The 115343-nt window shown below is 57.7% G+C and carries 93 protein-coding genes and 3 tRNA genes (1 of these 96 running past the window's edge); 36 read left to right on the forward strand and 60 right to left on the reverse strand.

The window, feature by feature from the left end:
• Positions 1-39 precede the first annotated feature (39 nt).
• The 10 genes from dnaA to G5S47_RS00050 all read left to right on the forward strand — a co-directional run bounded on the left by dnaA (position 40) and on the right by G5S47_RS00050 (position 10954).
• Positions 40-1605, forward strand: coding sequence for a chromosomal replication initiator protein DnaA (gene dnaA / locus G5S47_RS00005; RefSeq protein ID WP_424133815.1), 1566 nt, complete (start codon positions 40-42; stop codon positions 1603-1605).
• A 575-nt stretch (positions 1606-2180) separates the two neighbouring features.
• A complete protein-coding gene (dnaN, locus tag G5S47_RS00010; RefSeq protein WP_006680595.1) occupies positions 2181-3317 on the forward strand; it encodes a DNA polymerase III subunit beta in 1137 nt (378 codons plus the stop codon).
• Positions 3318-3322: 5 nt separating this feature from the next.
• On the forward strand, positions 3323-4510 hold the full coding sequence (recF, locus tag G5S47_RS00015) for a DNA replication/repair protein RecF (RefSeq protein WP_219585565.1): 1188 nt from the start codon (positions 3323-3325) through the stop codon (positions 4508-4510).
• Positions 4507-5181 (forward strand): DciA family protein, encoded by a 675-nt coding sequence (locus G5S47_RS00020; protein WP_006680597.1) that lies wholly within the window; start codon positions 4507-4509, stop codon positions 5179-5181. The genes recF and G5S47_RS00020 overlap by 4 nt, the downstream gene beginning before the upstream one ends.
• A gap of 249 nt (positions 5182-5430) precedes the next feature.
• Complete coding sequence (gene gyrB, locus G5S47_RS00025) at positions 5431-7458, forward strand: DNA topoisomerase (ATP-hydrolyzing) subunit B (protein ID WP_006680598.1); 2028 nt, start codon at positions 5431-5433, stop codon at positions 7456-7458.
• A gap of 57 nt (positions 7459-7515) precedes the next feature.
• Positions 7516-10149, forward strand: a complete 2634-nt coding sequence (gene gyrA / locus G5S47_RS00030; protein WP_219585566.1) for a DNA gyrase subunit A — start codon at positions 7516-7518, stop codon at positions 10147-10149.
• The gene (locus G5S47_RS00035; RefSeq protein WP_006680600.1) at positions 10146-10541 is read left to right on the forward strand and encodes a DUF3566 domain-containing protein; all 396 of its coding nucleotides are present in this window, start codon (positions 10146-10148) and stop codon (positions 10539-10541) included. The genes gyrA and G5S47_RS00035 overlap by 4 nt, the downstream gene beginning before the upstream one ends.
• A gap of 89 nt (positions 10542-10630) precedes the next feature.
• Positions 10631-10704: transfer RNA gene (locus G5S47_RS00040), tRNA-Ile, on the forward strand.
• Positions 10705-10736: 32 nt separating this feature from the next.
• Complete coding sequence (locus tag G5S47_RS00045; RefSeq protein ID WP_006680601.1) at positions 10737-10874, forward strand: DLW-39 family protein; 138 nt, start codon at positions 10737-10739, stop codon at positions 10872-10874.
• A 7-nt stretch (positions 10875-10881) separates the two neighbouring features.
• Positions 10882-10954: transfer RNA gene (locus tag G5S47_RS00050), tRNA-Ala, on the forward strand.
• A gap of 87 nt (positions 10955-11041) precedes the next feature.
• On the opposite strand, the gene G5S47_RS00055 is transcribed toward G5S47_RS00050, so the two are convergent.
• The 9 genes from G5S47_RS00055 to G5S47_RS00095 form a co-directional block, all read right to left on the reverse strand.
• Positions 11042-11281 carry a hypothetical protein gene (locus G5S47_RS00055; protein ID WP_006680602.1) on the reverse strand — a complete coding sequence of 80 codons (240 nt, stop codon included), beginning with the start codon at positions 11279-11281 and terminating at the stop codon, positions 11042-11044.
• A 55-nt stretch (positions 11282-11336) separates the two neighbouring features.
• Positions 11337-12101 carry a phosphatase PAP2 family protein gene (locus G5S47_RS00060; protein WP_219585567.1) on the reverse strand — a complete coding sequence of 255 codons (765 nt, stop codon included), beginning with the start codon at positions 12099-12101 and terminating at the stop codon, positions 11337-11339.
• Positions 12098-12529: a YchJ family protein gene (locus tag G5S47_RS00065; protein WP_219585568.1), complete on the reverse strand. Its 432-nt coding sequence runs from the start codon at positions 12527-12529 to the stop codon at positions 12098-12100. The genes G5S47_RS00060 and G5S47_RS00065 overlap by 4 nt, the downstream gene beginning before the upstream one ends.
• A 157-nt stretch (positions 12530-12686) precedes the next feature.
• A complete protein-coding gene (locus G5S47_RS00070; protein ID WP_040318349.1) occupies positions 12687-13772 on the reverse strand; it encodes a YeiH family protein in 1086 nt (361 codons plus the stop codon).
• Positions 13773-13873: 101 nt separating this feature from the next.
• The gene (gene trxB / locus G5S47_RS00075) at positions 13874-14914 is read right to left on the reverse strand and encodes a thioredoxin-disulfide reductase (RefSeq protein ID WP_006680606.1); all 1041 of its coding nucleotides are present in this window, start codon (positions 14912-14914) and stop codon (positions 13874-13876) included.
• An 87-nt stretch (positions 14915-15001) separates the two neighbouring features.
• Complete coding sequence (locus G5S47_RS00080; protein ID WP_006680607.1) at positions 15002-16549, reverse strand: midas domain-containing protein; 1548 nt, start codon at positions 16547-16549, stop codon at positions 15002-15004.
• Between the two features lie 29 nt (positions 16550-16578).
• Positions 16579-18333, reverse strand: coding sequence for a murein biosynthesis integral membrane protein MurJ (murJ, locus tag G5S47_RS00085; RefSeq protein ID WP_006680608.1), 1755 nt, complete (start codon positions 18331-18333; stop codon positions 16579-16581).
• Positions 18330-20600: a DUF6049 family protein gene (locus tag G5S47_RS00090; RefSeq protein WP_006680609.1), complete on the reverse strand. Its 2271-nt coding sequence runs from the start codon at positions 20598-20600 to the stop codon at positions 18330-18332. Before G5S47_RS00090 ends, murJ begins: the two co-directional genes overlap by 4 nt.
• Positions 20601-21125, reverse strand: a complete 525-nt coding sequence (locus G5S47_RS00095) for an NUDIX hydrolase (RefSeq protein ID WP_006680610.1) — start codon at positions 21123-21125, stop codon at positions 20601-20603.
• A 223-nt stretch (positions 21126-21348) separates the two neighbouring features.
• On the opposite strand from G5S47_RS00095, the gene G5S47_RS00100 reads away from it, so the two are divergent.
• Positions 21349-22905, forward strand: a complete 1557-nt coding sequence (locus tag G5S47_RS00100; RefSeq protein WP_050998782.1) for a CCA tRNA nucleotidyltransferase — start codon at positions 21349-21351, stop codon at positions 22903-22905.
• A 248-nt stretch (positions 22906-23153) separates the two neighbouring features.
• The gene (locus tag G5S47_RS00105; RefSeq protein ID WP_006680612.1) at positions 23154-25577 is read left to right on the forward strand and encodes a transglycosylase domain-containing protein; all 2424 of its coding nucleotides are present in this window, start codon (positions 23154-23156) and stop codon (positions 25575-25577) included.
• Positions 25578-25697: 120 nt separating this feature from the next.
• On the opposite strand, the gene rplI is transcribed toward G5S47_RS00105, so the two are convergent.
• The 5 genes from rplI to G5S47_RS00130 all read right to left on the reverse strand — a co-directional run bounded on the left by rplI (position 25698) and on the right by G5S47_RS00130 (position 29259).
• Entirely contained in the window at positions 25698-26156 is a 459-nt protein-coding gene (gene rplI, locus G5S47_RS00110) for a 50S ribosomal protein L9 (protein WP_006680613.1), read from the reverse strand.
• A gap of 20 nt (positions 26157-26176) precedes the next feature.
• Positions 26177-26419 carry a 30S ribosomal protein S18 gene (gene rpsR, locus G5S47_RS00115; protein WP_006680614.1) on the reverse strand — a complete coding sequence of 81 codons (243 nt, stop codon included), beginning with the start codon at positions 26417-26419 and terminating at the stop codon, positions 26177-26179.
• An 83-nt stretch (positions 26420-26502) separates the two neighbouring features.
• Entirely contained in the window at positions 26503-27039 is a 537-nt protein-coding gene (locus G5S47_RS00120; protein ID WP_006680615.1) for a single-stranded DNA-binding protein, read from the reverse strand.
• A 39-nt stretch (positions 27040-27078) separates the two neighbouring features.
• The gene (rpsF, locus tag G5S47_RS00125; protein ID WP_006680616.1) at positions 27079-27369 is read right to left on the reverse strand and encodes a 30S ribosomal protein S6; all 291 of its coding nucleotides are present in this window, start codon (positions 27367-27369) and stop codon (positions 27079-27081) included.
• A gap of 225 nt (positions 27370-27594) precedes the next feature.
• The gene (locus G5S47_RS00130; RefSeq protein WP_103632860.1) at positions 27595-29259 is read right to left on the reverse strand and encodes an MATE family efflux transporter; all 1665 of its coding nucleotides are present in this window, start codon (positions 29257-29259) and stop codon (positions 27595-27597) included.
• 90 nt (positions 29260-29349) lie between these two features.
• On the opposite strand from G5S47_RS00130, the gene dnaB reads away from it, so the two are divergent.
• Positions 29350-30684: a replicative DNA helicase gene (gene dnaB, locus G5S47_RS00135; RefSeq protein WP_006680618.1), complete on the forward strand. Its 1335-nt coding sequence runs from the start codon at positions 29350-29352 to the stop codon at positions 30682-30684.
• Between the two features lie 308 nt (positions 30685-30992).
• Here dnaB and G5S47_RS00140 read toward each other — a convergent pair whose 3' ends face one another.
• From G5S47_RS00140 to G5S47_RS08440, 6 genes are all read right to left on the reverse strand, one after another.
• Positions 30993-31220 carry a hypothetical protein gene (locus G5S47_RS00140; protein WP_006680619.1) on the reverse strand — a complete coding sequence of 76 codons (228 nt, stop codon included), beginning with the start codon at positions 31218-31220 and terminating at the stop codon, positions 30993-30995.
• A gap of 334 nt (positions 31221-31554) precedes the next feature.
• Complete coding sequence (locus G5S47_RS00145; protein WP_006680620.1) at positions 31555-31764, reverse strand: cold-shock protein; 210 nt, start codon at positions 31762-31764, stop codon at positions 31555-31557.
• A 449-nt stretch (positions 31765-32213) separates the two neighbouring features.
• Positions 32214-32300 (reverse strand) — tRNA-Leu (locus G5S47_RS00150).
• 96 nt (positions 32301-32396) lie between these two features.
• The gene (locus G5S47_RS00155; RefSeq protein ID WP_219585569.1) at positions 32397-33173 is read right to left on the reverse strand and encodes a CbiQ family ECF transporter T component; all 777 of its coding nucleotides are present in this window, start codon (positions 33171-33173) and stop codon (positions 32397-32399) included.
• The gene (locus G5S47_RS00160) at positions 33170-35266 is read right to left on the reverse strand and encodes an ABC transporter ATP-binding protein (RefSeq protein ID WP_179370096.1); all 2097 of its coding nucleotides are present in this window, start codon (positions 35264-35266) and stop codon (positions 33170-33172) included. Before G5S47_RS00160 ends, G5S47_RS00155 begins: the two co-directional genes overlap by 4 nt.
• Positions 35267-35346: 80 nt before the next feature.
• On the reverse strand, positions 35347-35481 hold the full coding sequence (locus tag G5S47_RS08440; protein WP_257878460.1) for a hypothetical protein: 135 nt from the start codon (positions 35479-35481) through the stop codon (positions 35347-35349).
• A gap of 32 nt (positions 35482-35513) precedes the next feature.
• Between G5S47_RS08440 and G5S47_RS00165 the strand changes: the two genes are divergently transcribed.
• Genes G5S47_RS00165 through G5S47_RS00175 form a run of 3 tightly spaced genes read left to right on the forward strand, consistent with a single transcriptional unit; the run spans position 35514 to position 39575 of the window.
• Positions 35514-36920 carry an SLC13 family permease gene (locus G5S47_RS00165; RefSeq protein WP_179370314.1) on the forward strand — a complete coding sequence of 469 codons (1407 nt, stop codon included), beginning with the start codon at positions 35514-35516 and terminating at the stop codon, positions 36918-36920.
• Position 36921: 1 nt separating this feature from the next.
• Positions 36922-39108, forward strand: coding sequence for a sensor histidine kinase (locus G5S47_RS00170; protein WP_219585570.1), 2187 nt, complete (start codon positions 36922-36924; stop codon positions 39106-39108).
• Positions 39105-39575, forward strand: coding sequence for a response regulator (locus tag G5S47_RS00175; RefSeq protein ID WP_006680625.1), 471 nt, complete (start codon positions 39105-39107; stop codon positions 39573-39575). The genes G5S47_RS00170 and G5S47_RS00175 overlap by 4 nt, the downstream gene beginning before the upstream one ends.
• Positions 39576-39796: 221 nt before the next feature.
• Here G5S47_RS00175 and G5S47_RS00180 read toward each other — a convergent pair whose 3' ends face one another.
• Positions 39797-40210: a hypothetical protein gene (locus tag G5S47_RS00180; RefSeq protein WP_006680626.1), complete on the reverse strand. Its 414-nt coding sequence runs from the start codon at positions 40208-40210 to the stop codon at positions 39797-39799.
• Between the two features lie 231 nt (positions 40211-40441).
• Between G5S47_RS00180 and G5S47_RS00185 the strand changes: the two genes are divergently transcribed.
• Together G5S47_RS00185 and G5S47_RS00190 are read left to right on the forward strand one after the other, a co-directional pair.
• The gene (locus tag G5S47_RS00185; RefSeq protein WP_257878461.1) at positions 40442-41224 is read left to right on the forward strand and encodes an NADPH-dependent oxidoreductase; all 783 of its coding nucleotides are present in this window, start codon (positions 40442-40444) and stop codon (positions 41222-41224) included.
• 169 nt (positions 41225-41393) lie between these two features.
• Positions 41394-42050 carry a hypothetical protein gene (locus G5S47_RS00190; protein ID WP_006680628.1) on the forward strand — a complete coding sequence of 219 codons (657 nt, stop codon included), beginning with the start codon at positions 41394-41396 and terminating at the stop codon, positions 42048-42050.
• A gap of 110 nt (positions 42051-42160) precedes the next feature.
• Here G5S47_RS00190 and G5S47_RS00195 read toward each other — a convergent pair whose 3' ends face one another.
• The 6 genes from G5S47_RS00195 to G5S47_RS00220 form a co-directional block, all read right to left on the reverse strand.
• A complete protein-coding gene (locus G5S47_RS00195) occupies positions 42161-42934 on the reverse strand; it encodes an amino acid ABC transporter ATP-binding protein (RefSeq protein WP_257878462.1) in 774 nt (257 codons plus the stop codon).
• Complete coding sequence (locus G5S47_RS00200; RefSeq protein WP_219585844.1) at positions 42934-43782, reverse strand: amino acid ABC transporter permease; 849 nt, start codon at positions 43780-43782, stop codon at positions 42934-42936. The genes G5S47_RS00195 and G5S47_RS00200 overlap by 1 nt, the downstream gene beginning before the upstream one ends.
• Before the next feature lie 103 nt (positions 43783-43885).
• Positions 43886-44755 carry an ABC transporter substrate-binding protein gene (locus tag G5S47_RS00205; protein ID WP_219585571.1) on the reverse strand — a complete coding sequence of 290 codons (870 nt, stop codon included), beginning with the start codon at positions 44753-44755 and terminating at the stop codon, positions 43886-43888.
• 124 nt (positions 44756-44879) lie between these two features.
• Positions 44880-45413, reverse strand: coding sequence for a cupin domain-containing protein (locus tag G5S47_RS00210; RefSeq protein WP_103632852.1), 534 nt, complete (start codon positions 45411-45413; stop codon positions 44880-44882).
• Positions 45410-46711, reverse strand: a complete 1302-nt coding sequence (locus tag G5S47_RS00215; protein WP_006680633.1) for an amidohydrolase family protein — start codon at positions 46709-46711, stop codon at positions 45410-45412. The genes G5S47_RS00210 and G5S47_RS00215 overlap by 4 nt, the downstream gene beginning before the upstream one ends.
• Positions 46704-48446, reverse strand: a complete 1743-nt coding sequence (locus G5S47_RS00220; RefSeq protein WP_219585572.1) for an adenosylhomocysteinase — start codon at positions 48444-48446, stop codon at positions 46704-46706. Before G5S47_RS00220 ends, G5S47_RS00215 begins: the two co-directional genes overlap by 8 nt.
• 152 nt (positions 48447-48598) lie before the next feature.
• On the opposite strand from G5S47_RS00220, the gene G5S47_RS00225 reads away from it, so the two are divergent.
• Positions 48599-49471, forward strand: coding sequence for a Cof-type HAD-IIB family hydrolase (locus G5S47_RS00225; protein ID WP_179370097.1), 873 nt, complete (start codon positions 48599-48601; stop codon positions 49469-49471).
• 422 nt (positions 49472-49893) lie between these two features.
• Here G5S47_RS00225 and G5S47_RS00230 read toward each other — a convergent pair whose 3' ends face one another.
• A complete protein-coding gene (locus G5S47_RS00230; protein ID WP_219585573.1) occupies positions 49894-50523 on the reverse strand; it encodes a hypothetical protein in 630 nt (209 codons plus the stop codon).
• Between the two features lie 142 nt (positions 50524-50665).
• On the opposite strand from G5S47_RS00230, the gene G5S47_RS00235 reads away from it, so the two are divergent.
• The gene (locus G5S47_RS00235; RefSeq protein ID WP_006680637.1) at positions 50666-51187 is read left to right on the forward strand and encodes a peptidylprolyl isomerase; all 522 of its coding nucleotides are present in this window, start codon (positions 50666-50668) and stop codon (positions 51185-51187) included.
• Between the two features lie 252 nt (positions 51188-51439).
• Entirely contained in the window at positions 51440-52294 is an 855-nt protein-coding gene (locus G5S47_RS00240; RefSeq protein ID WP_103632849.1) for a rhomboid family intramembrane serine protease, read from the forward strand.
• Between the two features lie 148 nt (positions 52295-52442).
• Here G5S47_RS00240 and G5S47_RS00245 read toward each other — a convergent pair whose 3' ends face one another.
• Entirely contained in the window at positions 52443-52706 is a 264-nt protein-coding gene (locus G5S47_RS00245; protein ID WP_103632848.1) for a cell division protein CrgA, read from the reverse strand.
• A gap of 129 nt (positions 52707-52835) precedes the next feature.
• On the opposite strand from G5S47_RS00245, the gene G5S47_RS00250 reads away from it, so the two are divergent.
• Genes G5S47_RS00250 through G5S47_RS00260 form a run of 3 tightly spaced genes read left to right on the forward strand, consistent with a single transcriptional unit; the run spans position 52836 to position 54695 of the window.
• Positions 52836-53726 carry a DUF881 domain-containing protein gene (locus G5S47_RS00250; RefSeq protein WP_219585574.1) on the forward strand — a complete coding sequence of 297 codons (891 nt, stop codon included), beginning with the start codon at positions 52836-52838 and terminating at the stop codon, positions 53724-53726.
• A 3-nt stretch (positions 53727-53729) separates the two neighbouring features.
• Complete coding sequence (locus G5S47_RS00255; protein WP_444518276.1) at positions 53730-54494, forward strand: class E sortase; 765 nt, start codon at positions 53730-53732, stop codon at positions 54492-54494.
• Positions 54495-54542: 48 nt separating this feature from the next.
• Positions 54543-54695, forward strand: coding sequence for a hypothetical protein (locus tag G5S47_RS00260; RefSeq protein ID WP_006680642.1), 153 nt, complete (start codon positions 54543-54545; stop codon positions 54693-54695).
• 384 nt (positions 54696-55079) lie between these two features.
• Here G5S47_RS00260 and pknB read toward each other — a convergent pair whose 3' ends face one another.
• The 11 genes from pknB to G5S47_RS00315 all read right to left on the reverse strand — a co-directional run bounded on the left by pknB (position 55080) and on the right by G5S47_RS00315 (position 70387).
• The gene (gene pknB, locus G5S47_RS00265; RefSeq protein ID WP_219585575.1) at positions 55080-57086 is read right to left on the reverse strand and encodes a Stk1 family PASTA domain-containing Ser/Thr kinase; all 2007 of its coding nucleotides are present in this window, start codon (positions 57084-57086) and stop codon (positions 55080-55082) included.
• Positions 57059-58723, reverse strand: a complete 1665-nt coding sequence (locus G5S47_RS00270) for a serine/threonine-protein kinase (RefSeq protein ID WP_219585576.1) — start codon at positions 58721-58723, stop codon at positions 57059-57061. The genes pknB and G5S47_RS00270 overlap by 28 nt, the downstream gene beginning before the upstream one ends.
• A complete protein-coding gene (locus G5S47_RS00275) occupies positions 58720-60174 on the reverse strand; it encodes a peptidoglycan D,D-transpeptidase FtsI family protein (protein WP_219585577.1) in 1455 nt (484 codons plus the stop codon). Before G5S47_RS00275 ends, G5S47_RS00270 begins: the two co-directional genes overlap by 4 nt.
• Positions 60171-61562, reverse strand: a complete 1392-nt coding sequence (locus G5S47_RS00280; RefSeq protein ID WP_219585578.1) for an FtsW/RodA/SpoVE family cell cycle protein — start codon at positions 61560-61562, stop codon at positions 60171-60173. The genes G5S47_RS00275 and G5S47_RS00280 overlap by 4 nt, the downstream gene beginning before the upstream one ends.
• Positions 61562-62884 carry a PP2C family protein-serine/threonine phosphatase gene (locus tag G5S47_RS00285; protein ID WP_219585579.1) on the reverse strand — a complete coding sequence of 441 codons (1323 nt, stop codon included), beginning with the start codon at positions 62882-62884 and terminating at the stop codon, positions 61562-61564. Before G5S47_RS00285 ends, G5S47_RS00280 begins: the two co-directional genes overlap by 1 nt.
• A complete protein-coding gene (locus G5S47_RS00290) occupies positions 62884-63378 on the reverse strand; it encodes an FHA domain-containing protein FhaB/FipA (protein ID WP_006680648.1) in 495 nt (164 codons plus the stop codon). The genes G5S47_RS00285 and G5S47_RS00290 overlap by 1 nt, the downstream gene beginning before the upstream one ends.
• On the reverse strand, positions 63375-64079 hold the full coding sequence (locus G5S47_RS00295; protein WP_103632839.1) for an FHA domain-containing protein: 705 nt from the start codon (positions 64077-64079) through the stop codon (positions 63375-63377). Before G5S47_RS00295 ends, G5S47_RS00290 begins: the two co-directional genes overlap by 4 nt.
• 265 nt (positions 64080-64344) lie before the next feature.
• A complete protein-coding gene (gene nrdF / locus G5S47_RS00300; protein ID WP_103632838.1) occupies positions 64345-65307 on the reverse strand; it encodes a class 1b ribonucleoside-diphosphate reductase subunit beta in 963 nt (320 codons plus the stop codon).
• A gap of 218 nt (positions 65308-65525) precedes the next feature.
• The gene (locus G5S47_RS00305) at positions 65526-66884 is read right to left on the reverse strand and encodes an alpha/beta fold hydrolase (protein WP_103632837.1); all 1359 of its coding nucleotides are present in this window, start codon (positions 66882-66884) and stop codon (positions 65526-65528) included.
• Positions 66885-67067: 183 nt separating this feature from the next.
• Positions 67068-68012, reverse strand: coding sequence for a ribonuclease H family protein (locus G5S47_RS00310; RefSeq protein WP_006680652.1), 945 nt, complete (start codon positions 68010-68012; stop codon positions 67068-67070).
• Complete coding sequence (locus tag G5S47_RS00315; RefSeq protein ID WP_219585580.1) at positions 68009-70387, reverse strand: S9 family peptidase; 2379 nt, start codon at positions 70385-70387, stop codon at positions 68009-68011. Before G5S47_RS00315 ends, G5S47_RS00310 begins: the two co-directional genes overlap by 4 nt.
• A gap of 56 nt (positions 70388-70443) precedes the next feature.
• On the opposite strand from G5S47_RS00315, the gene G5S47_RS00320 reads away from it, so the two are divergent.
• Positions 70444-70638, forward strand: a complete 195-nt coding sequence (locus G5S47_RS00320; RefSeq protein ID WP_006680654.1) for a hypothetical protein — start codon at positions 70444-70446, stop codon at positions 70636-70638.
• Between the two features lie 317 nt (positions 70639-70955).
• Here G5S47_RS00320 and G5S47_RS00325 read toward each other — a convergent pair whose 3' ends face one another.
• The 10 genes from G5S47_RS00325 to G5S47_RS00370 all read right to left on the reverse strand — a co-directional run bounded on the left by G5S47_RS00325 (position 70956) and on the right by G5S47_RS00370 (position 88280).
• The gene (locus tag G5S47_RS00325) at positions 70956-73511 is read right to left on the reverse strand and encodes an ABC transporter permease (RefSeq protein WP_219585581.1); all 2556 of its coding nucleotides are present in this window, start codon (positions 73509-73511) and stop codon (positions 70956-70958) included.
• Complete coding sequence (locus G5S47_RS00330; RefSeq protein WP_006680656.1) at positions 73508-74269, reverse strand: ABC transporter ATP-binding protein; 762 nt, start codon at positions 74267-74269, stop codon at positions 73508-73510. Before G5S47_RS00330 ends, G5S47_RS00325 begins: the two co-directional genes overlap by 4 nt.
• Before the next feature lie 108 nt (positions 74270-74377).
• Positions 74378-76141, reverse strand: coding sequence for an ABC-ATPase domain-containing protein (locus G5S47_RS00335; RefSeq protein WP_040318352.1), 1764 nt, complete (start codon positions 76139-76141; stop codon positions 74378-74380).
• Positions 76142-76296: 155 nt separating this feature from the next.
• Positions 76297-79848 carry a proline dehydrogenase family protein gene (locus G5S47_RS00340; RefSeq protein WP_219585582.1) on the reverse strand — a complete coding sequence of 1184 codons (3552 nt, stop codon included), beginning with the start codon at positions 79846-79848 and terminating at the stop codon, positions 76297-76299.
• Positions 79849-80048: 200 nt separating this feature from the next.
• Positions 80049-81545, reverse strand: coding sequence for a sodium/proline symporter PutP (gene putP, locus G5S47_RS00345; RefSeq protein ID WP_219585583.1), 1497 nt, complete (start codon positions 81543-81545; stop codon positions 80049-80051).
• 282 nt (positions 81546-81827) lie between these two features.
• Complete coding sequence (locus G5S47_RS00350; RefSeq protein ID WP_219585584.1) at positions 81828-82682, reverse strand: hypothetical protein; 855 nt, start codon at positions 82680-82682, stop codon at positions 81828-81830.
• Between the two features lie 264 nt (positions 82683-82946).
• Positions 82947-85103, reverse strand: a complete 2157-nt coding sequence (gene nrdE, locus G5S47_RS00355; protein WP_219585585.1) for a class 1b ribonucleoside-diphosphate reductase subunit alpha — start codon at positions 85101-85103, stop codon at positions 82947-82949.
• Positions 85073-85489: a class Ib ribonucleoside-diphosphate reductase assembly flavoprotein NrdI gene (gene nrdI / locus G5S47_RS00360; protein ID WP_103632827.1), complete on the reverse strand. Its 417-nt coding sequence runs from the start codon at positions 85487-85489 to the stop codon at positions 85073-85075. The genes nrdE and nrdI overlap by 31 nt, the downstream gene beginning before the upstream one ends.
• Positions 85490-85683: 194 nt before the next feature.
• On the reverse strand, positions 85684-85947 hold the full coding sequence (nrdH, locus tag G5S47_RS00365; RefSeq protein ID WP_101628451.1) for a glutaredoxin-like protein NrdH: 264 nt from the start codon (positions 85945-85947) through the stop codon (positions 85684-85686).
• A gap of 554 nt (positions 85948-86501) precedes the next feature.
• Positions 86502-88280 (reverse strand): L-serine ammonia-lyase, iron-sulfur-dependent, subunit alpha, encoded by a 1779-nt coding sequence (locus G5S47_RS00370; RefSeq protein WP_181002155.1) that lies wholly within the window; start codon positions 88278-88280, stop codon positions 86502-86504.
• A gap of 53 nt (positions 88281-88333) precedes the next feature.
• Here G5S47_RS00370 and mtnN point away from each other — a divergent pair, with 53 nt between their 5' ends.
• Entirely contained in the window at positions 88334-89086 is a 753-nt protein-coding gene (mtnN, locus tag G5S47_RS00375) for a 5'-methylthioadenosine/S-adenosylhomocysteine nucleosidase (RefSeq protein WP_103633000.1), read from the forward strand.
• Between the two features lie 43 nt (positions 89087-89129).
• Positions 89130-89618 carry a low molecular weight protein-tyrosine-phosphatase gene (locus G5S47_RS00380; protein ID WP_040318353.1) on the forward strand — a complete coding sequence of 163 codons (489 nt, stop codon included), beginning with the start codon at positions 89130-89132 and terminating at the stop codon, positions 89616-89618.
• An 8-nt stretch (positions 89619-89626) separates the two neighbouring features.
• On the opposite strand, the gene G5S47_RS00385 is transcribed toward G5S47_RS00380, so the two are convergent.
• From G5S47_RS00385 to G5S47_RS00410, 6 genes are all read right to left on the reverse strand, one after another.
• A complete protein-coding gene (locus G5S47_RS00385) occupies positions 89627-91009 on the reverse strand; it encodes an MFS transporter (protein ID WP_219585586.1) in 1383 nt (460 codons plus the stop codon).
• Between the two features lie 59 nt (positions 91010-91068).
• The gene (locus tag G5S47_RS00390) at positions 91069-91935 is read right to left on the reverse strand and encodes a nucleoside/nucleotide kinase family protein (RefSeq protein WP_219585587.1); all 867 of its coding nucleotides are present in this window, start codon (positions 91933-91935) and stop codon (positions 91069-91071) included.
• Positions 91884-92441, reverse strand: coding sequence for a phosphoribosyltransferase (locus tag G5S47_RS00395; protein ID WP_103632824.1), 558 nt, complete (start codon positions 92439-92441; stop codon positions 91884-91886). Before G5S47_RS00395 ends, G5S47_RS00390 begins: the two co-directional genes overlap by 52 nt.
• Positions 92442-92683: 242 nt before the next feature.
• Positions 92684-93190 (reverse strand): SprT-like domain-containing protein, encoded by a 507-nt coding sequence (locus G5S47_RS00400; protein WP_103632823.1) that lies wholly within the window; start codon positions 93188-93190, stop codon positions 92684-92686.
• Position 93191: 1 nt separating this feature from the next.
• On the reverse strand, positions 93192-98426 hold the full coding sequence (locus tag G5S47_RS00405) for a DUF3418 domain-containing protein (RefSeq protein ID WP_219585846.1): 5235 nt from the start codon (positions 98424-98426) through the stop codon (positions 93192-93194).
• A gap of 38 nt (positions 98427-98464) precedes the next feature.
• Positions 98465-98623 carry a hypothetical protein gene (locus tag G5S47_RS00410; protein ID WP_219585588.1) on the reverse strand — a complete coding sequence of 53 codons (159 nt, stop codon included), beginning with the start codon at positions 98621-98623 and terminating at the stop codon, positions 98465-98467.
• Between the two features lie 247 nt (positions 98624-98870).
• On the opposite strand from G5S47_RS00410, the gene G5S47_RS00415 reads away from it, so the two are divergent.
• Entirely contained in the window at positions 98871-99917 is a 1047-nt protein-coding gene (locus tag G5S47_RS00415) for a PfkB family carbohydrate kinase (RefSeq protein ID WP_219585589.1), read from the forward strand.
• 167 nt (positions 99918-100084) lie between these two features.
• On the opposite strand, the gene G5S47_RS00420 is transcribed toward G5S47_RS00415, so the two are convergent.
• Entirely contained in the window at positions 100085-100858 is a 774-nt protein-coding gene (locus G5S47_RS00420; RefSeq protein ID WP_257878464.1) for an alpha/beta hydrolase, read from the reverse strand.
• Between the two features lie 167 nt (positions 100859-101025).
• On the opposite strand from G5S47_RS00420, the gene G5S47_RS00425 reads away from it, so the two are divergent.
• The 4 genes from G5S47_RS00425 to G5S47_RS00440 all read left to right on the forward strand — a co-directional run bounded on the left by G5S47_RS00425 (position 101026) and on the right by G5S47_RS00440 (position 105045).
• Positions 101026-101340, forward strand: coding sequence for a hypothetical protein (locus G5S47_RS00425; protein ID WP_006680675.1), 315 nt, complete (start codon positions 101026-101028; stop codon positions 101338-101340).
• 58 nt (positions 101341-101398) lie between these two features.
• Positions 101399-102535: a VIT1/CCC1 transporter family protein gene (locus G5S47_RS00430; RefSeq protein ID WP_006680676.1), complete on the forward strand. Its 1137-nt coding sequence runs from the start codon at positions 101399-101401 to the stop codon at positions 102533-102535.
• Positions 102536-102694: 159 nt separating this feature from the next.
• Positions 102695-103507: a trimeric intracellular cation channel family protein gene (locus G5S47_RS00435; protein WP_006680677.1), complete on the forward strand. Its 813-nt coding sequence runs from the start codon at positions 102695-102697 to the stop codon at positions 103505-103507.
• Complete coding sequence (locus G5S47_RS00440; protein WP_257878465.1) at positions 103504-105045, forward strand: amino acid permease; 1542 nt, start codon at positions 103504-103506, stop codon at positions 105043-105045. The genes G5S47_RS00435 and G5S47_RS00440 overlap by 4 nt, the downstream gene beginning before the upstream one ends.
• A gap of 95 nt (positions 105046-105140) precedes the next feature.
• On the opposite strand, the gene betT is transcribed toward G5S47_RS00440, so the two are convergent.
• Together betT and G5S47_RS00450 are read right to left on the reverse strand one after the other, a co-directional pair.
• Positions 105141-107324: a choline BCCT transporter BetT gene (betT, locus tag G5S47_RS00445; RefSeq protein ID WP_040318356.1), complete on the reverse strand. Its 2184-nt coding sequence runs from the start codon at positions 107322-107324 to the stop codon at positions 105141-105143.
• 232 nt (positions 107325-107556) lie between these two features.
• Positions 107557-108672 carry a carbohydrate kinase family protein gene (locus tag G5S47_RS00450; RefSeq protein ID WP_219585590.1) on the reverse strand — a complete coding sequence of 372 codons (1116 nt, stop codon included), beginning with the start codon at positions 108670-108672 and terminating at the stop codon, positions 107557-107559.
• 262 nt (positions 108673-108934) lie between these two features.
• Here G5S47_RS00450 and G5S47_RS00455 point away from each other — a divergent pair, with 262 nt between their 5' ends.
• The 4 genes from G5S47_RS00455 to G5S47_RS00470 all read left to right on the forward strand — a co-directional run bounded on the left by G5S47_RS00455 (position 108935) and on the right by G5S47_RS00470 (position 114739).
• Positions 108935-110566, forward strand: coding sequence for a peptide ABC transporter substrate-binding protein (locus G5S47_RS00455; RefSeq protein WP_103632818.1), 1632 nt, complete (start codon positions 108935-108937; stop codon positions 110564-110566).
• A 345-nt stretch (positions 110567-110911) separates the two neighbouring features.
• Positions 110912-111838, forward strand: a complete 927-nt coding sequence (locus tag G5S47_RS00460; protein WP_006680682.1) for an ABC transporter permease — start codon at positions 110912-110914, stop codon at positions 111836-111838.
• The gene (locus G5S47_RS00465) at positions 111831-112799 is read left to right on the forward strand and encodes an ABC transporter permease (RefSeq protein ID WP_006680683.1); all 969 of its coding nucleotides are present in this window, start codon (positions 111831-111833) and stop codon (positions 112797-112799) included. Before G5S47_RS00460 ends, G5S47_RS00465 begins: the two co-directional genes overlap by 8 nt.
• Positions 112796-114739: a dipeptide ABC transporter ATP-binding protein gene (locus tag G5S47_RS00470; RefSeq protein ID WP_219810956.1), complete on the forward strand. Its 1944-nt coding sequence runs from the start codon at positions 112796-112798 to the stop codon at positions 114737-114739. Before G5S47_RS00465 ends, G5S47_RS00470 begins: the two co-directional genes overlap by 4 nt.
• 117 nt (positions 114740-114856) lie before the next feature.
• Here the strand turns inward: G5S47_RS00470 and G5S47_RS00475 are convergent, their stop codons facing one another.
• On the reverse strand, positions 114857-115343 hold the 3' portion of the coding sequence (locus tag G5S47_RS00475) for an HNH endonuclease family protein (protein ID WP_103632995.1). The gene runs 278 nt beyond the window's last position; the window shows 487 of its 765 coding nt (coding positions 279-765); its start codon lies off the right edge, out of view — the gene reads right to left on this strand; it ends in the stop codon at positions 114857-114859.

Genomic DNA, 115343 nt, shown 5'->3' on the forward strand with positions numbered 1-115343 from the left:
GTGGAAACTCCATCGTTGAATGCTGCTTGGACACAAGCATTGGAGTTACTTGCTCAGACAGGTCTTGGTCCCGCAGGCATGGGATTTCTTCAATCCACACGTCCTTTGGGCAATATCGAAGGCACAATTCTTCTGTCCGTTCCCAATGACTTCACGAAGAACTGGATTGAACGCTCATCGTCAAGCGTGACGGATGCTCTGTCCCAGACCTTTGGAAAACGCACCAGGATCGCCATCACCGTTGACCCGGACATGGAACTGCCAGAAACCGCCGACGAAAAAGAGCATCAGGCGAAGAACGTAGAGGTGGCCTCGTCAACCGAAGATAATCAACCAACTACCAATGAGGTACCCAGCGCGGGGCACCACCAGACCGGCGATACACCCACCTATGCACAGAGCTTTTCGTACCCGTCGGCAGAAGAACGACTTCGACAGCTCGACGGCGTTGAAGCCATCAATGACTTCCCAGATTCTTCGTTTGAAGAGCACGATCCCAAGCGATTCTCATACGTTGCGCCTCAATCAACCGATCGCGCACTCGATACCTCGTCAACCAGGCTGAATCCAAAACACACATTCGATACCTTCGTTATTGGTCCGTCGAACCGCTTCGCTCACGCGGCAGCTGTCGCCGTTTCGGAATCTCCGGGAACTGACTTCAACCCGCTGTTTATCTACGGCGAATCCGGACTGGGCAAAACACACCTTCTGCAAGCAATCGGCCACTACACGCTGTCGCTCTACCCAAACCAGAAGGTCCGCTACGTATCATCCGAGGAATTCACCAACGAATTCATCAATGCAATTCGTGTCAACAACCCCAATAACTCGGCCGTTGAAGAATTCCACCGTCGATACCGTGAACTCGACCTGCTATTAATCGACGACATTCAGTTCCTTTCTAAGAAGGAGCAGACGATGGAAGGTTTCTTCCATACGTTTAATGCTCTCTATCAGGCCAATAAGCAGATCGTCATTACCTCGGACGTTCAGCCCAAGCACCTCGAAGGCATTGAGGAACGTTTGAGGTCACGCTTCGGATCGGGTCTGCTGGTTGATGTTCAGCCACCAGATCTGGAAACGCGTATTGCGATCTTGCAGAAGAAGACCGCAGACGAAAATCTGGATATTGACCCTGAAATCTTCACGTATATTGCTGAACGTATTTCGTCGAATATTCGTGAGCTCGAAGGTGCCATCCTTCGCGTAGTCGCGTATGCGAACCTTTACCACGAGAAGATTGACCTGGCGTTGGCAGAGATGACCTTGAAGGACTACATCTCTGACCCCGACGACACTGAAATTACTATTCCGCTGATCATGGGTCAGTGTGCAAAGTATTTCAACGTCACTATCGACCAGCTGTGTTCAACTGATCGCAGTCGCGCGATTGTCGAGGCACGTCAGATCGCTATGTATCTCTGTCGCGAGCTCACCGAATTGTCTTTGCCAAAGATCGGTCAATCATTCGACCGTGACCATTCGACGGTCATGCATGCAAATAAGAAGATCCTGGAACAAATGAAACAGCGTCGCGAGGTCTATAACGACGTCACTGAATTGACGAACCGTATTAAGAAGGTAGCGCGAGGCGGAAACTGACGACTCGACCTATCGCGGTCACCCTATTCGAAGTCTGTATCCCTTCAAGGATGTCGAAGGGCGGAGCTATACCTGCCTGCCGTCACTGCACATCACATATCAGAGCTTTCCTCGGTGTGAATGACACAGTGGAAAACGTGTCATTTGCTGATGATGGAGTGGTCTTACGTGTGAATGACAAAAACCAGTCATTTTTCATCCACAACTGCTCCTGTGTCATTCACACGATCGTACTCAGCTCTATCCACGATCAGTGTGGCTATATTCCAACGAAAAACATAGTTCTCCACTGTGTACACAACACTGATGATGAAGGTTCCTTTTAAAAAACGCGTAGCAAAAAAATCAACCGAACAGATGTGAGCGTGCCACCTTGTGGATTCACGTTGAACGAGTCAATTGGAATCTATTGCGTTGAACGCGGTGAATTATGGGTAATCAAACAACGATAAAAGTGTCAGACGATAGTTATTCACAACAAAATATTTTCTAGGTGAATAGTTGTAGTGCATACAGGTAGAATGGCGAGGCATGTGTCGTACGTACGTTGACCGAGTTTTTAATTGGAGGCCGGCATGAAGTTCACCGTCGCAAGAGACGTTCTTTCTGAGGCAGTGTCTTGGACTGCTCGCGCCCTGCCTGTTCGCCCAGCTAGCCCCATCCTTGCCGGTGTGCGTATTCATGCAGACAATGAGGAACTGACCCTTTCATCATTCGATTACGAAGTCTCCGCTAATTCGCGTATTCCGGCCAATGTGGAAGAAAAAGGCGAAGTTCTGGTTTCAGGTCGCCTGCTGGCAGACATTTCCAAATCGTTGCCGAATAAGCCAGTCACCATTGAACTTGATGGTCAGAAGGTGAATATGCGATGTGGTTCTTCGCACTTCACGCTTGCTGTCATGCCTTTGGATGAATATCCGTTGCTTCCACTTCAGCCACCGCTTGCGGGAACCGTTGACTCCGAGGTTCTGACACAGGCTATTTCCCAGGTTTCTATTGCCGCATCGCGCGATGACACTCTGCCGATTCTGACCGGTGTTCGAATGGAAATCGACGGCGAACACATGACCTTGCTTGCCACTGATCGTTACCGTTTGGCAATGCGTGAACTTGATTGGGAGCCTGCCGATACTTCGATCGAACAGGTTGCCCTCGTGAAGGCTCGCATTCTTCAGGATGTTTCGAAGTCAATGACGTCGGGTGCCAAGGTCGAAATTGGTCTGTCTAATGAAATGGTTGCGGGCGGGGCCTCATTGATTGGCTTCGCATCGTCGAACCGTCGGACCACGTCGACCATGATGGACGGCGATTACCCGCCGGTTCGCGGCCTGTTCCCTGAATCTACGCCGATCACCGCAGTGTGCGACCGCCACGAACTGCTTGAAGCTGTGAAGCGTATGTCGCTGGTTGCAGAGCGCAAGACCTCGGTTCGCCTGTCTTTCTCGGATGGTCAGCTGGTTCTCGAAGCCGGTCAGGGAGATAACGCTCAGGCATCCGAAGCAATTGAAGCTCACCTGAATGGTGAAGATATTGCGACCGCGTTCAATCCGCAGTTCCTGCTTGATGGCCTGGGCGTTCTCGACACGGATTTTGTTCGTTTCGGTTTCACTCACCCGACCAAGCCCGCCGTGATGACCGGCCAGTCGAAGGTGGATGAAGGCGAAGTGACGCAGTTCCGCTACCTGTTGATGCCGATTCGCTTCGGTGCCTGATCTTCATGCGCGTCTCGCACGTCGCGCTTGATGATTTTCGATCATGGTGCCACGTCGTCATTGAATTACCGGCTGGTCCCACGGTCTTTCTTGGCGCCAACGGTCAGGGGAAAACAAACCTCATTGAGGCTATCGCTTACCTGTCGACATTTTCTTCGCACAGGGTGTCTGCGGAGTCCTCGCTGGTTCGTATTCCGTTAGATGTCGAGGAGCGCCCGCCGGCTGGAGCGTTTGTCCGCGTGAAGACAGCCTTGGAAGACGATCGCTCCCAGGTTCTTGAGCTTGAGATCGTGCGTGGCAAGGCAAATCGGGCGCGAATTAATCGCACGAACGTGAAGCCGAAAGACATTCTGGGTCTCGTTCGTACGGTTGTCTTTGCACCCGAGGACTTGCAGATTGTTCGTGGAGATCCCAGCGTACGCAGGGCATTTCTTGATGATATTGCGGTTCAGATTCACCCCCTGTATTCGCAGACGAAGTCTGATTTTGACAGAGTGGCGCGCCAGCGGGCTGCGTTGATGAAGCAGGCGCAGGTGGCATTGCGACGGGGTCGCATCCCAGATATTTCAACGCTGTCTGTGTGGGATGAGCGGTTCGCTGAATTGTCCAGCCAGGTCACGGCAATGCGAGCATCTCTTGTTCGTCGATTGTCTGATCCCGTGGCAACGGCATATGACGATGTTGCCGATTCTCCTCGCCACTTGGTTTTGGCGATGGATGCGTCAATCGACCGAAAAATCGGGACGAATCCGGACGATCCGACAAGCGCCGACTTGGAGAATGTTGAGGCGCAGACTCAGCGTCTGTTGGCCGCCTTAGAACGTCTTCAGGATCAAGAGATGGAGCGGGGAGTGAACCTTGTGGGTGCTCACCGTGATGATCTGTCATTGTGTCTTGGACATATGCCTGTGAAGGGCTTTGCGTCCCACGGCGAATCCTGGTCGGTGGGGTTGGCTCTGCGTCTTGGAGCTTTTGATCTTCTGGCTGATGACGGTGAAACCCCGATTCTGATCCTCGACGATGTGTTCGCCGAACTTGATACGAAACGGCGAGCTGGACTCACCACGCGTATGGATAAAGCGGATCAGGTGCTAATCACCGCTGCTGTTGAGGGCGATATTCCTCCCGAATTGGATGCACACGTTGTGAAAGTGGCGTGGTCGGTCGACAACGGCTCGGAAGTCCAAGAATGAACGAGCCCGAAGAAGACTTCCTGGCAGCGGCCTTGGCGCGTGCTCAGATGGATGCGCGCGCACGAGGTTTCACACGTTCACCCGTGCCCACGTTCGTCATGCAAGGAGTGAAAGGTCCGACTCCGGGGGCACTTGTTGGCGCGAATGAAGATTGCGCGGTGGATATGTCTCGTGGTCAGGCAGATCTATCAGCCGAATCTGATTTCAGCGACAAGATGGCTGAAGCCGGCGACTTGAGTGGCATTGTTCAGGCTCAGCGCCATCGCCCAGAGGTGTGGGTAAAGACACCGGGCATGGCGGCCATGCATCGCTCGTATCATCGGTCTGGGCGTATTGATTCGATCCTGAGTTCGTTTGTGAAGGATAACAGCTGGTCGAATCAGATCCAGATTGCGTCGGTGTCGAATCGCTGGCCCGAGATTGTTGGTCCGAATATTGCCGAGCACACGCACATTGAAAGCTTCGAAGGCAAGAAGATTGTTGTGCGCTGTACGTCAACGGCGTGGGCGAAACAGCTGCAGTTATTGCTCCCCAGAATTCTGCGTCGCATCAGCGAGGTTGTCGGTAGTGGCGTGGTGGAACAGGTTGTGGTTTTGGGGCCGGTGGCGCCTTCGTGGAAGAAAGGTCCGCTGTCGGTACGAGGCCGGGGTCCGCGCGATACATACGGCTGATTGGGGCCGGATCAGGTGACGATGATGCGACCGGAAAATACACGTGTTTTTTATGGTGTGCGCGTCGATGGTTGTCTGTTTCTTATCACGGTGAGGGTGTGACTGGTCACATACCTATATTCGCAGGTCAGAAGATATTTCATTGCCTTTGTCACGGCGTGAGTTTCCCCGGTTTTATGGTCATTTTTGGTAGAATTAATGCGTTAAATCGTTGGGTTTTTCAGGCCCAGCTTGTATGAGGGGAGCCGCGTGGCTGACAACGAAAAGACGACAGGCGGGGCTGAAGGCTACGGTGCTTCAGACATCACCGTTCTGGAGGGGCTTGAGGCGGTTCGTAAGCGTCCAGGTATGTATATCGGTTCAACCGGTGAGCGCGGTCTGCACCACCTGGTCTACGAGGTCGTCGATAATTCTGTTGACGAAGCTCTAGCTGGATATGCGGATCACATCGAAGTAACAATTCTTGCCGATGGTGGTCTTCGCGTCGAAGATAACGGTCGAGGTATTCCCGTTGATATTCACCCGACCGAAGGTAAGCCCACGGTTGAGGTTGTCATGACCATCCTGCACGCCGGTGGCAAATTCGGCGGTGGCGGATACGCGGTGTCCGGTGGTCTTCACGGCGTCGGTATTTCGGTTGTGAACGCGCTGTCGACCCGCGTCGACACGATTGTCCGTCGTCAGGGGTATGCATGGCGGATGTCCTTTGCCAACGGCGGTACGCCGATCACGAAGCTTGAACGTGGCGAAGAAACCACCGAGACGGGCACAACACAGACGTTCTACCCGGATCCAAATATCTTTGAAACCACCGAGTTCTCCTTCGAGACCCTGCGTCAGCGCTTCCAGCAGATGGCCTTCTTGAACAAGGGTCTGCGTATTTCGCTGACCGATGAGCGCCCCACCGCTGTTGATGAGGGCGACGAGATCACCGGCGATGAAATGGGTCCCGCAGACGATCCGGTTCCCGGTCACCGTCAGGTCACCTACATGTACGAACACGGTCTACGTGACTACGTCGAATACCTGGATTCGGCGAAGAAGATCGAAACGATCAACAATGACATCATCGACTTCGAATCGGAAAACGATGAAGGCACGATGAGTGTCGAGATCGCGATGCAGTGGACCACAGCCTACTCGTCCAGCGTCCACACTTTCGCGAATACGATTAACACGACCGAAGGCGGTATGCACGAAGAAGGCTTCCGCACGGCGCTGACGACCATTGTGAACCGCTACGGTCGCGATAAGGGAATCATCAAAGAGAAGGATGACAATCTGACCGGCGATGACGTCCGCGAAGGATTGACAGCCGTCATTTCGATCAAGCTGACCGAACCGCAGTTCGAAGGTCAGACGAAGACGAAGCTCGGCAACACCGAGGCACGTACCTTCGTTCAGCAGCAGGTATATTCCCAGCTCACCGACTGGTTCGATGCTCACCCCGCAGACGCGAAGGCGATCATTAACAAGGGTCAGCAGGCGCAGCAGGCACGCGTCGCAGCCCGCAAGGCTCGCGAAGCCACCCGCCGTAAGGGTGTCCTTGAATCAGCGTCCATGCCGGGCAAGCTTCGTGACTGCTCCTCGCGCAAGGCTGAAGAATGCGAAATCTTCATCGTCGAGGGCGACTCCGCAGGTGGTTCCGCCGTTGGTGGTCGCGACCCCGAACACCAGGCGATCCTGCCGATCCGAGGCAAGATCTTGAACGTTGAAAAGGCTCGCCTTGATCGCGCGCTGTCCTCTGACACGATCCGCTCACTCATCACAGCGTTCGGTACCGGTATCGGTGAAGACTTTGATCTTGAAAAGCTCCGCTACGGCAAGATCGTTATCATGGCCGACGCCGACGTCGACGGTCAGCACATCGCAACCCTGCTTCTCACTCTGCTGTTCCGCTACATGCGACCGCTGATCGAACAGGGCCACACCTATATCGCAATGCCTCCGCTCTACCGCATCAAGTGGACGAACGCCGAGCACGAATTCGCTTACTCAGATAAGGAACGTGACAAGCTTCTCGCAGCGGGTCAGGCAGCTAATCACCGCCTGCCCAAGGAAGGTGGCATCCAGCGTTACAAGGGTCTGGGCGAAATGAACGACCACGAGCTTTGGGAAACCACCATGGACCCGGCTCACCGTATCCTCAAGAAGGTCACCCTCGATGAGGCCGCCGACGCCGATGAGATCTTCACGATCCTCATGGGCGACGACGTCGATCTTCGTCGTTCCTTCATCCAGCGCAACGCCTCTGACGTGCGCTTCCTCGATATCTGATCTAACAGTCACGCACCGGCCGCAGGCCGGCCTCGTCAATAAAACTTAAGGAAAAACGTGAGCGACGAGCTAAACAACACAACCGACGCGGCTGTCGACTACGACCGTGTCCTGCCGGTTGACCTGCAGGTAGAAATGCAGCGCTCCTACCTCGACTATGCGATGAGCGTCATCGTCGGTCGAGCCCTCCCCGACGTGCGTGACGGCCTCAAGCCTGTTCACCGTCGCGTGCTCTACGCGATGTACGACGGCGGATACCGACCCACTTCCTCCTTCTCCAAGTCGTCCCGCGTCGTCGGCGACGTCATGGGTAACTACCACCCGCACGGCGATGCCGCGATCTACGATGCGCTGGCACGTCTGGTGCAGTGGTGGTCGTTGCGCTATCCGCTGGTTGCCGGTCAGGGTAACTTCGGTACGCCGGGTAACCTTGGCCCCGCAGCACCCCGTTACACCGAATGTAAAATGGCGCCTTTGGCGATGGAAATGGTCTGCGATATCGATGAAGAATCCGTCGATTTTCAGGACAACTACGATGGCAAGAACCAAGAGCCGACCATTCTGCCGTCCCGCTTCCCGAATTTGTTGGTCAACGGCTCCGAAGGTATCGCGGTCGGTATGGCGACCCGCATCCCGCCGCACAACCTGCGAGAAGTTGCCGACGGTATCCAGTGGGCGCTTGAGAACACCGAAGCATCCCGCGAGGAACTGCTTGAGGCTCTGATTCAGCGCATCCCCGGCCCGGACTTCCCGACCGGCGCCACGATCCTCGGACGCAAGGGCATCGAAGACGCTTACCGAACTGGTCGCGGTTCCATCACCCAGCGTGCAGTCGTCAACGTTGAGGAAATTCAGGGACGCCAGTGCCTGGTTGTCACCGAGCTTCCCTACCAGGTGAACCCCGACAATCTTGCCGACAAGATCGCTCAGCTGGTTCGTGACGGCCAGATCCAGGGTATTGCGGATATCCGTGACGAAACCTCGGGTCGTACCGGCCAGCGCCTCGTCATCGTCTTGAAGCGTGACGCGGTCGCCAAGGTCGTTCTCAACAACCTGTACAAGCGCACTCCGTTGCAGGAAAACTTCAGCGCCAACATGCTGGCGATCGTCGACGGTGTTCCGCGTACGCTCAGCTTGGACGGCTTCGTTCGTCACTGGATCACGCACCAGATTTCCGTCATCGTGCGTCGCACCCAGTTCCGTCTGCGCAAGGCTCAGGAACGCCTCCATATCTTGGAGGGCTACCTCAAGGCACTCGACGCTCTCGACGAGGTCATCGCGCTCATCCGTCGTTCGCCGACTGTCGACGAAGCACGTAAGGGCCTCATGGACTTGCTCGGTGTGGACGAGGTTCAGGCAGACGCGATCCTCGCCCTGCAGCTGCGTCGTCTAGCTGCTCTGGAACGCCAGAAGATTATGGACGAGCATGCCGAACTGACCGCGCGAGTCACCGATCTGCAGGACATCCTCGATACGCCGGCGCGTCAGCGTTCCATCATCTCGAGTGAACTGCAGAAAATTGTCGACAAGTACGGCGATGACCGTCGCACGCGCATCGTCGCCTTCGACGGAGAAATGTCGATGGAAGACCTCATTCCCGAAGAAGACGTGGTCGTCACCATCACCCGCGAAGGTTTTGCGAAGCGTACGCGCACCGACAACTACCGTTCGCAAAAGCGCGGTGGCAAGGGTGTTCGTGGCACGCAATTGCGCGGAGATGATGTTGTTGAGCACTTCTTCGTCACGACCACGCACCACTGGCTGCTGTTCTTCACGAACCTCGGCCGCGTGTACCGTGCGAAGGCATACGAGATCCCCGAAGGCGGTCGCGATGCCAAGGGCCAGCACGTTGCAAACCTGCTGGCATTCCAGCCGGAAGAACACATCGCGCAGGTCCTCGCCATCCGCGACTACGAGGTCGCCGACTACCTTGTCTTGGCAACCAAGTCCGGTCTGGTGAAGAAGACTCCGCTGAAGCTCTACGAGTCCTCACGTACCGGTGGCATCATCGGCATCAACTTGCGTGAAGATGAGGCCGGTAACCCGGATGAGCTCGTGTCCGCACAGGTCATTAACGCTGATCAGGACCTGATCCTGGTCTCGCGTGAGGGCCAGGCAGTCCGCTTCGTCGCCACCGACGAGCAGCTCCGCCCGATGGGTCGCTCCACGGCAGGCGTTCGTGGCATGAGATTCCGCGGTGACGACGAACTGCTGTCCATGGAGGTTCCGCGCGAGGGCGCTGATCTGCTGATCGTCACTGACTCCGGTTATGCGAAGCGCACTCCGGTTGAGGAATACCCAACGAAGTCCCGTGGCACGTTGGGTGTCCGCGTTGGCAAGCTCGTTGATGAACGCGGTGGCCTTGTTGGCGCACTTGTGGTCAATCCGGATGAAGACGTCATGGTCATCACCGAATCCGGCAAGCTGGTCCAAGTGAACGCCTCGGACGTTCGCCCAACGGCACGCAACACGATGGGCGTCATTTTCGCTCGCCCGGACGAGGACGACCGTATCATCGCGATCACTCCGAACCCGGAGCGCGATATTGATGATGAAGATGGCGAATCTGAATCTCAGGACTCCGATAGCTTGGGTGATGAAACGCCGACAAACTCTTCGAATGCTGACGAAAGCGCTGATAACACTGTAGCGTCAGAGCAAGAGTCCACCCAGGAAGGTAATGACGAATGAGCGACGCGCACGGCATGTATTCCATCAATGACACGCCTCGTCGAGTTGATATCGCTATCGCGCGAGTCGATGCGTGGACGGTAATGAAGGTGAGCTTCCTTCTTTCCGTCGCATTCGGCATTGCCATGGTGATTGCAACCGCTGTCTTGTGGTTCATGGTTGACGGTATGCATGTCTTTTCCACCATCGAAGACTTCATGAAGACCATCGGTGGTGAAAAGTTCATCCCGTTCCTTGACTATCTGCGTCTTCCCAAGGTTCTGTCCTACGCCACCATTGCCGGTGTCGCGAATGTTGTTCTGTTGACCGCCATCTCGACCCTTGGCGCCATGCTGTACAACCTCATCGCGTCCCTGGTGGGTGGCGTGAAGATCTCCTTGATGGACGAATAATCGTGTGGTGCGCTACATCACGCCATTCAATTTGAAGTTAGACGGTGGGTGTGCGTAACATAATCGAGTGCTCTTCGGGGTACAAGGTTGGGCCTATAGCTCAGTAGGTTAGAGCGCAGTCCTGATAAGACTGAGGTCGATGGTTCGAGCCCATCTAGGCCCACGTTCCGCAATCGCAAGAAAGGCGGAGATCCAATGAAGAAATGGATCACAGCACTCAGTGCGGTGGCTACGGCTGTTGCAGCGGGTATTGTTGTGCGACAGATTCTCGAAGATCTCTCCGATAATGTAGAGTTGTGGAAATCCGTGACGGACAATCCTTTCCAGGATTGATGTCATTGGGGCTATGGCGCAATTGGTAGCGCACCTGCTTTGCAAGCAGGGGGTTACGGGTTCGAGTCCCGTTAGCTCCACACATACCCCGGTACATTTCGGTGCCGGGGTTTTTCGTTTGTTGCCGCTGGTTTGGGCGCGCACTGGCGTGGCACATACATGTTTGACTAAGCGGACTGGTCAGAGTTTCCGCGCAGTTCAATGGTCGTACTTGTGGCCGACAGAGCCTGAATCAGCAGGTAAAGGAACACTGCGACAGCAAGAAAGAACGCACCGATAATGACATAGCCATGAGCGCAGATACGGTAGGTGTCAGCTGCGGCGACCTCGGTTGAAAATGTTGTTGCAATCAGGATGACGACCCAGCCTGAGAAGAACGCGACAAGCCACCGTAACACCAGAGACATCGGTGTCTCCTTTCATCCGGGATAGTCCCAGTATGGCCGTGACATGGTTCACTGTCTAGCGTGTGTGGACGCTGTGGCGGCTCAATAAAAGACCTCCCAAGATTAGCGCGGTACCTGATCCCATCAGTGCTCCACCAATGATGTCTGTTGTCCAGTGCGCGGCCAGGTAAATGCGTGTTGTGGCCACAAGCGCCACTAATGAGATCGCGAGCGCCCAGATCAGGCAGGCGCGGCCTCGTCGATTCCATGAAAGGCGGGAGTCTGCGATACCGACATTGATCAGGGATAGTCCCCATGCATGTAACGAAAGCAGAGCAGCACTGATAGCGAGGGCGGAGGCAGCGGTGGTGTGACCGGATGGGAAAGAATGGGAAAGTTCGACGACGAGGCGCTCTGGGATCGGTGGGCGGACTCGTTCGATACCGAGCTTGACCAGCGACGTTGCAACCGCTGACACCGCCATCACTAGAGGAATAAACAGCCCGAAGCGCCACGACTTTGAGACTGCCCAGATCAATAGTCCGATGACGAGCGCTTCGATCACGGAAACGGTCGGGGAGAAAAGGTGGGTCACCGCTTTCATGAACGCGGTCAACGCATCGATGCGGATCGTGAGCACACAGTTCAGAACCGCCTGATCAAAGTTCGCAACAGATTTCAGGTGAATGAACAGGCCCAGGATGATTGCACTGAGAATCGCCCAGTTGCCGACAATAATCCGCGTCCAGCCGATCAAGCTAACTGAGTGGACAAGGTCGCGGAGCTCGGGGTGAATGTAGTCGGTGTCGATATGGTCGGTGTGGGTGTGGTGAGAATTCACATCATCGTCCCGTCGACATAGACCCACCGGCCACCGCGCTTGGTGAAGGTGGAGCGTTCGTGCAGGCGGTTGTGGCCTCGTGCGTGGGTGAAGTCGGCGATGAACTCGACGATGCCGTCCTGGTCGTTTTCGGTTCCCGTGACGGTGTCGACGATGGTGAGCCCGTTCCATGTTATTTGCGGGTCAATGTATGGGGGAGTGGGGCGTGTGCGCGGATGCCACGAGCGGAAAAGATGGTTTTCGTTGCCCAGCACGAAGGCGGAGTAGCGCGAACGCATGAGCGCTTCGGCGGTGGGTGCCGGCTCGCCGTCAAGGATCGGGGAGCAACACGCGCGAAATGCGATGGAAGAACCGCAGGTGCACGGGTCAGTGGGTGCGAGGCCCTGCGCGGATGCTACGCCTTTACGTGGCACGTCAGAAAACGTCATACGAATCAGCCTACCCGGGCAGATTTTACGAGGAGCGAACAGGACAGGGGTGTGCCCGTCGCTGTTTTCACCACTATACGAGGGCGACCACACTGGTCTCACCCCACGCCAGCAAGAGGGCGGTAGCGGAGGCCCTCTGTTGACGGTAAGCGAAGAATCAGTGCGCCAGCATCACGCCGATGAAGCCAGTCAGAGCAACAATGACAGTCGTCGAGGTAGCAAGAATGAACGGCTTCGGGCCAACGGACGCAAAATCACGCAGCTTCACGGACGTGCCCAGTGCGAACATCGCCGAGGCGAGTAGCGCCGTCTGAATAATCTTCAGAACCGCAAGCCACGACGCGGGCACAATCCCGGTCCACCGCACGAAGACCATGACGATGAATCCGAAGACAAACAGTGGCATCAGAGGCGGAAGTTTGCCACCCTCGGAACCCATACCGGGGATCTGAGCTCCCGACGCCATCTTCTGACGCCTCCAGATGCTGATCGTCGCCATAACGGGAGCGAGCATCAGCACGCGAGCAAGCTTCACAACAACCGCACCAGACAGTGCCTCGCCACCTCCCAACGCACCGCCAATCGCGACAACCTGGGCAACCTCGTGTGTGGCTGCGCCACCCCACAAGCCAGTGGTTAGCGGATCCAAACCGAACAGCGTGCCGAGAATCGGGATCAACGGAATCAGCAGCGTGCCAAAAATGACGACCTGCGCAATAGCGGTGACAACCTCTTCGCGATCCTGAGCTTCAATAACGCCATCAACCGCGGCAACAGCGGCCGCACCGCAGATCGAGAAACCGCACGCGATCAGCAGTGTCTGCGTGATCGATAGGTGCAGAGCTCGCCCCACAAGAAGCGTCGACACAATACCCAAGACGATAACCGCAACAACAACACCGATCATCCCAGCGCCCAGTGCCACGATATCGGCTACCACCAGCTGTAGGCCCAATAGCACAACGCCAGCACGCAACAGACGCTTGGAAGTGAAAACCAGACCGGGATCCAGGACCGCGGGTAGCTGTGCGATATTCCGCAGAAAAACACCCAGAATGATCGCCACCAGCATTACCGACAGCGCCGGCACAAAATGGTTGATGAGCAATGCCAGTCCGACCGCAACGAAAGACAGTGCGATGCCGGGCAACATACGCATCAACGAGGCGGACCGGCCAGACTGAGTCGCCGTGGCTGGCGCAGGGGTCGGAGCAGATGATGATGAAACTGAAGCTGGGCTCATACAGATAACTGTATGAGCCCAGCCGAGCAGATTAGGAGATGAATGCCCGTTTTTACCTTGATGTGCGCTGTTGCACGCGCTCACACATCACGGATAGATGATCAGTCGCTCTTCGATGCCAACCAACGCTCGGCATCAAGGGCCGCGCGGCAACCGGAACCGGCAGCCGTAATCGCCTGACGGTAGGTGTGATCGACGGCGTCGCCACAGGCGAAGACACCTGTTGCAGAGGTGCGCGTTGATGGTTCGTCGACCACGATGTAGCCGGCGTCGTCCAGTGCGACGTCCGTAGCGAGGAACGACGTGCGTGGCAGGTGACCAATCGCCACGAACACACCATTGACATCAAGGTCGGACAGCGTGCCATCAACGGTGCTCTTCAAACGCAGGCCCGTGACCTCGTCGGTACCCAGGACCTCGTCGACGGTCGAATTCCACACGAACTCAATCTTCGGGTTTGACTTCGCACGGTCAGCCATCGCCTTCGAAGCGCGAAGCTCATCGCGACGGTGCACGACGTACACCTTGGAGGCGAAGTTCGTCAGGAACGTTGCTTCTTCCATTGCCGAGTCGCCACCGCCGATAACGGCCAGCACACGATCCTTGAAGAAGAAGCCGTCGCAGGTTGCGCAGTAGGAAACACCGCGACCCGACAGCGAATCCTCGCCCGGAACATTCATGTGACGGTACTCAGAACCGGTCGCCAGAATAACAGCCTTCGCGTACAGTAATTCGTCGTCGACGGCCACAACCTTCACATCACCCGACAGGTTCACCGCGGTGACATCCTCGTAGCGAACGTCCGCGCCGAACTTTTCTGCTTGCTCACGCATGTTATCCATGAGCTCGGGCCCCTGAATACCTTCGGGGAAACCGGGGAAGTTCTCAACCTCAGTCGTCGTCATCAGAGCGCCACCGGCAGCGAGAGCTCCAGCGATCACGATTGGCTTCAGGCCGGCGCGAGCCGTGTAAATCGCAGCCGTGTAACCGGCAGGACCAGAACCAACGACGATGACATCGTGAATGGTCGCATCTGCGGGAACCTCACCAGACGGGCGGGTTGACGGTGTGGTCGAAACGGTCTCGACCTCGGCATCAACCGTGTTCACGGCCAGCAGGTCAGACGTCACTGTAAATTCCATCATTACCTTTCGAAAAGATCGCCAAAAGTGTCAGGCTTCAGGCACCTATTGACCCTCATCAGCCAATAGTGTGCTTTGCGGAAATCGCTACTGAACGCTGAGTTCGCTCACCCATGCCCAGTTGTCACCGTCGACCGAAGTCGGCATGGTCGCGAAGGACAGAGCAATCTGCGACGTGGTGACGGGTTCAGGAAGGGTGATCTCCGTTGTAGGACTCAACGCCCCGCGAGCCAATTCTGTTCCTCTCCGAGGAGCATCGGCATCCGTGACGTTGCGCACGACCAGTTCACCACCGGACGTGGACGGATCCATGTTCAGCGTGATCTGAGAAACCGTTGCTTCTGCAGAGAGCTTGATAATGATGGTGACAGTGTTGTCGTCAGTGAAAGAATTCGTGTCGTAGTAGCGAGAGTGCCACGTGGTTGCTGGGTCGCCGTCAATCATGTTGACCGCAGTATCCGGGTGATCGCCGTCATCGTTTGACCAAGACAGAACGGATACGGAAGAAACAAGCGGAGAAGTCGTTCCCTGCATTGCCGATTGGTCGTCGGATTGGATGTGGTTTGCCGATTGTGCGTCTGCGAGCGACTGCGCCAAGTCAGGCGAGCCAACGGGTTTCAGCAGACCCACCGTGCCGAAGATCGCAGCGAGAATAGTCAAAACAGCCGCGAAAACAAGAGTCGGCTTCGTCGGATCAATCAGCCCTCGCTCACGCTGAGGCTGGTCCTCTTCACCCGCGGAGGCCACAAGAGCCAGATGGTCTGTGGGACGCTCAACAATCGGGCCGGGGAAGGAAGTCGTCACATCGGCCTCGGGTGCCAGTGGCATGTCAACGGGTGCCACCAGCGGGGGAATGCCCGTGGAGTGCTTCGATGTGACAGTCTTGTCAGCCTTTTCGGCTTCGTTGTTTTCCTCATTGACGAGGCTGCCTTCATCGTCGTTCCCCCGATCTTCTTCAGGGGCGGAAGGCATGGATGAATTATCTTCATCGGATTCGTCCTGAGCGCCTTGGTCGAGGTCGCCGTCTTCGCCAGACTCAACAACGTCATCTGTCGCTTCAGGTGTTTTCGAAGCGGACAACTTTGCTTTGATCGTGGCGATCAGGCCAGCAAAACCCGTGAGCGCCACGCCGCTTTCAGTATCAGATTCTTCATTTTCTGATTCGTCAGAACTATCGTCGCTCGACTCACGGTCTTCTACGTCAGTGTCGTCTTCAGCGTCCTTATCCTGTTCGGATTCAGCATCGTCGGCGCCATCAGAGACATCATCGATTTCTTCGACGCGCTCCTCATCCTGATCAATGCTTTCCGGTTGCTCGCCTAGGAGAGGTTCTTCAGGCTCATCGATAACGACCACATCATCAAACTCGGGTGAATCCGCATCGTCATCGTGGCTTTCATCAAGCTGGGTGTCTGAAGAGTCGACCACGGCCTCGTCCCCATCTTCCACTTCAGAATCATCAGACTCAGGGTCTGCCAGAATCTCGTCGAACGAGGGGAGAGCGGCGGCCAGCGCAATAGCAATCTCACGTTCGGCTTCGCTCAACTCAGGGTTGGGCGACGCAAGAGTGGGTGAGTTTTCAGACGACGTACCGTCCGACAATTCATCGTGATCGGGCTTGCCGTCCGTGCTCATGGGGATCCTCCGTTGAAAAAGTACGAAACTCAATCCATTATCGTTGAAGAAGTCGATTTCGGCTGTATTGGCGTGGCAAGGATGCGCCGCAAAACCAGTGGAACTCGCAACCTTTGAAGTAGCGGAGTGATTGTGCGCGCGCTTGTCGACGGCGAAATCAGCTTCAGAACAACCATGTACACAATCGACGCGACCAGTGAAACCATGATCAGCTTCAACGAAGCGCCACCAAAACGAAGCAGGGTCGATGAAGTCTGGGTCTGCGCTCCCACCAGCTTTAATGCGCCGAATGAAGACAGCGCCGCCAGCACGGCAGAAACCACAAACGCGCTGTAGGAACGCAAAAGCAAGGCACGATCCACGTAGGAATTACGACGCGACACCCACGCCACCGCAATCACGCCCTGGACAATGCGACACGACGTTTCACCAAGAGCAGCGGCAACAACCCACCACTTGGCACCCGTCATCGCATACATTCCCCACCCGACGATGACCTGAAGAATGGTCGGACCAATACCCATCAAGAACACTGGTTTAACGTCTTCATAAGCGAAGAAAACACGTTGACTCATCAAGACCATGCCCGTTGAGGCCACACCCGGCATTAAAGCAACAAGGACCCAGGCATACGCGGTGATCACTTCCTGGTTCGTCTTTGAGTACAGAACCATCTGCATCATTGGCACCGAACCAGCCATCAGGATCGCAGCCGCCAGCAGAGTCAGGGACGTAATCGTTTGGACGCCCAGGTGGTAGCTCGCTGCCACGGAACGATCATCATCATCGGCGACCGCCCGCGCCATTTGAGTGAAGATCGCTGTTGTCAGCGACACCGTGATCAGCGACTGCGGAACCATGAAAATCATGAAAGCGGTTGCGTAGGCGTTAATACCGACGAGCACACCGTCATGCGTCTTCGCGTACGCATCGGCCAAAGCGGCCAAGTTATTCGTCGACAGGACACCAATCTGGCTGACCCCCAGCGTCGCAAACGTCCATCCGGCCACCTTCGACGTGGAGCCAAATGACGTGCCTCGGAAATGGAAGTCAGGCTTGAAATGAACGCCCGATCGTTTCATCGGGATGAACAAGACAAGCGCCTGAGCAATCACGCCCAGCGTCGCCGACCCACCCAGTAGCCAGAATTGTGTCGCGGAAAGATCCTCGACATTGATGCGCCCTTCGGTGCCACCCCACAAAAAGAGGAATGCACCCAAACCGGCGATACCAACAACGTTATTCACCACCGGCGCCCACATGTAGGGGCCGAATACGCCACGCGCATTCAGTAGCTCACCCAGCAGGTTGTACAGGCCGTAGAAGAACAGCTGCGGTAAACAGAGCAAAGCGAAAAGAATCGCCAACGTGCGAGTTTGAGCATCGTAGCCGGCCGCCGTGATCACGACCAACAGCGGAGCGGCAATCATCGCCACGATCGTCACGATAAACAGAAGCGTCCCAGCAAGAGTGAGCAGACGATTCACATAGGTTTGACCATCATGCTTCCGCTTCAGTGCTCCAACGATCTGTGGAACAAGAACCGCATCAAAAACGCCGGACGCCAAAAGATTAAAGACTGTATTCGGCAAAGTATTCGCCGTTTGGAAGGCTGCAGATACGCCACCGCCGGCTGCTCCAATCGCAGCAAGAAGCATTGCCGAACGAACAAACCCAAGGATTCGCGACACCATCGTGCCCGACGCCATGATCGCGCTGGCCCTCAGGATGGATCGGCTCCGAGGCTCCTGAGGCGCTTCAACCGAAGAGTTCGACTCGGTCATTTGTTCTCCTCTTCTTCGCGCCCAGCACGGCGCTTGCGTACCGACCTGACTAGGCCGATCACAAACAGAAGACCAAAAGCAATCGCAACCGTAATAGTAAAAGCATCTTCCCAGCCGGCACGCATACGAACAAGAACATTATCCGAAATGGTAAGAAGCGTGCCGTCGGCAGTATTGATTTGGTAGGTGACTTCAATATCGCCCGAACCGATGGCATTCACGGGAACGTTGACCGCGGTGACCGTTTGCGCAGGAATGGTTGTGATCGCGGACTGGCGAACCTTCAGCCTGGGATCGGATGGGTTGATCGTGACCGTCACATTCACATCCCACGCCAAATCATTACGAACACGGATCGGAAAATCCGCGGACTTGTTAATCAGATTCACCGTGTCTGAAGGCACCAGTGACACCAGAGAGCGGAGGTGCGACACCTTCGCGCTGAACTGGGATGCGCGCGTCACCTGCTCATCGGCGCTGATCGACGCACTCACCGTCGGCAAAATATCGTCGTGGAGAGTCGCGTTGACCGCCTTCGGGTCAGACGTTGAATCCGCAAAAGACTTCAGTTGTGCCAGTGCATCGCCAAGCGTTGTTAACGCTGCGCTTGTTTCAGCCGACAGCTGACCGGGTCCAACAACGAAACGCTCAACGTCAGTCACCTGCGACGACGCGATCTGGCTAAACGACGTGGGCTCAACCCACCGCTGTTGGAGCAAAGAATTCAGACGCTGAACAAGCGAAGCAGACGGGGTCAATGTGCGCGACGCCGTCACCTCAACCGTTCGAGACACACTGGGACGCTCACGCGTAATAATCGCAGACACGCCAGCAAGTGCCTGGTCAACATCAAGAGCGTCCGAGCTGGTCGACACTTCCCAACCCAGCAGATCGTTCAACGTCTTATTCGTTGAAAGAACAGTCGCCGTCGAATCCGTCGCCCCCTGCGTGGACGTTTCACCCGTCGAATAATTCACTTCAACGGGAGCAAGGGACGTAAACGACACCTCGGGGTCCGGATCCAACGCACCGCCCGGAGCGATCGTCACCTTATCGGAAGCCAAGGCCAGCCCGGTCGTACTGAACGTTTCAGCTTTCGGCCACTCCACATTCTTCACAATCGTTGCATTCGCGTGGGTTTTTGACGCCTTCTGCGCAGCACTTTCGTTCGAGGACTGAGAATGTGAACCGTTTGGCTTACTGTGCGACGCCAAATCATCCCGGGTTTGGGTAGCCCCCGACTGGTCAGAGCTCTGCGATGTCGCGCTCTGCGGGTTGGATTCGGCTAAGTCGGTAGACGCGGCCTCGTACCCCTTAATCGCGACGCCGGTTGCGCTCCACCCAGCTGCTTCCACCGACGTCGGGAAGGATTTGATCGACGCGGACATCAGCGCAGACAGCTGATCGTTTGCCGCCAACGCAACCACGCCGGGATCGGCATCCCCCGTGGGAAGCGCGATGATTTCACGTTCAGCCACCAATAGCTTCGATGCGAACAATCCGTCAGCATCCGCCTTCGAAGTCGACGTGTCACGAGTTGGACGAGGAATCACCGTCGAATCAAGAGCCAGCGTCGTACCCGGGATCTGAGCAATCTCAGTTATCGCCGAACGCTCTTTCACGGTATTGCTTGAATTCGACGCGGTCCACGGAACAACAGCGTTCACCCGTGTGGGCTGGACTTCCTGGCCGGAATCCCAAATAAAAATCGTACGATCCGCGCCACTGCGATCCCCCGACAGCACGTCGACGCCGAGGGCTCGCGGACCCCACTCATAGGACGAATACAGGTCGAGGCGATCAACTGGAATATGAACCTCGAAGGGGATGGTCTGCCCGCCGGGAATGTCCGTGCTGGTTTCTTCGTAGCTGATCAGACGCCCAGGACGCGTCGACGCATCCAAAGAATCAGCGAGTTCACGAATACTATCGGCCGGATCAAAGGCCATCGAGACCATCAGCAAAGGGGCGGAAAGCGCTTCATCACCGGTGTTCGTGATTGTGCCCGAAACAACCAGCTCGCTTTCGTTCGTCAGAATCTTCGGGCTGAGCTGGTCGATCGACACGGTCAAGCCGTTCGATGATTGCGATTTGGCAAACAGGTCCGGGACAGTTGCCTGCGTTCCACCTGCCGTTTCATCACCGAACGAGGCCGGTGCGACCACACTGCTTTCAACCATGGCAAGGCCGGCAAGGGTGGCGGTTGCTAGGGCGACGCTTCGGATACTCGTGGCGAAGAGCCGACGGGCGAAAAGTCCGTGCCTCATCTATTGCCCCTGATAGAGAAGATCAAGGGCCAGAGAAACGATGCGACGCTCATTCGGGTAAGCGAGCTGGTGAGGAAGATCTTTCAAACGAACCCATGCGGCAGCTTCCGCTTCATGATCAGGGTCATTTTCAACCGTGATTTCGCCCGAAACGTACTGCATCAGGTAGTGGTGAACGACCTTATGAACCCGGCGTTCATTGCCTGAGAACCAGTAGTCGATGCTGGTCAGGTGAGTCAGAATCTGGCCGTGGATACCGGTCTCTTCCGCTACTTCACGAAGAGCTGCCTGCTCGGCCGTTTCCCCGGGTTCAATGTGCCCCTTCGGAAGACACCATTCGATGCGACCCGAACGATTCCTTCTGGCAATCAACGCGGCGTAGGGAATTCCATCCACAACGTCAATGACGATGCCACCGGCCGACGTTTCGGATGAAACGGGAAGATGCGATGTTGACGAATGAAGCTGGCGCGTATGACGAATCGGGGGTCGTGGGACCCCCTGTCTGTGATTCGTCGGACGCATAGGCATACGTCCACTTTAGTTGTCCGATGGCAACGTTTTGTGACAGACCGCCCTTGTGTGCAGACTCGTCACCAGATTCACGCGCTTCTTAATGGCAGTTTCCCGCCAAAACGTGGCACGCTTAGGGGTGATGAGTGAAAAGACGACACTTTCGAATCAGCCTAACTCGCGCCCTCACGCACGTGTATATGCGGATATCTCTGCTCGCGATATTCCATCGCTGATGGTGAATGCTCGAAATGCCTTCGCCAATTTGCCATCGGAGATTCTTGAGCTTGGACGCGTTTTTGAAGATGCAGGAGAAGAGATCGCCCTAGTCGGCGGTCCGGTTCGCGATGCCTTTCTGGGTGTGGACCCGCATGATTTTGACCTGACAACGTCTGCGCGCCCAGATAAGACCGAAGAACTTCTGGCCATGTGGGGCGACGGCGTATGGGATATCGGCAAGGAATTCGGAACGATCGGTGGACGCCGTAAGAATGTGGTCGTCGAGGTCACCACGTATCGTACGGATTCGTACGAGGTCGGTTCACGCAAACCAGAAGTTGCCTTTGGGGACACTCTGGAAGGCGACCTGACCCGTCGTGACTTCACCGTGAATGCGATGGCGATGCGTCTGCCGTCCATGACGCTTGTTGACCCGCACAACGGTTTGGAAGACCTCGCGGCCTCGCGCCTGCGTACGCCGGTGACAGCTGAGCAGTCCTTTGATGATGACCCGCTCCGCATCATGCGCGCTGCGCGTTTCAGCGCTCAACTAGGTATCGACGTTGACATGGATGTCATGGATGCGATGGAAATAATGGCGTCCCGTCTTGAAATCGTGTCAGCAGAACGAATTTGCGCCGAACTGCAACGTCTGATCATTTCTCACTGGCCTAGGCGTGGCCTCGAATTGATGGTTCACACGGGAGTTGCCAAGATTGTCCTGCCGGAACTCGCCGCGCTGGTGGAAACTGTGGATGAGCACAACCGCCACAAGGACGTCTACGAGCACACTCTGACCGTCCTCGACCAGGCGATCGCGTTGGAGACCGGCCCGGATGGTCCAGTGCCCGGCCCCGACTTCATCCTCCGATTCGCGGCGTTGATGCACGATGTGGGCAAGCCCGATACGCGCGTTTTCGAGAAGAACGGGACCGTCTCGTTCCACCATCACGAAATCGTGGGTGCGAAGATGACGCGTAAGCGTATGCGCGCTCTGAAGTTCGACAAGGCGACAACCCAGGCGGTTGAAAAACTCGTGTCTCTTCACCTGCGTTTCCACGGGTACGGGGAAGTAGCCTGGAGCGATTCGGCAGTTCGTCGCTATGTTACTGACGCGGGTGACCAGCTTGAACGTCTTCATCGTCTGACTCGCGCTGACTGCACAACGCGTAATCGTCGTAAGGCAATGATGCTGTCAAGCGCCTACGACGATCTGGAAAACCGTATCGTTGCTCTGCGCGAGCAGGAAGAGTTGGACGCGATCCGCCCGGACTTGGATGGTGACCAGATTATGGAAATCCTGGGATTGCGTCCGTCACGTGCGGTCAAGCTCGCGCGCGACTATCTGATGGAGTTGCGTCTGGAGAACGGCCCGATGGGTGAAGAGGCGGCAAAGGCAGCTTTGCTCGACTGGTGGTCTTCGGAAGAAATCCGCGAGATTGCAGCGGAATATCAGGCTCAGCAGGCGCACTGGGAGTCGCTTGTTGCGCAAAAGCGAGCAAAGAAAGCTGCTGCGAAAGCGAAGCGACAATCTGAGTTGGCAGATGAGACAGTGCCAACATCAGCGGATTAAGTTTCGCCCTAGTTGCTGTTTGAGTGTGCGAACTACGAGGTCTCACCTGCATCTCTTCACTGTGCAACCTCGGCCCAAAAGCTCAGGGATTCCATCTTCCATGTGACGGGGGCAATCACCTTTCTTGTTGGGCGCGAATTATCTCGCGTGAGACTCAAGATGATTCGGTTGTCCCCGTCACTCTTCACGCAGATTCTCAGGTTTTCTGCCTAGGCTGGTGGTAGAACTGTCCGACGAAAGGCTCAACCGTGGCACAATCCACCGGTCATAACCCGGGCTCACCTCTGCCGAAGCGCGCTGATTATGCGCGTCAGCGTCGCGCCGCGCAGGAAGTGGCCGACCGTGAAGCGGTAGCGAAGGCCCGTAAGCGTCAGTCGCAGCCACCCAAGCAGGCGCCTCAACCGCCTCAGCGTCGTTCGGTGGGCGCGCAGGCGAGCCAGGGGTATTTTGCTCCGGTCACTTCTGCCACCGCCCGCCCGGCTTCTGCGTCTTCGGCTTCCGCTCAGTCACGAGGCCAGTCAACCAAATCAAAACCCGTGGCGAAGAAGAAGTCCGGGTGGGGTCGACGCATTGGCCTGACCATTGTTTTCGCGTTCTTGCTGTCGGTGATTGCTGGCGCGAGCCTGTTCCTTTACATGTATTCACGTGCGACGATTCCTGCCGCATCTGACTTGGCGCTCGCTCAAAAGACGAGCATCTACTATTCGGATGGCACGACCAAGCTCGGTGATCTTGGTGAAGTGAACCGCGAGATCATTGATACGACCACGCTTCCTGACTATGTCGGCAAGGCAATTGTCGCGTCGGAAGACCGGACCTTCTACACCAATTCGGGCGTTGATTTGAAGGGTATTGCTCGCGCCCTGTTCAACAACGTCACAACGGGTTCACGTCAGGGTGGTTCAACGCTGACTCAGCAGTACGTTGAGCGCTACTACACGGGCGAAACCACCTCGTACAAAGGTAAAGCAAAAGAAGCGGTCCTGGCGATCAAGATCAATCGTGAACAGTCCAAGGACGAAATCCTGGCAAACTACATGAATACGATCTACTTTGGTCGTGGCGCATACGGTATTGAAGCGGCAGCAAAGGCTTACTACGGTCATTCGGCTGCTGAAATGACGTTAAGTGAAGCAGCAATGATTGCGGGCATTATCCCAGCGCCTTCCGCGTGGGATCCTGCAGTTGATGCAGACCAGGCGAAGACTCGCTGGGAGCGCGTGCTCAACCTCATGGTCGAAGATGGCTGGATTTCGCAGGCGGAAGCTGATGAGGCAACCTTCCCTGAAACCATCGACCCCGCAACTTTGGAGACTGAATCAATGAGTGGTCCCAACGGCTATCTGATTCAGCAGGTGAAGGAAGAACTGCTCGCCACGGGCGCTTTCACGGAGGAAAGCCTCGACGAGGGTGGCTTGAAGATTACCTCCACCATCGATCAGACGAAGCAGGATCAGGCGGTTGCAGCCGCTCAGACGATGTCGTCGGTCAGTGGTTGGGATCCGGCGACAATGCACGTTGCCCTGTCGTCCATTGACCCTGCAACGGGTGAGATTGTTGCTGAATTTGGTGGCGATGACTACTTGGCTCGTCAGCAGAACGCTGTGACGCAGGATATCGCGATGGCCGGCTCCAGCTTCAAACCGTTTGCGCTCATCGCAAATGCGCGAGCCGGCGGATCTGTCTACGACACATACAGCGGTTCTTCTCCGCAGTCGTTCCCCGGGCTGCCCGAACCCGTTCAAAATAATGCGAACGTGTCTTACGGCAAGATCAATCTGATCACTGCAACCGAGTATTCGGTGAACACCTCGTTCGTCGCCTTGAACAAGGATATTGGTCCGGCTTCCACGATGCAGGCAGCCATTGATGCTGGTATTCCCGAATCTACGCTCGGCTTGGAATCGAGCCTGCTGAACGTGCTTGGCTTCGCATCACCCCACAATATTGATCTAGCAAGTGCGTACGCGACGATCGCCAATGGCGGACAGCGCATGACCCCGCACATCGTTCGTTCCGTGGCTGACTCAGCGGATAACACGATATTTACGACGACCGTTGAAGCTCGCCAGGCATTCTCGTCAACCGATGTGTCGGCAATTATGCCGGCTCTTCAGGCCGTGACCGCTTCGGGTGGTACGGCTGAAACGGTGTCGTCCACTCTGCCAGGTTTTACGACTGCAGGTAAGACGGGCACGTCCAATGACCAGCTTTCAGCCCAGTTCATTGGTTTCGTTCCAGAATTGGTGACCGCTGTTTCGATGTATCAGTCGGACGAAGAAGGCAACGCTGTGTCGCTGGCGAATATCGGTGGCTTGGACCAGTTCCACGGCGGTGACTGGCCTGTGACCGTGTGGAACACATACATGTCGGCGATTTCGTCGACGCTCAGCCAACAGACCTTCTCTTGGTACGTTGCACCGAAACGCAAGTCGAATCAACAGAACATGAGCCAGAGTGGTGCGCAAGCTCCTCAGACTGAAACTTCGGAGCACTCGACCACTGAGTCGAATGACACCCAGGGGCAGACCACGGAGCAGACTCCTGCCCCTGCAACTCCGAGAACCGATCAGCAGAACCAGAACGGGACTGACAATTCCGGACAGAACCAGGGTGGCGGTCAGAACGGTCACAATGGGCAGAATTCTGAGCAGCCTGCGGATAATCCGTAGTCCAAGCATCTAGCCGGTAAAACAGCGGTGGGGCCCTACCAACTGGTAGGGCCCCACCGCTATGTGCTGGCTGTTTACTTCACTCACTCAGCGGTCAAGTAAACAACCGGCGGATGCCAATCACTCAGCGACAACGCGGACCTTGAGGTTCGCGGAAACTTCCTGGTGGAGGTTCACTGAGACGGTGTACTGACCAACGGACTTGATCGGGGCTGCGATGATGACACGACGACGATCGATGGTCTTACCGAGCTGTTCCTTGACGGCGTCAGCAATCGAAGCTGCCGAGACTGCACCGAATAGGCGACCGGACTGGCCGACCTTGCCGGAAACGGTGATGGGCTCTGCTGCCTGAAGGACGTCGCGGAGTTCGCGAGCATCGTCGACAGTTGCGATCTCGTGGCGACGACGTGCAGCTGCGATCTGATCGATCTGCGACTGTGCGCCCTTCGTCCACTTGGTCGCGTAACCGCGGGGAACAAGGTAGTTGCGTGCGAAGCCAGCCTTGACCTCGACGACCTCGCCTGCGTTGCCAAGGTTGGCAACATCGTGGGTGAGGATGAGCTTAGTGGTAGCCATAATAAGTATCCTTCCCCGAATCAGCGGCCGGTCGACGAGTAGGGCAGAAGCGCCATTTCGCGGGCGTTCTTCACTGCGCGGGCAATGCGACGCTGCTCCTGGACGGAAACGCCAGTGACGCGACGTGCACGGATCTTGCCACGGTCAGAGATGAACTTACGCAGAAGCGCAGTGTCCTTGTAGTCGATCGATTCGATCTTGGCCGACTTCAGCGGGTTGGCCTTTTTCTTGATGGGCTTATTGCGAAGTTGAGGCTTCGCCATGATGGTCTCCTTGGATCCGGACGGAATGTTCCGCCCAATTCATGTGATGTCTATGTGTCTGATGTGGGCCCGTGGGCCACCAATCAGAACGGGGGTTCGCCGAACGAGTCACCCTGGGAAGTGCCCCACGGATCATCGTTCGCGCCACCCTGAGGTGCGCTGTAGCTGGCTTGGTTCGATACGTATCCGCTACCGGACTGACCGGCGTTACGGTTTCCACCCTGGTATCCGCCACGTCCTTGGCCGGAGCCGGAACGTTCCTGACGAGTCACCTCGGCGCGGGCCCAACGCAAGGATGGGCCAACTTCTTCGACGCGGAGTTCAACGACGGTGCGCTGAGCACCCGTACGGTCTTCGAAGTTGCGCTGAACCAGGTTGCCCTGGACGATGACGCGCATGCCCTTACGGAGCGATTCGGAGATGTTCTCTGCGAACTCGTTCCATGCGGAGCAACGCATGAACAGGGTGTTGCCATCGCGCCACTGACCAGACTTTGAGTCGTACTGGGAGGGCGTTGAAGCAACGGTGAAGTCGACAACGGCTTGGCCGCTGTTAGTGAAACGAAGTTCGGGGTCAGCGGTGAGGTTACCGACGATCGTGATCTGGGTATCTCGTGCCATGTCAACTCCTAATGACGGTGGTGGAAAATCGAACTGAACTCAGTGAGCGTCGGGGCGCTGGAGCTTGGTGCGCAGGATTGTCTCGTCGAGACCCATGCGGCGGTTGAGCTCGAGCGCGACATCGGGAGTCGTGGTCATGTTAATGACAACGTAGATCCCTTCGGAGCGCTTGAGGATGTCGTATGCAAGACGACGCTTGCCCCAGACGTCAATGTTCTCGATCGAGCCACCGTTTGCGGTGACGGGTGCGAGGTACTTTTCCATCGTGGGGGCGACGGTGCGCTCATCGATCGAAGGATCGAGGATCACCATCAGTTCGTAGTTACGCACTGTTAATCCCACCTCCTGTGGTCTTTGCGGTCACGGACGGTCCGTGACAGGAGGGTAATGCGTGTGCATTTGCGGGTTGCAAACGCGTGGAAAGTCGCTACTGGTGCAACGACAATCCAAGACTCAAGATTACCGTCAAAATGAGTCCGCGCGCTAGTGGAGTCAGGTAGTGCTGTGTCACTCACTTCCTGCGATGTGAGTGCTTTACCGGGCCTCGTCAATCACCTATGAGGTAGCTGACATTGAACGCAAGAGCCCGCCTTCGGAAAACCAGGTGCGCCAGATGTTCGCCGCGAATCGCGCACCCAGGTAGACGAGGGCGTAGGCCAGCCAGACTCCCACGACGATGGTCGACGAGGCAGCGCCCGCCTGCCTGAGGTATTCGACAACTCCAAGCGCGGGCAGAAGAATGGCCAGCTGGAGGGGACCCGCAATCGCGAAAAACATGTTGTCACCAGCGCCGAGCAGGACGCCGTCAAGCATGAACACCACACCGCAGAATGGGAAACCAAGCACGGACGCGGCCAGTCCCCACTTTGCGAGCTCATGCATCACCGGGTCCGAACCGAATGTCAGGGGAAGCCAAGGGGACAAGAACGCGATGAGCACGGTCAGGATGAAGCCCACTCCAAGACCCCAGATGGTCAGTACTTTAAGGAGCTCACGGAGTTCGGACGAGGACCCCTTGCCGACCGCGAACCCAACGAGGGACTGCGAAGCGATTGCTAACGAATCAAGGATGAAAGATGCGAGAGTCCAGATTGTCAGGACCACCTGGTAGGACGCGACTTCGCTGGCACCAAGATGGGACACCGGCCAGATCGTTGCGAGTCCAGCGACGCGCAGAGCAACACCGCGGACGATCAGTGGGGCGCCTTCAATCGCTGCGTGCGCGATGCCTGAGGCGTCGGGGCGAAGGGTGATCTTTTCGGCTCGAGCATGCGAATAGAGGATCGCAACATACGCGCTCGCCATGCCGATCAATGAAACCGAGGTGCCGATACCGGAGCCTGCGACACCCAACTTGAAGCCGTACATCAGCGTCGCGTTCAAGGCGATGTTGACGAGTGTGCCGACAGCGGTGACGATCAGCGGTGTGCGCGTGTCCTGAAGGCCACGCAACATTCCGACTACGGCGAATCCGACCAGGGTGCCGATCAGGCTGGGAGCTGACGCGATCAGGTACATGGTCGCCTGATGGGAGACCTCGGGATCTTGGGTCAACAGACCCACAAGGGGCTTCGCGCTGGCAATGAGAGCGACGGTGGAGAGGATGCCTAGCCCCAGCGCCAAAATCGTGGCGTTCATGCCTTGTGCAAAAGCGTGCGCTCTATCCCCCGAACCGAGCGCCCGAGCTGTTAATGAAGTTGTGGAATACGCCAGAAAAACGAATAAAACAATGACTGTTTGCAGGATCTGGGAGGCTACGGAAAGCCCTGCGAGCTGCTGTGTTCCCAGGTTTCCCACCATTGCAGAGTCGATGAAAGTAAATAGGGGTTCGGCGATGAGAGAACCGAGAGCGGGGATTGCTAAAGTGAAGATTTTCCGCGTAATACTGCGGTATTTATGGGGTTGGATCCTGCCGTTTTTGAAGGGGGTTTCGGCTTTTTGGTCGGATGGTGTGGAGGGTGAAGACAGTGCCGCCGAAGCCTCAAGTTGGGGTTGAGAGTTCGATGAACCTTTGGGCGTGTCGTCCACTATTTTTCCTTCACTTTGTTTTCCACAATCTGTGCACATATCTGTGGACAACGTATACCATTGCTTTCGGTAAATCGCGCCGAAAAGACTTGTGTAGCATTCTTCAACAAGTAAAACTATCCACATACTGTCCACACCATGCTGTGGATAACACGCTGTATTGTCCACACCTTTTCCGCACGTTATCCCCATTCAAGTTCACCTTGAGAGTGGGCAGAACGTCCATGCGGGGTTATGCTCGCGAGACACCGAAGTATCACGATACTGGCGTAAGGAGAAGCAGTGGCAGAAGAGTTTGATCGCGTCCAACCGCATGATAACGAAGCTGAAGTTGCTGTCCTTGGCTCCATGCTCCTGACCGTTGACGCGATCGTTGATGTCACCGAAGAGATTCGTGGATCTGACTTCTACTCGATGAAACACGAGATTGTCTTCGATGCGATCGTTGAACTCTTCGGACAAAACCAGGTTGCCGATCCCATCACGGTGTCTGACAAGCTCCAGCACGATGGCACTCTGACAAAAATTGGTGGCAGGCCCTACCTGCACACATTGATGGCATCGGTTCCTACTGCCGCCAACGCCGGCTACTACGCGCGCATCGTTCGCGAAAAATCCATTATGCGACGCTTGGTCAGTGCCGGAACGCGAGTCGTTCAATTGGGATACTCCGAAGAAGGCGCGGAAATTGATGAGCTTGTCGATCAGGCTCAACAGGAAATCTTCGCCGTCGCTACCGACCGTGCATCCACCGACTACGTGTCGATGAACACGATGGTGAATTCGCTGGTTGAACACCTTGAAGCCATTCAAAAGAACGACGATCTATTCGGTGTGCCCACCGGCTTTACCGACCTGGATGACCTGACGCAGGGCCTCAAGGGTGGTCAGATGATCATCGTTGCAGCCCGACCGGCAATGGGTAAGTCCACATTCGCACTGGACTTCTGTCGCTCGGCGTCAATCAAGCACGACATCACGTCACTGATCTTCTCGCTCGAAATGAGCCAGCAAGAAATCGCCATGCGTATGGTGTCCGCAGAATCCGGCGTACCACTGACAAAGATGCAGAAAGGCACCATGAACGATGACGATTGGCGCAAGGTCGCCAACACCATCGGCAAGGTCGCACAATCTCCCCTCTACGTTGACGACTCCGCCAACATCACGATGACGGAAATTCGTTCAAAGTGCCGTCAACTCAAGCAGGAACAGAACCTTGGATTGGTCGTCGTTGACTACCTCCAGCTGATGACAACTGGTGGCAAAGCCGAATCGCGTCAGCAGGAAGTCTCGCAAATCTCGCGAAGCCTCAAGCTTCTGGCGAAGGAAGTCGACGTTCCCGTCGTCGCAGTCGCCCAGTTGAACCGTAAGTCCGAAGAACGAACCGACAAGCGCCCCATGATGTCTGACCTGCGTGAATCCGGATCACTGGAACAGGACGCAGACATCATCATGCTGCTTCACCGCCCCGACTACTACAACGAAGACGATCGTCCGGGCGAAGCAGAAATCCATGTCGTCAAACACCGTGCGGGCGCAACGAAGACGATCACTGCGCTCTTCCAAGGACACCTGGCGCGCTTCGCCAACTACACGCGTCGCGAAGAAGACTAATCGGCATCGGCCCCACCCGTCGCGCGCCACCAACGGTGAATCGAGATGTGTGGGCGAGCGTGGCCTCGTCAATCGGCGTCAGGCGTACCGGCAATCTGCTCGCGCACCTTGCGCATCTGCTTACGCGAGCGACGCGACGTGAATGGGGAAGCCGGGCGCCGGGGAAGCAACGTGTGTCAGGGAAGTTGAAGAGTGGTTCTAGAGAAGCGGAATGCGGACGAGCCGGAAGAAGGCAAACAAAAAGCGCGACGAACTGGCGTCGCGCGACTATGCGGGGGCGCGCCTCTTTGCGCGCCCCGAATTACCTATCAGAGAGTTTCGTTCTGCTGCTGCGAGATTGCGTAGGTTGCGGGAACGAACAGGATTGCAGTCAGGCCGACCAGCGCTGCGATTGCAACGGAGAGGGGGGAAGATGCGGCGAGGGCGCCTGCAATACCGAGGGTTGCGAGGATGACGACTGCGACGACCAGAGCGGTGACATCAGCGGTGGTCTGCCAAGAGGCGCGGGAGATTTCAGACTTGACGATGTGAGCCATGGTGGTTTCCTTTGTTCAGCGCTATGCGAAGCACTGAACATGCCCCGCACGGCAATGTGTCAGTTTCGCTACCGAGGAACTAACCTCGTCCAGCACCATTTAATTTAGCAAAGTGTCGGAAACGTTTCCACTGTTGAGCCTGACATCACATCTTTGACGCAAAGCTACGGCCTGCCAAGCATGTGTGAGGCCAAAGTGCATACAACAATCCCCGAGCTGTAAAGCTCGGGGATCCTCTGTCCTGTTTCGGCTATCTGTGCGCGAGCATGCGATCACGATGATCGCTACCGATCACGCCAGTATGCGCCGAGCAGTGAAGTGAAAACGTAGAGTTTCAGCCGAGACGCTGGATGTTCTCAGCCTGCGGGCCCTTCGGACCTGCGGTGACGTCAAACTCAACCTTTTCGCCTTCGATCAAGGTGCGACGGCCAGACGCCTGAACGATGTTTGAGAAGTGAGCGAAAGCGTCTGCGGAGCCATCATCGGGAGTGATGAAGCCGAAGCCCTTGTCGTCGTTGAACCATTTCACAACACCAGTGGTCATGGGTGTTTCCAATCTGTGTGCGCCCCAAGCAATAAGGAAAGAACTAGGAGCAGTCGTACCGTGCCGAGTTCGGCGACGGCATAGTGACCCAACCTCCTGCACACACAACGAAAAACACTTGGAAAAACGTGGGGTACTGCAATGAAACTGTGTAACTACGCGTTTAACGCTACCCCACCCCCATCAATAAAGTGCTATCGCGGGCACTTTCATGGGGCATGTCATGTAATTGGTTTCGCGCCCACTTTTAGTGGTAGGGGTACGCCGGTGTGCGTGGCCACGTGAATGATTGACGAGACCGTCGACGTCTGCGAACTTCATCTGCGCCCGCAGGGAAACCTCGGGTGTAACGAAAAAGAAGGGAAGAAAAGAGGATGTACTTCACCCAAGGGTGAATATAGGGGGTGCCGGCAAATCTGCCGAAGATAGCTTTTCAGCTAAGAAACACGTGGTGCGCGAGGGGGGAGTTGAACCCCCACCCCATTTCTGGGACACGGACCTGAACCGTGCGCGTCTGCCTATTCCGCCACTCGCGCGTGCGTTGAAAAGATTACGGGCAAAAGTGTGTGCACGTCAAATGGAAGATACTTCCTGTCCAATTATGTTGGAATATCGGGGCGTGCACGCGCGTATCACACCAGCAGGTGCGCTGCGACAATTCCCGTAACGTCGGCTACGACGATGAGGATGACGACGAGGTCTGGCCAGTTCAGTTGACTGCCTTTTCCGCGGGTGAACAGGGTGCCACCGCGAAGACTCATTGCGCGTCCCGTGTCGACGGCGCTTCGCGATGCCGCCGATAGGCACGCCGTGATGATGTCGATCCCGGCTTTCACTAGCGTCGTAAACGATGCTCGCATGAGATCGTTGCCCATCCTGAGGCGCGCAGTGTCTACGACGGCGGATGCTTGATCGCCCAATATGGGAAGCGACTTGAGGGCGAGTGCCATCATCGCAGCCCACTCATCAACGGGAGCACCAATCCACTTCAGTGGATAGATCAGGTGCGACAACGCAGTTGCGAGGCGCGCGGTAGAGAATGTCCACGCCAGCAGGTACGTTCCCCATAACACGAGCAGAGCAAGCACGCAGAGTCGCAGGAAAACCCAGAAACCTCCGCCGATCGACGCGCCAATGAATCCGCCGATCACGCCCGACCAGAACCAGAGTGGGGGAATGCGAACGGCCTTCGGTGGAACGCGTGAGATCACGGTTGCCAGGATTAGGGGGATAGCGACCAGTCCAAGCGTCGGCCACTTCGGCCATACGAGCAGGAACGATGTGAGTACCGTCCAGCAGACGATCATGACTTCCGGGCTGGTCCGCGTCAGAGGCGACGTCCATGGAAGCGGGCGGGGCAGAGTGAATCCGCTGGGGCGATGTGCCTTACGTGAACGCGCGCGCGTCATCGGATCACCCCCTGGGCAAGATGCAGGTGATTATCGACCAGATCGATCAGCTCATCCGTATCGTGCGAAATGATGATCAGCCCAAGCCCGTCCGCTCTCCGCTTTCTCAACACGTCACTGAGCAAGCGTCGCGATTCGACATCAAGCCCAGCGAAAGGTTCATCTAGCACCAACACTTTCGGGTGTGACGCTAACACTCCCGCCAGGGCGACGCGACGCATCTGACCGCCGGAAAGATCATCAACGTTGCGCGATGCAAGGTCGCCGGGCAGTCCCACTTCGGCCAAGGCTTTAGCGACAAGCTGGTCAGAATCAACCAGAGTCGACGAGGCGCCTCGGTGGCGGCGAGCCGAATCGGACGAGCCGACAGCTGCACCCACTTTCGCGGCCGCCAAAATATCCTTTGCGACCGTTGGACGTTGTAGTTGTAGGCGCGCGAACTGTCGCGCTAACCCGACGTCACCCACTCGAAGAGAAACAGGGGAGCCACCAAGCGTGCACTCGCCCCACGTTGGTCGCATCAACCCGGTTAGAATCCGTGCCAAGGTGGACTTGCCTGACCCGTTCTCGCCGGTGATCAGTAGTGCTTGACCGGGCGAAACAATAAATGAGACGTCACTGAGAACCGTGTTTTCCCACGGGGATCCAACATCGTAGGCGTGCCCGACATTCTTCACCCACAGGTGGTCAATTGACCCGCCCTGATAGGGCTGAGGAACTGCAATGCTCCGCTCAATAACAGGTGTGACCTGCGAGTACGTATCTTCAAGAGGGTCGGGTGCATCAGAAGTATCGATGTGCCCATCGCGCAGACGAATCAGCGTGTCAGCACTACTTGCTTCGGTTGCATCGTGCGTAATATGAATGACGGACGTTCCTAAAGCGGGCAGACCATGCAGAACCTCAAGAAGCTCGCGCCGGCCAGGCGAATCAATCATCGCCGTGGATTCATCGGAAATGAGCACGCGAGGCTTACGCGCAAGAGCACCAGCCAAAGATAGGCGCTGTAACTGACCGCCGGACAAACGTCGGGGAGAAGCATCTTCAAGACCCTCCAAACCGACAGTGTGAAGAAGCTCGGGAAGGTCCAGCGAAGCACGCTCATCGTCACTCATTCCCCATGCAATATCCTCGGCCACCGTGTCACCGAGGAACTGCAACTCAGAACGTTGAGCGACAACAGCAGTTCCGGCCTCGTCCCCCAAACCGACACCACCAGGTCGAATCACCTGCCCGCTTGTCGGTTGCGCGCCAGCGAGGACAAGGGAGAGGGTGGACTTGCCGGATCCGTTCGGGCCCGCGATCACCGTGAAGCCATCACTGATATCGAGGGTGATCCCTCGCAAAGCCGGAGTATCAGACCCCGGGTAGGTGAAGGTGACATCACGCAATGAAATAGGGAACGGGTCGGGGGTAGTCGGGGTGTCAGTGCGCTCGCGGTTTGCCGTGTCCACCAACGGATCCCACGGCGCAGTAATCGTGATACGACGTAGAACCTTCATCGTCAGCCAGTGAGCAACTAGCGTCAACACAAAAATGCCAAGAGCTCCAAGGGGTGGAATCCAGTAGTACCAGTGCTCAATCCAGGTGTTGATGATTGCCTGAACGGCGTCCGTTTGTGGTGCCAGCGCGGGAATCTTCCCGATCAGGGCAATGTACCCGTTGGTCGTTGTGCGCAGTGATTCAAGGACGAGGTTCCGCGATTCAGAAAGTACAAGAAGCAGGAGCCATGTGAGGGCCCCGCCTGCGATGCCAAGCAACAGTGCCACGCCGTAAACGAAAGCGCGGTGGGCTTCTTTGCGCGCGAGGTAGCCGACAACAAGGCCGACGGCGACAGCCTGAGCGACGGTCTGCGCGCTTTGGATACCGCCGACTGCCAGTGACATCAAGATCGTGATGAGAGCGGTGCCAAGGCTGGCGCGCGGGCGCATATGGGCGGTGATCATCGCAATCGGGATTGTTGACCCGATTGTGAAGAAGATGGAGAGCACGGGTATGACCGTTCCTGCGAGTCCGAGTGCAATCGACAGTCCCGCCAGAATGCCGCCGGTTGCGACTTCTGCGGGGGCTAGGGGAGTGCGCCGTTTACTCATGGTTTAAGTGTGCCTTGAACGGGGCATTTGTGCGCAGTGGGCTAAGCACGCCCGCGGATATCGGTTATTTGTTAACAATTTCAGCGTTGTTGTTCGACCAGCAGATTTTCTGTGACGGGCAACATAAAATCGGCATGACGGTCGGCATTTTCAAAGACAACGAGGTCTTCATCCCATGAGTCGCTCTCATCACCTTCATCATTCGCGCCACTCACATGTGGAAGTGAATCCGCGTTCTGCCCAGAACATGACTACGCGCCAAAAACCGAAGAAAGAAAACGGGATTAGCCCGCTGAAACTCTTCGGACAGATTAGCGCAGCAATCGCTATCATCACCTTCCTATTCGTGCGTCTTCCCGGGCTGGAAGTCGAAGGCTCGCGTATGTTCGGCATCTTTCTTGCCGCGATCCTCCTCTGGGTGACCGAAGCGATTCCGCTGGCAGCGACTGCGACGCTGGTGATTTTTCTCGAAGTTCTTTTCGTGTCCGACCATGCGATTATTCCCGTCGGTGAAGAAGCACCCAAATACACCGTCTTCTTCGGAGCGCTCGCCAACCCTGTGATCATCCTGTTCTTGGGTGGTTTCATGGTGGCCGATGGCGCGGCGAAATATAAAGTGGACCGCGCGCTTTCAGCTGTCCTGTTGAAGCCATTCCTGGGCAAACCACGCTTGACGGTCATGGGCGTCATGCTCATTACCGCTCTGATGAGTATGTTCATGTCGAATACGGCAACGACCGCCACGATGTTCGCGGTCATGATGCCGGTCATCATGGCGTTGCCCGAAGGTAAGGCAAGAACAGGCATTGCACTGTCGATCCCCGTCGCCGCCAACGTGGGCGGTATGGGAACGCCGGTCGGTACGCCCCCGAATGCAATCGCCCTGGGCGCACTGCAGACTGCGGGTATTTCCGTGACGTTCCTTGACTGGATGATCGCCGCTGTTCCGTTGATGCTGATTGTTTTGGCGGTCTCGTGGTTGTTTATTTCGTGGCGCTACATTCCCAAGGATGCGCAGTTCGACATTGATATGACGGCCACGTTCGATATGTCGCGAAACGCGAAGATCTTCTATGTCGTTTCGCTTCTGACGATCCTGCTCTGGATGACTGAATCGCTCCACGGTGTGTCGGCGAATATCGTTGGTTTCTTCCCTGTCGTTGCACTGATGGTCTTTAAGGTTATGAGCGGTGACGACCTTCGAGCCCTCGACTGGCCTGTGTTGTGGCTGGTCGCAGGTGGTATCGCTCTTGGGTCCGGCGTTGGTAACACGGGCTTGGATAAGTGGATGCTTGGCTCTATCCAGTGGGGATCGATCCCGACGATCATGCTCCTCTTGGTGCTTGCCCTGGTTGGTTGGGTGACCTCGAACGTTATTTCGCACTCTGCGTCGGCAAACCTCTTGATTCCGATGGGTATGGGCTTGGCTACGACGATTTCAACGCCGGCTACCGAAATCGCTATCGTCTTGGCACTCGGTTGCTCGTTGGGTATGTGCCTTCCGATTTCGACTCCGCCGAACGCGATCGCCTACTCGACGGGGACAACGCCGACTCGCGAAATGGCGATCGTTGGCATCGTTGTTGGTGTCTTGGGCGTCGTCCTGCTCTCTTTCGTTGCACCGCTAACGTGGGGCGCACTCGGAGTGATCTGAGATGGTCACCGTGGGTTCTGATTCAGTTCCGCCCGGGGGCGAGGCCCCGCGAGGTCTGCATAATTGTGTGCTGAACAAGCAAGATCCGTGGGAGCGCTCGAATGTCCGCGAAAGAGGGCACAAGCAGGATGCGCACGTCCACATCCTTGTCATCGGTGATGACTCGAGGGGTCTTGCTCGCCAACTGACAACGGATATGGGGATCGCATTCCCGAATCTTTGTCTGGATCGCATCGATTCTGGCGCTGACCTGAATATTTACGATGCCTCCCTGGGCCCGGCTGACCACGTGGTCTTAGGTCTGGTGACGTCCGAAGTCACTCAGATCGATGATCTGCTGGATCAAATGGACGGTCGTCCAATTCTGGAGCCCACCCGCTGGCTGGTGGTGACGGATCAGGACGAGCACACCGACTTGGCACGAGCGACCACGTCCGACCGTTTGGCGTCCGTGATTTCGGTTCCCTGGACTGTTCCGCTTCTTCTGGGCCAGTCATATTCGACGATGGTGGGCCACCTTGAAGCAGACGGTCGAACTGATGACGAGATCCATCTTCTTCTCGGTGATCCACCAGCGAACGCCGTACGCGGTCCGTTGCTGACAGGCCTTGATCACAGCGAGCATGATGTTGTTCGCGAGCTTCTTATTGGCGTTGAAAAGGTTCTGGGTCCCAGACCGCGCCTCGTTATTGAACCAGGAACGGAACTTGCCGTTCAGGGCCAGCCGGTTGGCGCTGTCCACCTTGTGCTCGACGGCGATGTTTCACTGCACCGTGATTCCAATGGCGGGGAAGTCCTTGCGCACCTTGCATCATCCGGCCCTCTCATTGGTCTCGTCTCCCTTGCTCGACGAGAAAACGCATTCTTCACGGCGACTGCAACGTCGACGGCCCGAGTTGTCCGGCTGACCCACGAACAGCTGTCGATTGCGTTGCTTGAAGAACCGTCTCTCGCGACCCCTCTGGCCGCGCTTGCGATTCAGTCGCTGACTCGCAGACTGATGCGCGCCGAAGACCTCCACTTGGAAAACGCGATGCTTGCCGCCGACCTTGAGAGGCAGAAGCAGGAATTGGCGCGCACACTTGAAGACCTTCGAAGCACCAGGGCGGAATTGGTCAATAAGGCGAGGTTCGCGATGCTCGGCGAACTGTCGGCAGGCATAGCGCACGAACTGAATAATCCGATCACTGCGCTGGCGCGCGCGGCAGAACACTTAAATGAAGACATCGACCGTGTTTTGTCTACGTCGCCATCGCTTGAGCCAGCGCGCACGTCCATGCGCTCTGCGTTGGAAGCTCCTCCTCGCTCAACGGCCACGGAACGCGAAATTGTGAAGTCGCTCTTGTCTTCGGCGGGCGGAGACCGGCGCTTGGCGCGTCGCCTCATGCTTGCCGGCGTGACGGAGGCTGCGACGGCCAAAGCTTTGGCGCGCGGGGGAGACGAGGCGCTTAATGTCGTCGAATCCGGTTCAAGGATCGGTTCATCGCTCCGTTCTATTCGCGCAGCCTCTGACCGCGTCATCGATCTGACGAAGTCGCTCAAGGGGTACGCGCGTCCCGACGCGGTAGAACTGCACCCCATCGATGTGCGTGAAGGAGTCGATGACGTTATTCGGTTGACCGGATACAGGATGCGTGACATCGTCGTTACCCGCGACGAGGAAGATGTTCCACCGATCATGGGGATTCCCTCGAGGCTTCAGCAGGTGTGGACCAACATTCTGGTCAACGCTGCCGAAGCGATTGACGATGAGCGCGACGCTATCAAAGATCGGCGAGCGAAAGGTGAAGAATGTGCGCCTGCCCGCGGTGAAGCCCCCGCGCAGATCGACATCACCACCCGGGTTGAGGATGGTCACGTCTGCGTCGTCATCGGCGATAACGGGCCTGGCATTTCGCCGGAACTGGTGGATAAGATTTTTGAACCACACTTCACCACGAAGGCGGGCATGGTTCGATTCGGCTTAGGCATGGGAATGTCCATTGTTCGGTCGATCATTGCCGACCACGGTGGCGAGCTCACCGTTGAATCTCGCCCAGGGCGCACGGTGATGACAGCCCGATTCCCGATGATTGGTGATTCTGCTACTGAGAGTGTCACTGGTACCCATTCTTCTCAGACCGGCGCAGATTCCCCCGCCGACCATTCAACCCACGAAGCGTCCACACCAATGGAGGTAGAACGATGACACTGGCAATTCTGGTTCTCGAAGACGAAGCAGACGTGCGCGACGCGATCGAGCGTGACCTTGAAGAATTCTGGTCGAAGATCAGGCTTGAGGTCGCCGAAGATGCGGACGATGCGTGGGCTGCGGTGGAAGATATCGAGGCGGACGACGATCAGTTGGCGTTGGTCTTGTCGGACCATCGGCTGCCCGGTCGTTCCGGCGTTGACTTCCTCATTGAGCTGACGAAGGACTATCGCTTCGAGCTGGCTCGCACGGTCTTGGTTACCGGTCAGGCTGATCAAGATGACACGATCCGTGCACTGAACGAAGCAGGCTTGGACCACTACATTTCCAAGCCGTGGGATGCAGATGCTCTACGCGCCGTTGTGCGTGATCAGTTGACAAGTTTTGTCCTTGAGGCTGAGGTTGATCCGCTACCGTACATGCCACTTCTCGATGGTGTGCGAATCATGGAGGCTATCCGCTAGTTTCTGTATTCACGAGGACGGGGCCGGGGGCGTTGCACCCCGGCCCCGCGTCGTTTCAGCTAAGACTGTATTCGTTGCCGTTGCGACGAGTTGTGCAGGTGTCTTCTGGCTGATGAGCCCCGTGGAGCTCGGTGTGGTGGGTGCATCCATATGAAACTCGGGGGCGGGTTGCCGTAGCAACCCGCCCCCGAGGACAGTCGTATTGAGTTCAGGTGATCGACTCAGCGAGCGCCCGGAGTAACCGACAGGTCGAAGGTGATGGTTTCACCCTCGGGGGAGGTCAGTGTTGCGGTCGTGTCGCCTTCAGCCAGAGGCTTGATCATCGGGGCATCGGAATCGGTGCCGGCAACAAACTCTGCGATCGACGCGTCTTCAACGGTGCCGGTCCAGTGTGCGGCAGCTACCTGATCAACCTTGAGAATCAGGACGCGCTTGATCGGAAGAGTCACCAGCGCACCGGAAATGGTTGCGGGATCCTTTTCGATGGTCAGCATCTGGGTCGACGCGGAAGCGGACTGAGACGTTGCAGCGGAACCCGAAGAATCGGCGGTCTCGGTTGAAGCTGACGAGCAACCTGCAAGAAGAGCGGTTGCGAGAGCAATTGTGCACAGAGAAATAGAGGTTTTCTTCATCATCTTTCAATCATACGGGTGCATTATTCTTGAAAATCCGCAGAGGTCACGTTTGAGTCCCATTTAAAACGTGACCTTTCATTCATCATTGCCAAGACCTAAAGATTAAGGAAAGACCAGTAAAATCAGGCGGAAAGTATCGGAATAGATTTGACCTGCATCGTGCGTGTATCACCCGATCATCGTCGAAAGCGTAGATGCTTTGCAAGAGCCTCGAAGAACATGGAGAAGGACATGGTTGATCTGAATACCCGCCCATCAGCACCCATCGAAAACGACACGATTGCCACTCAGCTTGGGCACCGGACAATCCGAGCTTTCACTGACAGGGCGCTTACCGAAGAAGAACTGACAACACTGTTTGAGGTTGCACGTCAGACTGCCTCTTCTTCATTCCTTCAGCAGTGCACCATCCTGCGGATCACGGATCCTGAGGTTCGTGAGAAGCTCCATCAGGCTTCCGGACAGCCATATGTTGGTGGCACGAAAGGCGAGCTTCTGGTTTTTGTCGCTGATCAGTACCGCAATGCGCGAATTCGCGAAGAAGCGGGGATCGAAGACACCCCACTTCACACGGTCAACTTGTTTCTCACCGCCCTTCACGATGCTCTGCTCAGCGCGCAAAACGTTGTTGTCGCTGCTGAATCGATGGGCTTGGGAACGTGCTACCTCGGCTCAATTCACGCGAATCCGGAACTGGTTATCGAGGCCCTTAACCTGCCGAAGCTAACCTTCCCTGTCCTCGGCTTGCTCATTGGCCACCCCGACCAGTCGCCTCAGTACAAGCCTCGCCTGCCCCTGTCGGTCACGGTCGCCGATAACACGTATCCGTGCTTGGACTCGTATGAAGAAGCTTTGGCTGAATACGACCAGAGGATCACCGAGTACTACGACCTGCGTGATACGTCCAAGCGCGTCGAGTCATTTTCTACTCTCGTACGTACCAAAGTTGGTATCGGCGGTGCACAGGTTTCAGACATTCTGAGAGTTATCCACAAGCAGGGGTTTGACCTCTAAACAAAAACCATTGTTTCGAGTACATTCAATCTCAACAGATTTGATGTAAGCGCCACGCAACACCTGAAGCAATTCGGGGGCGTTTCATTCAATGACATCGAATGAGATAAACAACGGTAGTTTCTCGCACAACAATGCGGGTGACACAACGACCTTGAGGATGTGCGACATGGAAGGCTTCGCCTACGGATTCTCGACCTACGTTTTTATCGAGCGAAACTCAGCCAACTCGGCAGTACTTCATCCCTATCCGGAAACCAAGATTGAAGCAGTCCGAGATGCGTTGGATGATGCTGGCTACGATATGGAGATTCTCGGCAAGGGAGATATCAACACTGGGCGCGAGCGCGCTGGTGAGGGCATCTACTTCACCGAACAGCCTTTCCCTGACGAGGTCCTCGGTGACTTGGCAGACGCTCTGATTGTTCGTGGTTTCGGTGCCTTTGCGTACTCGTTGATTGAATCCTCCTTCGATTCGGGCGCAAAGATCTCGCTCTTTACCCGCATGGGGAAGAACATTGTCGAGGCCGGCAATCGTGTGATTATGACCCACATGTATATCGGCGAGATCGAAGGTAGGAAGGAAGCGCGTACCTGGTTTTTCGGTTCCCCGACCGATTTGGCTGAAGCTGAAATGCTGTTGCTGTCTCGTTTTTCCACTCAGCCGGTACATGACGTTCACGGCATGGCGGCAATTGAGATCGTGCACGCGGACTACTCACAGGGCTTCCTGTCCCACACCGAATTGATGAGCGCGATGCTGAATGTGCTTGGCAAGTCCGGGTATAACGGACCCGCGTTCGTCACCGATTCGTCCATTATCTAGCGGGGGTTATGGGCTCTCGCCCAACACATGTCCTGAACATGGATGTGGGGCTCCGCGCCTTGGCGCGGAGCCCCACATCCATGTTTTATTCCTGCACGTACCTGACAGCGTTAGTGCAGGATTCGTGACAGGAAGTCTCGAGTCGCGTCTTCCTGAGGATTGTCGATCACCTGCGAGGGTGTTCCCTGCTCGACGATGCGACCGTGCTCAAGGAAGACAACGCGGTCTGCAACGTTGCGCGCGAAGCCAATTTCGTGCGTGGCCATGAGAATCGTTGATCCTTGCGCTTTGATTTCGCGGACGAGGTCCAGAACTTCGCCGACCAAGACGGGGTCAAGTGCGGATGTGATCTCGTCCAGCAGAAGTAGTTCGGGGTTGGTGGCAAGCGCGCGGACGATAGCGACGCGCTGTTGTTGGCCACCGGACAGACGATCGGGGAATTCCTTCGCCTTGCTTTCCAAACCAATTCGGCTGAGAAGTTCCATGCCACGCTGGTCAGCCTTTTCGCGATCCCATCCGTGGACCTTGCGTGCCGCCAGAGTGACGTTGGCAAGAACGGACATGTGGGGGAACAAGTTGTAGTGCTGGAAGACAACACCGATACGTGACCGAACCTTGTCGACGTTCACTGACGGATCAGTGATGTCTTCGCCAGCAAGGAAAATCTGGCCGTCGTCAACGCGCTCAAGCAGGTTGGCGCAGCGCAGAAGTGTGGACTTACCGGATCCGGATGCGCCGAGCAAGACGACGACTTCGTGTGAATTGACTGCAAGGTTCAGCCCGCGAAGCACGACGTTGTCGCCGAATCGTTTGACGACGCGCTTGGCTTCAAGGACGGGCGTGCTTGCGGTGTTCAAAAAAACGTGGGCTGTGGGGGTGCTCATCAGACGGTGCCTTCCATTTGTTCGCGCTGGCGCAGGCGTGCCGTGTACCAGTCAGACAAGCGGATGAAGGGGAATGACATGACGATAAACAGTAGGCCAGCAACGACGTACGAGGTGAAGTTGTACGTCATTGCCTGGTAGATCTGCGCTCCGCGGATCGCGTCGACAGCGCCGAGGACCGAGATCAGGCCGACGTCTTTCTGCATTGAAATGAAGTCATTCATCAATGCCGGCGTGACCTTACGGATTGCCTGCGGGACGATGATGTGGCGCAAAGTCTGGCCGTGCGTCAAGCCAAGCGAACGCGCAGCGTAACGCTGGGACGGGTGAACCGATTCCAGACCTGCGCGCAGGACCTCGGCAACATATGACGTGTAGGTGAGGATCAGCGCGACCGTGCCTAAGAACGCGACTGGGATGCGCGTTGTCGGGTTGAGTGCCGGAATACCAAAGCCAATCAGGTAAAGAACCACCAGGAACGGGACACCGCGGAAAATATCCGTGTACGCAGCCGCTAAGAATCGGATGGGGAAGAAGATCGGGCCACCCAAAGTGCGTGCCGCAGCCAGCAACGTTGCGAAGAAGGCAACGCCGATGACGGACACCAGCAGAATCCGGATGTTCAGCCACAAGCCTTTGGCAACCTGCGGGAGCGCTTTGATGAAGTGCTCGCCTGAGAAGAAGGTTTCCTGCGTGCGTTCCCACCCGGGAGAGCGGGTGATAACGAACCACATGACCAGTGCGAAGACCAGTGTCGAGGCCATGGAGATCAGAATCGATTGTGTTGCACGCTTACGCCGATACGCGCGACGGCCGAGCTCCACGTCAGAAACGGGGAGCCCGGCCATCACGTCGGTAGCATCAGTGTTTACTGCTGGGGACACGTATTGTCCTTCGTTATCAGTGCCGGCTATCGTCCGAGCCGGCAGTCAAACTGCGGTTGACGAAACGTCACTTGATCAGCGGGACCGCGACAGTGTTAGAGAGCCACTTGGACTGGAGTTCAGAAAGGGTGCCCTTGTCACGCAGGGAATCAACGGCTGCGGTGACGGCTGCGGTCAGCTTCGATCCCTTCGGCAGAACAATGCCATAGTCGTCGCCATCGGAGGTGGCCTCGAACTGGCCGACAATGACGCCATTATCGATCTGAGCGCTGGTCATGTAGAACGCGGTCGGAAGGTCGACGACGATCGCGTCAACCTGGCCGTTCTGCAGGGCAGCAAGAGTGTCGTCGGAGTTGTTGTAGATCGAAGCCTGCTTGGACAGCTGATCGCCAAGCGTGTTCGTGATGAACTGCTGCGAGGTGGTGCCGGCCTGAACGCCGAACTGAACATCCTTCAGTTTTGCGATGCTCTGAGCGGAGGCAGCAGCGGAGCCTTCAATGGCAACAACAGCCTGAGAGGTCGTGTAGTACGGGCTGGAGAAATCAACGGCCTGCTTACGCTCGTCCGTGATGGAGAACTGCTGAAGGTTAATGTCCCAGTCCTTTGCGCCCGGAGCGATCGACGAATCGAAGGTTGCGCGGGTCCACTGGACGTTTTCCTTGCTGTAGCCGAGTTCTTCGGCGACAGCGTATGCGACGGCCGCTTCGAAGCCTTCACCGGATTCGGGAGCGTTATCGATAACCCACGGGGAGTAGGCTGGTTCGCCGGTGGCGATGGTCAGCTTGCCGGGGGTGACGGTTTCAAGCGCACCAGACTGAGTGGCGACCGATGTGGCAGATTCCGACGAGGTGTCAGCAGAACCCGAGCATGCGCTCAGGAACAGTGCAGCAGACGTTGCCAGCGCGAGAGCGGAGAATGAACGGACAGAACGGCGCATCAAATGCCTCCAGTTAGCCTGATGGGAAACTCAGTCGCAGTTTTCCGCGACCTCTTCAGCCTACGGGGCGACCATGTACAGATTCGTCTGCAATCTTGCTTCACGGACGTTTGTGACAAGAAAATCACACGTTTTCTGCGAGTCTCCAGTCTTCGTAGGTGAATTCGGGTGAGACAACACACGTTGCCAATGCGACGCTATCGCGTGCGAACGTTCGCTGCCATGTTCCTGCTTTCACCAGGACCTGAACAGGGTTCGCCGCGTCGGTGGGCACCTGCGGTGTTCCGGCCTGATCAGGTGAAGGCGATGCGGACTGGGTTCCGGCCTCGTTCCCTGTCGAAACCTGGGGTGCACCCAAGATGATGGTTTCGGGTTGGTTGCATGGCGCGTCCCCGGTTCCGCCGAACTGGATTTCGAGCGCGCCCGGCCCATGCCAGAGCCACAACTCATCGGAGCGGACGACGTGCCAGCGGGCTTCCATGTCCTGGTCGAGCAGGAACAGGATCGCGGACGCGGTCGCTCGTCGCCCACCCTCCGTTTCCACGACCGCGGGCGCTGTCCATGTTCTGCGGAACCAGCCACCCTCGGGGTGTGGCTCAAGGCAAAGAGAATTCACGAGGCCGATCGCCTCGGTGGAAACGTCTAGCTGATCGGTCATCGGAGGCTTCCGTCGCGCGAGAACCTGACCTGACCTGCGATCACTGTTTCAACTTGACGACCCGCGCCGTAGCGAACAACGTCTTCGATTGAACCCGTGATGTCGGAAACAGGGACATCGATGACGCACAGGTCTGCCACCGCGCCCGCTTGAAGCTGACCGACGCGATCCGGTCCCGTCGCGAGTCCCATGGCCCACGCACCCCCTAGTGTTGCGGCGTTGAGTAACCTACGTGCCAGGTCGGACGCGCGATACCCCTGGTTGCGTGCGATATCGAACAGGACGGCAACATCTTCCATTACGTCCAGCGAGGGCGACGATGACAGCGAGTCGGTGCCGACAGCAATCATATTGCCCTCATTGAGGTAGGCGGCCACGGGTGGCGCATCCAAACCAATGACACGGTTCGAACGCGGGCAAAGCGCCACGGCAGTCGAACGAGAACGCAGACGGCGACGATCATCTGCCGTCATGTACACGCCGTGCGCAACGTGGCAGTCGGGGCCGAGAACTCCCAGCTGGTCAACGAACTGCGTCGCTGAGAAACCGCCACCGCGAGCGCGCATCGCCGTGAACGACGACGAGTCACCGGTGCGCCAGAGGTCTGAGAGTTCGCCCGTGCGGCCTTCAGCCCATTCGGCTTCCGAGTGTGATTCACCGAGGTGAATGTGCAGTCGAACTCCGCGCCTGCGCGCCAAGTCGGGCAGATCGAGTAGCGGGTCAGCTTCGAGTGAGTAGGGGGCGTGTGGCGAAATGCCGACGGCAGGAGGGGTGGGCATTGCGTCGAGAGCCTTCTCGACGGTTGCGGGCCCGCGCTCTTTCCAGTCGTCGTTCGTCCAGTCCATGACCTCCCAGTAGGCGACGCCGTGTAAGCCAGCGTTGTGAAGTGCGGACGCGGCTTCGGGATCGGTCACTACGTCGGCGGCGCTGGTCGTGCCCGCTTCGAGGAGCATGTGCGCGCCGGTCGACGCATCCTTACCCCAATCCAAACCGCCTGCGTCGTAGACGGCGTTGAACCCGCTGATCCAGTCGGGCATCCCTCTGTATTGCTTGACACCAACTTCGGCCATTCCCGTGTACTGCAGGTGCGTGTGCGCATTCACGAGGCCGGGAAGCAAAACCCCATCAAAGTGGCGCTCCGAATATGACAGTCCGCGCTCGGCCAGCGTTTCCAGAACCCAGTCGCGCGCCCCAACGTGCTCGATGCGACCATCTTTCACTGCGACAGCACCATCCATGACGGACGGAGCGGTAATCGGGATAACCAGTCCGGCAGACCAGACTTGAACGTTAGACATGAGTTTCCTTCGCGAAAGAAATTGGCTCGGGTTCGGTCGTCCACTGCAGGTCGAGCGCGCGCCGTGCGACCAGATTATCTGCATCCTCGGGCAGGGAGTGCACGCCCGGTGATAACGGATCGTGTGTGGGGTTCTCATGCGTGAGCAGTTCGCGCAGTGAAGACACCTGGACGGCGAAGCTCATATCCATGATTTCGATAGCGTTGCCTTCGCCGGCTGTGCAGTTAATGCACCCGCCCTTGTCGAGGATCGTGATGTGGCGGTGGGTGGCCTCGTTCCCCTGCGCACTACCTGGGAGAGCAGGATCTGTAGCCGTCGCGGGAACGTAGAGCAGACCGACTGCGCGATCATCGCTATCTTCCCAAGTCCAACCGGCTTTGAGAGCCTCTGAAAGGACAACTTCGTCGGTTACGCCACCGGATACCGTCACCACGCACGCGTCGGGCATTGCAGTGAGGGCTTCGAGGGTGATCGTGTCATGTTCGCCGGTTGCGCTCATCACCCAATCGGCGTTCGCGCAGGCATCGAGAAGCGAGGCTGTCTGGAACCCATCCATGCGAGCACGCAGTTCGCGCACCGGATCGAGCTCCACCACCGTCACCAGAGCGCCACACGCGCGGGCAAAGCGAGCACCGCCCATGCCAACATCGCCGTAGCCCACAACCACGAAACGCTGATTCCAGAGCGGAACCCCCTGTAACTGCGGATCAACGAGGTCCAGAGAAGTCAGCAAACAGGACTGGCCCGTCGCATACGCGTTATCGAAAAGAGTCTTCGAGCGCGCATCATTCGATGCCATCACCGGGATGCGTAACGGAAAGCCCCGAAGCGGACGAATCCCCGACGTCGTCTCTTCCGCGGCACCCTTCAAGGTAGTCAGAGCATCAGGAGCGCGCGTCTCGTCATGCGCCATGCGGATCAGATGCGATCCATCATCGAGCAGGAACTCGATCCCACTAGTCAGAAACTGGCGAGCAAGCTCTTCTTCACGCTCCGGTGTCGCGCTCGACTCCGCAAAGACGGCAAGCCCTGCCGCGCGAAGCTGATCCGCCACATCGTCCCGAGTTTCATCTGCGTGCCCAAACACGCTGACCATCGCGCCCGCTTCCTTCAGCAGGAGAGCGAGCACCGCCGTCTTCGGCTCCAATACCAACGCGAGCCCGACATGACGACCCTTAAGAGCGCCCGTTGCTACAAGATCACTGACCGTCGCCCGCGTCACCGGCATGAATGATCGCGCCCACGCCAGACGACGCTGCGCATAACTCGCATCATTCTTAGGATCATAGGGATCCCGAAGAAGCTTCCCGTCCGAATCAAGAACCTGAACGTGAGGAGGAATCTGGCGAACATCAGGCTCCTCATCCACATTCACATACATGCCAACCTGCGACGGATTCACACGCACAACGGGCGCCTCATTCACGCCCACCACCACACTAATGTGCCCTAACGACTGTTCGGCAGCCTCTTCGGGACGTACAACCACCGCGTCAGCGGTGGCCTCGTCAACCGAATTCACAAACCTGACATGCGCGCCAAACCCCGAGAGCAACGACCCCAGTGCCTCGTACACCTCGCACCACCATGGCGAGGACGCGCTCGCGGACGTCAGAATCGCAAACGAGCGACCAGCAACCAGCAGATTCGTCGTTGCCGCAAAACGACGCACCACAACCTGCGCGATGGCACGCGAATCAGAAGAGGTCGAAGCAAAAGGACGAACATATTTCATACCAACGACGCTAGCAAGACGTAGTCTCACGCACAGTCAGAGCACAAGAATTCGAACACAATCGCATAAACGTCGACAATCTCACGCATGAAATGAGACCAGGAACAGCTTTCGTGTCGGATACGTCCCCAACAATCGGGGACAATCGAAGCATGACACTGCTTGAACCCACCGACCTGTCATCCCTCGCTACCGACTGCGACCTGCGTCTTGTCGCTGTCGACATGGACGGTACCCTGCTCGATGACGACAAAAACTTCCCCGAGAGACTCCCTGAACTCCTCGACATCATGGATGAGCGTGGGATCGTGTTCGCCCCATCATCAGGACGCCAAGCATGGACGTTGCTCGACATGTTCCCCGGACGCCCCGGAATGACAGTCATCGCTGAAAACGGTGCGATTGTCATGAAAGACGGCAAGGAAGTTTCATCCAGCCCCATCGATCACGAAACTCTCCACCGTGCCATCGACATGGTGCGCGACGCCGTCGCAACCGGAATCAATGGTGGCCTAGTCATGTGTGGCAAGCAATTCGCCTACGTTGAACGCACGGACGACCTATTTGTTGACGGCGTCTTGCCCTACTACCACCGCACCAAACGAATCGCCGATCAGCACGAGATCATCGACATGATCGATTCCGGTGAAATCGACGACGACATCGTGAAGCTCGCCGTCATGTGTCTTGACCCGGTGGGCCCGCTGGCTGAAGCAACACTTGCGAACTTCGCGGACACTCACCAGTATGCGGTTTCCGGAGATAACTGGGCTGACCTGCAGATTCGTGGCGTCGACAAGGGTGATGCTGTGCTCGCACTGCAGGACGCTCTTGGTGTGACGCCCGCGCAGACCGCAGCATTCGGCGACTTCCACAACGACATCTCCATGTTCAAGTACGCCGACTGGTCGTTCGCCATGGCGAACGCTCACGCTGACGTTGTTGCGGAAGCCCGATATATTGCGCCGTCCAACAATGAAGATGGTGTCGGCCAGGTTGTTCGCACCCTGATAGGAGATGACTGATTTTCGCGAAGTGACCCCGGATGCGCTTGATGCGACACTTTTGTCCTGAAATGTGTGGTTGTGTCGCGTGAGGTGTAGGTGGTGCGGTGATTGGGGTGCTTTGTGTGCACGGACTGCTCCTGACGCGACGGTTTGGGCTTGGAGCGCGTGGTTGTGTCGCGTGGGGTGTAGTTGGTGACGCGCGACGAGAGAAACGCGCGAGCAAAGCTGGTGACCCACAAACGCACAACTGATGCTTCTCAAACACAAAACTGGTGGTCACGCGACATCAATCGCATGACCACCAGCTTTAACGTGTGATGGCGAGGGGTGTGAGGCTCAGTTGCGCTCTTCCGAGGGGTTCACTTTCCCGTGAATTCCACTTCGCTGTCATATTGTTGCGCCGGAGGCTCACTTCTGAGTGAACTCACTTCGCCGAGAGCTCACTCGTCGGTTGCGGTGTCAATCTGCTCGACGCCTTCGACCTTTTCAGGTTCGGTGGCGGGAAGGTCGACAGTCGTTTCCAGGTCGGCCCAGTATTCTTCGGCCCAGGGATCTTCGATCGGCTGGCTACGCTTCCAGAGCACGTAGCCGGCGCCGGCGACGGTTGTTGCAAGGGCGGTCCATCCGATGGCGCGGAGGAAGCGGTGTTTCTTCACGATGACCTTCTTTGTCGGGGTGGTGAGAGCTGCCTGCGATGCTTCGCTGGCGTGACGTGCGCGTTCAAGCAACGGCGTTCCCTCTGCGGCGAGCGCTGCGCCACCTTCGTGGACGGCTCGCTGGATGCGCGGAATGTAGTCTTCGACGACCTCTTCGCGTGCCTTTTCGAATGCGGGGCGTGCGCGGTCTGCTGCGTCAACGGCGCGAGCGGTGACGTCTTCGACGACCGGTGTTGCGCGGTCGATTGCTTCGTTCAGTGCTGCTTGGGCGCGAGGTGCTGCCCAGTCGATGCCCTGTTCAGCGAGTTCGGTGGCTTTCACTGCCACCCGTCCGGCGTGCACGGCGACCGCGTCGCGCAGTTGGAGTGCTTCGTTGCGAAGTTTCTCCGTGTCGAAGTTCGGTGTGTTGGCCATAGTCCGAATCCTTCCAATAGTTGCTGCGGTTTGTACCGCGTCTTCCCATTGTGCACCGAAGTTTTGTGATCTGCACCCCTAGCGACAAAATCGGGTGGCTCCAGATCATGCCTTTTGGCGCCTTTTCTGGGACGATGAAGACATGGAAGCAACACTGCACACCTCTATGGGTGATATCAACATTGAACTGTTCCCGAACCACGCACCGAACACGGTGAATAACTTTGTCACGCTGGCTCGTGGCGAGCGCGAGTGGGTTGACCCGATGACCGGCCAGAAGACGTCGCGTCCGCTTTACGACGGCACGATTTTCCACCGCGTTATTTCGGGCTTCATGATTCAGGGTGGTGACCCGCTGGGCACCGGTACTGGTGGCCCGGGCTACCAGTTCAACGATGAGATCCACCCGGAACTCAACTTCAACAGCCCCTACCTGCTGGCCATGGCGAATGCTGGCAAGCGTATGGGCAAGGGCACGAATGGTTCGCAGTTCTTCATCACGGTTGCGCCGACCCCGTGGTTGCTGGGCAACCACACCATTTTCGGTGAGGTCAAAGACGAAGAGTCGAAGAAGGTTGTCGACGCGATTGCAACGACTGCGACGGGCGCGAATGATCGTCCAGTGAATGACGTTGTGATCGAGTCGGTTTCGATCGTCGACTGAGTGTGAGGTTGGCGTGTCTCGTGTTCGGCGTGGTTTCCCGCTTGGGTAATTGTTGCTGATTGGCGAGGCCGCCTCCACTTGATCGGTCACGTTTTCTTCATTGTGGGGCGGATGGGGGAGCGGATCCCGTGTGGATTCGTGCGTCTGTCCGCCCTAGGTGTATTCAGACGGTAAGAGCAATTTTGGTTGCTCGTGAGCGTCGGGAGCGGGATGGTGTGTCTGGTTTCTGGCGGTGTGTGGAGGATATAGAGCATGTCGACGCCTTTGTATGGACAGCGTTCGAACCCGTATGCGGCTCCTGAGTGCCCGCGTCACCCGGGTGTACGTTCGGTGGATTATTGCAAGAAGTGCAATCGTCCGATGTGTGTTGATTGCACGGTGCGGACCGAGGTTCGTTCAGTGTGCGTGGAGTGCGCGAACGTTCGCAGGCCACGTGTTCCCAGTGGTCAGCCGGTTGTGACGTACACGCTGATTGGTATCAACGTTGCGTTGTTCATCTTGTCCTTCGTGTTGCCGTTGGTGGGGAATTGGCTGTTCTTTAACCCGGCGGTGGGTTACCGCCAGGTGTGGCGGTTCTTGACGACTGCGTTCCTTCACAGCGGGTTCATGCATATTGCGTTCAATATGTTGGCTTTATACTCGGTGGGTATTGAGCTTGAGCAGGTGTTGGGGCGTACCCGGTATTTGTCTGTTTATCTGCTGAGTGCGATTGGTGCGTCGCTGTTTGTTTTGGCGTGGGTCTTGATTCAACCGTCGTCGCTTGGGACGGTGACCGTGGGCGCATCCGGTGCTGTGTTCGGTTTGTTCGGTGCGATGTTCGTTTTGCAGAAGCAGTCGGGTATGGATACAAGGGCCGTTGTGGGCCTCTTACTTGTGAACTTGCTGATCGGTTTTATTGTCCCGAATGTGTCGTGGCAGGGGCACGTGGGTGGCCTTGCCACGGGCGCGTTGGCGACGTGGATTTATTGGCGTCAGGGGCGTGCAAAGCCTGGAATTACTGCGAAAAAGCAGGAACGTCAGGCCTTGTGGATAACTGTGGGTATGTATGTTGCTGCGATCGCCTTGATTGGCTTGACCTACGAAGTGATTTTCGAGGTTCTCGGATAAATTCATTGAAATCTCGAGGTTTATGCGAGTTATCCACAATCTGTGTGATTGTCTAAGTTACACGGATGTAATTTATCCCCAGGTGTGGAAACACCTGGGGATAACTCTTGTGATTGTTGAAATCTAGCGGGAAACCTTTATCAACAGGTCATCGCCAGCGGAGTGTCATCAAGAAACCCACCATCATGATGCCCAGGCCGATCACCATGTTCCACCAGTCGATGCCGGGAATCGGGTAAACGCCCGAAGAAATGTAGTAGACCATCAGCCACACGAGGCCGATGAGAAGAAGGGCAACGAAAGCCGGTGCCCACCAGCTGGGGCTCAGCGGAATACCTGCGGTCCAGGCGTTGAGATCCTGATCTTCGGGAACCTGGTGCTTCGTATTCTTGCGCTTTTTGTTCTCAGCCACGTTTCTCCTCAATTGAACTTTGGTGCCCTTGCCGACTACTTCTCGGAAAGGCATCGCAGAACGCTAACCCCTTTAGCGTAGTCTTCCAAGTAACGACAAACCAAAGTGCAACGCGGGAAGGAGGCATTGATGGCACACAATCAGGACGATTCGCCCCATTTGACTCCACCCGAGGCATCACAAAAATCCGATTCCTCGACCCCACCCGCCTTTGAACCGAGGTCGCGTTCGAAAAAGAAGGCGGCCTCGTCGATGAAACCCAAGCCCCACATTTCGCACTTCGACGGCCCCTGGCACGTGGCCCTGCGCAAGCTACGGAAGTTTGCGCCACTGTCTCCACGCGCGGCCACATCCGTTTTTATTGTCACCGCTGCTTGTGGCTTGCTGTTCATCGTTTCAGCGCAGGCGAAGAATGACGCCGACAACCTCGGGCGAGATACCAACCTGATTTCGCTGGTACGAGCCTCGCAGGATGAAGTCGAAACGCTTGATTTTGAGGTGAACGCACTGCGCGACATCGTCTCTCAATACGCCAACTCGTCCGGCCAAACGCAGACCGAGGATACGTCCATTACCTCACTGGTAGCACAGCCCGTGACCGGCCCAGGTGTGACTATTACGCTCACGGACGCACCCCAGCAGGCGATTCCCGACGGTGCTACACCGAACGACCTAGTCATTCACCAGCAGGACATTGAAGACGTGATGAACGCGCTCTGGAATGGTGGCGCGGAAGCCATGACTGTCCAAGGAGTGCGCGTGACCGGACAAACAGTGATCCGATGCATTGGCAACGTGATTCTTGTTGACGGACAGCCTTTTTCTCCGCCATACGTGGTGGAAGCCATTGGTGATCCGAACGCGCTCACAGAGAAGGTCAACGCAAATCCCCGTATTGTTAATTACAAGGCCTACGTTGCTTTGTATGGCCTTGGCTGGGATCTGGAGACGAACAAATCCCTTCATCTTCCCGCGGCTAGCGTGAAGACATTTAACTCATACGCACAGGTGGTGGACTAAAACATGACAAGGCGTTCCATGGCAGGCGCACATATTGCCCCCCAAAAGAAGGCCTCGCCGCTCAGCGTCGCTCTTGGAGTGATTGGTGAACTCTTCATTACCGTCGCCATCGTTTTGATTGGTTTCGCACTCTGGCAGCTCTACTGGACGTCTTTCAAAGTTGAAGGACCTCGCCAGCAAGCGATCGAAACATACGCCCACGCGCACGCGCCCGCTACCACAAACGTTGGTGAGGAACGCGCGGATGACCCGCCGTCAATGACCACCAGCGTTGACCCGAACCAGATCTACGGCCTTATTCATGTCCCAAAGTGGAACTGGATGAAGATTCCGTTGGCGGAAACCACGTCGACATTCGTCCTAGACCAGGGTTTCGCAGGCCACTATGAGGACACCGCTCAGCCCGGCGACATCGGCAACTTCTCTGTTGCCGGCCACCGCCGCACCTACGGTAATAACTTCCGCTGGATCGACCGCCTGTCCGTCGGCGACCCCGTTGTTGTCGAACTCGACAACCACTACGTCACGTACACTATGGAAACCAGCGAAATCGTTGAGGCCAATGACCCGGACAACTACCGCGTCGTCGCCCCCGTGATTGATGATGTCACGTGGAGCCAGGTGCCCACGGAACGTTGGATGACCATGACTACGTGCCACCCCGAATACGGGAACTCGCAACGTTTCATTGTTCACCTGAAGTTCAAGTCATGGACTCCTAAGGACACTGGCGTGCCCAGTGCGCTGGCGGACGAACCCGCAGCCTGATCCCATTTTCTCCGCTTGAACATCGCTTGAAAAGGACATTTGATCCACATGTACGCTTGGATTTTTCGTCATCTTCCCGGACCGACATGGTTGAAGGTGATTGAGTCGTTGGTTCTGATTGGCCTTGTTGCCTACGCTCTTCTTGAGTGGGGTTACCCGTGGGCCCAGGAATACTTAGAGTTGGGCGAAGCGTCCGTCTGACCTGTTCACCCGTTGACGCTTTCGCCGTTTCAGGTGGCGTTCGGCTGATACTTTTCCGCATACGCGCGGATGGTTCGTGCCGGTTCGTTTGATCTTGGTGTCGTTGTGACGCGTTGCCAACGTGTTCTGGCGCGTGGAATCGGCGTGATTCTATCAGGGTGGCTTAAGGGGGACGAGGCCACGCCTGGACGGGCGCGGAGCTTGAAGCCTGTTGTAGCTGAGCGGAAATACGCCACTATGAGTGAGGGCGCATAGTTAAGGTTTGCATCTGTTGATGTTGCGGTGAAAGTTCCAACAACCTTCAGCGTAACCTGGCGGGGATCATATGATCCCCGCCAGGCCTCGTCAATCAAATCCACCCACGGTGAATCGGATAACTACCCACTAGCTACCCGAGTTCGCCTGACCGGAATTGTTCGGATTAGCCGGAGGAGTCTGCGGACCCTTCGACACCGTAAGGTTCACGGTCGAACCCTGGGCGACAACAGAACCCTCAGTCGGATTCACCGCCAGAACACCGCCAGCTTCCAGATTGTTCGAGTACTGCTCCGTCACCGATGTGCGCAAGCCAAGCTCCTGCAAAGTCTGAACAACATGCGCCTGGTCGTAACCAACCAAACCTGAAGGAATCGTGATCTTGCCAGAAGACACAGTCAACGTGACCGCCGTGTCCTTATTAACCGACGTGCCAGCAGCCGGGTTAGTGGAAATCACTAGACCTTCCTTCTGGCTCGGGTCATCCGACACCTGAACGGAACCAACCGTCAAGCCCTTCGCAGCCAGAGCCTCGCGCGCCTGATCCTGCGTCATACCCGTAACATCCGGAACCTCAACGCTCTTCGGGCCCGACGACAGACTGACCTTCACGGTCGATCCCTTCTTGACCTTCGAACCAACCGACGGGTTCACCTGAGCAACCTTGCCTTCTTCCACATCCGCAGAAGCAACAGGGTCAGCGGTCTGTTCATACACAAGCCCCAGAGCCTCAATTGCCTGCTTCGCGGCATCCGGGCTCATACCCACTAGATTGTCAGGAATAACAACGGATTCAGCGCCAGTCGACAACTTCGCCGTCACGGTCGAACCAACCTCAACCTGATCGCCCGACGGCGGATCAGTCTCGGCGACCTTGCCTTCTTCAATCTCGTCAGAGGCAACCGTCTCATTCGAAATCGCGAACACCAAGCCAACAGACTCAACTGCGGACTTCGCCTCCGCCTGCGTCATTCCGATCAGATTGTCGGGGACAGCGACCATCTCTTTATCCGAAGAAGCATGCGACAGTGTGTACCAAATACCGCCCATCAGTAGCAGAGCCACAATGACAAGCGCAACAATAATGCCCTTCTTCGACTTCTTTTTCGGTTCTTCCTCAAACTCCTGCGTCGCAACGGGCGCAAAGGTCGTTGTCGCATTTGACGGGGAAGCAACTGCCGGAGGCAACGTTTGAGTCGGCTGCGAATTAGCTACGTTTGCCGCAGCCATCGGAACCGTGTCCGCCCACACCGCAACGGCTGGAGCATTCACGTGGCCACCGTGCGACGCTCGCATCAAATCAGCCAGCATAGAGGCAGCTGACGTGTAGCGGTCTGTGCGATCCTTTGCCAGAGCCTTCATGACGACGCGATCCAGTGCCTCGGGAACATCCGGGGTGATCGACGACGGTGTGGGAGGCAACTGCTGAACATGCTGGTAGGCAACGGCAACAGCCGAATCGCCGGTAAACGGCGGACGACCGGTCAGCAACTCAAACAGGACAACGCCGGTGGAGTACAAGTCGGAACGCGCGTCCACCTGCTCACCGCGAGCCTGCTCGGGCGACAGATACTGGGCAGTGCCAACGACAGCGTTCGTCTGCGTCATCGTCGCCTGCGAATCGGTGATCGCACGCGCGATACCGAAGTCCATGACCTTCACCTTGCCGTCATTCGTCAACATGATGTTGCCCGGCTTGATATCCCGGTGCACCAAATGCTGCGAATGGGAGTATTCAAGCGCGCCCAACACGCCGGACACGATGGCAACGGCCTCGTTGATCGGCACCGGAGTACCGTCAGCGAGCAGTTCCTTGACCGTGTGCCCCTCGACGTACTCCATCACGATGTACGGCACGGAGATAGCGCGACCGTCAGGGCCGGTCAGCATTTCCTCGCCCGTGTCGTACACGGCCACAATATTCGCGTGGTTCAAAGAAGCAGCCGACTGCGCTTCACGCCTGAAACGCGCCTGGAACACGGAGTCTCGTGCTAGGTCAGAGCGCAGCATCTTGATTGCGACAACGCGTGATAGGCGCGTGTCGAAGCCCAGGTGGACTTCCGCCATCCCGCCGCGCCCGATCAGTGAGCGAACCTCGTACCTGCCGGCTAGACGGCGGCCCATGGAGTCTGCCATGTCTGAACCTCCTTCGTGGTGGGGAGCCCGTCACTGAGAAGCGACGTGAGTGACCCGAACATGTGCTGAAGAATGAAATATGCGCCCGCGAGAATCGCGATGATTATCAGGGCAATGATGATTGCTTGGATGATGCGTCGACCCTTTGAAACAGGTGGCGCAACCACCGACCTGTTGTACTGAGTCGGAGCCGGGGGCACGGTGCTCACCGGTGGCGCATTCCGCTTCGACACGGAGTACCAGACCTGCCTGCTCGCCTGGCTCGGTGGCTTCGGTCTGACCCGCTTGGGTGGTGGCGACGACAGTTTCTGCTGGCGCGTCTTCGTCTGGGGGGACGAGGTCACGGCCTGCGTTCCTGAGCGCTTGGCTGAATCGATGTCCGAACGTTTGTCGGTGAGAGCCGGTGGTGGTGGAAGTGTCGGCGACACCGAAGCGTGAGCCGTGTCAGCCTCTTCGCGGACGCGAGCACGTTCCTTCAGTCGTTCACTGAGCTGACGACGACGCACCGCGGTTGGATCTAAGTCCACATCCCCCTTGTTCGATGGCATGGCATCTCCTGAGAGCGACTGTGAGTGTTCTGTCTGGGAGTTTACGTTTTGAGGATCCTGCGAATCTGACTGTTGCGTAAGGTTCTGCGGATCCGCTGGAGTATCAAGGCCCGCTGGGCGTTCCAGCAGTTCCTCGGGAAGACTGCGACGCTTCGTGTGATGAACCGGCGCTGCCACGGGAGACGGGTGAACCTGCGTCGGCTCCATCTTCGCCTCTGGGAATGGGTCGGGAAGCGGATGAGTTGCTACAGAAATACCCATCTGCTTTGCCGCCTTCGACAGCTCGCGGACCAGCGCCACACCAGAGTCGGGGCGCTTCTCCGGCTTCTTTTCCAGGAGGTGACAAATGATGTCAGCAAGCGGACGCGGCACGTCAGAAGGCAGGGGAGGAACAGGATCATTCACGTGCGAGAACGCAATATCAACTTGCGTCTTGCCAGTAAAGGGTCGCTGTCCGGCAGCAGCCTCGTACGCAATTACACCCAAGGCGTACAAATCACCCAACGATGTCGCGATTTCCCCCATTGCCTGCTCGGGCGGAAGGTACTGAGCCGTGCCCATCACCATTCCCGCGGCGGTCAGAGCCGCCTGATTATTCGAGCGCGAAATACCAAAATCGGTCAGCTTCACGATGCCGTCGGGGCGCACCAGAATATTCGCGGGCTTAATATCACGGTGGACAACCCCGGCTTCCGACGCTGCGCCGAGCGCCATCGCGACCTGCATCAGCACGGGGACGAGGTCCTGCGTGGCAATGCGATGACCGTCTTTCAAGTAGTGATTGAGGGGCTTGCCTTCAACCAGCTCCATGACGATCCAGCCGCGACCATCCTGCTCGCCAGAATCCTGCACGTTCGCAATATTCGGGTGCTGGATACGCATCGCATTATTCGCTTCGATACGCAGACGCGACAGGGACAACTCTTCGCCAGAGAACTCCGGGCGCAATACCTTTGCGGCCACCATGCGACTGGTCACCTGATCGCGGGCCTTCCAGACCTCGCCCATGCCACCTTGAGCAATCGGCGTGAGCAGCGTGTAACGACCGCCCAGCTTCTTGCCCGCTGAATACTTTGTGGAAGAACTCATTGGATACCTGCCTCTAGAAGCGCGCGAGCAATTGGGCCGGCAACGGTTCCACCGTGAGGAGCTGGATCCGTATCGTCACCCTCGACAAGGACAGCGAAGGCAATCTGCGGATCATCAGCGGGAGCAAAACCCACCGCCCACGCGTTCGCGTGTCCGTTAGTGCCCGTTTCCGCCGTGCCGGTCTTCGCCGCCACGGAAATGCCGTCGAGCGCCATGGATGTGCCCGTGCCATACGGCTGATTGACAACACCCTTCATCATCTCGGTCAGTTGCGTCGCAATATCGGCACTAATCGGGGTGCGCAACACAGTCGGGTTGGTCTCGGACTGGACAGCCAAATCAGCATCCACAACCTGCGACACCAAGTAGGGCTTCATCATCTGACCACCGTTAGCGATCGTCTGAGCAATCTCAGCCATTTCAAGTGGCGTCACCTGAACTGAATACTGGCCGATAGCGCTCATCGCCAGCTGGGCCGCGTCCGTCGTTTCAGGGAAAACCGAAGGAGTCACAGCAAGCGGAATCGACTGGGACGCGCCGAAACCGAAACGCGACGCCACATCGGCAAGCTGATTGTGAGAAAGAGACTGCGCGGCAAGAATGAACGACGTGTTGCACGATCGTGCAAACGCTTCAGCCAACGTCGGATTCCCATTGCCACACGTCGAAGACTCAATGTTCGACACCGTCGTCTGAGTTCCGGGAAGCACTGTTGAAACGGGGGATTCCACATTCGTGGATGGTGAAGCGACACCATTTTCGATCAGAGCGATTGACGTCAAAATCTTGAACGTCGAACCTGGCTCATAGCGATTACCCGCGATCGCACGGTTCGATAGGGGCTCGTTCGGATCTTCCGTCAGAGCCTTATACGCGTCACTCACCGCCTCGGAATCGAAGGCGGCCAGAGAATTCGGGTCATAGCTGGGAGATGAATACATCGCCAAAATCGCGCCGGTCTTTGCATTCAACGCCACGACGGCGCCCTTGCGGTTACCCAACTGATCAGCGGCAATCTGCTGGAGGGTCGGATCCAACGTCAGCACCAAGCCACCGCCCTGGCGAGAAGCGCCCGTAAACAGGTTGTGAAGACGCTGACCAAGAAGAGCCTGAGACTGTCCGTCCAATGTTGATTCAGCGGCCGACTCAAGCCCGGTTGCCTGCGAAAATGCGGACGAGAAATACCCGGTCACCGAAGCATAAAGCGGACCCTGAGAATAGGAACGCTGGAAACGATGAGAGCCCTCAATCTTCGTTGACGACGCAATCGCCGAACCCGCAACAATGATCGGACCGCGATCCGTTTCCGCCGCGTGCAAAATAGTGCGTTCATTACGCCCATCGGCGTTTAAAGACGGAGCCTGAAGGAACTGATTGTTCGTTGCAGCCAAACCAAGCAGAGCAAACATTGCGAAGATGACGATGGACAAGCGACGAATCTGATGGTTCATGCGTTCACCTCACGTGCAACTGACGGTTGGATACCTGAGTTCCACGGAGCAGGTGTGGCGGCGGGACGACGAGCCGCATCGGACACGCGAATCAACAGCGCGACAGTCAACCACGACGACACCATTGACGAGCCACCGGCTGCCAAGAACGGCGCCGTCAGACCCGTTAGCGGGATCAGGCGAGTAATACCGCCCAACACAACGAACAGCTGAATTGCCAGCGAGAAACTCAAACCCGTTGCCAGCAGCTTCCCGAAACCGTCACGAACGGAAATGGCGGCACGTAAACCGCGTTCAATCAGCACCAGATACAGCACCAGAATTGCGGCCAAACCGGTCAAACCCAATTCTTCGGCAAGCGACGAAAGAATGAAGTCAGAATTGGCAAGAGGAACCAACTGTGGGTAGCCACGACCCCAACCTGTCCCCATCAAACCGCCCGATGCCTGACCGAACAGCGACTGCACCAGCTGGAACGACCCGCCCGTCTGCTCATAAACCTCGGGATCCAACGCGTTCAACCACACCGAGAAACGATTCGCGACGTGCGGGAATGCCTTGACTGTCAGCGCAACAGCGGGCACGAACATGATGAAACCGATGACCAGCCACGACACTCGATTCGTTGCCACGTACAGCATTGCCACGAAGAGGCTGAAGAACAGGAGCGAGGTACCAAGATCGCGCTGCAAAACAAGAATCGCAATACCGATCAACCAGACAAGCAGAATCGGACCCAAGTCGCGGGCGCGAGGCAATCGCATTCCAAGGAACTGACGTCCACCAATCGCAAGATTGTCACGATTCGTCACCAAGTAGCCGGCAAAGAACAGTGCCAGCGTGATCTTCACCAGCTCGCCGGGCTGGAACGACATCGAACCGATGCGGATCCAGACTCGTGCCCCGAACGTTTCGACACCGAGCCCCGGAATCATCGGGAGCAGTAGCAGGATCAAGGACAGGACACCGAACGTGTACGTGTAACGACGCAACGAACGATGGTCCTTCAACACGATCAGAATCAACGCGGCGACAGCAATTGCGATGCCCACAAACATTAGCTGACGCATTTCGACGGTCGCCTGACCAAGCGCATCGTAGGACATATCCAAGCGATAAATCATCGCCAAACCCAGGCCGGTGAGCGCTACCGCAATCGGCAGAATCACGGGGTCAGCGAAGGGTGCCAGGAAATGCATCCCCACCTCGGCGACAATCGCAATCGCCAGCAAAATACCGGCGTGCATCGCAAGATTGCCGGGCAACTCACCCGTGCGATTAATGCTGGTCAGAACATATCCGCCAATACCGACTGTCAAAGCAACCAGCAAAAGAATAATTTCAAGACCGCGACGAGGCTTCGCGGGAGCAACGGTCACAAGAGCCATCAGTGACCACCCGCCACACTGTTATTCGTCGAACCTGATTGAGCCGCCGACTGTCCTGAGGACGCGGATTGAGCGCTATCGTCAGACTGAGAGTTATCAGCGTTCAGTGCAGACTTAAAGCTCTTCTTGTTCAGACGCAACTGATCAATGTACTGATCGATCTTCTTGCGCGACGAACGCAGAACAGGATCCTGCAGGCGTTGACGGTCCGCATTGGTCAACTCAGCCAACGAAAGATCCGTGACTTCGACGGCGTGCGAGAACTTCCACGGTCCCAACGACTGCGGAATGCCCTGGTAGATAACGACGTAGCCATCCTGGCCGATCACGTAATACTGGCTCTGCGTCCACGACCAACCAAGCCATCCGCCAACACCGAGCAGAACAGCGACAACAAGACCCAAAAGCGGGGCGAACCACGCGCGACGCTTCGTCTGATCCTCGCCGTCATCTTCGTCAATCGCCAAACGGCGTTGCTTCCGCAAAGCCGCCGCGCGCCCAGCCGCACCCTCGCCACCGCGAGAAGCAGCATGACGATCAATCGCCGCCGCGCCCACAATCTGGGGAGGCCCAACCGGATACGACCCGGGCTCGACAATGTCAGCAACAACGCACGTGATGTTGTCAGGACCGCCCGCGCGAAGCGCAAGGCGAATCAACTCTTCAGCGCACTCACCGGGATCATCAATTTCGGCGAGAACAGCACCCAACGTCTCGGGAGACACAACACCCGACAGGCCATCGGAGCAAAGCAACCAACGATCGCCGACAACCGCTTCGCGGATCGTCTCATCCGGAGTCACATCCGCCTGAGAATCGCCCAAAACACGCAAAACAACATTCTTATTCGGATGATGTTCTGCCTCTTCAGGCGTGATTTGACCGGACTCCACCAGATACTGAACGAACGAATGGTCCGTTGTTACCTGCGTGAGAGCCTCTCCACGCAAAACATAGGCGCGCGAATCGCCGATATGAACCATCGCCAACTTATTGCCCGAACGCATCACAGCAATACACGTCGTCCCCAGACCCTCAAGATCCTTGTCTCGACGAGAACGATCCGACAGTTCATCGTGCGCATCCATCAACGCTTCGCGAAGCAACGGCAGCATCTTGTCCGCAGGATACGAATCCGAATCCAGAGGAACAAGGTGCGCAATCGCAACGCTTGACGCAATATCGCCACCGGCAGGACCACCCATGCCATCGGCTAAAACAAGCAGGTTCGGACCCGCATAACCAGAATCCTGGTTATTGCTTCGAACCAACCCAACGTCAGAACGGGCCGCGCAACGGAATTCAATCGGGGCAGCTGCCATCAGCTCACCAATTCAAACGTGGTCTGCCCAATACGCACAACATCGCCCGAATGAAGCAGACGAGGCTCGCTCAGACGCTCATCATCAACGAAGGTGCCATTACGGCTACTCAAATCCTCGATCCACCAGCCTTGCTCAGAAGGCTGAAGGCGAGCATGACGCCCCGACGCGTACTCATCCTCAAGCACAAGCGTCGACGCGGGCGAACGCCCAATCACAATCGGTGTCGTTCCCAACGGAAGAACAGTTCCCACAAGCGGGCCACCCGTCAGCAACACGTTCCGTGGCACATCGGGCTCTAAGTTCCGAGCCTGGTGGCGGTTTCGTCGATTCTCTTTACGACGCTGATCAGCGGCCTTTCTGCCCTTACCACGCGGGGTAACAACCGTGCCAAACACGTCGCGACGCAACGTATTCACGGCACCCAACACGAGCAACCACAGCAGGACCAGGTACCCGATCCTAAAAACCGTAAACGCGAGATCCGAGGTCATTCATCACCCCCCGTTTCCGGGTGAGTCCAAAAGTCGATGACAGTACGACCAATCGTCAGCTGGTTACCATCCAGCAGGGTCGCAGCATCAATCTTGTGGCCCTCAACAAACGTGCCATTCGTGGAACCAAGATCAGTAGCAATCACACCGGTCGGCGTGATTCGCAGTTCAAGGTGACGGCGCGAAACGCCGGTGTCGGCGACGATAATATCGGCTTCGGTACCGCGACCAATCACCGTCACGGGTTCTGTCAGTAGCCAACGCTCGCCATTCACCTCAATGATCGGGTGCTCAGGCGAAGGAGACGAGGCAGTCGCTGGCGCGACACTCCCACGCTTATTCGAAGCCTCGACGCGCAACTTGCCTGCCTGCTCCTTGTCATCCTCGCGGAACTCAACGCTTACCGGGCCAAGCAGGGCGTACCCGTTGTCCGCAGCATGCTCGGTCGCCTGCGTTGCGAATTCGTCCGCAAGAACATTCAAGTCAGCTTCCAACGAATCCAAATCAGCCGGCGTAGCAAACACCGTGAAATGATTCGCCGCGATCGTGCGCTCCGTTGACAGCTCCTGCGCCGAATCGTCCATCGCGCGACGAATAGCCGAGTTCACATCAACCGCTTTAATGCCGGAACGAAAAACCTTCGAAAAGGCATCGTTGACACCACGCTCAACTGCGTTCTCAAAGCGATCAAAGATGCTCATGCTCGGTACTCCTAGGGACAGGCGGTATTGGACGCTTTTCTGGCGGTTGATCGCCGAAATATCGACTCTCTTCCAACGGAAAAACGCTTCGCGTGAGCGTAAATGCACACACGTAACAAAAACAGTTTAACCGTCAACGCGAAAGTGAGGGTTTTTTGCGGACGCTTCTCCACGATTTCTAGGATAAATCCAGGGGTGAAACGAAAGAGCCCCGACAACCGTGCTGGTTGCCAGGGCCCTTGTCAGTTGTCTTGAAGGAGGGGCCTTAGAAGTCCCAGTCCTCGTCCTCGGTGTCGACGATCTCGCCGATGACGTAGGAGGAACCGGAGCCCGAGAAGAAATCGTGGTTCTCGTCGGCGTTCGGCGACAGAGCCGCCAGAATTGCCGGGTTCACGTTCGTCTCGTCGGCCGGGAACAGGGCCTCGTAGCCGAGGTTCATCAGCGCCTTGTTCGCGTTGTAGCGCAGGAACTTCTTCACGTCCTCGGTGAGGCCGAGCGGATCGTAGAGATCCTCCGTGTACTGCTCCTCGTTCTCGTAGAGCTCGTAGAGGAGGGAGTAGGTGTAATCCTTGAGCTCGTCGCGGCGCTCGGGAGAGGACTCGGCGACGGCGAGCTGGTACTTGTAGCCGATGTAGTAGCCGTGAACGGCCTCGTCGCGGATGATCAGGCGGATCAGGTCAGCGGTGTTCGTCAGCTTCGCGTGCGCCGACCAGTACATCGGAGCGTAGAAGCCCGAGTAGAAGAGGAAGGACTCGAGCATCGTCGAGGCGACCTTGCGCTTGGCCGGATCGTCGCCCTCGTAGTAGGACTTCACGATCTCGGCCTTCTTCTGGAGGGGCTCGTTCTCTTCCGACCAGCGGAAGGACTCGTTGATCTCCTCGGTGGACAGGAGGGTCGAGAAGATCGAGGAGTACGACTTCGCGTGCACGGACTCCATGAACGCGATGTTCGTGTAGACGGCCTCCTCGTGCGGGGTGCGCGCGTCGGGGATAAGGGAGATTGCGCCGACGGTGCCCTGCAGGGTGTCCAGCAGAGTCAGGCCGGTAAACACGCGGTTCGTCATCAGCTGCTCGTCCGGGTGCAGGGTTTTCCAGGACTGAATGTCGTTCGACAACGGCACTTTTTCAGGCAACCAGAAGTTGCCGGTGAGGCGATCCCAGACCTCGAGGTCCTTCTCGTCCTCAATGCGGTTCCAGTTGATCGCTTCAAAAACAGGCTGAGTGCTCACTGGTCTTCTTTCAATCCGGGGTGTGCTTCGTATCCAAGCGCGGGCGTTTGGGGGTATGGACATAGCCTACCCGCGATGTGGGTGGGTAGGTGAGGTGGGCGGGCGGCCGATCTTGTGAGATCGGCCAGTTGCGCACACATCGAGTGTGCACCAATCGACGAGGCCGCCTGCCGATCTTGGCTCTGCTCTTATCGCAGGCGGAGCCAGGGAGTCGGTGCTCAGTCGCGTACCAACTCGAAAAGGTGGTCGATAACGTTCGTTCCGGACGCGCGCAGACCGTCGTGCTGGTACTCGTTCGTGATCCACGTGCGTGCGCCACGGATTGTCGCCGCGGTATCGAGGGACAGTTCACGAGGCACAAACATGTCGTCGTAGTAGACGGCTGCTGCGACCGGGACGGTGTTGTGAGTCAGAACCTCGGGAATGTAGACGGCCGGCCAATCCGTGCGTGTCGCCAGAATGTCGCAGGCTTTGGCGAACGGGCGGAGGAACGGATCCTCGTCGAAGAAACGGCGCATCATGTGCTCGCCGGTCAGGTAGTAGGGCTCAGATTCGTCGAGTGGATCGGCATCCTTAGCGAAACCGGGGATTTCTTCGGCTAGACGGTCGGCGGACCAGTTCGTTGTCGTGCCCGCCAGGTCGGGGGTCGCACCCGCATAAATTGTTTCGTGCAGGACCGCGTACATGGGTGTACCTGCAATTTCCGCCGCGATGCCTTCGAGGAACTGGTGTGACAGACGACGCTGCCCACGCACCGTCGTCCACGGGCCTTCGAGCAGGTAGTGCAACATGTCTGTGCGCGTTGTTGTTCCCAGGCCCATGCCGATCATGCGGAATCGTGCGGGGCTGAGGCGTTCTCCTGTTGGCAGTAGTTCTTCGGTGTCGCGCAGGTGAGCGGCGATTTCACGGATCGTGCGCTCGTCGGATGCGTAGCGCGAGAAGTAGGTCTGGTTACGCTTCGCCGTGGCGGCGTATGTCCGGCGATAGATTTCGTCAACATGTGTAAGGCCCGGCAAACCACCCGTAAGTAGTGACTTTTCGAGGCCCTCTGGGGCGAGCGACAGATAAGCGGTCGTGATGAATCCGCCGAAGCTCTGGCCCAGAGTCGACCACTGTGCGTCGCCAGCCAGCTCACGGCGAACATGCTCGGCATCCCAGACAATCTGATCCTGGCGGAAAAGCATCAGGTAATCAGCCAACGCCTGGTCGTTGATGGACCCATCCGGGTTATCGAAGCGACCGGACTCCACCAAACTGCGCGCATCAAGGCGTCCCGACTGGCCAGTGCCTCGTTGATCTAATAGAACCAAGCGGTGGTCGTCGAGCAGACGCCCAAGCCAGCCATCGCGGAAGTCACCCGAACGAGGCGCGCCAAAACCGGGACCCCCCTGCAAATACACCAAGTAGGGGAGGTTTTCGCCACCGGGGCGGATCACCTCGCGCGCGAAAACCTCGATCGTTTCCAGCGTCTGCGGAGTCGATGCGGGTGCGTTCAGCGTCTTCCGGTGATCCAACGGGACGACGAAACGGTGTTCATTGACGGTGCAAGAGTGCTGAATATACGAGTTCACGAGCATGAACCCACTGTATCGCGGGCGGGCGATCCAATTCGCATACCCGCAACGATGTCAGTGAACCGAGAGCAAGCTGGCTCTTTGCGGGAGTGCGGTTGCAGGCTGGACATCACTCAGCAAATCTTGCGCGTGGGTCGCTACTGCTCGTTCGAGGGTCGCACTGTGGACGTCAGTGTGGCCTGCCTCTTAACCTTTCAGGGTTGTCTGATGATGAACCAGGCTCAGCCCACGCGGATTCTCACTTGGCTCCCAGATCGACAGTTCAACGCTGGCACCGGTCTCCCATCGCATCTCGTAGTGAACAAGCCAAGCGCTCCCCGCGGGAGTCACCGTCATACGACTGATCTTCGCATCAAGGGGGACAGGACCCTCCAAGGTCGTGGTCACGTTCCCGTTCGGCCAAACACGCGTGCAGTTCGGGGATGCAATCTGCTTTAAAACCGTTGATTCTCCTGCAAGCCAGGCGGTGAGGAACACCTTTTCATTCTCAATCAGACGCGACCTGTTATCCGATCCGGAACCATCACGCATCTCCATGAAAGAAGAGTCAGAAGAAGAAACCGGTTGCGAGGCGAATGCGCTCACTGCATCCTCGGCGGAATCACCCGTCTCGTTGGACTGCGAAGCAGGAGTTTCTATCCCGGTATCAGCAAAACCGGGGCCAGGCGTCGGAATGCGACCTGCTTGGTACTCTTCGGCGCATCCGCGCGCGAAGTCGTCGGCGAGCTCGTTCAGGGTGTGTCCAGCGTGCCCTTTCACCCATTCAAAGGTCACCTTCCGCCCAGCGATGACGCGGTCAATTTCTTGAATCAGTTCAAGGTTCTTGATCGGCTTCTTATCGGCTTTCACCCAACCGCGCTTCTTCCACCCGTGCATCCACTGAGAGATCACGTTGATCGCGTACTGCGAATCGGCCAAGATATGGAGCTCACAGTCAGCAAACCCAGCAGCTTCCGTGGCCTTCAATAGCTCAAGAACAGCGGTGAGTTCACCCAGATTGTTCGTCCCCGATTCCCAGCCACCGGCATCCCAGCAAGTGGCGTCAACGACCCACGCCCAGCCGGCGGGCCCAGGATTCCCAAGTGAAGAACCGTCAACGGCAGCAACGATACGGTTACCTGCAGGCGTCATCGCTGATCACCAGCCTTGTCCATTGCTTCGGATGCTTCAGACGTACCTAGTTCCGATGCTGCGGGCTCGCGAACTCCGACCTGCCCGAGCGCGAAAGCGAACTCTTCGGCGCGAGCCTTCCAGCGCCCTTCACGGCCAGACGGCCCAGCATGACCTGCAACCATCTGAGTACGCAGAACAATCGGACGCGAGGCGGCAAGGTCACCATCTGCGTTCTGCCCTGACGCTTCTCGTAGGCGTTGGACCCACTTGGTCGGCTCAACAAATTCAACGCGTGTGTCATTCACTGACGTTGTTGCCATAACTGCTGGCAGAGTGACGTTTTCTGGCACGTTCTCGTACGGCGTGTAGCCCTTCATAATCCGGAAGATCTCCGGGCTTTCAATGGGGTTACCCCACTCTTCCCATTCACCGACCGTCAAAGGAAGACTCGGATCCAAGATTGTCGTCAGAGCGTCGACGAAAGGAACACCAGCGATCACCGTTCGGTACAGGTCGGGAGCCATATTCAACACGGCACCCATCAACAGACCACCGGCACTTCGTCCCTCAGCAATGAGGCGTCCGGGAGCAACCCACCCTGATTCGACCATCCAACGCCCAACGTCAATGAAGTCGGTGAAAGTATTCACCTTCACGGCTTCCTTCCCATCGTCGTACCACGCGCGCCCCAGTTCGCCACCACCGCGGATATGCGCGATCGCAAACACCACACCGCGCTCAAAGATTGGCAGGCGGAGCGTCTCAAACTCGGGGTCATAGGAGACCTCGTACGACCCATATCCCAATTCCCACCCGGGATGTGTGCCGTCAGGTCGCACATCAACCCCGTGAATCAACGTAACCGGGATCTGAGTCTTCCCATCGCGAGCCGTTACCCACACACGCTCTTCCACCATCGTGGACGGATCCCAGCCGGGAGCCTCCGCGACCTTCAGTAATGTCGTTCCACCGCTGAACGGATCAACTTGGATCGTTGTTTCCGGTTGAATCTGCGACTGAACGCGCACGCGGAAGAAATGGTCATCAAAGCGCGGCCCATCGACGGAATCGATCGTGCGCACCGGAGCCTCGGCGTCGACGAAGTGTCCGCAGCCCCAGAGTTCGCCCAGTTCGTCGCCCGAAAGGGGACGAGGCCGGGCATCTCCACTGACGTCAAGAGCCGTGTTTCGTACCCGGTACTCCACTTGTGTCAGAGCATTCGAACGCATAGAAAGCACGCAGAACGATGCCCTAGCTTCCACTTCGAGCAGGCGTTCGCCTGTGCCCGCTTCGCGCACAGTGACCCACGCAGATGGGGGAGCAAAAGGCGCGGTTTCGTCAATCTCAATCGCTGATCCAGTTGCGCGATCGCCAAGAGAGCTACGTGAATAGTCAGCATCAACGGGAGTTGCCAGCGAAATAAGATCCGACGGATAAGTGGCAACGGCAAGCGTGCCCTCTTGTGACAGAGCAGTGTGCACCAGAAGCAGGTGATCGCCAGCAGAATCCACCGTCACCATCACACGCTTTGTCAGACCAGTTACTGGAAGTGGGCGCGTTGACGGACGATCCGGCAACCACACCCATGCCTGACCAGCGGTCGACGACATTGAATGAATGAGAACATGGAACGGGTCCCCACCATCGGAAATCCCCACTTCAAAACGCTCGTCAGGATCAACCAGAAGCAAACGATCCTGATCACGACCGGTGCCAAGCTGGTGCCACCAAACTTCGCACGCGCGCCACGCATCATCCACACCGATGTAAATAAACGAAGCGGAATCCGCCGCCCAGGCCAGCCCATAACCAGCGTCAACCACGGCTTCATCAACGATTTCGCCAGTATCGGCAACCTGAACAACCCACGTGAAGCGCTCATCCCCAGCAGTGTCCCGCGCCCACGCGATTAAGCGACCATCGGGGCTTGGCTGAATATCGGCGACCTTAAAGAACTCCTGTCCCTTTGCCAGAGCATTCTCGTCCAGAATCAGCGTCTCGCCAGGAAGAACATCATCAACACTGGGCTGAGGCGGAAGAGCAGACGCATCAACAATGCCCTTGCGATCGGCCGGCACACGATGATGCGTCGCATACGAATCGCCCTTATGCCACTTGCGGAAATACCAATAATCACCGTCCAAAACGGGAACCGAGACATCATCCAGAGCCGTATGCCCCTTCACCTCGGCTGTAATCGCTGCAGCCAATGACTCAGTTGGCTTACACACTTGATCCGCCCAGTGATTCTCTGCATCCAGGTGCGCGACCACATCAGCATTCGACTCATCGCGCAACCAATCCCAGCCATCATCAAAATGATCGCCGTGAATATCGCGGATGCGGTAGCCAAATCGACGTTCGGCCACAGGTGGAAGGGTGAATGTGCTCATGCACAGACTTTAACCCGCACCATGCACAATTGTTTTACATGGCCCCGTACGGGTAAATGAGCCTGCGCCTCAGCATCGACACCTTCACCGTCAATCCGGCAACCGCACGCGTCGGCGCGTTTAATGCTTCCCGTGGTCAAATGCGCTGGTTCGGCAAAGAAGACATGATGACCTTGGCCGACCTGCCAGCCAATGAGCGTTTGAACTCCCTGTTCACCGTTCTTACGGCATCGGTGCGCGCTCGAAAGTAGGGGAGTGGTTGGGCTTTCACTGGCTGGTTTTTGAGAGACTGACCGGTTTGTGTGCACGGGCTGCACCTGACGCGACGGTTTAGTGTCTGAGGGCGTGGTTGTGTCGCGTGGGGTGTAGGTGGTGCGGTGAGGAGGCGGGTTTTGTGCCCCGAACTGCATCTGACGCGACACTTTTGCCCTGAAAACCCCAGATCCGTCGCGCTAGGTGCAGTTCGTGTAGTCCCACGCAACACGCGAAAAACCGACGAGGTTCGGGCTTGAACGAAACTCGGGGTGCATCCGAATGGATGCACCCCGAGCCCCGACACGGAGCCGTGTTACTCAGTCGTCAGTGCCTCCACGGGAGAGACCTTTGCAGCCTTGCGTCCGGGCAACCACGAGGCGATCAAAGCGGCCAACACGGACACAGCAACAACCGCAATCAGCGTTCCCCACGGCATGGCGATTGCAATGGTCACGTCCTTTAAAGGCAGGGCGTATGTTCCCGCGATTCCAAAGATAATCCCCAGAATCACACCGATGGTTGACCCAGCCAACGCGATACAGACAGCTTCGACACTCAGCATCGTCTTAATATTCCGGCGGGTCATACCAAGAGCGCGCAACAGACCGTTCTCGCGGGTGCGCTCGGCAACCGACAGGCTGAGCGTATTCGTCACACCGACCAGTGCAATCAGAACTGAAATACCGAGCATTCCGATCACGACCAGTAGGACTTGATCGATCGCCCGGTTGTAGGTTTCGCGTTCAAGAGCGGTACCGTTCACCGAGTACTGGTCGTTGAGCGACAGCAGAGCGGACTGTACTTTGGTAGCACTCGCTTGGTCGTCCAGCTTCACTTGAATCGCACTCACACCGGCTGATGAATCCAGTTTGCCGAGGGCGTTCGCAGAGATTGAAACGTAGTCAGCCTGGGAGTGTTCATCGATGAGAGCGGTGAAGTCCGCACACTTTCCGTTCGAGGTACACACCTGAACCGTGTCTCCGGTCTTCACTGTGCTGCTCGAAAACTTTGCGGTCGTATCATCCAATACGTCAACCGTGGAGTGTGCGACCGAATTCAAGTCGGGCACGCCATCGATGAAGACATCAAGTGAATCGGTCCCCGCTGTCATCGTTCCGCTGGTCCCGTGAATCTCAACCGCCGCAGCAACACCTTGTGTCCCAGTGACCTCCGACAGAGCGGATGCGGGTAGCTCACCGCTGGCAGACTGCACGGTCAGATCGTAAGGACGAGCAGAATCAACCTCGGAAGTGAGTGTCTGACGCATTGATGCTGCGCCCACGCTCATCATGGTGATTAGGGTGACGCCAATGGCGATAGCAACACCTGTTGCTGCGGTGCGACCAGGATTGCGAAGAGTATTTTCGCGTGCCAGCTTCGCCGTAGTTCCCCGTCCAAGACTGCCCCACAGACGTGCCAAGGCCGGGATGAAAACGATCGATGCGCACATCATGGCGACCAGCGCGACCATTCCGGAAAGGAATGCGAGCAGGAAACCGCTGGTCGACCCACGCATGAACAGGCCAACACCCATACCTGCGAAGGCAAGTGCCGCAATGATGAGAGAAACAATGAAGAACACGCGATGCGACTTCTGCGAGGATGCGGTTTCCGCTTGATTACCCAGTGCCTCGATCGGAGACATGCGAGCAATCGAGCGCGCGGGGCGCAGGTTCGCGGCGATCGTCATCAGCGTGCCAGCCGCCCACGTGCCCGCCAAGGCGATCGGCGAGGCAGCCGAGGCAACTGCGTCAGAGAACGAGACAATCCCGAACCCGTTCAGGATCGCAAACCCACCCAATGCGCCCACGGCGGTACCGACCGCCGACGAGATGAGGCCGATCAATGCGGCCTCGCGCATGACCAACGACCGAGTTTGCTTCTTCGTTGCGCCAATGGCGCGTAGCAGGGCGAGCTCGCGGCGCCGCTGAGTCATTATCACCTGGAAGGTCGTCGCAACAACGATAATTGCGACAATCATCGAAATCACGGGGAAGACCAGGAATATCGCTCTGAGTGTTGCTGACCCGACGGCCAGTTGCTCAAGATCTCTTTCGTATGCCGCTTGGCCGGTCATTACTGTCAGACCGGTGTCATCGAGTGTCGTTGTCAGCGTGTTCGCCAACTTTTCTTGCTCAGCAATCGACGGGGAGGTGCTCGATGAGGCAACCAGAATGCTGGTCGTGTACTGCGAGTGATTGGACGCGGCAACCAAGCCGTCCGGTGTCATCATCGCAACACCTTGGCTCGTCGGCCCCGTTTTCACCAGGCCCGAAACGGTCAGGCTGGTCTTTGGAGCAGAAGCATCCTGCGTGTACGCAGCGCTTGCCTGAATCGTGTCGCCTACCTTCACGCCAAGGTTGTCGGCGGCGATCGTGTCGAGGAAGATCTCAGTGTCGCTGTTCGGAAGGGCACCTTCTGTTACTTCACTGCGGTGGAAAGGTTCCGGCTGGGTAGAGCTTGCCATGCGAACCGTGCGTTTAGCGCCATTCGACAGATTGAGGAAGGCCCGCTGTTGCGGTGCAATTGCCGTGACACCGTCGGTTGCCTTCAACTGATCGGTGACCTCTAAAAGATCCGAGTGGCCGGCATCGTAGAACTCGTCAGTAGCCTCGACCACCGCGGCAGCACTGTGGTAGGAATCGCGCGCACTCGCGGTCAGCGATGCGGTCATGCCGTTGCCGAGTGCCAGGAACACCATGATGAACGCGGTTGAAATCGCGACGGCGAGGCCGGTCGCCACGTAGCGATGACCGTGCGTCTTCACGTTGGCGCGGAGCAAGTGGCCAAGGGTTCCACGCGATGTGGAAGCGTCGGTACGAGGCTCGGATGTAGGGGCGAAATCGCCCGGTTGTTTAATGGAGCTCATCGTGCAGCCTCGCTCAGCTGAGCTTCGGTCGGCTTGGTCAGATCGGCACGGATCTTTCCGTCGCGCATCACCAGGACACGGTCGGCAATCAGAGCGGCGTTTTGATCGTGCGTCACCATGATGACGCTCTGCCCCAGCTGATCAACGGTGGCGCGAAGAAGTTGCAGGACCTCGCGCGAGGAAGCGGAGTCCAGGTTGCCGGTCGGTTCGTCGGCGACGATCACTGCTGGCTTCGATGCGAGCGCACGGGCAACGGCGACGCGTTGCTGCTGGCCACCAGACATTTCCTGCGGGCGATGCGTCAAGCGATTCCCGATGCCGAGCACGTCGATGATCATGGAGAGCCAACGGCGGTCAGGCTTTTGTCCGGCCAAGTGAAGGGGAAGCTCAATGTTTGCGCGCGCATCAAGAGTGGGAACAAGGTTGAAGCTCTGGAATACGAAACCGATGCGGTCGCGACGAAGACGGGTCAACGCGTCATCATCCAGTTGCGACAAGGTTTTACCTTCGATCCGAACCTCGCCACTGGTCGCCAAATCGAGACCGGCAAGCATGTGAAGCATGGTCGACTTACCTGAGCCCGACGGACCCATAATGGCGGTGAAGGTGTGCTCGTAAAAGTCGACGCTGACGTCGTCGAGCGCTGCGACGCGCGTATCATCCTGACCGTAAATCTTGGATACGTGATCAAGCGCGACAACGGGCGCGGACGACGAAATGGATGAGACTGACTGAGAGTGTGGAAGTGAAATGCTCATGCTTCAACTGTGCGCCGAGCAACGAGCTGCGCACTATGAGGGAAGCGCCCATTTCCACCCCCATTTTCTTGTGGGGGATGTCCCCGATTAACCTCGAATAGAGGGGGGTCAGTCCTTTTCCACGGAGTCGGTGGCGACAATACTGAGCCCGCGGAAACGGTTGATCGCGGCCCCAATGTCGACGCGTCGCGGGCGAGCCAAGAATGCCGGGTATGAGCGTGCCCCGAACTTTGTCAGCGCGTCCAAGCCTTCGGATGCGAACTGACGTTCAAGACGAGCAAGCAGTTCGGCTAGCGCCATCTTGCCGGCAGCATAGTTTTCCAAAACTCCTCGGACCGCCCACGCGATTGCTTCGGTCTGACCCGGATCGACGATTTGCTCCACGTCCGTCAGGGTGATTGTCTGGCGGTCGATCGTGATTTCGTCCAGGCCCGCGGACTTTGTCTTCGGGCGGTCGGACGTGGGGCGCAGGCGATGGGGGATACGAGGCGCGGGCATCGCGAATTCCTGCTTGTCATTACGAGGCCGCGGCATGTGTTCAGCTACATCCTTGGCGCGGGCGGTGACGTCCACGCAACGGTAAGTGTCAAGCATGAGGACGCAGTCGGCAACGTCCAGATAGTCGCCAGAACCGCCCATGACCATAATCGTTGAAACATTCTGCTTTGCAAGAGCTCCGATACGGTCAACGAGGGGAGTGATCGGCTCTTTTTCGGTGGCGACGAGGGCGCGCATACGCTCATCACGGATCAAGAGGTTCGTTGCCGAAGTGTCTTCGTCGATCAGCAGAAGAGGAGAGCCGAGTTCCACAGCCTCCATGATCGCCGCAGCCTGAGAGGTTGAGCCTGAAGCGTTCGACGTCGAGAAGTTCGTCGTGTCCGCGCCGGCCGGCAAATGTGAAATAAAGGGAGAAACATCGACTCCGGTCACGGTACGACCATCGGCTGCGCGTACCTTCATGGCGTCCGGAAGAGTTGCTACGAGCTCGCGACCGTCGCTTGGAACATGCGCGTACACGCCTCGTTGGATTGCTGATAATAGCGTCGACTTGCCGTGGTAGCCACCGCCGACGATTACGGTGACACCGGGAGCAATTGCCATGCCACTGACTGTGCCCGCGTGAGGAAGGTTCACCGTCTGACGCAGGGTCTGCGGGGATTCAAAAGTTACCGCGGTATCGGCGTCCATCGGAACCTGCGAAATCCCCGACTTACGGGCAAGCAACGAGCCATCGGCGATAAAAGACACCCAGTTGTTTTCCGCCAGAGAATCGATCAGAGCGCAATGATCCTCGTACGTTGCAATGTGGGTTTTCAGGGCAGAAGTCTTGGCGATGGTGATGTCATCGTCAGACACAAAATCAAACGTGTCCATCACAATGTTCGGAATATCCACGTCGAAAATACGGGCAGCTTCGCGGCCCATGATCGTTCGACCTCGCGCAGGCATCTGAACCTGGAAACGGATCTCAACATGATCGGGCATCACCTTCGCGCTTGAACGCTGCAGGATCTCTGGACCCGGGTGAGCGATCCGAATGGCACCACCACGAATGCGGTTTCTGATTGCTACCTCGAAGGCTCGCGCCAGGAAGTCAGCCGTCGCCAGACGAGCCTGACCATTCGCCAATGCTTCAGGTGGCAAGCCCATTCGATCAGGTTTCGCAGTTGCGCGAATCGACGACGGAGGAGCGTAAGGGTCGGACTGAATCCGATCAATGCTCAGCGAAAAATCGCCGTAATCCCAGTCGCCGATCACCGACTTATACGACCCGTAGGAGCGACCATCTAGACGGTCGAGGTCACGAATCAACTCTGTGTCAGAGCCAGAGCGTTTGTGGAACTTATCGTCGGTGTGAAAGCGAGGGACCATGCCCCTATCGTATCGGGTCGCTCCACCCCGGGCACAGGTCGCGCCGGCGGGCATTCCACGCACATAACGTGGTCGCTTTCCGATGCCCGCCGGCGCTATTCCTCACTCACACGGTTGAGGAAGCCTGTGCAGTACCCCGCACAGGGGCACCTCAGTCAGCCCTGCAAGACCTGCGTCGACAGGGGAGTGCGATTACCGAAACGATGGTTCGTGATCGACACTGCCTGCTCGTGAACGAACGGCAGAACCTCTACACGGCCAGAGTTTGTGACGGGGCCATCCCAGACGGCCACGTCAATCGAGCCACCCACGGCGCAACGCAGGTCGTCGCCGGCCTCGTCAATGAGACGAATACGCTCGTCGTAGTTGAATTCCACCTGTGTCAGACGCATAGTGAACTGATCGAAGTCTTCGACAACAACCCCGATACCCATGTGCGCCAGTAGCGACGCGATCGACGCGGGTAGCGGTGTGGTCGTGGAAACGGTCAGCTCAACATCGCCCCAACCGCCGCCGGTGGTCTCGCGAATCATTCCCTCACCCAGTGGATTCGAAGCGAAGGAACCCGTTGCCACGCCAGCCGAGATGACGCGCAGAATATCGGTCAGCGAAGCGCCCGCTCCGGCGCGAATCGTTGCACGTGCCGGAATGTAACGCAGAATATTGCGCTCCGCGGGCACCGCGCTCGGGTCATGTAAGACGTCGAATTCGGTGAACGCGGCCTCGTTATCCGACGAAATTGCCTTCGCCAAACGCTCCATCTCTTCGCTGTCAAGCACCTCGGATGCCGAATTGAGCAGATCACGCAACTGAGGCTTCAACGTGTGCGTCGACGGAGCGGAATCGAGTGGCGTGGACGCCAGCGAACCGAAGCCCAGCAGGTAGTTTGGGCCACCGGCCTTCGTGCCTTCGCCGACAACTGAACGCTTCCAGCCACCGAACGGCTGGCGACGCACGATCGCGCCCGTGATACCGCGGTTAACGTACACGTTGCCAGCTTCGACGTTGTTCAGCCAGTAGTTGATTTCGTCCGGATCCAGCGAGTGCAGGCCGGCGGTCAGACCGTACTCGACCATGTTCTGCGCTTCGATCGCCTCATCGAGCGTATCGACGCGGATAATGCCGAGGATCGGGCCGAAGTATTCGGTCAAGTGGTACTCGCTACCGACCTGGACACCCGAGCGGACACCAGGACTCCACAGTCGGTTCGTGTCATCGAGAGGCTTTGGGGTGATTTCCCACTTCTGACCTGGCTCCAACGTGGTCAGACCGCGCAGTAGCTTTCCGGTCGGCTCGGTCGCCAGCGGACCCATCTGAGCGCTCAGGTCATCTGACCAGGCGACATGCAGGGAACGAACCGCGTCAAGCAACTGGTTGCGCACGCGCTTCGAGAAGCCGACCGAACCGACCAGAATCACATAGGAGCAGGCAGAACACTTCTGACCAGCGTGACCGAACGCTGAGTTCACAACATCCTTTACGGCCAGATCAAGGTCGGCCGACGGAGTGATGATGATCGAGTTCTTACCCGAAGTTTCTGCCATGATCTTCATCGTTGGATCCCAGGAACGGAACAGTTCAGCCGTCCCAGCCGCGCCCGTCAGGACAACGCGACCCACACGCGGGTGCGTGACGAGGTCCTTACCCAGCGTGTCCTCGCCGACGGAGACAAACTGCAGGACATCCTTCGGGACACCCGCAGCCCACAGGCACTCGGCAATAACGGCGCCACAGCGAGCAGCCGGATCAGCAGGCTTCAAAATGACAGCCGATCCTGCAGCCAAAGCGGCCAGAACGCCACCGGCAGGAATTGCCAGCGGGAAGTTCCACGGCGGAGTAACCAAGGTCAGATCCACCGGAGTGAACTGGGCGCCATCGAGTTTTTCGAGCTCCAGAGCAAGCTGTGCGTAGTAGTGGGCAAAGTCGGTAGCTTCGGAAACCTCGACGTCAGCCTGTTCCAGGGACTTGCCCAGTTCGGAGCCGGCAACCTCGATCAGATCCGCGCGACGACGGGCCAGCTCAACACCTGCGCGGTGCAGGATATCGCTACGCTCTGCGGCGCTACGAGTCGCCCATTCCTTGCCGGCGTTCGCGGTCGCCTCGACGAGGTTGTCCAGGGTTTCGCGATCAGTGATCGTCCCCGCTTCAAGGGTCGAAGTTCCCAGAGTTGAGGTCGGGATACGCTCGGCGATTTCACGTGCCCACTGTAGGTTGACCGGAAGAGCCGGATCCGAATCCGCAGTGTTCGCGAAGATCCAGTTACCGTTCGAGTCCTTCAACGGTGCAGCCAGGTCGTCGGCAGTTTCCGACGTGCGGTCCTGGGTACGATTTGCGCCAACACGGCTGATTCCCTCGCGCTTCATCTGCTCAACTGCGGCAAGGAAGCGAGTCTTTTCCTTATCGAATGACACTTGCGAGGTGCCGATATCGAAGATCGACGCCATGAAGTTATCGTCCGCAGAGTTTTCTTCCAGTCGGCGCACCAGGTACGCGATGGCAACGTCGTATTCGTCGGGGTGAACGACGGGCACGTACAGCAACAGGTTGCCGACTTCCTGACGAACAGCGGCCGCCTGCTGCATCGCCATACCGGACAGCATTTCGAATTCAACGTGGTCGGTAACACCGCGTTCCTTCGCCAGCTCCCATGCGCAGGCGACTGTGAACAGGTTGTGTCCCGCGACGCCGATGTTGACGTTCTGAATACGGTCGGGGTGCATCGCCCAATCCAGGACTCGCACGTAGTTCGCATCCGTCGACTGCTTCGAATCCCAGGTCGTCAGATCCCAGCCGTGCATCGCGGCATCGACGCGCTCCATTGCCAGGTTTGCGCCCTTCACGACACGCACCTTGATCGGTGCTCCGCCACGCGCCCTGCGTGCTGCCGCCCATTCCTGCAGATCCTTCATGACGTTTAAGGTGTCGGGCAGATAGGCCTGAAGCACGATGCCGGCACGCAGCCCCAGGCATTCTTCACGGTCGAGGATCGTCTTGAACACGTCGACCGTCAGCTGAAGGTCGTGGTATTCCTCCATGTCCAAGTTGATGAACTTGCCACCGGCGCTGACCGCGTACTGGTAGAGCGGAAGCAATTCGCGTACCGCGTGGTCAACGATCTGGTCGTATCCCCACGGGTTGTGCGGGCCGGTCACCGCCGAAACCTTCAGTGAAACGTAGTCAACATCCGGGCGCTCCAGCAGACGACGAGTGTCGTCGAGACGCTTGCGAGCTTCCTTCTCGCCCAGCACGGCTTCGCCGAGCAGGTTCATGTTCAGGCGCGCGCCATCTTTACGAAGTCGCTCGATTGCTGGACCGAGCTTCTCGTCGGACACATCAACGACAAGATCACCAACAAGGCGTGCAAACACCTTGCGGGCAGCGGGAACAGCGATTGACGGAACTAGCGTGCCAGCCTTACCGCCAACCAGTGCAGGAGTGCGCAGATACCACGGCAAGAACTTCGGGTTCTTCGCGCCGACCTCGGCAAGGTGGCGTGCGGCCACCTTCTGGTCTTCGGGGCGAACTACTCCGTCAACGAATGAAACGGTGTAATCCAAGCCCTCTTCGTCCTTCAACACGCCGGCCAGCAACTGTGCTGCCGGGTCAGTCGGGAACTGTGTCGATGATGTCGCCCAACGCCTCGCGGTAGCAAGCGCGCGGTCAACGATCGTTTCGAAATCCGTGGTGGGGTTTTCTGATTCAGACATTCTTCCTCGATTACTTTGTTCAGTGGTGTGTGAGTGAGTTGGAAAGATTCAGTGCGGTGATGTTCAGTCGACGAGGTCGCCCACCCCGTTTCAGGCCGTGGCGGTTCAGCGGGCGAGGTGGCCTCGTCAATTCTGAAATAGAGGGATCTGACTGCTTCGTGCCACCTGCATTCGTGGCGAAGTAGCGCGAAGCTGAGGCGTCAGATGCCTTGAGTTTCTGCGATCGTCTGGTCGAACTCGGCATCAATTTCCGGGTGTGGCTTCCACGTTGCACGCGACACGATGGCCGCAACGATGAGGTTCAGAAGGAAGCCGGGGACGATCTCGTACAGGTCGAAGATGCCACCCGAAATGTTGCCCCAGATGCCAACGACGACCGCGCCGGTCACCATGCCGGCGATTGCGCCTGCCGAGGTGAGTTTGCGCCAGTACAGCGACAGGATCACGATCGGACCGAATGATGCGCCGAAGCCGGCCCACGCGAACGCCACCAGACCCAGAATCGAGTCGGATCTTTGCCACGCCAGAAGCGCTGCGATCAGAGCGATCACGCCAACCGCGATACGACCAGCAAGAACACCGTCAGCGCCGTTCAGTTCGCGCTTCGTGTAGGCGCGGTAGATATCTTCGACCAGTGCGGACGAGGTCACCAGAAGCTGGGACGAAATGGTCGACATGATGGCGGCGAGGATCGCTGCAAGCATGAACCCTGCGATGAAGGGGTGGAAGAGCAACTGCCCGAGGCTGATGAAGACGCCTTCGGGGTTCGCGAGCTTTCCTTCGTCATGCTGGTAGACGGCGATGCCGACCAGTGCTGTCATGACTGCACCAATCACGGATAGGAGCATCCAACTGATACCGATGCGACGACCCTGTTTGGCCTCCGCGGTAGAACGCAGGGCCATGAAGCGGACGATGATGTGCGGCTGACCGAAGTAGCCGAGGCCCCACGCGAGCGCCGACACGATGCCGAGGATTGCCGCGCCGGACAGGGTGGCTTCACCGTGAGTGAGCGAGAAGATCGTCGGATCGATGCGGTTCACTTCGCTCATCAGATTGGAGAAGCCACCAACGTGGATGACGCCCACAACCGGCACCAGGATGAGCGCGATCAGCATCATGATGCCCTGAACGACGTCGGTCCAAGACACGGCAAGGAAGCCACCGACCAGCGTGTACAGCACTGTCGTCGCAGCGATGATGACCATACCCAGGTGGTAGTCCATGCCGAATGATGATTCGAAGAACGCGCCACCGGCGACCATGCCCGATGAAACGTAGAACGTGAAGAACACGGTGATGACAAGGCCAGCAACGATACGAACAATATTGGAGGTATCGCGTAGGCGTTGGCCGAGGAACGATGGAACGGTGATCGAGTTCGATGCGATCTTCGAGTATGCGCGAAGCCTGGGGGCGGTGAACTTCCAGTTCAGCCATGCGCCGACGGTCAGGCCAACTGCGATCCAGCCTTCGATGAGACCGTTGAGGTAGAGCGCGCCGGGCAAGCCCATGAGGAGCCAGCCGGACATGTCGGCTGCGCCTGCGGAAAGGGCTGCGACGCCGGGGCCAAGATCTCGGCCACCGAGCATGTAGTCGTCAAGGCTCTTAGTGCGGTTGTATGCGAAAAGACCGATCATGACCATCGCCAATAGGTAGATGATCATCGCCACGGCCTGGAAAGTAGTCTCAGTCATAAGGAGCTCCTAGCGTTGTCGCGTTATCGGGGCCCGAGGTGGTGGGCTCGGATAGTGGTGCGAGTTGGGAGCCAGCGTGCTTGCTGGGATGCCCCGAAGCGCCGTTGCATCGGGTTGTGTTGAGCATAACACCTCTAGGACTTTAGTCGCACATGGTTTTGGGATGAGATATTGCGCGAAAAACAACCGCTCACTGCGACATTTCGGAGAATGCCTCAAAAATGTCGCAGTGAGCGGGAGAGCCAGTTCGGTGAATGTGGTGAGCTCACCAGCAGAGCGTCGCTAAACAAGCAGTACGGTGAGCGCGGCGATCAAGAAGATCAACACGAAAAACGCTGGCACAACGCCCCACAAGGCAACACCGACAATGCCGAGAATGCGACCGACCTTCGCATTCGACACGATGTCGGCGCTGACCCCGTTTTCCTGAGCCTGACGCAGGATCGAATTACCCCACAGCCACGCGGGAATCGAACCAAAGAGGCCGATGAGCGCCAGTCCGAGAATGCCGAGGATCAAGACGGTGGTCGAATTCGACTTCAATTCCTGCGCCAGAGGAGTCATCTGGAACGTCATCCCATACGGTGCCTGGGCAAAGCCGTTTGCCCCATACGGTGCCTGGGCTCCATACTGACCGCCGTTGTACTGGCCGTATGGTTGCTCGGGCTGGACACCCGGTTGCCCGTAAGGATTCTGCTGATCGAACTGCGGTGCGGTGTAGGCACCCTGGCTAGCGGTTGTCGGCTGCTCGCGTGCCGGCGATGCCCACGGATTCTGTTCCCACGTTGGCTGAGTCGGGGTTGAATCCTCGACTACGTCCGCCTCAACGTCTTTCACTTCAGGGGCGGGTTCGCTGGCAAGTTCCGTCGTCTCAGCGGTTTCCTTAGTGGGAAGCACCATGGTTTCTTCGACAGTGCCCACAGTGGAATCGCCAACGGGAAGCTCAGTTGTCTCCTCGGTCGGGAGCAGTTCTGTTGCTTCTTCTAGCGGAGAATTCTTCTGTGCAACAGGCTCTGGTGAGTCAGTATCCGCAGGTGCTACCTCTGCTTCTTCAGCGTTCGCTTCAATGACCTGCTCTTCAGCTGGGGTGTCTTCCTGCTTTTCGGCTTCTTCGGGGTTCGGCTGCTGATCCGTCATAATGTCCCTTCAACTTGATGTTGATACCAGTCTAGGAAAGGCGGGTGCACCTCAATAGTGGGGACTCCCCTGACTAATCCCCGATCAACCCCCGTAACGTCCCCTTTCCGTCAGAGTGCAACAATCAAGCAATTCCGTAGTCGTTTGGGCAATGCACTGTGAAAGTGGGAAAAGAAATCCCGGCCTCGTGAATTCAAATCAACGAGGCCGGGATTCTCAGTGGCCAACTACCACCGCGCCGGGGGCAGGTGGCGGACTGAATGCTTAGAGCATGCAGGACACGCACCCCTGAACTTCGGTGCCTTCCAGCGCCATCTGACGAAGACGCATGTAGTACAGGGTCTTGATGCCCTTCTTCCACGCGTAAATGTAGGACTTGTTAATGTCACGCGTCGTTACGGTATCCGGGTAGAAGAGCGTGAGCGACAGCCCCTGATCCACGTGCTGAGTAGCAACCGCGTAGGTGTCGATGATCTTCTCCGGGCCGATCTCGTAGGCGTCCACGTAGTACTCGCGGTTCTCGTTCGTCATGTACGGAGCCGGGTAGTAGACACGACCGATCTTGCCTTCCTTACGGATCTCTATCTGAGAAACGATCGGGTGGATCGACGAGGTCGAGTTGTTGATGTACGAAATCGAGCCGGTCGGCGGGATCGCCTGCAGGTTCTGGTTGTACATGCCGTACTGCTTCACATTGGCGGCTAGAGCCTTCCAATCGTCAGCCGTCGGAATGTGGATCGTCGACTTTGCGAGCAGCTCACGGCACTTGTCCGTGGTCGGTTCCCACGTGCCATTGATGTACTTCTCGAAGTACTCGCCGGACGCATACTTTGAATCCTCGAAGCCTTCGAAGGAGACGCCGCGTTCTTTCGCGATCAGGCAGGACGCCTTGATTGCTTCATAGGCGACAGCCAGGAAGTACATGTTCGTGAAGTCCAGAGCCTCTTGAGAGCCGTACATGACGTGTTCGCGAGCAAGGTAACCGTGCAGGTTCATTTGGCCCAGGCCGATCGCGTGGCTCATCGCGTTGCCTCGAGCAATCGAGGGAACCGATTGAATATCCGACAGGTCGGAGACAGCGGTCAGACCGCGGATTGCCGTTTCGATCGTTGTCGAGAAGTCCTCAGAATCCATCGTCTTGGCGATGTTCAACGAACCCAGGTTGCAGGAAATGTCCTTGCCGACGTGGCTGTAGGTCAGGTCAGCGTTGTAGGTCGAGGCCTCGGACACCTGCAGAATTTCGGAGCAGAGGTTCGACATCGTGATGCGGCCCTTGATCGGGTTCGCGCGGTTCACAGTATCTTCGAAGACGATGTACGGGTAGCCGGATTCGAACTGAATTTCAGCGAGGGTCTGGAAGAAACGACGAGCGTTGATCTTCTTCTTGTGAATGCGGCCGTCGTCAACCATCTCGCGGTACTTTTCAGAAACGGAGATTTCAGAGAAGGGAACGCCGTAGACGCGCTCGACGTCGTAGGGGCTGAACAGGTACATGTCCTCGTTGTTACGTGCGAGTTCGAACGTAATATCGGGGATCACAACGCCCAACGACAGGGTCTTGATGCGGATCTTTTCGTCAGCGTTCTCACGCTTCGTGTCGAGGAACTGCATGATGTCCGGGTGGTGTGCGCTGAGGTAAACGGCACCCGCACCTTGACGCGCACCCAGCTGGTTCGCGTAAGAGAAGGAGTCCTCCAGAAGCTTCATGACCGGGACAACGCCACTGGACTGGTTCTGGATCTTCTTAATCGGAGCGCCGGCTTCGCGCAGGTTCGTCAGCGACAGGGCGACGCCACCACCGCGCTTCGACAGCTGAAGAGCAGAGTTAATGCCACGGGCGATCGACTCCATGTTGTCTTCGATACGTAGCAGGAAGCAGGATACGAGTTCGCCGCGCGCAGCCTTGCCAGCGTTCAGGAAGGTCGGGGTTGCAGGCTGGAAACGGCCGGCCATGATCTCTTCCACGAACTGCTGAGCGAGCTTCACATCTCCGCGAGCCAAGTACAGGGAGACCATCGCAACACGGTCTTCGAAACGCTCCAGGTAGCGCTTACCGTCGAACGTCTTCAGCGTGTAGGACGTGTAGTACTTGAACGCGCCGAGGAACGTGGGGAAGCGGAATTTGTGCGCGTAGGCGCGCTTGAACAGGTCCTTGATGTCCTGGAACTCGTATTGGTCCAGAACAGCCTGCTCGTAGTAGCCCTCTTCAACCAGGTATTCCATCTTTTCTTCCAGGTCGTGGAAGAAGACGGTGTTCTGGTTGACGTGCTGCAAGAAGTATTGGCGAGCTGCCTTACGATCTGCGTCGAACTGGATCTTGCCATTGGCATCGTAGAGGTTCAGCTGGGCGTTCAGAGCGTGGTAATCGAGCTCTGGGTTACTGATTTCTTCTACGCCTGTGTCGGTGAGATTTTCTGCCAAAACTCTTTCAGTCCTTCTCGAACTCGTGAGACGTCCTCGGGGGTTCCGAGTAGCTCGAACTTATACATATGGGGGACACTCAGCTTCGTTGCAACGATATCGCCTGCGAGGCAGTACGCGGTGCCGAAATTCGTATTTCCTGATGAGATGACTCCCACGCAGTGAGACCTGTTACCCGGGTCGTTGAGGAAGGCGATGACCTGCTTGGGAACCGCGCCCTTGAGGTTGCCCCCGCCGTATGTGGGAACAATCAGCACGTAGGGCTGGTCGACGTGCAGGAACTCGTCGCTTTTCAGCAGCGGGATGCGCTGCGCGGGCAGGCCAAGCTTCTCAACGAACCGGCGAGTATTCCCGGTTGCTGAGGAAAAGTAAACGATGTTCACCATGATGGACCTGCCGTTTGTGCTGCTGTGGTGTGGCGCACCGTGCGCCTAGGTGCGATTCGATTGTATTGACGAGGCCGGACATCTCAGTACTGTTTGAGAATGTTGCCGGGGATCGTCATCGCGTTCGTGAAACTCTGTCCGTGAACGCAGTTCGCCCCGGCCACCTCTATCGGTAACCGGGACGGAAGAAAAGATCAGGCCTGGCCGACTGCGAGGGGCGTTGCGGCAGCTGCCGCAACTGCGACGGCCTTGATGCGGTCCGGGCGGAAGCCACTCCAGTGGGTGTCGCCAGCCATGACGACGGGAGCCTGCTGGTAGCCGAGGCCCTTGATGTAATCGAGCGCTTCGAGGTTTTCCGTCACGTCGATCTTCGTGTAGTCAAGACCCTGCTTGTCGAGAGCGCGGCAGGTTGCGTCGCACTGGGGGCAACGGGGCTTCGAGTAGACGGTGATCGTCATGGGATTCTCCTAATTAAAGGGATGGAAACGCGTATCTTCAGGGGGTATCCCGAAGACCTCTTAACACTACACCTTGTGGGTGCTTGAAGGAATAGGCACAACATGTTGTGGTCGTAACGTTGTGTGACTCAGACTGTGGATAGAGGGAGGCGGATCTGTGAATACGGTGTGGATGGGCTTACTGTTCATATAAAAATTGTCCGTTGAACCGTGGGTAAATCGTTTTACAGAGCACCTCGAAGAGGGCATGATTATGCGGAAATCACACGATTGTCATTCTTCGGTTCCAGGTCCACACGCATGTGCATGGAGGCGAACACATATGTGCCTACCTGTGGATAACTTCGGATGCGAATGGAAAAAACTGCCTCAAAATTCGTGTGCGTCATCGGCGTGTCGCATATGCCAGACCCCTACATGTAGGGGGTGGATTGCGCACACCCTCCCTATATGTAGGGGTCGTGGTAGATGAACCACTACTACTGGTGGCGCGCCTGTTGGGTACCGCTACGAGAGGTAAATGTCCCTATCGAGTGGGAGCAAATGATGTGAGCTCAGCATTCGACGACGTTCACGGCCAGGCCGCCCGTCGACGTTTCCTTGTACTTCGACAGCATGTCGTTGCCGGTTTGGCGCATCGTTTCAATGACGGCATCCAGCGACACCGTATGCCGACCATCACTCCAGAGGGCCATACGTGCCGCGTTAATCGCCTTCACCGCGGCGATCGCATTGCGTTCGATGCAGGGGATTTGAACCAGGCCAGCAATAGGGTCGCAGGTCAGCCCCAGTGAATGCTCCATCGCAATTTCCGCGGCATTCTCAACTTGTTCGGGGGTTCCACCCAACGCTTCGGCCAAGCCTGCGGCCGCCATCGCGGACGCTGAACCAACCTCGCCCTGACAGCCAACTTCAGCACCAGCAATCGACGCGTTCGTCTTAATCAGCGAGCCAATCGCCGTTGCTGCAAGCAAGAAATCATGGACTGCCTTACGCCTGCGCGCCCACGCCTCCCCGTGAATGTCGGAAGCGCCGGAAAGAACCTCGACCCCCTTTGAGCCGAAACGCACATGAGCAAAAGGAGCCTCAGGTGAGTCGAACAGCGCCGGAGCCGATGCGGCACCAATCGTTGCACCAGCTTCAGGGCAGTAGGAGACCAGGTAGCCGAGGACCGCAGGAATCACGCCCGCAGCGCCATTCGTCGGCGCGGTGACGATGCGGTGGCCGGCAGCGTTCTCTTCGTTGACCGCCAGCGCGAACAGGTTCACCCAGTCCATCGCGCGCATCGGGTCGTCGGGACTCGAGGCCCAGGGAGCACCGGGAAGCGGTTCGCAGCTGGTACGAGCACGTTCGGACAGTTTTGCGCTCAGTGCTTTCGCGCGACGAGGGACGTCCAAACCACCCGGAAGAATGCCACTGGCACTGGTTCCGGCATCCACGCACTCAAACATCGTGTCCGCGATCGCATCCAAATACTCATCGAGATCTTGAGCAGTTCGCACAGCTTCTTCATTACGACGAACCAACTCGGAGATGCGCAAACCAGACTGCTTACACTCGTGGAGCAGGCGTGCACTGGTCGTAAAGAGGAACGGCGCAGGAGCATCAATTGTCGCGGCGCTCATGCCGGTCGCCAGCGATGCGACCTCCGGATTATCCACGTCATCATTCATCTGCACCATCACGAAGCCACCGCCCACCGAGTAATAGGTGTGCTCCAGAATTTTCTCGTGGCCATCAGTTTCGCGCCACGCCGTGATCGTCAGAGCGTTCACGTGATACTTCAACACCGTGCGCGGAACGAAACGAATATCGCGCGCAATATCAAAAGGAACCTGACCGCACGGAGTCGGCAAGAAACCGGTCGCGGCAATCGCCGGGAAAATACCCTCAACCGTATCAATCTCAACGCTCTCCGGGCTGTAGCCCGCAAGGCCCAGCAAGACTGCGCGGTCAGTGTTGTGCCCGCGACCCGTCGCGCCAAGCGAACCAAACAGGTCGATCGTAATGCGGCACGGCGCCTGCGACTCTGCCCCTTCTTCGGGGGAGCGTTGAGACGTGGAGGCGGCCTCGTCCCCTTTATCTCTGGCGAGCAACGACGCCAACTCGCCTGTAAACGCAAGACCGGCGCGCATCGGACCAACCGTGTGTGACGACGACGGGCCGATACCGATGCGGAACATGTCGAAAACCGACAGGGGGTGCGCAGCCTGAGAAGCGGGAACCTCACCGGAAAGCACGGCAGCGGGCGTTGCCTCGCCAGCGTCGAAACGATCTGGCGTCACCTGAGCAAGCGGAAGAGCGGTCGGAGAATCGGCGGCGTCAAAAGTCATGCGAACTATTGTGCGCTTTCATCACCGTAAGAGCGAACCGTAGACTGGGCGCTATGACAACCAGCATCGAATTTCCTGCTCGTCCGACCGTCGTCGCCATCATCCAATGCGCCATGGAAATGGAAGCGGCACCCCTGCGCGCCGCGTTGCACCCCTGCGCCGGTAGTGACGCGGTCACCGAACTCGTCGTCGGAATTGAGGGCCACGCACAACAGCGTTTTGCGCTCGGTGCTCTTGACGGTCACGACGTTCTGCTTGTGCAAAGCGGAATTGGTCTGGCGAACTCCGCGTCCGCGACCGCGCGCGCCCTCACGCTGGTTGATAGTCCCATCATCATCGCAGCGGGCACCACCGGTGGACTCGCCGTGGACATCAACGTCTCCACCATCGCTGCCGGCACCTCGACCATCTACTCCCAAGCCGACGCCACCGCCTTCGGCTACGCCATGGGCCAGGTTCCGCAGATGCCCGAAGACTACCGATCCTCCGACGAAACCGTTGCTCGCGTCGCCCTGCTTGCCAAGTCCGACACCCTCACCGTCATGACCGGTCGCGTCCTGTCCTCCGACTCGTTCATCACCGCCCCCCTCGCCCAGCCCATGCGCGAAAAATTCCCGGACGCTATTGGCGCCGACATGGAAACCTGCGCCATGGCGGAAGTCGCCTGGTCCAGCGGTGTTGACTGGGTCAGCCTGCGCGCCGTCTCCGACTTGTGTGGCCCCGCTGCCGACCAGGACTTCCACATGGACTCCGAAAAGGCAGCCGGCATTAGCGCGCTCGCGGTCCGCACGTTCCTGACGCTCTGACCTGCATTTTTTAATTGGAAGGATCCCAGTGAAACGAGTTCTGATGGTCTGCACCGGCAACATCTGTCGGTCGACGATGGCTCACCAGATTCTGCTTGAAGCCGCGCGCGATGCCGGCGTTGACATCGTCGTGGATTCCGCAGGAGTTTCCGACGAAGAAGAGGGCAACCCGGTCGACCGTCGCGCTGCCCGGGTCTTGCGCGAATACGGCCACGAGGTCCCCAACCATCGTGCGCGCCAGATCCGCATGAGTGAACTGGCGGACTGGGACCTGATCCTTGCCATGACCGGCCATCACCTGTCTGCATTGAACCGCCTTCGCGATCGCGCCGGGCTTCGTGCCGATGCGGCTTCTGATTCACGAGGCTCCGCTGGGCCTGATATCCGTTTGTTCCGTGATTTTGATCCGCAGGCCACCCCGTCAGACCATGATGTCCCCGACCCGTGGTACGGCGGATATCAGGACTTCGTCGAGACGCTCGAGACGATTGAGCGCACGACGCCGTTCATCGTGGAAGAGCTGTCGAAGTAGCGAAGCGACTAGGCAGTGACTGGTTCATCGTCACGCTGAGTTGCGGGTTGCCCGCTCATCTTCAGGACCTCGCGGCCGGGCTCAGCCATGAATGACACAACCGTGAATCCGAACGCGACGATGCCACTGATGATGAAGATCCACTGAATCGAGAATCGGTCAGCAAGCGGCCCGAACGCGATCATGCCAATTGGCATACCCAGCACTGCAACGATGTTGATCAGCGAAAACACGCGACCCATGTACGTCTGTTCGACCGTGGTCTGAACCAGTGTCATGACCGGCGCGGAGAAGAACGGGATCAGTAGAGCGATGATGAACATCAGTACGAACAGGGCAAACAGGCCGACGGTCGTCCCCAGGAATGGCGTCAGGCCAAGGGCGGCGGACAACAGGCCGAAGCTCCCGCACGAATAGAGAAGCATCCGGCTCTGATTCCACTTCACGGCAAAGGTCGCGATCGCCAGACCGCCCAGCGCCATGCCCGCTGAGAATGAGGTTTCCATGACCGTCAGCGGCCAGACAGCGTCGGTGAAGTCGCGCGCGATCATCAGTGGCACCATGAAGTTCGGTGCGACGATCAGCGTGAAGATTACTGTGTAGAGGACCATCAGCCAGAGGATCGTGCGGTGTCCCGCAACGTAGCGCAGCCCGTCCATCAGATCGTGAGCGAACGACTTTCTATCTTCGCCACCGCTTCGCACCGTCGCAACGGGGATCGTCAGGACAATACCGACGCCGATCAGGGCAGTGACAACGTCGATCCAGAAGGTCGGAACCAGGCCACCCCAGCCGTAGACCGCGCCCGCGATCACCGGAGACAGCAGTGCCATCGCCGAGTTAATTGTCTGATTAATGCCGTTTACGCGCATGAGCTGACTGGTCGGGGTCAGCTGTGGTAAGAGAGCGCCAACCGCGGGTTGTTGGAAGCCGGCGCCTACGGAGCGAATGAAGACCGCGCCGTAGATCAGCCAAAGTGAGGTTTCGCCCGCAATCATTGCTACTGCCAACCCTAGGGTGACCAGCGCAATGATCGAGTCGGAAACGGCGATCACCGTTCGGCGGTTCATTCGGTCGGCAAGCGTGCCACCAAACAAAGACAGAATCGCTTGGGGGACGAAAGCGACAACGGCATACAGGGTGATGACCCACCCGGTCTTGAGCGTCAGCGTCAGATACCACATGATCGCGTACTGCACGATCGAGGAGCCGAACAGGGAAATCGCCTGCGCGATCAGGAATAGGGTGACGCGACGCTTCCAATGCGGGTCGGTTTCTGCGGGTGCGCTGGGGGTTTCGTTGATCGACGAGGCCACCTCCACGGGATCCGCGTTCTCCTGGTCTAAAGGGCGGGTCTCATCGGCGTTAGGTGAGGTGAAGCTGTCAGTCATGTGATGAAACGCTAGCAATACCAGGGGTTATTGTGTGCGCCGAGCGCACGATGTCACAGTTACTCTCCTGTTTGGGGCGAGATGATCGCATCGGCGCGCGATGCGCATTCGGCGACCAATTCAATGTTGGGGGCGTCCACGGTGCGCACCCAGTGGGCGGCATCTGCGCGACATTTTCCGAATGCTTCGTGGCGGGTGACGAGGCGCCGCATGACAGCGTCTGTCGGCGTATCAATGTGGACGAGGAAGTCAATGTGCCCGCGAGCCTCGCGCCACCCCGGTTCGTCGAATGCCAGGTAGTTGCCTTCGGTGATGACGATGCCCTCAGTTGGAATCAGGATGGACGCTGCGACAGGTTCGTGCAGGCCACGGTTGTAGTCGGGAGCAAAAACGGGGTGCTCGCTCGCTTGAATGCGTGCCAGCAGGGTCTGGTACCCCCAGACGTCAAACGTGTCGGGAGCGCCCTTGCGGTCGTGGCGCTCCAAGTCGTCCAGCACGGCATTCGACATGTGAAAGCCATCCATCGGCGCGATGCCAGCCACCGCAACATCGGCAGTTTCAAGGATTTCTGCGACGAGGGCTGCAACGGTGGTCTTCCCGGTTCCGGGAGGGCCGGTCAGACCGAGGATACGAATGTTTTCTCCGTTTGCCAGCCGGTGAAGGACAAGGTCAACGACCTGTTGAGCGACGGACAGCGACGCGGACGCGCGTTCAGAGTAGATGGCGTAGGGTGCGGATCCGCTGATGGAGCCAGCGGGTTGATTGTCTGCGGTGTCAGTGTGTGTGCTCATGGCCGAAACCTCGTCGTTCTGGGGCGGAGCGGAAACGGTAAATGAAAGAGCCGGCTGCGACGCGCGCAACCGGCTCGACACAATCAGGCGTTTGCTGTGATCGTCGGCAGTGTCGACCAGGGGAAGTTGATCCACTTGTCGGTTTCTGCCCAGATGTAGTCGGGGGTGATGATCGAGCGTGATTTCTTGTAGATGCAGACGCTGCGCGCGTCAACCTTCACTTGGTTTTCACCGTCGAGGGACAGGCCGTCTTCGGCGATCATGTCCATGACCATCTTGAGGGTCTTGCCGGAGTCTGCGACGTCGTCAACGACCAGGACTCGCTTGCCTTCCATCGCGGAAATATCCATGAGCGGAGGAAGTAGGATCGGTGCTTCGAGGGTTTCGCCAACGCCGGTGTAGAACTCGACGTTCATGGTGCCGCATGCCTTGACGTCCATTGCGTAGGAGATGGCACCCGCAGGGATCAGGCCACCGCGCGCGATGGCGACGATCAGTTCGGGGATCCAGCCGGAGTCAACGATCTGCTGAGTGAGTTCACGGCTTGCAACGCCGAAACCTTCCCACGTGAGAACCTCGCGATCTGCAACGTTGGGAACGTCCGTGGACTGAGCAGTGGTGGTGTTCGGCTGATCCGTCATGTCACTCCCTGGGTAGCGGCTTTATGGTGGTCGGCTATGGGTGGGCCGTCTCAATAAACCAGATAAAGAACTTAGGGACAAGAGTAGTACTCCGCGCGCGGTGGGTGATACCGAAATTGGGTGCGGAAGTGATGGTCTCGTCACTGTTCGTGTTCAGTTGCGCAACTTCGTGCGCGTGGGGGACGAGGCCGCGCTCGATTGCTCAGCCTGCCAGCGTGCTACCGGCGCGGTTTTGGGTGGCCTCAGGCGCGTTCGATGCGTCGCAGTTCTTTGAGGTAGGCGGTGCCGGGGTTACGTGGATGTCCTTTATATGTCCAGGTCAGAATGCGTTCGACGTCGAAGTGTCGCGCGCAGTGTCCGCAGGCGGTGACGCGACGCGGTGGCCGGTAGAGCTTGCGTTGTGCTCCGCATTTGGGGCAAGTTCCGACCCAGGGCTCGTCCGGGGAAGGCAGATGCGAGGGGAGCTTTGCGTCATCGGGGGCGCCCAGACCGCGAGCAACCTTCCGCCACGTTGCATCGTGGTGATGGTCTGGACCGACAAGGGCGTGCGCGATTTCGTGGAGGATGACGCCACGAACGGTGTCCTGATCATAGAGATCGGTGAGCGGTCCGGACAGAGTGATCGTCTTCGTCCGGTAGGCGCAGGATCCTGCTCGGCGTTTTGCTGTGTCGAATTTGAATGTCCAGTCGCCCAGTTCGGCGGCGTCCATCAGCATGCGCGCTTCTTTTCGTGCGATTCGTCGATCCATTTCAGATCGTCTCAATCAGGCCGAGGACGCGTTTCGCCGACACCTTGTTGGGTGTGCCCAGCTGTTGGGCGAAGAAGGAGACGCGCAGTTCTTCAATCAACCACCGCACGTGCGAAATCGTTGTAGCCGACTTCGCGTTGTAAGGGCGCGCGCGAGCGCTCTCTTCGGCTTCGCCCAAAGCGTCGAGGATGTCGTGGATTCGGTCCCTATTCTCCAGATCGCGATCGAGTGCTCTGGGGGATGAGGCTGCGCGTTCAATACGCATCGCTCCGGCTCTCAGATAGCGCGCCAGGTGAGGCATCGCCGATAGGGGCGTATCAAGAACAAAACCCGGATACACCAGAGAACCAACGTGATCTCGCACGTCAGCAACTGTTTCGCGCATGGATTCTTCCGTGTGAGAGCGGATCGCGGACTCAATATCGCCGTGGGCCTCCATGGCTCGTACAACGTAGCCGAGAATCTCGTAGACCCTGTCCTCGTGCAGGTTTCGTGCGCGATTGGCGAGGTCTTCGAATGAGGCTGCGTCTCGAATCGATCCGGGACCGGCCTGGCCTGACAATTCATCTACTAGCGAGAGAGCGGAAGCCAACTGAGTGTCCGCAATCAGTGCAGTGGTATCCGGGTAGGGTGATGCGGCGAGCATCAGAGCTTGGCGTCCCGTCCAACGTGTCGTCACTCGAGTCTGTTGCAAGCGAACTCGGCGAACCAACAGGCGTGCAAGGCCCTCGCGGTGATGGCGGTCAGCGTCGCTCGAATTCGCCATGAGTCTTACGCCAGCGCTCGGATCTGTGGCGCTACCTTGAGCGACAAGCGCGGGGAAGCCGCGCAGTGTTATCACCTGGATACCTTGCGAGCTGGATGTTTGACCGGGAGAGTCAATCGACCGGGGAAGCGGGTCAGCTGGGAAATCTGTCAGCCCATCAACGTGCAGGTGGGTAGCAACCTCGGGGGAACCATCGGAATCTGAATGCGCATGACCAGCGTTGTTCTTCGCTTCGCTGAAGCTCGCGCGCGAACTATCTGTGCGCGAACTGGGGTGGCTTCGTCGATTGGAGCGATCCTGTGTGGCGTCGAGAAGAGCCTCGGCGACAGCGCCTCGCACCGCGTCACGAATCGCATTGTCTGCTGACGATGCCAACGTGCGTTGCAGGTATGTGAGGTCGGTGCTCGAACCGAGTTCAGCGCCGTGCGAATCAACAACGCTGAATGTCATCCGCAGATGCGTGGGTAGGTTGTCGTGAGCGTGTGCAAGGTGAGAATCGCTCAGATCGATTCCGCGCAGAATCCTCACTGCGGTGCGGAAAGCCTCGCTGAATGAAGGGCGTTCTCTCGACCAATCAATCACCGTCGACTGTGGTGGGGTCGCGGGTGTCTCTTCAGCCTGAGGTTCTGGCATCGGCGCAGGCTTTTTTCCACGATCCTTCTGCTTTGCATTCCCAGTCGTGGCACCCCAGCGAGCAAGACGATCCATCGCTGCCGTCAGGCTCATCGGATCGACCCCCGTAGAAGCCTCGTCACCGTTCTTGGACGACGTGGCTGCGCCGGAATGCTGCGAAGCGACGCCGGACTCGGCTTCGGTCAAGGTTCCTGCGAGCGCGCGCTCCATCCATGCTCCGGCCTGAGCGGCGACCTCGGGCGCGGGGGCAAGTAGACGACGCTGAGCCTTCGGCAGAGCGCGAATCGACTCAGTAATGAGCTCGATCAGCATGCCGGGAACCAACCAGTCCGTGCCAACATCATTGACGCGTTGCAGGACTTCGATCGGGATTGTCATCGTGACGCCGTCGCGCGCACTGCCGGGAGTGAACGCATACGACAGATCAAGCTTCAGGCCGTTTGATTCCCAGGTATCGGGGAAACCGTCAGCATCTTGGCCGATCCCTCGCGGAAGAAGCAGGGCAGAAGTGTATGTCAGCAGGTCAGGATGCTTTTGGCGCGTGTGTTTCCACCAGCGATTGAAGTGCCCGGCGGACACAATATCGTCGGGAAGCAGGTCGTCGAAGAATGCGAAACGCGCGTCCTGGTCAGCAACCAAACCGTGGGTGCGTGAACGTCGTTCGACTTCGCGCGCCTGCTCCAGTAGCTCATCGTTCGTCTTTTGGAAGCGATGGCGTTCGCGCCATTCGCCGTTCACCAGCGCGTGGCGGATGAACATTTCGCGGGCGAGTATTCGCGCCGTCAGCGCAGTGTCAATGGTCGACGAGGCCGAGATCTTGACCTTATCGATCGGCGGGGTGGTGCCCGACGAAGATGCCCCATTCGACTGCTCGGGTGTTTCATTGCTGGGAGCCAAGTTCGCTAAGTCGTCACCATCGCTGGATGTATCGAAGCTGGTCGACGGCAGATTGAGGGCACCAGCCAACGCCATCGCGAGGAAGTCACGACCAATAGAGCCTATCTCGGTACGAGAACGACGATCCGACGTAGGTACACCCAGCAGGCCCTGAGCGATTCCGGCCAAGGAACCCGCCGTGACCACGCGAGACGAGCGCGAATCCGAACCCGCGTCAATCACGTGGTCACCCAAACGACCCAGTAAGACAGGACGGTCGGCAACTAAAGTCAGCCCGTAGAGAAGGACCTTTTCCTTCACCATTGCCGCACCCTTGGCGCTCGACCAGAAGGGCTCGGAATATACGCGCTTCAACAGTGGGCGAGCCACCGGCTCAATCCACGCCGGATCAATCCGCGCAACAGTGCGAGCAAAGAGGCGACTGGTCTCAACCAATTCAGCGGTCATCACCCACGCAGGATGTGAGCGCGCTAAACCTGAACCCGGCCAAATCGTGAAGTGAGTACCGCGGGCACCCTGATAATCACGTTTTGCCTGATCCCACGAACCCAAGTTCGACAGGAAACCAACAAGCAGTGATCGGTGAATCTGGTCGGCATCCACACTGCGCGAACCATCCGTGAACGCCACAACCGCACGCGCTGCCGCATCAGTCAAACCGCCCACTTCCGCCGCATGAACAACATCGCTAGACGACGGAATATCAATCGGATGCACATCCAACCCGAGCGGACGGGCCATCTGCTGCAACTGAACAACAACGTCACGCCACTCGTTAAAACGCAGGTAGTGCAGGAACTCGGCCCGACACATGCGACGGAACGCCGCACCCGATAGATCCCTCTGCTGGACTGTCAAGTAGCGCCACAAATTCAAGTAGGTGACGAAGTCAGACTTCGGATTCGCCAAGCGTCCATGAGCAGCATCGGCAGCCGCCTGATGTTCAGCGGGGCGCTCGCGGACATCCTGAATTGAAAGTGCTGCCACGATGACAAGGACTTCGGAAGCACAGCCGTTTGCGTCGGCTTCCAGAAGGATTCGTCCCAGCCTGGGGTCAATCGGCAACCGCGCCAAATCCCGACCAATTGCGGTCAAGCGGTGTCCAAAGGAACGCCTTGAACCTGCGCCACCAGCACTGTTTGAATCCGCGTCCTTTGCGCTCGAGGGCGAAGACATGTGCGTGGCCTCGTCATCTTCTACGAGAGCGCCAATCTCCACCAGAGTCGCGATGCCATCGCGAACCGCGCGATGCTCGGGCGGGTCGAGGAAGGGGAAATCGGCAATTGAACCGAGGCCCAGCGCCGCCATCTGTAGGATGACCGACGCGAGCGAGGTGCGCAGGATTTCCGGTTCGGTGAAGCGAGGACGATTCTCGTAGTCGCGTTGCGAAAAGAGGCGGATTGCGATGCCGTCAGCGACGCGACCACAGCGGCCAGCCCTCTGATTAGCGCTGGCCTGCGACACCGCTTCGATCGGCAGTCGCTGCACCTTCGTCCGGTTGGAATAGCGAGAAATACGCGCAAAACCAGGGTCGATGACATAGCGAATGCTCGGGACAGTCAGCGAAGTTTCCGCAACATTGGTTGCCAGAACAACGCGACGCAGTCGGTGGTCCTCGAACACGCGATGCTGCTCGGCTGCACTCAGGCGCGCGAACAGCGGAACGATTTCAATATCCGTCGGGCGAGCCTTCGCAGTCTCACCCGCTTTTACCCCGCGCGGACCTAGATGGTCGAGTAATGCCTGTTCGGTATCGCGGATGTCGCGTTCGCCCGGCAGGAAAACAAGGATGTCCCCCTCGCCCTCACCAGCAAGTTCGTCAACGGCGTGACAGATCGCGGTCTCAACATCAGTGTCCTCGCCGAGCCCGTACCCAAGCGACGGCAGATCATCGTCAGGGTCTTCCAAGACCAGCTGTTCTGCGCCCAGGTGCAGATTATCGTCTTCGATCGACAAGGCGTCGCCCGGTTCCTGCTCAGTGCCCGGAGTGGACGACGAGTAGTGCGTTATCACGTCAGCGGTGAGGGGGCGATAGCGGACTTCGACGGGGAAGGTGCGACCCGAGACTTCAATAACAGGTGCCGGCTGCTTCAACGTCCCACGACCGGGCAGACCATCCCACACACCGAAGTGCTCAGCGAAACGCTTCGAGTCGATCGTCGCTGAGGTGATGATGACTTTCAGATCCGGGCGCGCCGGAAGCAGACGAGCCAGATAGCCCAAGATGAAGTCAATGTTCAGGCTACGTTCGTGGGCCTCGTCAATAATCAGTGTGTCGTAGCGACGAAGCAACGGATCGGACTGGATTTCCGCCAGCAGAATGCCGTCGGTCATCAGCTTGACTAGGGTGGTGGGCCCGACCTTGTCCGTGAAACGCACCTGATAGCCGACAACCTGGCCAGGTTCGCGTCCAACTTTTTGCCCGAGTTCTTCAGCGATGCGGTCAGCGACCGAACGCGCTGCGATACGCCTGGGTTGAGTGTGTCCGATCATTCCGGAGACGCCACGACCCAGTTGCATACAGATCTTCGGGAGCTGCGTGGTCTTACCCGAACCCGTTTCACCAGAAACGATAACAACCTGGTGGTCACGTATCGCCTGAGCGATTTCGTCGCGGCGAGCACTGACCGGCAGGTCAGGGAAAGTCACGACGGGGATTGCGGCTGCGCGCGCGGCCAGCTGTTCGGGAGTGAACGGCTTAAACGTGTGTGCGTGTTCGTATTGAGGACTGCGCCTACGACGAGGCTTGTGGTGTGGCTGGGTGGCAGAGTGCCCGTTGCGCTCGCGGGAACCTATGGGAGTACGAGGCTCCTGCCCGACGCGGCTTTTACGCTGCTGCCCCTTGCGCGGAGTGTCCTTTTTGGACGTGCCAGAATTTTGCGGGCGCGCTCCACCGCCACGGCGGCCGTGTTGAGACGACCCCGATTCATTGGAACGCACTGGTTTTTCTGGCACCCGCCTAGTCTAACGAGGCACGTTCACACGTGCGGAGCGAGAACAGTGCGCGTGTGGATAAGTGCCACGACCATAGCTACGTGTGGATAAGTAGCCTCGTATTCGCGCCCTACAGCAAGGACTGTCATGCCGTTCGGATCCATCCGTAGCGAAATGAGAGATCCGTCAATGGTGCTGATCATTGAACAGCCGGCGAGTTTTGCTCCCTTGCGGCACAGGTTTGTTCGAACCGTGTTCTGTTCGATTTGTTCTGCGATCTGAGCCGGCATGCCACACACGTTGAAGCAACCGTTGTGGAGCCCGTACATCAGCCTGTCGGAAATATAGGGGGGGCAGTGAACGCATCATTCTTAGTCGATGCGCCATCGAAGACCCTGTCATTCTTCCCGCAAAGATGCGAGTGTGAAGCGTTGTGGGCAAGATTGAGTTATGCACGCACTTTTCGCTGGCCTGACGACGCTTGACGTTATCCATGCCCTCGACCACGAGCCAAATATTGCCACCAAAACAACCTCCACGGATCATGTGATGGCAGCGGGAGGCCCGGCAACGAATGCTGCGGTTACCCTTTCCGCCCTTGAGAAAGCCGCGGGGTGCGCGAGGGAGGCAGCCTCGTCGATCAGTCTGCTGAGCGCCATCGGTGAGGGGATGATTGCCAGCGTGATCAGCGCGGACCTCGCCAGCGCCGACGTGCATCTGCTGGACGCGACCAGCGTGGATTCCGCGCAGAAGACGCCCGCGATTTCCTCCATAGTTGAGCACCCGGGTGGCAGGATGGTCGCTTCCACCAATGCGCGGATCGACATCGACGTGCACGAGGTCACCCACCTGCTCGACTCTGTACTGGTCCAGGATGGAGCTCCGGACGTTGTCCTTATTGACGGCCACAATCCTGCGATTGCCGACTGCGTGTTGCGGGTGGGGACGCTGGGGGAGCCCGATCCTGATGAGGATCCTTTCGCGCACCTAGAAGCCAAGCCGTTGCACCAACGGATCCTTGATGGTGGGTCGTGGAAGCCGTGGCTCGCCCCGTTGCTGGGGTTCGTTGATATTGCGGTGGTGTCTGCTGACTTCTGTCCGCCGTTGCTGAATGAGCCGACCGGACCCGAGGTTGCCAGCTTCCTCGCCGGTTTCGGAATTACGCGGACGATCCGCACGCGAGGATGTGAATCGGTGCAGTGGTATTGGGATGGGCGAGAAGGTGAAACCGAGGTTGATCAGGTGGATGCCATCTCAACCCTGGGTGCGGGCGACGTTTTCCACGGTGCGTTCGCGTGGGCGGTGGGCAGATTGCACGTAGCTGATGTGCCAATGCCCAAGGACCCGAGTGACTTGATTCGTTTTGCGTCGCGTATCGCCGGGTTCTCGACGACGAAATTTGGTACACGTTCGTGGTGCGAGGCACCGGAAGTGGTGACCGCGGTCGAGGAGTTCCTCGGCTCGTTTGCCTCAGGTGTGGTCAAATCCTCGCGTTAGGTGTGGCTAAATCCTCGCGCTCTGATCCATATTTCCATATGGAAACCGCAGTAGTTCGCCATTTGAGGCCGGTGTTGTTTGGGTGGGGCGATAAACTGTCGATGCCGGATTTTTCGGTGTTAACTCAACGGGGTCCAGACACGCCGACCTTGCTCCGTGCAGTCACGCTAGCGACGAACTACGGGCACCCACCGGGCCGCCCATTCGAGCGATGGAGCATCTAGGGCCTCGACCTTTTCACCCATGCCAAATGATGCATCAGAGACGATTTCGACGCGCGAGCCGTCGGGGAGCAGGTGGAACACATCCTGCGTGGCGGCAAGCAGACCGAACTCGGCGTCGACGCTGTCATGGATCACCAAGGTCGGCTGTTCCAAGCCGGCCAGAAGCTTGTCCGAATCGGTCAGCGACAAGTCGATCAGCGTCTGCTTCGAGATCGTGAACTGTCGGCGAATCGAGGGTGAGTCGTCAGCGATCGTGGTAGCGCCGATCTCTTCCAAGTCACGCAACTGGTCATCAGAGAAAATCTGTGTCCAATCGACCGACATGGGACCAAGCGATGGTGAGGACAAAACGTAGGCGAGCACATTGACCGGCCGAGCTGCTAGCGCCACCGTCGCGCCGAATGAATGCGCATGAATGAGTTGGCGAGCAAACCCCTGGTCGGCAAGCCAACCGGACGCTGCACGCAGGTCCTCAACCTCAGCGTCCAGGGTAATAATTTCGTCGCCGGACTCACCGTGACCCGAATAATCGAACTCGAGCGTGGCGTAGCCTGCCGCGCGGTAGAGACGAGCAAGACGATCGAAATGCTCAGCCGAGTGACGATCAGCAAGGAACGAATGCGAGAAGAGAACCGCTGCGTCACCAGTGTCAACGGGGTTAATGAACGTCCCCGCCAGCGAAACGCCACGAGGGGTCATGATTCGGATCTCACTCACGCACTCCAACGTAGTGGGAATGGAGCAATCAAGCGACCCCAATCCCGCTAGGTGTACGTTTGTGAACTTCTCAATTGTGATCGTTGATTGGATTGTTCTGCCTGTAGGGTTGAAGTAATCAGATCGCGTCGGTTTTTCGCCGAGCGTCACGACAAACAGGAGTTTTCATGGGAACCAGGTTTGGATTGCTTCTTGGTCTTGGAGCCGGCTACGTGCTGGGCACGAAAGCTGGTCGCGAACAGTACGAGAAGATCCGCAGTGGCGCATCGAAACTCCGCCGATTCCCGGTCGTCGCAAAGCCCCTCGATGCAGCGGGCGAAAAGGTGTCGGACATTGTCCGCGAGCAGGGGGAGCGCGTCACCGACACGGTTGCTGACGTTGTGAAAGAGCGACTCTTCGGTGCTCCGGCAACTCAAACTCAGCCGGCTCCTGTCGTCGACGATGACATCGAAATTCACGTCGTCGGTCGCGAAAATGGCTGATTCTTATTCGTTCTCCCCTTCTTGAACGAATAGTGAAAGAACGTTACGGAGTCATTGAATGACTAACGCGTATCCCACCCCGCAGCCTCCGAAGAACGTTTCGAAAGCACAGATCAAGCGCTGGCGTCGCCACCTTGCTGACGAACGCATGGAAGCGCGCACCTATCGCTCCCTTGCAGAACGCCGTACCGGCTCTGAACGCGAGGTTCTTCTCAAGCTTGCCGAAGCTGAACGCAGACACGAGGAATACTGGCTGTCCCTGCTAGGAGATAAAGCGCTTCCAGCGCCTCGTCCGCGCCTTCGCACTCGCCTTGGCGCGTGGCTTGCGCACATGTTCGGCACCATTTTTATTCTGGCTATGGCCCAGCGTGCCGAACAACGCACCACTTACGACGCCGACGATGATGCGACGGCTCAAATGGCCGCTGACGAGCACATTCACGGCGAAGTGATCCGTGGGCTCACTGCTCGCTCCCGTGAAACTCTGGCCGGAACTTTCCGCGCCGCAGTCTTCGGAGCAAACGACGGCTTGGTTTCGAACCTTGCCCTGGTGTTGGGTGTGGCCGCAACCGGAATGGAACCGCACCTCGTCCTCGCGACCGGCCTTGCTGGTCTGCTGGCCGGCGCGCTCTCCATGGCAGCCGGTGAATGGGTCTCCGTCACCAGCCAACGTGAACTGCTCGATGCATCGATCCCCGATCCCGAAGCACACCAAGCTGTCCCGGACCTCGACGTTGACGCGAACGAACTGGAACTCGTGTTCCGTGCTCGTGGCGAAAGTCCCGAAGAAGCGCGTGCTCACGCCATAAAGGTATTCACCCAGGTCGCCCGCCCCGCCGGCTCAGAGTCCGGTGTCATCGCGGTGCGTGCCGCACTCGAAGGCGGGCTACCAGCTCACGCTGGCGCCACCGAACAGGTTGGTACACCGTGGCAGGCAGCGGCCTCGTCCTTCTTCTTCTTCGCGATCGGCGCTTTCTTCCCCCTGATTCCCTACCTCTTCGCTCTCTCCGGTCTGACAGCAATCGCCATCGCCGCCGCGATCGTCGGTGTCACCCTGCTCTGCACCGGCGGAGTCGTCGGTATCCTCTCTGGTCAATCGCCCGCCCCTCGCGCGATTCGCCAGCTGGCAATCGGCTACGGTGCTGCGATTATCACCTACCTGCTGGGCCTAGCATTCGGCACCGCGATCGCCTAGTACGCGCAATAGATGATGCCCCGCAGGAAACCAGACGCCTTCCGCAGCGGACCCCCAACCAGCAGATCCGTATCCGTCCGAGTCTCACAATGCGCCTCAGCATGCGCCGTCTGGTGAACACGCGCGCCACGGAAAGCCAAGATAGTCCACAATGTCCGTGTGCTTGAAACCCTCAACCATGCGTTACCGGACCTGTTTCGCGCCATCGACCTGATTGGCGTGCTGCTGAATGGCATCATCGGTGGTCGACTGGCACGCATGAAGCGCTTTGATGCCGTCGGTTTTGCGGTCCTCGCGATCATGTCGGCGCTCGCGGGTGGCATGCTCCGCGACGTTCTGCTCCAGGTGGGGCCTCCGGTTGCTTTAACTGACCCCTTTTATTTGGGGACGGCACTGCTGGGTGCAGCGATCGCGATGCTCTGGAAGCTGGACTCGCGTCCGTGGCGTGCTGCCCTGCTGGTCGCCGATGGAACTGTGCTTGGATGTTGGGCAGCAACCGGCGCGTTGAAGACTCTCGACGCGGGGTTTGATGTTCTTCCCGCGATCATGCTGGGCATCATCACCGCAGTTGGTGGCGGTGCAATCCGTGATATTTCAGCCGGAAACGTCCCCCAAGTTTTTGGCGGGAACAACCTGTACGCGACACCGGCGTTCGCGTCCGCTGTGATTACGGTGATCTTCTGGAAGTACGATCTGCCGATCATCGGAATGCTCGCCGCAACGATTGTCGGCATGGGCTTCACTGTTTTATCCCACTGGCGTCAGTGGCAGCTTCCCCAAGCGGGGGACTGGACGCTGACGGTCACGTCGTCACAGTTGCGACGCCTGATGTCACCGGCAGCAAAGAAAGCTCTAGCAACGGCAGTTCTTGAGGAACAGGCTCAAAAGGCGAATGAAACTCACGAACAGTCGACGGGATCTTCAGATTCTTCAGGGAACACTCCCAGCTCTGATTCAACGAAAGGCGCATGAAAACCATGAGCTCACCGGCAACGACCGCCCCTAACACGGGCGGCGAAGCAACGATGCCCGTATCGGGGCCTCGTAAGACATTCAAAACGCGCCACCTGTCGATGATGGCGTTGGGCAGCGCGATCGGCGCCGGTTTTTTCCTCGGCACCGGCGTCGCGGTCTCGGAAGCGGGCCCGGCCGTCCTGGTGTCTTACGTTCTTGCGGCATTGATTGCCGTGTCGGTGATGTTCGCGCTGTCGGAGTTGGCAAGCTCCCTGCCGTCGACCGGTTCCTTCTCCACCTATGCCGAGGTCGGTATCGGCCGCTGGGCAGGTTTCACGTCCGGCTGGTTGTACTGGGCGATGCTGGTGATGGTGCTGGGTCTCGAAATTACGGGTGCGGCAGCGATTTTCGTCAGCTGGTTCCCATCGGTTCCGCAGTGGGTTGTGGCTCTGGCAATCGTTGTTGTGCTGGGTGGCGTGAATCTGATGGCCGCGCGCGACTTCGGTGAAGTTGAAGCGTGGCTTGCCGGCATCAAAGTCCTGGCAATCATTGTCTTCCTGCTGATCGGTATCGGTTTGGTGACGGGAATCGTTCCCGGTCGCACCGAGCCAATCGGTCAGACGATTCTGGGACATGGCGGTTTTGCGCCGACGGGTCTGGCGGGTATCGCGGTCGCGCTTCTTGCGATTATCACGTCGTTCGGCGGTATTGAGATCGTGACGATCGCTGCCGGCGAAGCCGAGAACGCGAAGGCCGCAATCTCCGCCGCAATTCGTTCGGTGATCAGCCGAATCCTGATCTTCTACGTCGGTTCGGTTATCCTGTTGATCTGCTTGTTGCGCTGGGATTCGAAAGAAATGTCGACCAGCCCGTTTGCCGCGGTGTTGAACATGGCAGGTATTCCCGCGGTCGGTGTGATCATGGAAGCGGTCGTTTTCGTCGCCCTCGTGTCCGCCTTCTCCGCGAATCTCTACGCCTCGAGCCGCATCGCCTACTCGCTGTCCGCGCGTGGCATGGGCATGAAGTGGCTGCTTGGTCGCGGTGTGTCTTCGTCGAAGATGAACGAGGCCGGCCACGATTCATCGACCACCTCGGCTACCCTTGTGGCCGATGAGGAAGCGGAGTCGCTTCAGGACCGCGTAGCCACCGAAGGGGCGAGCGGTGACATTGCTGAAGGACGCACTCCTCGTCGAGCTGTCTCGGTCTCTATCTTCTTCGCCCTGGTGTCGGTGGCGTTGAACTGGTTGCTCCCCGCATCGCTCCTTGGAATTCTGCTGAACTCTGTCGGCATGGTTCTGCTACTGATCTGGGTTTTCATCTTGGTCGCTCAAATTCGCCTACACCCCAAGCTTGAAGCTGAAGGATCAATTGCCCTGCGTTCACCGGGCTGGCCCTGGCTACCTCGCCTCGTTATCGCGTCGCTGGTGTTGGTTGCCGGCCTGATGGCATGGAACCCCGAGGCCCGCCAGCAGCTGATCGCAATGAGCGTCCTGACGTTGATCATCATCGCGATCTACTTCATTCGTGAAGCTATGGCACAGCGTTCTGCGAAGTAGTCGATACACGCTGGTCAGAGAGATTGAGGCTCCTCCACTGAAAAGTGGTGGAGCCTCAATATGTCGAGGGGGCCTCGTACCTCGCAACAATCCGATTACTCGATGGTGGACGTGGCACCCAGATATTCGACCCAACGCTCGAAATGGTCGAGCACGTCGTGAGCCACCTGATCTGCCGTCCAGTCCATGATGTCGTAGCCTTGACCGCCACCGTGCGGGCGAACTTCAAGACGGACAGTCGTGTCATCCTCATCCGAGAGTGTGACACCAAACGTAGGAACCGGCATGACAACCATGCGCACCACGTATCTAAAGGACTCAGCGTCGATCGTTGCTCCCGAAATCGGGACATCAAGCAGGCGCGCAATCAGCTGTTCCATGACCTCAGGCGTCGCACTCACAACAAGAGAAGCTCGACCGAGGAAGCGACGATCGTCGTCGGGATCGTGAGCTTCGGGGCCTTCGATCACGATTTCAGAAACAAGCCCTTCTTCCTGCAGGCGCGTGCCAACCGCTTCAAGGGCAGGCACAACACGGTTGTCGAGTGCTCGCTTGGCGCGCGTCGGGCTGACGGCATCGAACGTGCGACTCAAGCGGTCCTGCCATGACAGTCGGACGCGACCGGCTGCCGTGCCACTCATCGAAATCAGGCCGGATGTGATGGTGCGGGTGCGCGCAGTTGCCTTCGAGGCCTCCGAACGCAACGCCTTCCAGAGGGCGGCTGCGATCAGGATAAGAACGAAGGAGAATGGCAAAGCCATGACGATCGTTGCTTGCTGAAGGATTGAAATACCACCCGCCAAAAGCATGGTGATCGTCAGAGCGCCGGTCAACGTCGCCCAGAAGACTCGAAGCCAGGCGACGCCATCCTGACGGTCAGGCAGGTTCCGCATCGACAGGTTCGCCATGACCAGTGCGCCGGAGTCGGAGCTGGTCACATAGAAAAGAACGCCGACGAACAGAGCAATCGCAATCAGGATTTTGCCAAGCGGGAGCGCGTCCAACAGGGCGTAGAGACCACCTTCGGGGGTGGCGTACGCGATCTTCGTGAACGCTACGTTACCCGAACGAATCAGGTCGATGGCGCTGTTGCCGAAGATGGACACCCACACCAGAACGTAGGTGAAGGGCAGGGTCAGCGTGCCGATAACGAACTGACGGATCGTGCGACCGCGCGAAATGCGGGCCAAGAACATGCCAACGAATGCGGCCCACGTAATCCACCATGCCCAGAAGAACAGGGTCCACGCGTTCATCCACTCATCGGGGCGCTGGTAGGGGAATGTCTCCAAAGTGAGGACGGGGAACTGCGTGACAAAGTCACCCACGTTCGCGACCAGCGCATCCAGAAGGAGCGTCGTGTTTCCGGTGATCAACACCCAGAGGGCAAGGAACATCGCCAGGAAGACATTGATCGACGAGAGCATTCGAACTCCCTTGTCGACTCCGCTGACAGCGGAGACTGTCGCCATGATGACAGAAAGGGAAACGAGGCCGATCTGCGCAACAAGGCCCTGCGGGATCCCGAAGATGATCGTCAGGCCAACGTTCAGCTGGACAACACCAATACCAAGGCTGGCTGCGATGCCGAACACGCCACCAACAAGGGCGAACATATCGATGATGTCACCGAAAATACCGTCGACCTTATCTCCTAGAAGCGGGCGGAGAGTGGATCGAACGGTCAGACGATCGTGCTTGCGGTACGCGAAGTAGCCAAGGGCAATGCCAACAAGACCATAGAGAGCCCAGCCGGAAATGCCGTAGTGGAACAGTGTCCACGTCACGGCCTGTCGAGCAGCTTCAATCGTTTCACCTTCGCCTGTTGGGGGAGCAATGTACTGTCCAACCGGTTCGGCGATCGCGTAGAACATGATTGACGTGCCGATACCCGCGGCGAACAGCATCGCTGCCCACGAGAACGTTGAAAAGTCTGGCGTCGAGTTATCCGGACCCAACTTGATGTTGCCGAAACGGGTGAGGGCAAGAACGATGACAAAAACGATCGCCGCAGTGATCAAGAGAATGTAGAACCAGCCGAACCACTCACTGGTCCACGTCACCGTCGCGTCAAAAAGAGACTGCACCGTGTCGGGGGCAAAAATCGACGCCAAAGAAACAGCAAGAATGGCCACGGCCGAAATGCCGAATACCGTGACATTCAGCGAAGGTTCCACTCCCTGAACGTCTCCGGTCAGATCCGAGGTTTCAAGCGGCACAATTGGCGCTGCGTCACATGAGGATGATTCTGTTTTCGCTGATATGTCAGGCGAACTCATAGAGTGCTTTCGGTCGACGATGGGACACACGCGCCCGTGAAATGCACGTAAAAAGGCGCGCGCTTTTGTTCAGCGTTTCAACGATTCCCTATACCTGCAACTTTTTTGGCTGAAATCCCTCATTTATATGCGCAGTTCTCCCGCTAGATCATGGGCGTCGGAACCTGTTCATGTTAAATAACCCACACTTTTAGTTGCGATGGGGTGATACGGGGCAAACCTTGGCCATTCATCATTCCTGAGCGAGAATATCCGCGATTCCCTTTGCCAACTCGAAACCAGAATCGTCACGAAGATCCGTGTCAGGTTCTGCGGGGTCAGGTCGCTGAGTGGTTTCTTCTTCAAGCGTGACGTCGTCAAAGTCCATGAATGCAAGATTGTATCCGTCTGGCACATCGCAGGACTCGGTCCACTTCTTCAAACCATCCAACGTCGGTGCATCCGCGAAGGACCCCATTGTTTCCGTTGATCGAGCAGATGCAAGTAGAGCCATCGACACGGCCGCCTCGGGGGGAAGTCCCTGCATTCGCGCCCACACAAGAGCCGCGGAGAACGCGTGTCCCGCCGACGTCGTATCAATCGTCTTCGCCGGGGCTGCTGGAAGCGAGAACTCTTCGCCTTCAATAATGGCTGTTGCGCCCTGTGCTCCCTGCGTCACGATGACACCCGGAACATGCCATGCCAATTGGCGAGCGGCCTGACGCGCATTTTCTTTATGCGTGTAATTCATTGCTTCGCGCTCGTTCAGCGTGAAGACATCAACGTTATCCAAAGCGTCAAGGTCGGAGCTCTTCCACTGACCAGTTGAATCCCAACGGCACTCCGAGAGAACCCACGTTGGAGGAATCGGTGCTGCGGGCGGAGCTTCAAGCATGGTGATGGGGGGAACCGGATTCGAGCGCCACTTTTCCACGGTCTCACTGTTAGCTCCAAGTACATGGAGCTCTGCCACAAGCGCGTGAGGAGCTTGGCGAAGGGTCGAAAGCGATGGAACCGTCAGATCTCCAGATGTGGTGAGTGCGCGATCCCCGTCAAAACCAAGAGAAACCGTGATCGCCTGATGAGGCACACGAAGCGCATGGCTCAAATCAACCCGGCTTGTTGTGAGCATCGAACGAACAATGGCCCCGGCCTCGTCGATACCGATTGAGCACAAGAACTGAGTGTTCAGACCAAGGCGAGCAAGCGCAACGGCGCGATTCGCTGAGCCACCGGGGGAGAAGGAAGATGCCGGCGCGATCTGTTCTTCACCAAGGCGAGGTTCGTGCTCCAAAGGGCCCATGACCAGCGCTAAAACAAGAGGACCGGCAACGCAGACGCGTGGCGCAGTATTTAAAGGTGACGTCATAATGAGTGGTCCTTGCATGCGTGTAGAGACGATGGTCAATGCTGATGTAATCCTAGTCCGAAGCGGTATTTTCGGCCCTGAATAGAGCCTTAAGTAATGTCTATATAGATAAGTCTTTACCAAAACGTGACTATTTGTGACCAAATAGCAATGTCCACTTTATGGTCTGGGAAAGACTTTCACGGCGTGGCGGGTTAGGCTCGCAACCGTAACCCGCGACTGGACGTTACGGGTCTAACCCATCAATTTGGAGGAGTCTTTCATGAACCTCAAGAGGACATGGCTGGCAGTTCCGGCCGTTTTTGCCCTCGGTCTCGCAGCCTGCTCTGGCGGTGGCGACGCTAATTCAAGCGCTTCCGGCTCAAATGCTTCCGGCGTAGCTGCGGGCTCGTCGACCGGCATCATTTCGACCAACGGCTCCGAGCCGCAGAACCCGCTGATCCCGGCAAACACCAACGAAACCGGTGGCGGCAAGATCCTCGATGCCATCTTCGCAGGCCTCGTTTACTACGATGCATCCGGCGCAACCCATATGGACATGGCCGAATCCATCGAGCCGAACGAAGATTCGACCGTGTGGACCGTCAAGCTGAAGGAAGGACAGAAGTTCTCCGACGGCTCCGAGGTCAAAGCGCACAACTTCGTTGATGCATGGAAGAAGGGCGCATCCGAAGCGATGCTCTCCTCCTACTTCTACGAGCCGATCGCTGGCTCCGATGATGAAGGCGCCGGCGATCTGACCGGCCTCGAAGTCGTTGACGACTACACCTTCACCATCACCCTTAAGGCCCCGGCAGCTGACTTCTCGCAGCGCCTCGGCTACACCGCATACTTCCCGCTTCCGGACTCGACCCTGGAAGACATGGAAACCGGTGGCGAGCAGCCCATTGGTAACGGCCCCTACATGGTCGCCGAAGGCGGCTGGGAGCACAACGCTCAGATCCACCTGATCCCGAATCCTGAGTACAAGGGTGACAACGTTGCCAAGAACGGTGGCGTGGACGTTATCTTCTACTCCTCGCTCGACGCCGCATACCAGGATCTGCTCTCCGGCAACCTTGACGTCCTCGACGCACTTCCGGACTCGGCATTCGCCACCTACGAAGCAGACCTCTCCGGTCGCGCCGTGAATCAGCCGGCAGCAATCTTCCAGTCCTTCGCAATTCCGTTCGCCCTGGAACACTTCTCCGGTGAAGAAGGCAACCTGCGTCGCCAGGCAATCTCCTACGCGATCGACCGCGACACCATCACCGACACCATCTTCTCGGGTACCCGTACCCCGACCAAGGACTTCACCTCCCCGGTCGTCGATGGCTACAACGACTCGGTCCCCGGCTCTGAGGTCCTGACCTACAACGCTGACAAGGCCAAGGAACTCTGGGCAAAGGCAGACGCCATTTCCCCGTGGTCCGGCACCTTCTCGATCGCTTACAACTCTGATGGTGGCCACCAGGCATGGGTTGACGCAGTCACCAACTCCATCAAGAACACGCTCGGAATCGACGCCGTTGGCGCCCCGTACCCGGACTTCAAGTCCCTGCGTACTGAGGTCACCAACCACACCATCACCTCCGCCTTCCGTACCGGCTGGCAGGCTGACTACCCGGGCAAGTACAACTTCCTCGCCCCGCTCTACGGCACCGGCGCCGGCTCGAACGACACCGAGTACTCCTCGGCCGACTTCGACGCCCTCCTGAAGAAGGCCTCCTCCGCGACCTCCACCGAGGAATCCAACAAGATCCTCGACCAGGCGCAGGAGATCCTCTTCAAGGACCTCCCGGTCATCCCGCTGTGGTACGCCAACGTCGTGGGCGGCTGGTCCGAGAACGTCGACAAGGTCGTGTTCAACTGGAAGTCCGTGCCGATCTACAACGAGATCACCAAGGCTGAGTGAGTCTGGCCAGGCGCTAGTCATCACTGACTACGCCTAGAGGACGTGCCAATGGTGGCGGGTGGGAGCTTTCCTACCTGCCACCATTGCGTTTGCAAGGCCTCGTCACCGCGCTCTCTTACCGTGAGTTTGGGCGGGGCCTGGTGAATCATTGATAATAATTCTGTTCTTTTTCTTACTGTCCATTTAGTGGGTGACGAGTTAATCAAACTCCCGTTTGCCGAGTTTTTACCCTATGATGGCGTAAGTGCGTCTTTGTCACAGGTGGGCTGTGCCCGCTTGCTTGCTAGTTTTCATAAGCAAGGCGGCGAAGACTCTAGTTCCTAACCACATCTCAAAGGACTGTCCATGTTGCGTTACATCGGACGTCGACTCCTTCAGACCATCCCGGTTTTCTTCGGAGCCACGTTCCTGATCTTCGCGATGGTGTACCTCATGCCTGGTGACCCCGTCGCAGCCCTTGGCGGCGACCGAGGGCTTTCTGAAGCTGCGTACGCTGAAATTGCTGCGAAGTACAACCTCGATAAGCCGTTCTGGATGCAGTACCTGCTTTACCTCAAGGGCGTGTTCACGCTTGATTTTGGTACGACATTCTCCGGACAGCCGGTAACCGCAGTGATGGCGCGTGCCTTCCCGATTACGGTGAAGCTTGCACTGTACGCCATGGCGATTGAAGCAATCCTCGGTATTCTTGCCGGCGTCGTTGCCGGTGTTCGCCGCGGTGGCATCTTCGACTCCACCATTCTTGTCTTCTCGCTTCTGCTGATTTCCGTCCCGACCTTCGTCCTCGGCTTCGTCCTGCAGTTCGTCCTCGGTGTGAAACTAGGAGTATTTCCGACTACAGTCGGCGCGCACGTCAGCCTTCAGTCGTTGACCATGCCGGCAATCGTGCTTGGTGGCGTCTCGCTGGCATACGTGATTCGCCTGACTCGCCAGTCTGTTTCTGAGAACGTGTCTGCTGACTACGTCCGCACCGCTCGCGCGAAGGGCCTGAAGGGTGGCACGGTTATGACCCGCCACATCCTGCGCAACTCGCTGATCCCGGTTGCAACGTTCCTTGGTGGCGACCTTGGCGCCCTCATGGGGGGCGCGATCATCACGGAAGGCATCTTCAATATCTCCGGTGTGGGTGGCACGCTCTGGCAGGCCATCGTCAAGGGCGAACCCGCCACCGTCGTTTCCGTGACTACCGTTCTGGTGCTCGTGTACATCTTCGCCAACCTTGTTGTTGACTTGCTGTACGCCGTGCTCGACCCGAGGATCCGCTATGAGTGATTACATTCCCTCCGCAAACATCGAACGCACCCGAACCGGTCAACGCCACTTCGTTTCCGATATCGACGAAACCGGTCTTGGTGCAGTTGACGCCGTTGCCGACGATCGCGCGCCTTCATCGCTCTGGGGCGAGGCATGGAAGTCCCTACGCAAGCGCCCGCTCTTCTGGGTGGCTCTGACCATCATCGTGATCGCGATCGCGATCGCAGCATTCCCGAACGTGTTCACCAGCCAGGACCCGCGTTTCTGCGAGCTTTCGAACTCGCTGAAGGGTCCGTCGGACGGCCACCCCTTCGGTTTCAACCGTCAGGGTTGTGACATCTACGCTCGCATCGTCTTCGGTGCCCGCGCATCCGTTTCCGTTGGTGTTCTGACGACCATCTTCGTCGTCATCATCGGTGGCGTGATCGGCGCGATTGCCGGCTACTTCGGTGGCTGGTTCGATGCTCTGCTCTCGCGTATTACCGATATCTTTTTCGCAATCCCGTTGCTCCTGGCAGCAATCGTCTTCATGCAGATGTTCAAGGAAAACCGAAACATCTGGATGGTTATCTTGGTTCTGTCCCTCTTCGGCTGGACTCAGATCGCGCGTATTACTCGTGGTGCCGTGATGTCGGCGAAGAACGAAGAGTTTGTCACCGCTGCCCGCGCCACCGGCGCATCAAAGGCTCGCATTCTCATGAGCCACATCATCCCGAACTCGATGGCTCCGATCATTGTGTACGCGACGGTTGCTCTGGGTACGTTCATCGTTTCCGAAGCGTCCCTGTCCTTCATGGGTATCGGTCTTCCGTCAACGGTCGTTTCGTGGGGCGCCGATATTTCGGCCGCACAGGCGTCGTTGCGTACGAACCCGATGGTTCTTTTCTACCCGGCTTTGGCTCTCGCGATGACCGTCCTCAGCTTCATCATGATGGGTGATGCGGTCCGTGACGCCCTCGACCCGAAGGCACGCAAGTGAGCGAAGAGAATATGACTACTCCGAACGAGGACGCCATCGAAGAGGCCATCAACACGATGGTGCTCGGCGAAGGCAAGGCTGATGCTTCTCAGACCGTTAGCGAATCGGCTGCTCCCGAAGAGGTTCACCCTGAGGACGCCAACCCGCTTCTGAAGATCACTGACCTTGAGGTCACCTTCACCACGTCGACCGGTATCGTTCCGGCTGTCCGTGGCGCAAACCTGACCATCTACCCCGGCCAGACGGTCGCTATCGTGGGCGAGTCCGGTTCCGGTAAGTCGACGACTGCTGCTGCGGTTATCGGCCTGCTCCCGGGCACCGGTAAGGTCACCGGCGGTTCCATCGAATTCGACGGTGAAGAGATCACGAACCTCACCACGAAGGAATGGGTTCGTTTGCGAGGCTCCGGTATCGGTCTGGTTCCCCAGGACCCGATGTCGAACCTGAACCCTGTTCTGCGCGTTGGTACGCAAGTCAAGGAAGCTCTTGTCGCCAATAACGTTGTTCCGAAGTCCCAGACTGGTGAGCGCGTGGCTCAGCTTCTTGAAGAGGCCGGCTTGCCCGACGCAGAGCGTCGTGCTAAGCAGTACCCGCACGAGTTCTCCGGCGGTATGCGTCAGCGCGTGCTGATCGCTATCGGAATGGCGGCTCGCCCGAAGTTGCTGATCGCTGACGAACCGACGTCCGCTCTGGACGTGACCGTTCAGCGTCGCATCCTCGATCACCTTGGTTCACTGACCCGCGAACTGGGCACCGCCGTTCTGTTCATTACGCACGACCTTGGCCTTGCTGCTGAGCGCGCCGAACAGCTGGTGGTTATGCACCGTGGTCGCATCGTTGAATCCGGCCCCGCGTTGGAGATCCTGCAACACCCGCAGCACCCGTACACGAAGCGTCTTGTTTCGGCTGCTCCGTCGCTGGCGTCGGCTCGTATTGAGTCCGCTCACGCTCACGGTATTTCTGTGACGGAGGAAGAGCTGACGGGCGCAGGTAAGGGCGCAACGTCGACCGAGGAAATCGTTCGCGTTGAGCACCTGACCCGTGAGTTCGATATCCGTGGATCGAAGGGTGAGGCTAAGAAGCTGATCGCCGTTGATGACGTGACCTTCGGTTTGCGTCGCGGTACGACCCTGGCGGTTGTGGGCGAGTCCGGTTCCGGTAAGTCGACCGCAGCGAACATGGTGTTGCACCTGCTGTCGCCGACGTCCGGCAAGGTTTTCTTCGACGGCAAGGACACGTCCGAGATGAGCGACAAGGAGCTCTTTGCTCTACGTCGTCGCCTGCAGGCAGTATTCCAGAACCCGTACGGTTCGCTGGATCCGATGTTCTCGATCTTCCGTATCATCGAAGAACCGCTCCGCGTCCACGGCTACGGCACGATGGCGTACGCCGAGCAGGAGTTTGCTCGTGCGATGGCGACCGGTCGTGAGCCTGAAAAGTGGATCTCGGCTCTGATGGAAGCAAAGAACGCTGGACGTTCTTTGACTGCCGCGGAGAAGAAGGAATTCAATCCGAAGCATCTGCGTATCGAGCGCGTGTCTGAGCTTCTGGACATGGTTGCTCTGCCACGTTCCGCGATGCGCCGTTACCCGAACGAGCTGTCCGGTGGTCAGCGTCAGCGTGTGGCCGTGGCTCGCGCGCTTGCCCTGAACCCCGAGGTCATCGTTCTTGACGAGGCAGTTTCGGCTCTGGACGTTCTGGTTCAGAACCAGATCCTGTACTTGCTGAATGATCTTCAGGCTCAGCTAGGTCTGTCCTACCTGTTCATCACCCACGACTTGGCGGTTGTTCGTCAGATCGCTGACGACGTGGTCGTTATGGAAAAGGGCAAGCTGGTGGAGCAGAATTCGACGGACGCGCTGTTCAATAATCCGGTGCAGGATTACACGCGCGAGCTGATCGAGGCCGTTCCTGGACGTCAGATTCAGTTGAACCTCTGAGGTTCGCCGATCGTGCGCCTGGGTGCGCATGAACCCAGTGAATAGTTGACGAGGCCGGGCGGAGCGACAAGGGTCGCTCCGCCCGCCTTGTTATATCGACGACCCTGATCGCGGTAGCTATGAGGCCTTACAGCCTGCTAGAACGCTTGCCATCTTTGATTGCTCAGCAGAGGTAATGGTGAGCCCCCACGTGTATTTCACGTTGATCTGCTTCGTGACGTAGGCACACCGGAAGTCAGCGTTTGGGGGTAGCCACTTGTCGGCGGATGCTGCACCCTTGTCTTTATTCGTTTGACCGTCGACGGCTAACAAATTGTTCTGGTCATTCCCGAAGCGTTGACGCTGGGTGTCGTCCCACTGCCACGCGCCCGACCTCCATGCGTTTCCTAACGCGACAACGTGGTCAATCTGTACGAGAGCGGATGTCTCTTGTCCGCGCTGGAAGTTGATCGTGGAACCTGTATACGGGTCGTCCAAGGTTCCCGTCAGGACAATGCAGTCACGTGTCTTCGGCTTATACGTCACGTTCGTGAGATCGCGCGCGAGCACGTCGTTCCGAGTATCGCACCCGTTATGGTCCTCGTCCGCCCAGGCGTGCCCGAAC

The organism is Schaalia turicensis, assembly GCF_019380255.1.
In the GTDB taxonomy this organism is placed as follows: domain Bacteria; phylum Actinomycetota; class Actinomycetes; order Actinomycetales; family Actinomycetaceae; genus Pauljensenia; species Pauljensenia turicensis_A.

Coding starts and splice junctions, on each gene's coding strand:
- G5S47_RS00165 (WP_179370314.1), top strand. CDS start 35,514: ATGACTACGCGCCAAAAACCGAAGAAAGAAAACGGGATTAGCCCGCTG.
- G5S47_RS00035 (WP_006680600.1), top strand. CDS start 10,146: ATGAGCGACGCGCACGGCATGTATTCCATCAATGACACGCCTCGTCGA.
- G5S47_RS00465 (WP_006680683.1), top strand. CDS start 111,831: ATGAGTGATTACATTCCCTCCGCAAACATCGAACGCACCCGAACCGGT.
- G5S47_RS00170 (WP_219585570.1), top strand. CDS start 36,922: ATGGTCACCGTGGGTTCTGATTCAGTTCCGCCCGGGGGCGAGGCCCCG.
- G5S47_RS00455 (WP_103632818.1), top strand. CDS start 108,935: ATGAACCTCAAGAGGACATGGCTGGCAGTTCCGGCCGTTTTTGCCCTC.
- G5S47_RS00195 (WP_257878462.1), bottom strand. CDS start 42,934: ATGAGCACCCCCACAGCCCACGTTTTTTTGAACACCGCAAGCACGCCC.
- G5S47_RS00275 (WP_219585577.1), bottom strand. CDS start 60,174: ATGAACCATCAGATTCGTCGCTTGTCCATCGTCATCTTCGCAATGTTT.
- G5S47_RS00415 (WP_219585589.1), top strand. CDS start 98,871: ATGCACGCACTTTTCGCTGGCCTGACGACGCTTGACGTTATCCATGCC.
- G5S47_RS00175 (WP_006680625.1), top strand. CDS start 39,105: ATGACACTGGCAATTCTGGTTCTCGAAGACGAAGCAGACGTGCGCGAC.
- G5S47_RS00460 (WP_006680682.1), top strand. CDS start 110,912: ATGTTGCGTTACATCGGACGTCGACTCCTTCAGACCATCCCGGTTTTC.
- G5S47_RS00295 (WP_103632839.1), bottom strand. CDS start 64,079: ATGAGCATCTTTGATCGCTTTGAGAACGCAGTTGAGCGTGGTGTCAAC.
- G5S47_RS00280 (WP_219585578.1), bottom strand. CDS start 61,562: ATGGCTCTTGTGACCGTTGCTCCCGCGAAGCCTCGTCGCGGTCTTGAA.
- G5S47_RS00270 (WP_219585576.1), bottom strand. CDS start 58,723: ATGAGTTCTTCCACAAAGTATTCAGCGGGCAAGAAGCTGGGCGGTCGT.
- G5S47_RS00240 (WP_103632849.1), top strand. CDS start 51,440: ATGTCGACGCCTTTGTATGGACAGCGTTCGAACCCGTATGCGGCTCCT.
- G5S47_RS00450 (WP_219585590.1), bottom strand. CDS start 108,672: ATGACGTCACCTTTAAATACTGCGCCACGCGTCTGCGTTGCCGGTCCT.
- G5S47_RS00425 (WP_006680675.1), top strand. CDS start 101,026: ATGGGAACCAGGTTTGGATTGCTTCTTGGTCTTGGAGCCGGCTACGTG.
- G5S47_RS00440 (WP_257878465.1), top strand. CDS start 103,504: ATGAAAACCATGAGCTCACCGGCAACGACCGCCCCTAACACGGGCGGC.
- G5S47_RS00080 (WP_006680607.1), bottom strand. CDS start 16,549: ATGAGCACGGACGGCAAGCCCGATCACGATGAATTGTCGGACGGTACG.
- putP (WP_219585583.1), bottom strand. CDS start 81,545: ATGACTGAGACTACTTTCCAGGCCGTGGCGATGATCATCTACCTATTG.
- G5S47_RS00335 (WP_040318352.1), bottom strand. CDS start 76,141: ATGGTCCCTCGCTTTCACACCGACGATAAGTTCCACAAACGCTCTGGC.
- G5S47_RS00430 (WP_006680676.1), top strand. CDS start 101,399: ATGACTAACGCGTATCCCACCCCGCAGCCTCCGAAGAACGTTTCGAAA.
- G5S47_RS00215 (WP_006680633.1), bottom strand. CDS start 46,711: ATGTCTAACGTTCAAGTCTGGTCTGCCGGACTGGTTATCCCGATTACC.
- G5S47_RS00410 (WP_219585588.1), bottom strand. CDS start 98,623: ATGATCAGCACCATTGACGGATCTCTCATTTCGCTACGGATGGATCCG.
- recF (WP_219585565.1), top strand. CDS start 3,323: ATGCGCGTCTCGCACGTCGCGCTTGATGATTTTCGATCATGGTGCCAC.
- G5S47_RS00130 (WP_103632860.1), bottom strand. CDS start 29,259: ATGGGGATAACGTGCGGAAAAGGTGTGGACAATACAGCGTGTTATCCA.
- G5S47_RS00235 (WP_006680637.1), top strand. CDS start 50,666: ATGGAAGCAACACTGCACACCTCTATGGGTGATATCAACATTGAACTG.
- G5S47_RS00230 (WP_219585573.1), bottom strand. CDS start 50,523: ATGGCCAACACACCGAACTTCGACACGGAGAAACTTCGCAACGAAGCA.
- G5S47_RS00155 (WP_219585569.1), bottom strand. CDS start 33,173: ATGACGCGCGCGCGTTCACGTAAGGCACATCGCCCCAGCGGATTCACT.
- G5S47_RS00380 (WP_040318353.1), top strand. CDS start 89,130: ATGGTCTGCACCGGCAACATCTGTCGGTCGACGATGGCTCACCAGATT.
- murJ (WP_006680608.1), bottom strand. CDS start 18,333: ATGACCGAGTCGAACTCTTCGGTTGAAGCGCCTCAGGAGCCTCGGAGC.
- G5S47_RS00180 (WP_006680626.1), bottom strand. CDS start 40,210: ATGATGAAGAAAACCTCTATTTCTCTGTGCACAATTGCTCTCGCAACC.
- G5S47_RS00320 (WP_006680654.1), top strand. CDS start 70,444: ATGAGCCTGCGCCTCAGCATCGACACCTTCACCGTCAATCCGGCAACC.
- dnaN (WP_006680595.1), top strand. CDS start 2,181: ATGAAGTTCACCGTCGCAAGAGACGTTCTTTCTGAGGCAGTGTCTTGG.
- G5S47_RS00185 (WP_257878461.1), top strand. CDS start 40,442: ATGGTTGATCTGAATACCCGCCCATCAGCACCCATCGAAAACGACACG.
- G5S47_RS00210 (WP_103632852.1), bottom strand. CDS start 45,413: ATGACCGATCAGCTAGACGTTTCCACCGAGGCGATCGGCCTCGTGAAT.
- G5S47_RS00095 (WP_006680610.1), bottom strand. CDS start 21,125: ATGCGTCCGACGAATCACAGACAGGGGGTCCCACGACCCCCGATTCGT.
- G5S47_RS00205 (WP_219585571.1), bottom strand. CDS start 44,755: ATGCGCCGTTCTGTCCGTTCATTCTCCGCTCTCGCGCTGGCAACGTCT.
- G5S47_RS00145 (WP_006680620.1), bottom strand. CDS start 31,764: ATGACCACTGGTGTTGTGAAATGGTTCAACGACGACAAGGGCTTCGGC.
- G5S47_RS00325 (WP_219585581.1), bottom strand. CDS start 73,511: ATGAGCTCCATTAAACAACCGGGCGATTTCGCCCCTACATCCGAGCCT.
- G5S47_RS00395 (WP_103632824.1), bottom strand. CDS start 92,441: ATGACGGATCAGCCGAACACCACCACTGCTCAGTCCACGGACGTTCCC.
- nrdI (WP_103632827.1), bottom strand. CDS start 85,489: ATGGTGAACATCGTTTACTTTTCCTCAGCAACCGGGAATACTCGCCGG.
- G5S47_RS00400 (WP_103632823.1), bottom strand. CDS start 93,190: ATGGATCGACGAATCGCACGAAAAGAAGCGCGCATGCTGATGGACGCC.
- G5S47_RS00070 (WP_040318349.1), bottom strand. CDS start 13,772: ATGAGCCCAGCTTCAGTTTCATCATCATCTGCTCCGACCCCTGCGCCA.
- G5S47_RS00255 (WP_444518276.1), top strand. CDS start 53,730: ATGACAAGGCGTTCCATGGCAGGCGCACATATTGCCCCCCAAAAGAAG.
- G5S47_RS00260 (WP_006680642.1), top strand. CDS start 54,543: ATGTACGCTTGGATTTTTCGTCATCTTCCCGGACCGACATGGTTGAAG.
- G5S47_RS00160 (WP_179370096.1), bottom strand. CDS start 35,266: ATGAGTAAACGGCGCACTCCCCTAGCCCCCGCAGAAGTCGCAACCGGC.
- G5S47_RS00190 (WP_006680628.1), top strand. CDS start 41,394: ATGGAAGGCTTCGCCTACGGATTCTCGACCTACGTTTTTATCGAGCGA.
- rpsR (WP_006680614.1), bottom strand. CDS start 26,419: ATGGCGAAGCCTCAACTTCGCAATAAGCCCATCAAGAAAAAGGCCAAC.
- mtnN (WP_103633000.1), top strand. CDS start 88,334: ATGACAACCAGCATCGAATTTCCTGCTCGTCCGACCGTCGTCGCCATC.
- rplI (WP_006680613.1), bottom strand. CDS start 26,156: ATGGCTACCACTAAGCTCATCCTCACCCACGATGTTGCCAACCTTGGC.
- G5S47_RS00020 (WP_006680597.1), top strand. CDS start 4,507: ATGAACGAGCCCGAAGAAGACTTCCTGGCAGCGGCCTTGGCGCGTGCT.
- G5S47_RS00055 (WP_006680602.1), bottom strand. CDS start 11,281: ATGTCTCTGGTGTTACGGTGGCTTGTCGCGTTCTTCTCAGGCTGGGTC.
- G5S47_RS00315 (WP_219585580.1), bottom strand. CDS start 70,387: ATGAGCACATTCACCCTTCCACCTGTGGCCGAACGTCGATTTGGCTAC.
- G5S47_RS00290 (WP_006680648.1), bottom strand. CDS start 63,378: ATGACCTCGGATCTCGCGTTTACGGTTTTTAGGATCGGGTACCTGGTC.
- G5S47_RS00045 (WP_006680601.1), top strand. CDS start 10,737: ATGAAGAAATGGATCACAGCACTCAGTGCGGTGGCTACGGCTGTTGCA.
- G5S47_RS00200 (WP_219585844.1), bottom strand. CDS start 43,782: ATGGCCGGGCTCCCCGTTTCTGACGTGGAGCTCGGCCGTCGCGCGTAT.
- G5S47_RS00285 (WP_219585579.1), bottom strand. CDS start 62,884: ATGGCAGCTGCCCCGATTGAATTCCGTTGCGCGGCCCGTTCTGACGTT.
- G5S47_RS00305 (WP_103632837.1), bottom strand. CDS start 66,884: ATGCTCGTGAACTCGTATATTCAGCACTCTTGCACCGTCAATGAACAC.
- G5S47_RS00310 (WP_006680652.1), bottom strand. CDS start 68,012: ATGACGCCTGCAGGTAACCGTATCGTTGCTGCCGTTGACGGTTCTTCA.
- G5S47_RS00090 (WP_006680609.1), bottom strand. CDS start 20,600: ATGAGGCACGGACTTTTCGCCCGTCGGCTCTTCGCCACGAGTATCCGA.
- betT (WP_040318356.1), bottom strand. CDS start 107,324: ATGAGTTCGCCTGACATATCAGCGAAAACAGAATCATCCTCATGTGAC.
- G5S47_RS00350 (WP_219585584.1), bottom strand. CDS start 82,682: ATGACGGATCAGCAGCCGAACCCCGAAGAAGCCGAAAAGCAGGAAGAC.
- nrdH (WP_101628451.1), bottom strand. CDS start 85,947: ATGACGATCACCGTCTACTCGAAGCCCCGTTGCCCCCAGTGCGACGCA.
- G5S47_RS00340 (WP_219585582.1), bottom strand. CDS start 79,848: ATGTCTGAATCAGAAAACCCCACCACGGATTTCGAAACGATCGTTGAC.
- G5S47_RS00065 (WP_219585568.1), bottom strand. CDS start 12,529: ATGACGTTTTCTGACGTGCCACGTAAAGGCGTAGCATCCGCGCAGGGC.
- G5S47_RS00250 (WP_219585574.1), top strand. CDS start 52,836: ATGGCACACAATCAGGACGATTCGCCCCATTTGACTCCACCCGAGGCA.
- G5S47_RS00385 (WP_219585586.1), bottom strand. CDS start 91,009: ATGACTGACAGCTTCACCTCACCTAACGCCGATGAGACCCGCCCTTTA.
- G5S47_RS00140 (WP_006680619.1), bottom strand. CDS start 31,220: ATGGCTCACATCGTCAAGTCTGAAATCTCCCGCGCCTCTTGGCAGACC.
- pknB (WP_219585575.1), bottom strand. CDS start 57,086: ATGGCAGACTCCATGGGCCGCCGTCTAGCCGGCAGGTACGAGGTTCGC.
- G5S47_RS00100 (WP_050998782.1), top strand. CDS start 21,349: ATGGTGAATGCTCGAAATGCCTTCGCCAATTTGCCATCGGAGATTCTT.
- G5S47_RS00225 (WP_179370097.1), top strand. CDS start 48,599: ATGACACTGCTTGAACCCACCGACCTGTCATCCCTCGCTACCGACTGC.
- G5S47_RS00330 (WP_006680656.1), bottom strand. CDS start 74,269: ATGAGCATTTCACTTCCACACTCTCAGTCAGTCTCATCCATTTCGTCG.
- G5S47_RS00120 (WP_006680615.1), bottom strand. CDS start 27,039: ATGGCACGAGATACCCAGATCACGATCGTCGGTAACCTCACCGCTGAC.
- G5S47_RS00370 (WP_181002155.1), bottom strand. CDS start 88,280: ATGACTTTTGACGCCGCCGATTCTCCGACCGCTCTTCCGCTTGCTCAG.
- G5S47_RS00220 (WP_219585572.1), bottom strand. CDS start 48,446: ATGAAATATGTTCGTCCTTTTGCTTCGACCTCTTCTGATTCGCGTGCC.
- trxB (WP_006680606.1), bottom strand. CDS start 14,914: ATGGAATTTACAGTGACGTCTGACCTGCTGGCCGTGAACACGGTTGAT.